We start from the raw sequence: 95,853 nt of genomic DNA, 5'->3' as shown, positions 1-95,853 counted from the left end.
GTCGGCTCTACGGGTGATCGGGCGCTGCGTCAGCCGACCAACGGTCGGCTCTACGGGTGATCGGGCGCTGCGTCAGCCGACCAACGGTCGGCTCTACGGGTGATCGGGCGCTGCGTCAGCCGACCAACGGTCGGCTCTACGGGTGATCGGGCGCCGCGCCAGCCGACCGACGGTCGGCTCTACCGGTCTGCGCGCAGTGCTTCGATCACGACCTTCATCGCGCTCGAGGATTGCCGGCGGCTGGGGTAGTAGGCGTAGTACCCGTCGAACGGATCGCACCAGTCTTCCATGACACGCCGCAGTGCGCCGGCGGCGATGTCATCGCGCACCATGTCCTCGGGCAGATAGGCCAGGCCCGCACCGGCCAGCGCCGCGCGATGGATCGCACTGCTGCCGTTGAAGGTCCATTGACCATCCACGCGCACGTTTACTTCTTCGCCGTTCTTTTCCAGGTCCCACACCATCAGCCCGCCATGGGTTGGCAGGCGCAGGCCGATGCAGTTGTGCGCGGCCAGGTCGGCCGGCAGCTGCGGCGCGGCATGCGTGGCGAAGTAGGCGGGGCTGGCCACGATGGCCATGCGCAGCGGCGGGCTGATCGGCACCGCGATCATGTCCCTGGCCACGCGGCCGCCGAGACGGATGCCGATGTCGTAGCGCTGGGCGACGATGTCGGCCAGGCCATAGTCGATGGTCAGTTCCACATGCAGATCGGGGTAGGCGGGCAGCACGGCGGACAGCCGGGGCCAGACGATCGTGTTGGCGGCATGCTCGGCCGTGGTGATGCGGATCGTGCCAGCGGGCCGGTCACGGTACTCGCTGATCGCGGCGACCTCGGCCTCGATCTCCTGCATGCGCGGGGCGACGGTCTCGTACAGCCGCTCGCCGGCCTCGGTCATCGAGACGCTGCGCGTGGTGCGGGTCAGCAGGCGCACGCCGAGGCGCTCTTCCAGCCCGCGCACCGTGTGGCTGAGTGCGGATTGTGAGACACCCAACTGCGCGGCCGCACGGGTAAAGCTGCGCTCGCGCGCGACGGTGACGAACACGTGCAGGTCGTTGAAATTCTCGCGGGCCATGGGCAGGGCCAAGGGCGCATGGCAGTCATGCGCGTCCATGATGCGCGCTGCCGACTGATGAGCTCAAGGAGCTTCGCTTTGCGATTGATGAGCTGCGGTCATGGCTGCATGCCGATCGCGATGGCTAGTACCCACGTGGGTGCGCGCCTACAGTGACCCTCCCGGCGGTGCGAACCGCTGCTCCCCACAGGAGATCGCTTCATGGACCTGTTCACCGCAGCACTGTCGCTTTCCATGGTGGCCACCGTACCCGCCGAGACCGCGCCCATCCGCATCACCACTGCCGGTACTGCCCCTTCGGCCGCCGGCCCGGCCGAGTACTTCACCGGGCGGGTGCGCATCGATGCACCGTTCCAGACCGATGCGCCGGCGCGCGTCAGTGGGGCCACGGTCACCTTCGAGCCCGGCGCACGCACCGCCTGGCACACCCATCCGCTGGGCCAGACGCTGATCGTCACCGCAGGCATCGGCAGCGTGCAGGAATGGGGCAAACCCGCGCGTGAGATCCGTCCGGGCGACATCGTCTGGATTCCGCCGGGCGTCAAACATTGGCATGGTGCGAAAGCTGCCACCGCAATGACCCATATCGCGATCGCCGAAGCGGTCGATGGCTCACCGGTGACGTGGCTGGAGCAGGTCAGCGACGCGCAGTACAGCGGCAACTGAACCACGCCCCGCGATGGGGACGGCCGTGTCACATCCACCTGCGTACCCTCACAGACCGATTGAAACAGGAGAACCGTCTTGAGTACCGTTTTCATCGTCGGCGCGGCCGGCAAGGTCGGCCGTCACCTGGTCAAGCAGTTGGCCGACAAGCAACATCGCGTGCTGGCGCTGCATCGCCGCGCCGAGCAGGGCACTGAACTGAGCGACCTGGGCGCAACGCCGGTCACCGGCGATCTCACCGCCACCGACGTGAACACGCTGGCCGGCCAGATGCGCGGCAGTGACGCGGTTGTTTTCACCGCCGGTGCGGGTGGTGCCGGTATCGAGGTCACCAACGCCATCGATGGCCGCGGCTTGGAGCTTGCGGTGGATGCGGCGCGGCAGGCGGGCGTGCGCCGCTTCCTGCTGGTCTCGGCATTCCCGGAAGCCGGCCGCAACAAAGGCATGGGCGAGGGCTTCGAGAATTACATGACGGTCAAGAAGCGCGCCGATGTGTATCTGGCCGCGACTGATCTGGATTGGGTGATCCTGCGCCCCGGCACCTTGAGCGATGCGCCGGGCACCGGCCGCGTCACGGCGGGCCCGGCGATTGCCTATGGTGATATCCCGCGCGCCGATGTGGCCGCCACGCTGGTGGCGCTGGTGGAGCATCCGCAGGTGCGGCGCACGATCATCGAGTTGACTGAAGGTGACCGGCCTGCCGATGAGGCGATCGCGCAGCTTGCCCGGGCGTAACTCGGGCCGCCGTGTGCGGCGATGGTAAAATCACGTTTCCACCCGCAGCACAGACGAGCACGCCATGACCAACGCCCCCTTCTATCCCATCGGCACCCCCGGCCAGCCCTGGGGCGCAGCGGAGAAGGCGCAGTGGCGCGCTCGTCAGGTGCCGCAGCGCCGCTATGCCGATGACGTGTTGCCGGCCGTCGAGGCGCTGCGCGGCAGCTTCGACGTGACCCGGTACGGCACGCTCGAGTACGCCCCGGACCAATACCCGCTGTTTGCCGTGCGCAGCCGCGACTGGAACCCCGCACTGCCGACGATGCTGGTCACCGGCGGCATCCACGGTTACGAAACCAGCGGCGTGCAGGGCGCGTTGCAGTTCCTGCAGACCCGCGCGGCCGAATACGCCGGGCGCGCCAATCTGCTGGTCGTGCCCTGCGTCAGCCCGTGGGGCTACGAGCGCATCCAGCGCTGGAACGCCGAGGCGATCGATCCGAACCGTTCGTTCATGGCCAACAGCCCGGCGGCCGAATCGGCTGCGCTGATCGCACTGGTCGCGCCCCTGCGCGGCAGCATCGTGATGCATATCGACCTGCACGAAACCACGGACACCGATGAAACCGAGTTCCGCCCGGCGTTGGCCGCGCGCGACGGCAAGCCATTCGAGCCCGGCCTGATCCCGGATGGTTTCTACCTGGTCGATGACACCGAAAACCCGCAGCCGGCCTTCCAGACCGCGGTCAATGCCGCCGTCGAGCGGGTGACCCATATCGCCCCGGCCGACGACAAGGGCGAGATCATCGGTTCCCCGGTGGTCGCCCCGGGGGTGATCGAGTACCCGCTGGAAAAACTGGGCCTGTGCGCCAGCGTCAGCGGCGCCAGATACACGACCACCACCGAGGTGTACCCGGACAGCCCGCGTGCCACACCGCAGCAGTGCAATGACGCCCAGGTGGCGGCAATCTGCGCGGCGATCGATTACGCGTTGGCCGCCCCCAGGAACTGATCCAGCAACCACAGCGCCGCTGGCCCCAGCGGCGCGCCTTTGTGCCATACCGCATCGGTGGAGACCAGCCGCGGCCAGCCGGGCAGGGGCAGCTCCACCAGCATGCCCCGGCCATAGCGCGCCACCAGTGCGCGCGGCAACGCTGCCCAGCCGAAGCCATCCTCGGCCATCTCCAGCACCATCAGATAGTCCGAGGCCGACCACGTGCGCCCGCGTGCGTGGCCCTCGCGCGCCGCATCGCCACTCAGGCAGATCTGCCGGTGGCTGGCCAGGTGGGATTCGTCCGGCGCGTGCAGCGCGGCCAGCGGATGACCGGCGGCAACAAACACCGCCATCTCTGCGCGCAGGGGCAGGGCGCGCACCGCCAGTTCGGACGGGTAGGCCGGCTGATGCGGCATAAGCCCGAGATGGGCACGCCCACGCTGCACCACGTCCAGCACGTCACTGCCTTCGGCATCCAGCCACTCCAGTTCGATATCCGGAAAACGCTGCTCGAACCGGCGCAGCAGGTGCTGGTCCGGGTTGAGCTGGTAAATGTCCGAGAACACCAGGCTCAGGCGCGGCTCGACCTCATCCGCCAAGCGGATGCTGAGCTGCTCCAGACGGTCGGCGGCCGCGAGGATTTCCTGTGCATGGCCGAGCACCTTGCGGCCGTCCTCGGTCAGGACCGGGTAGCGGCCGCTGCGGTCGAACAGCGTGAGGCCCAGGTCGGCCTCGAGCGTGGCGATCGCGGTGCTGATGGTCGACTGGGTCTTTTTCAGGCGGCGCGCGGCGGCGGAGAACGAGCCTAGCGCAGCCGCTTCCACGAAGGCGTGCAGGGATTCGGGGCCGTAGCGCATTGATGTATCGCCTTTATCGATGGATTCCATCTTTGGTCTGATGGAAATGGCGATGATAATGGGCGCGTCGCACGGGTGTCATCCCGCGGCCGCAATCAAGGAGCTTTCCATGCACACACAGGTGCATTCGCAACCCCGTGCCCGTGGCGGTCTGATCGCCTGGGCCTGCCTGACCGTGGCGATCGTCGCCGAAGTGGTCGGCACCTCGTTCATGGCCGATGCCGCCCGTCATGGGGGCTATCTGGGCTATGTGGTAATGGCCGTGGCGCTGGCCATTTCGTACTACTTCCTGGCGCTGTCCGTGCGCGGCATCGCGGTGGGCGTGGCCTACGCCGTGTGGGAAGGCCTGGGCCTGACCTTGCTGACGCTGGTCGGCATGTTCGTGTTCAAGGACAGCCTGTCCGTGCAGCAGATGATCGGGCTGGTGATGGCGGCGGTCGGCATCGTCTGCGTCACCCTCGGCGAGGCGCACACGCCATGAACCTCACTGCCTTCCTTTTCGTGCTGTGCTCGGCACTGATCGATATCGCCGCCAACATGATGGTGGCCAAATCCGACGGCTTCCGTAAGCCGGCCTGGGGTTTCGCCGCGATCGTGCTGGTCTGGATCGCCTTCGCGCTGCTCGGTCAGGCGGTCAAAACCATGGATCTGGCCACGGCCTATGCGATGTGGGGTGCCATCGGCGTGATCGGCACGGCCCTCTGCGGGCGCGTGCTGTTCGGCAACCGGCTGCGCCCGATCGGCTGGGTCGGGATCGCGCTGGTCACCGGTGCGGTGGTGGTGCTGTCGAGCCATTGATCCCCGATCAGCGGAACAACTGATTCAACACCGCCCCGGAGGCCGCATCGGCGAAGCCGTCGAAGTGGCCTTCGTCCATCAGTAGCTGCGAGGCCCGCATCATCCCGCCCCAGGCGGTGCGCGCCATCGCACCACCCACGCTGACCCGGCGCACGCCCATGCCGGCGATGTCCTGCAGGGTGAACGGCAGCGCGCTGCCAACCAGCAGGTTGACCGGTCGCGGCGCCACCGCGGCCACCACCGCTTCGATCTGCTCGCGGTTGGTGATGCCCGGCGCATACACGCAATCCGCACCGGCTTCTGCATAGGCACGCAGGCGGGTGATCGCATCGTCCAGGTCGGGCCGGCCGACGAAGAAATTCTCCGCGCGGCCGATCAGCAGCACGTCCTCGCCGGACGCGTCGATCGCGCGGCGGGCGGCACGTACCCGTGCCACCGCATCGTCCAGCGTGCGCAGCGGATGCGCGGGATCCGGGCTGGCATCCTCGATGGAGATGCCGGCCACGCCGGTGGCGATGGCAAGGGTGACGTTGCGGCCGACTGCTTCCAGCGAGCCGAAGCCATCGCCGAAATCGGCATTCAACGGCAACGGGGTCGCCGCGGCCAGGCTGCGCAGATGTGCGAGGGTCTCCTCCAGCGTCAGCGTGCCGTCGGCCTGGGCCTGGCTCCACGCATAACCCGAACTGGTCGAGGCCAACGCCTGGAAGCCGAGACTGTGCAGGTAGCGTGCGCTGCCTGCATCCCACGGGTTGGGCAGCACGAAGCAGCCTTCCTCGTGCAGCGCACGGAAGGCCGCGCGGCGCGGCCGGGGATCGAAGGAAAGGTCTGTCATGGTGCGCATCCGGTCAGCAGTCACCCGATGGTAACGCCAGCGGCCGCCACGCCCTTGTTGAGGGAGCGGCGTGCGGGAAGGGGGTGCATGCGTACGGCGGTCCTGAGCGGGCAGGGGCAGGTTGCGCGTGTGCTGCGAGGCTGAGCGGGGTTGCCCGGGGCCTTGCCGCGTGCAACGCTGGCGCAGCGCCGGTGGCCCGGGCGCCCAAGGAGACAGGGATGCTCGAGGTGATCGATCTGCTGTTGGCGCCGCTGTTCAGGATCAGCCCCATCCGTTTTCTGCGTGACCCGGCCTACCGCCAGCGCCTGCGCCGCGAACAGGGCAAGGCCGCGCGCTATCGCATGGTCTTCCTGCTGGTGCTGGTACTGAGCGCCATCGCGCTGCTGGCGCTGGTGATCCTCGCGCGCTACGGGCGCTAGCGTCTGAGCGGCCTGGGCGGCCTCAGGCGCGCACCCACCGCGCGCACAGCCCGACCAGTACCAGCGTCACTGCCACCGCGCTGAACGCGAACACCAGGCTGCTGGCCTGCGCGACGAAGCCGATCAGCGCCGGGCCGGCCAACACACCGGCATAGCCGAGCGTGGTGATTGCCGGGATGGCCAGGCTCTCCGGCATGACCTTCTGGTTGCCGGCCATCGAGAACAGCGCCGGAACGATGTTCGCGCAGCCCAGGCCGACCAGCGCATACCCGCACAGTGCCAGTGGCATCCAGGTGGCGAACGTTGCCAGGGCGAAGCCGGATGCCGCCACCAGGCTGCCGATCAGGATCGAACGATGGCGGCCGAGCTTGGCCACCACGCCATCGCCGACGAGCCGGGTGATGGTCATCGCGATGGCAAAGGCCAGATAGCCGAGGCCGGCGCGGGAGGGATCAACGTGCTGCACTTCATGCAGGAACACCGCGCTCCAGTCCAGCACCGAGCCTTCGGCCAGGAACGCCACGAAACACAGCACGCCGATCGCCAGCACCACCCCATGCGGCACCGCGAACATCGGCGCATCGCTGGGTGCCTTGTCGGTCCGCCAGTACGGCAGCGAGAGTGCCAGCAGGGCGGCCATCACCGCCGAGGCCAGCAGGCACACCAGCCACGGCGGCAGGTGGAACGCCAGCAGAGCGGTCATCGCACCGGCACCGACCGCGCCGCCGATGCTGTAGAAGGCATGGAAGCCGGACATCATCGGCCGGCCGCTGTCGCGCTCGACCATGATCGCCTGCATGTTCATCACGCAGTCGCAGGCACCCACGCCGGCGCCGAACACGAACAACACCAGGCCCAGGGTCAGCGGCGAAGGGGCAACGGCGAGCAGGGGCAGGGTGGCGATCACCATCAACAGCGTGGCGATCATGACCGCGCGGCAGCCGTGGCGCGCAGCGAGCATGCCTGCGATCGGCATCGCCAGCAGCGAACCGGCACCCAGGCACAGCAGCACCAGGCCGAGCGACCCTTCATCCAGGGCGGTGCGGTTCTTGGCGAACGGGACCAGCGGCGCCCAGGCTGCGGTGGCGAAGCCGGGCAGGAAGAAGGCTGCGCGGGTGGCGTGCTGCTGGCTGCGGGCAAGCAGGGACGAAGGAGCGGAAAGCGTCGACATGGAATTCGGGCCTCAGTGCTGCGCAGCGCGCTGGAGGGTGACACCGCGACGCTCGAACGCCACCACCTGGGCGGGCGGGGCATCGGCTTCGACAACCAGCAGATCGATCTGGTCCACATCGCCGATGCGGTGTGAGGCTTGTGCACCGAGCTTGTCATTGGTGGCGACCACCACGCAGCGGCTGCTGGCGGCAAGCAGGGCGCGCTTGAGCGTTGCTTCCTCGCCATCCACTGCCCAGATGCCAGCCTCGGCATCCACCGCGCAGGTGCCGACGAAGCACACGTCCACGCGCAGCGCACGGATCGCTTCCAGTGTCTGCGCCCCCACCGTCGCGCCGATGCGCGGGTCCATGCGGCCGCCGACCAGGCTGACCTCGATGCCCGGACGCGCCATCAAGGCCAACGCGATATCCGGCGCGTTGGTGACCACCCGCAGGCCCTGGTGCTCGGGCAGGCAGCTGGCGATCACGGTATTGGTCGAGCCGGCGTCCAGGAAGACCAGCTCCCCGGGCAGGACCTGGGCCGCCGCGATCCGTGCCAACGCGCGCTTGCGGTCATGGTCCTTTTCGTGGCGCTCGGCCAACGCCGGGAACGCCGGGGCCGTCGGCAGTGCGCCGCCATGCACCTTGCGGCACAGACCCTGCGCAGCCAGCTCGCGCAGGTCGCGGCGGATCGAGTCTTCTGAGACCTGCAGCTCGATGGCCAGCTGCGCGGACATGACGCGGCCGTGGTCGCGCAGCAGGCGCAGGATGGTCTGTTGGCGTTCGCCCGGCAGGGCGTCCTGGGTGGTCATGGGTAACCTCGGTCAGGCCGGGTAGCACCATGCCGACATGCCTGATCATGCGCATTCGTGCGTGGTACTGCTTGTAGTGGCCCGATACTTTACCAGAATCGTCGCGATTGTGCGCGGTAATCTGCATGAGTGTGCGTCAATGTGCGCCTTTTCGCCGCGCCCGCGCTGTTGCGTCACAGGGCAGGGAGCAGTTCCGGCCGGATCACCGCTGCCGCCCAGTCCATGAAGGCGGCGACGCGACGCGGCAGGTGGCGGCGCTGGGCATAGAGCAGCGTCACCGGCATCGGCTCAGCCTGCAGCCCGGAAAGGATCTCCACCAGCGTTCCTGCGGTCAGCGCCGGGCGCGCGCCGAGCAGCGGCACCTGGATGATGCCCAGCCCGGCCAGCGCCGCAGCGGTATACCCATCCCCGCTGTTGACGGTCACCGCCCCGCCCATCGGCAGGCTGCGATAGGCCTCGCCGTCGTGATACTCAAACCCCGGTGAGCGCTGGCCCAGCGTGCCGACATAGTGGACCAGGGCGTGGCTGGCGAGATCGTCCAGCGTGGCGGGCGTACCGCGGGCCGCCAGATACGCGGGACTGGCGCAGTTGATGATCCGTAGCTGCCCGAGCGGGCGGGCGACCAGGGTGTTGTCATCCAGCGGCCCGACCCGCAGCACGCAGTCGAAGCCCTCGCGGATCAGATCCACCCGGCGGTCGGTACCGCTCAGTTCGATTTCCACCCCGGGGTGCTGGGCCAGGAAGTCCGGCAACTGCGGGATCACCAGCTGGCGGGCCAGTCCGCTGGACATATCCACCCGCAGGCGGCCCTTCAACTGACTGGTGTCCACCCGGAACATGCCCTGCAGGTCGTCCATGTCGTGCAGCAGATCGTGCGCGCGGGTCTGGAACTGGGCGCCATCGGCGGTCAGCTGCACACGGCGCGTGGTGCGGTGGAGCAACTGCACACCCACCTCTGCTTCCAGGCGCTGAACGGCGAGGGAGACACTGGCCTTGGGCAAACCGAGGCTGTCGGCCGCCCCGGTGAACGAACCCAGTTCGGCGACGCGCAGGAAGCAGCGCAGGTGATCGAGGCGATCCATGGATTGTTCGCAATGTCTGGACAGTCAAATCAGCATCCACTGATTTATGCCGCACGGCAATATCAATACGCTGGCCCCACTCCCCAAGCAGGTGCACTGACATGAGCCACGCAACCCGAGTCGTCCTGATCACCGGCGGCAGCCGTGGCCTCGGCCGCAACGCCGCCCTCGCGTTGGCCGCCGATGGCGCCGACATCGTCCTCACCTACCGCAGCCAGGCCGATGCCGCGCAGGACGTGGTCGCCAAGATCGAAGCACTGGGCCGCCACGCCGCCGCGATTCCGTTGGACATGGCCGATAGCGCCGGCTTCCCCGCATTCGCCAGCCAGGTCCGCCGCGTGCTGGAGGGATGGGGGGAAACCCAGCTGCAGGGCCTGCTCAACAACGCCGGCGAAGGCCTGCACGCAATGATCGCCGACACCACGGTCGAGCAGTTCGACGCGCTGGTCGCCGTGCACCTCAAGGGCCCGTACTTCCTGACCCAGGCGTTGTTGCCGCTGATCGCCGATGGCGGCCGCATTCTCAACGTGTCCAGCGGGCTGGCGCGTTTCTCGCTGCCGGGCAGCTCGGCCTACGCGATGATGAAGGGCGGCATCGAGGTATTCACCCGCTACCTGGCCAAGGAACTGGGCGCACGTGGCATCAGTGCCAACACACTCGCCCCGGGCGCGATCGAAACCGACTTCGGTGGTGGGCGCGTGCGCGACGATGCGCAGGTCAATGCGATGGTGTCCTCGGTCACCGCGATGGGCCGCCCCGGCAAACCCGATGACATCGGCCCGGTGGCGGTGGCGCTGCTGTCGCCGCAGACCGCGTGGATCACTGCGCAGCGCGTGGAAGCCTCGGGCGGCATGTTCGTCTGAGGGGGTCGTCACGGCCATGACCCCCATGGCCGGGCGGCAGCTGTTTATGAACGGATTCATTAAAAAAGTGTGATGAATAGCCGGTGGGTTGATGGGAGTGGCCTGTTTTCCACGGTTATTTGGCAAGGGACACTTTTTGATCACTCCAGGGGGAACCACCATGAAGCAGCTGCTCATCTACGAACGTCCGATCCAGCTCAACCGCGTTGCCCATCGCAACCATCGGGTGGTGGCGACCCCGGGCGATTTTGCCTTCGCCGCCGCGCTCAATTCCGTCCCGCTGGCCTGCGTGGAATTCGCGCCGGTCGCCCGCGAGTACCCGATCCTGTTCGCCGGCAGCAGCGCCGACGCGGTGGTGCCGGCCGCACTGCTGGGCCTGCGCGCCGGCCAGAACCTGATGGTCGATGAGCAGGGCAGCTGGGCCGAAGGGGCCTATGTCCCGGCGTTTCTGCGCCGCTATCCCTTCGTGCTTGCCGAACGCGATGAGAAGGGCAGCGACTTCACCGTGTGCTTGGATGAGGCATATGCGGGCATCCGCGAAGGTGGCGAGGAAGGTGCGCCGCTGTTCGATGACGAGGGCAAGGACAGCCCGCTGCTGAGCAACGCACTGCAGTTCCTGCAGGAATACCAGGTGCATCTGGCGCGTACGCGTGCCTTCAGTGCGGCGCTGGCCAGCCATGGGCTGCTGGTGCCGCGGCAGGTGAACGTGCAGACCGCGCTGGGCGAGGGCTTCTCGCTGGATGGCTTCTTTGTGGTCGATGAGCAGAAGCTGCGCGAATTGAAGGGCAAGGCGCTCCAGGATCTGGCGCGTTCGGGCGACCTCGGGTTGATCTACGCCCATCTGCTTTCGCTGGGCAATGTCGAGCTGCTCAGCCGCGCGCTGGACAGCCGTCCAGCCGCTGCCGCAACGCACTGATCCCTTTCCAGTAACGCCACCGAGCGGCAAGGCACGCCTGCCTTGCCGCGACCCTTGCTGGCCCGCGGTTGCCCCGCCTGCCACTGCCCGGAGCCTGCCATGAACCATCGCGACCCTTCGTCCTGCCCGTCCTCCAGCGTGCGTCATGTGCCCCCGGCGCAACGCCGCCTGCGTCCTGCGGGCCTGGCCGTGGCCATCGGCTCCGTGCTGGGGCTGGCGTTGCCAGGCAGCGTGATTGCCGGCGATGACGGCAGTGCGATGGTCACCGACGGTCGCACCGATACCCGCGTGACCCGCCAGGGCAACGATCTGCACTGGAAGGTGACCACCGGTACAGTGAAGGGGGCCGCCGGCAACCAGGTCGCCTTCAACGCCTTCCGCGAATTCGGGGTGGACGTCGGCCAGACCGTTGATCTTGTGCTGCCCGCCCAGGGTCAGCAACAGGTGCACAACCTGGTCAACCTGGTCACCGACGCGCGTGCCTACATCAACGGCAACCTCAACAGCGTGCTGGAGTCGACCAATGCGGTGGGCGGCAAGGTGTTCTTCGTCGCCCCGGATGGCCTGTTGGTCGGCAACGGTGGCGTGCTCAATGTCGGCTCGCTGTCGGTGGCCACGGCCAACCGCGCCACGGCCGACGACATCCTCAACGCCGGAAAGGGCCTGGATGCCCTGATGTACGGCACGCTGACGCCGGGTCAACTCACCGACAAGACGGTGGCGCTGCACGGGACGGTGAATGCAAGCAACGGCATCCGCGTACAGGCCAGGGCCATTGATGTCACCGGCACGCTGTTCGTACAGGCCGGCCCGCGCGATGCCAATGGCGATCTGCAGGGCATCGAGGCGGCCGTCAATACCGGCGCCTCGCAGCCGCTGGTACTGGTCAACGAGGGCGGCCGGATCCAACTTCGCGCGGCGGCGATCTCCGATACCGGGTTGGGTGTGCGCAGTGCCGAGGCAACGGTAACGGTGGGCGGCAACGCACGTCTGGCGGCGGACGATATCGAGTTGACCGCGCTTGCGGTCATCGATTCCGGCTACGACAAGGACGGTGCGGTATTCGACGAGCTCAAGGCCGATCTCGTCAACAGCGTCACCGACTCCAGCACCCTCACGGACCTCGGCGATGCGTTGGTGAACCTGGGGGCGGGCAAGCTGCTGGGTGAGCAGATTTCGTTCCTGCATGGCGCCACCACGGCGCGGGTAGAGGTGAAGGACAACGCAGTACTGGACGCGCGCGACGACATTACGCTGCATGCCAGCACCCGCCAGGCCATCGACAACTCGGCGGCCGGCAAGGCGTACGAGAAAGGTGATGTCGTCACCGATGCCAACGGCGATCCCGTGAAGGATGCCAATGGCAACAGCATTCCGAAGAAGCACATGCTCAGCCTCGGTGCGGCGTACGCGCAGATCAACGCCACCACGGAAGCCATCGTGCGTTCGGGCGCAACCCTTGCGGCTGGCGGCGACGTGGCGGTGAAGGCCGATGCCGATACGACGCTGAAGCTTGCGGCCGAATCGTTCGCGGTGAACAACACGGCCGCTGCGTTCACGGCGGCGATCAGCAATGTCAACGTTGACACCCGCGCGGTGATTGAAGCGGGTGGGCCACTGCAGGCCGGCAGTGTCAACGTTTCGGCGGTCAACGCGGTCTCTCTGGACACCTCCGCCACGGCGCGCGCCGACAAGAATGGCGCGGTCGGCCTGGCTGGCGCGATCAGTCTGCAGGATATCGCGGCCGAAGCGCGCCTGGACCGCGACACCCGCACCACGGCAGGCGACGTCACCGTGCAGGCGGCCAGCATCAACCGCCTCAACAAGACCAGCACGCTGATCACCGGCCCGAAGAGCGAGCCGCTGCCCGGCCAGGAGCAGGTGGAAGCGATCAGCAGCGGCAGCGATGGCCTGATGAGCGTGGCGCAGTCGCTGGCCGGCGCCGGCGTGGGTGGCGCCATCGCCAAACTGACCGGCAGCCAGGACGGCGGCAGCACGCCGCCGGCCACTACACCGACCACGGCGTCGCCCTTCCGCCTCGGCGGGGCGATCAGCGTTGTCGACGGCGACCATGCGGCCACCGCCAGTATCGGCGCCGGTACGACCATCGACAGCGCCGGCGCGATCGTGGTCGACAGCCAGGTAACCGATGCACAGATCGGCAACCATGCGATGAGCAATGTGCTGGCCAAGGGCAAGAGCGCGGATGGTTCGGCGTTCGCGTTGTCCGGGGCGGTCAACATCGCCAACCTCACCCATGAGGCACGGACCCTGGTGGGCAGTTCGGCTGAGCTCTCGGCGCAACGCATCGGGTTGTCGTCGGATGTGCGCCTGCCTCGGGATTTCAGTGCGCTCACCGGGGCCGTCCCGGACTTCAGCAGCTTCGACGCGTTCAAGACGTCGATCTCCGCCGCCAAGGACCTGATCACCGACCCATCGGAGTTGTTCGCCTCGTACGCGGCGGCGCGCGGCTCGGCCGAGGAAGTGGCCATCGGGGGCGCGGTGAGTTGGTTCAAGGCGACCAACAGCGCACGTACCGATGTCGCCGCCGGTGCTTCGCTGACCACCCGCGACACCAGCACCGCAGCGTGGAGCGCCGCACTGGAAGGTGAGGACCATGCCGGCGCTGCGCGCGGCCGGACGTTTGACGCCACCGCCACCGTGCGTGCCAACACCGATGTCACCGGTCTGCACGCGGCGGGTGATCTTGCCCTGAAGAACCTCAAGGACAGCAACGTCGGCAACGGCGGAACTGCCTTGGGCGGCAGCGTCGGCTATATCGACTACCAGAACACGGCGGCAGCGATCCTCCATGATGGCGTCCGCGTCGACGCCGGTGCAGGCAGCCTGGCAGTGCAGGCCGACAACAAGGAAACCGTGGTGGCGCTGGCGCTGCAGTCAGGCCAGGGCGGCAGCATCGGTGTCAGCGGAACCGCCACCGCGCTGGACCTGGACAGCACCACGCTGGCGGGGATCAGCAACCGTGCCGACATCCGCGCCGCAACGGTCGGCGTACGTGCCGACGAAGATCTGTTCGTGTGGTCCGTGGCCGGCGCGGTTGCGATGAGCGACAGTGTGTCGGTGGGGGCCAGCGTCGCCTACCAGCAGCTGGATACCGATACCCGCGCCTTCATCGGTGCGGTGCCTGCAGCCTTCGCGACCGGCAGCAGCACGGCGCCGGTCGGCGCGATCACCACGGGTGAGCTGGCGGTCAACGCCACCAGCGGTGGCCTGGCCGGTGCGGTGGCCGCCGCCGGCGCAGTTGCCAAGAGCTCGTCCGAACAGCTGCAGAAGGCTCAGGACGAGCTGGCGGCAAAGCAGAACGCGGAGAATCCCGGCTTCCTGGATTCACTCAAGACCCGTGCGCTCGGCAAGGTGACCGCGCTGGAAGGCATGGCCAACAAGGCCGACAGCAACGGCAGCGCCGGGCTGACCGCGTACTTCGACAAGGCCAAGGGCCTGCTGGGTAGTGGGAATGCAGCACCGGGGCAGGGCCAGGGCGCGCAGACGCCGCAACCCAAGTTCGGCATCGCCCTGTCCGGTAGTGCGACGGTGAATCGTGCCCGGCAGAACACCAAGGCAGACATCAGCTCGGCCGTGATCAAGGACAACAGCGGCAACGGCCTGAAGCTGGATCTTGACGCGACCAACCAGACGCTGCTGGTCAGCGTCAGCGGCGCGTTGTCGGTGGCCGCGGCCGGCTCGGACAACACCCAGGGCAGCGCTTCGCTGGCCGGTGGCGTGGCCTACGGTGACATCCAGAACACGACGACCGCGCAGTTGCGTGACAGTACCGTGGAGGATGCCGGCAATGTCACGGTGACCGCACGCAACGAAAGCGAACAGGTCAACGTCGGGCTGAGCGTGGGCGTGAATGCCTCCTCCAACCAGAGCTCGGCCGGTGCCGGCGCGATCTCGGCGACCGTGGCGATGTCCCACAACGACACGGCCGCCAGCATCGTCGGGGGCAGCCTCCGCGGCATGGGCGGCGCGGCCGCAGATGTCGATGTCAAGGCCGTGAACGCCTCGAAGATCGCCAACGGGGGGGGCGCACTGTATGCGGGTGGCAAGGCCGGCCTGGGGGCGGCAGTGACGTATGCCGAAGTGGGCGACAGCACCCGCGCGTCAGTCAGTGGCGCCGACATCGAAGGCGTACAGGACGTGCGCGTGCGTGCGGCCGATGCATCCCGGATCGTGGCGGCGGCCGCCAGTGGAGGGGCGTCCACGCGCAGCGACGGCGTGGCGATCGCCGGTTCGGTGCTGGTCAACCAGATCGCCAGCCAGACCGCCGCCAGCATTGACGGCGGCAGCCGCATCACTGCCAGTGGTGACATTGAAGCCTTCGCCGGGACGGCGACGATCGACGACGTGCGTGGCACCGGTGACGGCTGCGGCTCGGGCTTTGCGGTCGATTACTGTGGCACCGGGATCGGCAGCATCGAGGTGGATGCCAATGCCGATACCGCGAGCACTGACGATACGCGGGTGGATGCGGCGGGTCGCAACAATGGCCGCAGCTCGATCATCGCTGTTGCCGGCATGGTCCAGGTGGGTGGCAACAATGCCGGCGTGGCCTTCGCCTACAACACCATCAACAACACACATACCGTCTCGGTCAACGATGCCACGCTCACCGCCGGGCGCATTGCGCTCACGGCCAGTGACCAGTCCGACATCCTGGCAGTGAGTGCCGGCATCGGCGGCAGCACCGGCAACTTCACCGGGGTGGGCAGTGCGTCCTACAACGCCATCGGCAACACCACCTCGGTGCTGGTCGGTCGTGGCCTGGCGGACGCGCAGGGCCAGGTGCCCCGGGATGGCGCACAGCTCAACGCGGGCAGCATCCACCTGCAGGCACGCGATGAATCCTTCATCGGCGCGCTGGCGGGGGCGGCAACGCTGGGCTCCAAGGTCGCCGTGGGTGCGGCGTTGACCATCAATGACATCGGCAATACCACGCTGGCGCTGGTCGATGATGCGCAGCTGACCGCTGGCGCCGGCCGGGTCGACCTCGAGGCCGCCAACGCCGCCAGGATCCTGTCCGGTGCGGTTGCCGCAGGCGCAGCCAACAATGTCGCCATTCAAGGCTCGGTGGGCTGGAGCATGATCGACAATCATGCCGAGGCCGCATTGCGGGAAGGCAGCGTGCAGGCAGGCATCGTGCAGGTGGCCGGCAGCAACGAATCGCGTATCCACACACTGGCCGGTGCGGTTGCCGGCAGCGGCACCGCCGCCATCGGCGCGGCGATCAACGTGGCCACCATCGGCGATACCACGCTGGGCGAGGTGGACGGCACCGCGCTGGAGGTGAGTACTGCGCTGGATGTCAGTGCGACGTCGGCCGCCACCACCAAGACACTGGCCATTGCCGGTGCGCTGGGGGGCACCGCGTCCATTGCCGGCAGCAACACCACCAACCTGATCGACACCCTCACCGAGGCCCGCCTGCGGGGTGTCACGGGGCAGGGGAGTGGCATCACCGGTGCGGTGTCCGTCAGCGCCGACACCTCGGGTGCGGCCTATTCGTTGGGGGGCGCGCTGTCGGCCGGTGGGACGGCAGGCATCGGCGCAGCCAGCAGCGTCAACGACATCGGCGGCCGTACCCGTGCCGTGGTGGAGAATGCCACGCTGGGCGGCGCCAGCGCGCTGAGCATCGATGCGGCCAACCGCAGCCTGGTGCGCACGGCAGCCGTTTCCGTGGCGGGGGCGGGCACGGCAGCGGTGGCCGGCAGTGTCACCACCAACCTGATCCATTCCGATACGCAGGCCAGCCTCAGTGACACCAGCCTGCACAACACGCTGGCCGATGTGAAGGTGAGCGCCCGTGACGAGCGCAGCATCGATTCGCTGGCGGGTGGCGCAGCGGTCGGCGGCAGCGTGGGCGTGGGCGCGGCAGTGGCCTACAACGATATCGGCGGCACTACCTCAGCGGTGGTTGCCGGCAGTGCGCTGGACCTGGATGTCCGCAATCTGCTGGTGCAGGCCGATGCCTCTGGACAGGCCGGCGGTCAGGGCAACCGCATCCGCACCGTGGCTGCTGGCCTGGGCGGCGGCGGCGCGGTCGGTGGCGCAGCGTCGGTGGCGGTGAACCGGATGAAGGGCGCCGTCTCGGCACGGATTGAAGCAGGCGCCAATGTCCTGGCACAGGACAACGTCGGCGTGCTCGCCGCCCAGGCGCAGCAGATTGACGTGTACGCCGGCAGCATCGGCGGGGGCGTCAACGCGGGCATCGGCCTGGGTACCGTCGTCAACCTGGTGGATGGCAGCACCGAGGCGGCGATCACCGGTGCCGGAACTGCCGTGACCGCGCTGGGCCTGGGCGATGCGCTGGCAGGCGTGGACAGTGGCCGGCGCACGGCGGGCAATACCCACAGCACCCGTACCGACGCCGCCGGCATGGCCTTCGATACCGTGGACCTGGGCACCGGCCATATCGACGTGCATGGCATCGCGGTCAATGCGGCCACGCGCCAGCAGGTCAGGACCATCGGCGTCAGTGGCGCGCTGGGTACCACCCCGATCGCCAGTGGTGCGGTAGCGGTAATGGCGGCCGTCAACGACATCGCCGGCAGTACCACCGCGATCATCAAGGACGCACGGATCAACCAGCATGGGCTGGGCACCAGCAGCGACCCCGACCAGGACAGCGCAGGGCTCGCCGCAGCGGAGCAGAGCGTGGATGTGCGCGCCAGCCATCACGTGGCCTCGGCCAATTATGTGGCCGGCATCGCCGCCAGCGCGGGCGTCTTCTCGGGCGCAGGGGCGCTGTCGACCAACCTGTTCGACAGCCATGCCAGCGCCAGCATCGAGGGCGCCACCGTGTCGGCCGCCGACGCGGTGACCGTGGAGGCCAATGCCAGCCAGAACGCGCTGGCGATCGTGGTCGGCGCGGCCGCGGGCCTGACCGGCGGCGCTGCCACCGGCGTGGTCAACAATTTCACCACCGATACCCGTGCAAGCGTGCTGGGCGGCACCCTGCGGGCGGGCTCCCTGGCGGTCAACGCCAACAGCGATAACGCCGCCTCGCTGGTCGGCGGCGCAGGCGCGGTCGGGGGGGGCGCGGCGGTGGCCGGCACCGCGCTGGTCAACATGGGCACTGCAACCACGCTGGCGCAGGTGGGCGAACGTGCGCGCGTGACCCACATTTCCGTGTCACGCGACCTCGACGTGAACGCGCACAGCCGTTCGGATTTCAACGGCGTGGCGGTGAGTGGCGCGGGTGCCGGCGCCGCCGGCATCGCCGGCATGGCACAGGTGCACCTGCTGCAGAACGACACCCGTGCGCTGGTCACCCAGGCCTCGGTGGATGCCACCGATATGGCGGTGGTGGCCGAGGATATCCTGCGGCTGTCCGCGTACTCCGGTGCGGTGGGCGTGGGCATCGCCGGCAGCGGTGTAGGTGCCGGCGCTTCGGTGGCCATTCTTGGCAGCACCGTCAAGGCCACCGTGGAAGACAGCACGCTGTCGACCACGGGCAGCGTTGATGTGAATGCCGTCTCCGATCGTGCGGTGGACATGGTCACCGTGACGGCTGGCGTGGGCGCCACCACCGGCATCGGCGGCGCTGCCGGGCTGCTGCTGGCCGGCATTGGCGACCGCGGTGACAGTGATACGGAACTGGGTGGCACCTTTGCCAGCCTGAAGCAGCTGGGCACTGGCCAGAAGATCGACGCCGCCGCGCTGGACGGCACCCTGGGGGCGCAGGGCGCCGGCGCGCTGAACAGCCGCGCCCAGGTGGACATCGGCAGTCTGCAGGGACGTGGCGATCTGGTGAGCGCCAGCATCCGCGGTGGCACCGTGCAGGCACGCGCGCTTGAGGTGAGCGCGCAGACCCTGATGAGCAGCAGCAACACCGTCGGTGGGATCGGCGCTGGTGGCGTGGGCGTGGGCGGCGCATTCGGCATGACCGGCCTGTATGGCAGCACCGAGGCGGTACTGGCGGCGAACAGCACGCGGGCCGGCTCCATCGCGGTGCTCGCCAACGCCGGCGACGGCAGCGCAGGCAAGGCCGCTGGTCTGGACGTCTATGCCGGCGGTGCCGGCCTGGTGGGCGTCGGCGCGGCCATCGGCTTGGCGCGCCTGGAACAGACGGTCACGGCCACGGTGGCCGGTGACCTGCAGGCAGGCAGCCAGGGCGAGGGTCTTGCGGTCCGTGCCAGCGATGCCAGCACGCTGGATGTGACAGCCACCGGCATGGCGGCCGGTGCACTCGCGGCCGGTGCGGTCGTCGCAACCGCTGCTCGCAACGCCAACGTCCAGGCGTGGTTGCAGAACGACAGTACCTTGGCCGGCTTTGGCAACGTGACCTTCGCCGCCAGCTCGCTGGGCGGCGCGCATGCGGGCGCGTGGGGTGCGGCCGGTGGCGTGTTGGCCGGCGTCAGCGCCGCCGTCGCACTGGCCGACGATGGCTCCGACGTGCGCGCCTGGCTGGGCGAGCGGACACGCGTATCGGGGGTGGGTGGCGGCATTGAGGTGCATGCCGAGGCCACCCCGCAGGTGTCCGCCGAAGCCTTCGGTGCTGCACTGGCCGGCGGCCTGGCGGTCGGTGCGGCGGTCGCTGATGCCACCTCCCGTGCCAAAGTGGACGCCCATGTAGGCAATGGTGCGGTGCTGTCCAACCGCGGTGGGCTGGACATCCTGGCCAGCGTCCACGGCGGGAGCGTGGATGCACGCGCGGTCGCCGGTTCCGGTGGTCTGTATCTGGCCGGCGCCGGCGCCTTCGCCACCGCTGCCAGCACCAACGCGGTGCAGGCAGCGCTTGGATCCGACGTGGTGGTGCAGGGTGAGGCCTATTCCATCAACAACATCATCGACTACGCGCGCGGCGGCACTATCGCGATGCGCGCAGTCAACAACAGCAACCAGCGTGCCGATGCCACCGGCCTGAGCGTGGCGGGCCTGCTGGCCGCCGGCATCGTCGACGCCAACGCCCGGTCCTCGGCGACCACCGGCGTCACCGTGGGGGCAGGGAGCCTGCTGTACGCAGGCAACACCACGCTCGCCGCCAGCGGCAAGGACGAGAATCGCGCCAACGCCACGGCGGGCACCGGCGGGCTCATTGCGGGCAACGCGGCGCTGGCAGCGACGCACACCGACAGCACCACGCAATTGTCCATTGGCCGCAACGCGGTGCTGGATGTCAGTCGCCTTGATGCCCGTGCGCTGCACGACAGCAACTACGCGGGCAGCGCGAACAGCACCAGCGCCGGCGTACTCAACGCCAGTGGCGCCGACGTGAAGAACCGTGCGGACGCGACCGTCGGCCTGCTGGTGGACGAGGATGCCCAGATTGTCTCGGCCGGATCGCTGGTGCTGCGCACCGACAACAACTACACCGGCACACTGGGCAGCGAGCTTGCCGCCAGCGCGGCCGGCGGCGGTGTCCTCAGTGGCAGTGCCGCACAGGTGGTCACCCGGCTGGATGGCAGCAGCACCATCGATATCGGCAAGGGCGCCCTGCTGCGCGCCGGCGTCGCACCGACGCCGGGCGATGGCGGCGCGCTGGACATCGTGGCAAACACCCGTGCGAACACCGATGACCGGGCGGGGCTGACCACCGGCGGGGCGATCAATGCCGCCGCGGTCAAGGCGCGCACCGATGCGGTGCTCGGCAACCGCGTGAACATCGGCGATGATGCGCGCCTGCAGAGCAGCTACATGCTCAACGTCGGCACCTACGCCGCGACCGACATCGGTGCCACCGCCCTGGTGAACACCTGGGGTGTGCTGGCCGCGGTCGGCATCTCCGACGCGGACGTGGCGCTGGCGATGGACCAGCAGGTCAATGTCGGCCGCGGCGCGAAGCTGGAATCGCTGCACAACGCCTTCGTCTCCGCCGGCCAGGATGGCATGAATGGCTGGACCTCACGGCTGGCCGCCAATGCGGTCTCGCAGGGGTACAGCCGCGGGCTGATCGCGGTGCCGGATTCCTCGGCGTCCTCCACGGTGGACAGCAACGCGAGCACCGCTCTGGCGGCGGGTAGTGAGCTGCTCAGCGGCGCATTCGTGTCGCTCGGTGCCTACGGTGAGAATGTCTTCCGCAACGCCGATGGCGCCGCCACCGGCTACCAGTTGGGGTTCATTCCGGTCACCGTGCGCGACAGCCGCAGTGGTGGCAGCACCCGCGGTGATGTGCTGATCGATGGCCGCGTCGTTGCCGGGCGCTACAACGTGCTGGACATCCTGATCGATGCCAATGGCAAGCTGACCAGCAGCGGCGCGGGCGGCGATGTGCTGCCGTTCGATACCCAGCGCGAGCTCAGCAGCGCGCTGAAGGCGCGACTGAACGCGTCGGGCATCCACGATTTCGATGCGATCGCCGGCAATGCGCTCTATACCCACACCATCGGCGACCTGTATGCGGCCGGCGGCGATGTGATCCTGTATGGCCGCAACATCCGCGGTGGCGGGTCCGTCACCGCCAAGGGCGCGCCGAAGATCACCATCACCAACCGTAGTACCGACAACCTCCTGCTGGCGGGCGACATCCTGGTGCCGGAGTACAGCGGCGGCAATGTGCTGTTCACCGGCAACAGCAACCAGGCCGTGGGCATCGGCGTCAGCCAGAACCCGGGGCAGAGCAATGCGCTGGTGAGCATCCGCAACGAGGCGGCCACGGGCACCGGCGCGATCGGTGCGGGCGGGCTGATTTCGGTCACGGGTGGCGACCTGGACATGTACAACGCGCTCGGCAACATCCAGAGCTGGGGCGAGCAGCTCGCCGAAAGCGTGACGATCAATGCGCCCAACGGTGAGGTCGGCTACAACCTGGGCTCGGCAAACTGGTACGGCAATGTCGTGAGCGCGCTGTGGGCACGCCACAGCGTGGCATCGGGCATCACCAATGCCGATGACGCCGCGGCATACATCGCCAACGCCAAGTACGGCGCAGCGGCCGCCGCCGCCGGCATGAGCTTGACCGACTATCTGTTGTATGGGACCGGTAACGACGTCAACAACCCCAGCATCCTGGTGTTTGGGGCATGCCGCTATCGCATCGGCGACAAGGACTGCACCGCTTCAGCGCTGGGTGGGCAGTATTACGACGGTGGCGTGGTATCGCGGTACAGCCACAAGGACACCAATTACCTGCCAAAGGTGAATGCCCGGAATCTGCGCACCGTGCTCAACACGCAGCCCGACGACGTCAGCAACGCCAGCCTTGGCCAGGTGCCCAGCACGGGCAGCGGTGTGAACGCCGGCAGTGGCATCAAGATCACGGCCAACTACATCGACGTCAACGTCGCGCTGAAGGCGGGCCGGCCGGTGGATTACTCGGCAATCCTGGTCGAAAGCAGCGCGTTGCGCGCCTGGATCGACGGCAAGGACAACCAGGCCAGCAAGGGCATCTTCGATGTGCCTGCCATGTTCGTGGCGAAGTCCGGCGCAGATTCTTCCCGCATCGCCCTGAAGTACGATTCGCTCAACCGCCAGTTCATCGTGCCGGACATTTCGGCCAACGGGGGCGGTTCGATCTACCTCGATGGCCGCATCGTCAGCACGTCCACCGCCGGCTCGCTCAATGTGGTCAGTGGCAAGGGCTCGGTGGTCATCAACAATGGCCTGGCCGATGTGGGCCTGCAGCTTGGCAACATCCTGGTCGGCAACGGGGCGCCCGGGCAGATCACCATCCGCGACCGTGAGCTCAATACCGCGTCGTGGTATCTGCGCGACGGCAACGGCAACGTGAAGGGCTATCAGGGCGGAGTCAATGCCCTGAGCTGGGATGCCCCGGGGGTATCGGCCATCAGCAACACGACCGGCTATGACCCGCGCGCCGGCATGTTTGCGCGTTGGACACAGACGGCCCGCATCGCGCGCAACATCCAGTCCGATAACGGCGTGCTTACTGCTGAGAACTGGCGCTGGGTGGACAGGAACAACAACACCGTCTTCAACGGCCAGCAGTGGGAAACCTCAGGCGTCACGTACGGCAACAAGGCCGGCGGCGTGGCGGTGTTCGAGTCGCAGCTGACCGGCGACTTCGGCAGCAACCTCAATTCACGCGTCAACTACCGCTGCGAAAAGAAGAACGAAAGTGGCTGCCGCTACAACTACGGCTTCCCCGGCAGCAATCAATTCGATGACGGCGGCACGTGGCGCACGAGCTGGTACCAGCGCGCCCCGCGCACTGGCACGCTGGTCGTCACCAACACGGCCAAGGCCGACAACCGGATCGGCATCAACTTCAGCGCCAACGATGCAGGCCTGCTCGACGTCGACTCCGGCCAGACCATCCGCATCAATGGGGTGCTGAAGAACACCGATGGCCGGACCTTCCTGACCAGCGAGAACGGCAGCATCGTCAGCGCATCGCGTGACGCCAGGATCATCACGAACCAGCTCACCCTCGACGCGGCCGGCAGCATCGGCAGCATTGTCGGCGCCCAGGCCGGCGAGGCCGCCAACCCGCTGGATGTCCAGATGGTGTCCTACACCAACGCCAACGGCGCCACCGTGGCCGCCGGCAACCTGGTGGCCCGTGCGGGCGGTGACATCGCGCTGGATATCGATTCGGCAGCCAAGGTGCTGATCAGCGCCGGCAGTGGCACCGGCCGTGGCGATGTGTGGCTGCGCGCCAAGTACGACATTGAAGGTGCCGCCACCGGCAATGCTGCTTCGATCATCGGTGCCGACATCACCCTGGACAGCGTCTACGGTGCCATCGGCTCGCTCGCCCGGCCCCTGGTGGTCGATGCCGGCGAGCGTACCCGCAGCGACGGCGTGCTGGAGGGTGGGCTCATCTCGGCTCGGGCGACCGGCGACATCGCGCTGCGTGACCTCGGCGGCGACTTCTGGGTACAGCGCATCGAGTCGCTGGCCGGTGACGTGCTGATCGAGGCACCCTCGGGCTCGATATACAGCGGTGCCCAGCGCGCCTCGTCCAGCTTCCTCAGCGAAGCGCAGCTGGCCAGCCTGCGCGACAACCTCAAGCTGTTCCAGGGCGGCGGCCAGCAGTCGATCGTCAGCTACCAGAGCCAGGTCGACGCCAGCTACGCCGAGTACTTCCAGCTCCGCGCGCTGGGCAGTGTCGTCGATGGGCGCTACCTGGCCGGTGGCACTGCCATCAACCTGTTCCGCTCCATGGCGGAAGCCGCGCGGGGCGGCAGCCTGGATGATGCAGGGGTAAGTGACTACCTCGCAGAGCGCTTCAACCGTCTGGGGACGGTGTTCACCGATGCCTTCGGCACCGGCTGGCAGCAGGAGGCGATCTTCGCGTCCTTCAACGCGGGATACCGCTATGAGCTGGCCGCCAGCAGTGGCGACAGCGCGAGTGTCGCGGCACGCAAGGCCACACTTCTTGATGGCATGACGGCTGACTCACAGTGGAGCCAGGGCCAGCTGCGCTACGTGTTCAACGCCAATGCGCTGGAACCCTCCACCGGTTCCGCCCTGAATGCCGAACCGGTGATCATCGGGCGCAATGTCAGCCTGCGTGCCCGCGATGACCTGGGCCGCCTGGACAAGGAATACACGGTCAGCCTGGCCGACGTGAACAGCGGCAACCTCAGTGCCGAGGCGATGCTGGCCATGCGGCTTGCGACCACGCCGGGCGATGTGCAGATGCTTGACGCGGCCGGCGATGTGCTCACGCCCGAGCAGGTGCGCGGCGGTGCGGTGGTGGTCTCGCTGCGCATTCGCAGCACGGCTCCGGTGGTACTGGCAGCCACGGGCGGGATCGATGCCGATGTGGGCGGCGATGCCTACCTGCACGGCAACACGTCGCTGGCGCTGAACAGCTTCGCTGCCGGTGGCGATGCACGCATCGGCAGTGACGGCGATATCACCGATGCCGGGGGCAGTGCGGGCGGTGCGATCCTGAGGGTCGGCAGGGACCTCAGCCTGAGCGCCCTGCGCAGCATCATGGGCCACGATGGTCAGCCGCTGCGCGTGCAGATCAACGGTCGCCTGCTGCTGGCCAACGCCGGTGAACACGTGCGCGTGGCGCAGCAGAACGGGAACCTGCGTATCGGCCTGGTGAGGGCGAACCAGGACGTCGTACTGGACGTCGGCGGCGGCAGCCTGCTGTCGTACCTGAAGGGCGTGAGCACGCTGACCGGGCGCGACATCCAGCTCGCCGTGCGCGACGACATCCGCGACGAGGACGGCGGTTCGCTGGCCTTGCGGATCGTTGCCGGCGGTCGGCTGGATGGCGCGGCAGGGGGCGAGGTGCGTGTTTCCAGCGACGTGGACATGCCGATCGGCACGCTTACCGCGGGGGGCGACCTGCAGCTGATGAGCACAGCGGGCAAGCTGAGCGCAGTGCGTTTGCAGGCCGGTGGCGATCTGGGCGCCACCGGGTACAACGGTGCCGACCTGGCTTCGGTGCAGGCCGCGGGCGAAGCGATTGTCAGCGCCCCGATGGGGGACATCCGCATCGGCAACCTGCGCGCAGCATCTGCCAATGTCGCCGCCGGTGGCGGCCTGCAGTTGGGGGATGCGGCCATTGACCAGGTCCTTCAGCTGCTATCGCTGCAGGCCACATCGCTGGCGGCAGGCGCGCAGGTCAACGCCGGCGACAGCGTGCAGATCGACGCCGGCGGCGTCGCGATGGGCGCCGGAAGCCAGTTGAGTGCTGGCCGGGTGGTCGCGGTGCGTTCCAGTGCGGATATCAGCGTGGGCCAGCTGGCCGTGACCGGCAACTCGGCCACCGGCAACGTGATGCTCGAGGCGGACGGTCGTATCCACTCCAATGGGGATGCCGCGGTCAATGTCGGTGGCGGCAGCCACGTGCTGGCCAGCCTGCAGGCGGGCGAGGCAATCGGGAGTGACGCGCAGGCCCTCACGATCGATGTCGGCCGGCTTGTCCTGGCACGCAGCGATCGCGGCGACATCCACCTGCGGCTCCCCAACGGGGGTGTTGTGGGCGACGTGGTTGCCGCATCGGGAGCGCTGTCGCTGCACAGTGACGCGCACCTGCAGGTAGATCTGCTGGATGCGGCAACCGATGTCCGGCTGGGGACGGCCTCTGCCGAAATCGGCCACGGGGTCGCCGGTCACTCGGTGGCGATGCAGGCGCAAGGAGCGCTGGACATCGGCCGTCTGGAGGCGGGCGCGGAGGCCGTGGTGACCAGCGCCGGCACCCTTGCCCTGGGCCAAGGAAGGATCGGTGGCGATGCGCAGCTTCGCAGTACCGGGGCCATGCGCATTGGCGAACTGCAGGCGCAGGGCGCAATGAACGCGGCCAGCGGTGCCGCGCTGGTGGCGCAGACACTGTCTTCCGGTGCGGCGATGCAGCTGGAGGCGTCCGATGCGTTGGATGTGCAGCAGCTGGGCAGCGGGGGCGATCTGGCCGCCACGGCAGGTGGGCTGCTCGCCATCGTCGATACGGTGGCCGGGGGTAATGCGCGCCTCGAAGGTGACGCCGATGTGCGCCTGGGCCAGGCGGTGATCGGTCAGTCGCTGGACGTTGCCGCGGCCGGCACGCTGGAGATGCGTACCGCCACGGTCGGCGGCGATGCGCAGCTTCGCAGCGGCGGGGCGATGGGCATTGGCGAACTGCAGGCGCAGGGCGCAATGAACGCGGCCAGCGGTGCCGCGCTGGTGGCGCAGACACTGTCTTCCGGGGCGGCGATGCAGCTGGAGGCGTCTGGTGCGCTGCAGATTCAGCAGCTGACCAGCAAGGGCGACCTCATCGCGGACGCTGGCGGTCTGCTGGCCATCGACGATGCCGCAGTGGGCGCGCAGGCACGCCTGGATGGCGGCACGGATGTGCAGCTTGGCAGTGCAACGGTCGCGCAGTCACTGGGGCTGAACGCTGGCGGTAACGTGGATGTTGGCAGGGCAGGCATCGGCGGCAACGCCCAGGTCGGCAGCGGTGGCGATACCCGCCTCCAGCATTTCGATGGCCGCGGTGACCTGGTGGCGGATGCCGGCGGCGCTATCACCCTCGTCAGCGCGGCGGTCGACGGTTCGATGATGCTGCGCGCCGGCCAGTCCATTGATGTAGGCACGGCGGTGATCGGTGTGGATGGTGACTGGATCGCAGGCACCGACCTCTCCGCCGATGAGGTGACCGTGGGCTGCAACTTCCGCGGCGATGCCGGTGTCGCGTTGGTCATCGGTACGCTCAACGTGGGCTGCAATCTTGGGCTGTCCTCCAGCGAAGCGCTGCGGTTCGACGGCCTGCAGGCGGCCGGCGGTATCGCCCTGGCATCGCGCGGCTCGGATGTCCAGGGCCGGCAGGTGGATGCAGGGAAGGCGCTGCGGGTGCAGGCCGCGGGCGATATCCGGATCGAAGCTGCCCGCGCCGGCAGCGACCTGGTGGCCACCAGCGGCGGCAGCCAGCAATGGGATCTCTACCAGGCCGGTGGCGATGCAGCGCTGCAGGCGGGTGGCGATATCCATTTCGATGACGGTCGCAGCGGTGCCGCACAGTCCATCCTTGCGGGCGGCAGCATCGGCTTCGGGCGGGCCAGCGCCGGTACCACGGCCTACATGGACGCCCGGGCCGGTTCGCTGGCCGGCGGGCAGTTGCAGGCGGCGTCTGCACAGCTGGCCGCGCGCGACACCTTGTCGTTGGCACAGGCGATGGTCGATACCCGCCTGAACCTGGCCGCCGATGAGGTGCAGGCGCAGGTAAGCCAGTCCGATGCTGGCCCAGGCCTGCTGACGACGACCCTGACCGGCTACCGCAACGGTGTCGCCAGCCGGATCGTGGTGGATGTTCAGCCGCGTGATGCCTGGCTGATCGATGCGCTGCAGGCCATGGAGGCAGAGCTGACGTCCTCCTCGGCGCGCGTTGCCATCGCCGATGGCCAGGTGGAACGCACGATGAGGCTGACCACCCCGGCACTGCAGGTGCTGATGGACAACACCAGCCCGTTGCTGCGCCCGGCGGACGCGCAGCTGTTGCAGTTGAACCGTCGCTTCCACCTGGCAGCCGATGGCCGCCTGCTGGATACCGACGCCTATGTGGTGCGGTTCAACGATGGGGTCCGGGTGAACAGCCCGAACTACAACCGCGACCACCTCGAGGCCGGGCCGGCCTACCTGGGCGAAAGCGCGGTGCGCTACATGGGCCGCATGCTCAATCTCCGGTCGCCGGAGATGGCGGTACCCGCCCGTGCGCCCGCGGAAGGTGATGAAGCAAACGCCCGCGACGTGGTGGCTCCGGCCCTGGGCGGCGCGGTCAACCTCGGGGCGCCCAACTGATGAACGACGGAAAACACACCATGTACCGAGGGATGTTCCTGATCGGCAGCGCGCTGCTGCCCTGGCTTGCACATGCACAGAACAGTAGTGGCACCGCGGGGAAGGACACCGCACAGCGCATTGACGGCTACTACGAGCAGCGCCAGCCGTTGCAGCCGGAGCGCCCGGTGGTGGACCCGGTGCAGCCGGCGACTCCGCCGGCGGGGCAAAGCGGGCTGGCCGACGTCCGCGGCAGCTTCGTGCTCCGCGAGGTGCGTTTCAGTCCATCGGCGCTGCTGCCGAAGGCCACGCTCGATGCGATCGCCGCCCGCTACCAGGGGCGCGAGGTCCACCTGGCCGAGCTGGAAACACTGGTGGCCGACGTCAATGCGGCTTACGAGGCCGCCGGGATCAGTACGGCACGCGCGCTTCTGCGCGAGCAGTCGATCAACGAAGGGCGCGTTGACGTCACCCTGCTGGAAGGCACGCTGGGTACGCTGGAGGTGACCGGGGAGGGCAAGGTGCCGGTGCGCTTTGTGGAACGGCGGGTGCGGCAGCCGGTAGGCGAAGTGGTGCGCAGCGATCGCCTGCGCGATGAACTGATCTACCTCAACCGCACCACCGATCTGCAGGTGCGCGCACTGATGCGGCCCGGCCAGGCCGCCGGCCAGACCGATATCGTGCTGCTGGCGGAGGTGCCGGACCGAAGCAACTGGGGCGTGTTCGTCGATAATTCCGGCGTAGAGACCACGGGCCGCGAGCGCTACGGTGCGCATGGCCAGTTCTGGGGCCTGGCGGGTATCAGTGACCTGCTGGCCGGCTCGGTGGCGTGGTCGCGCGGTGGCCTGGAAGGGCGCATCGGCTACTCCGGCATCGTCAACACGCGCAACGGCCGTGTCGGCGCCAGCGTGTCGCGCAGCCAGATCAACATCATCGACGGCGCATACCGGGCCCTGGACATCACTGGCGAGTCGACCAGCTATGGTCTGGACTTCACCCAGCCATGGGTGGCCACGCCGAACTGGCTGCTGTCCACCATCGCCAACGTCTCGCGCAGCAACGCCGTGTCCGATATCGGTGATGTGCGGGTGTCGGAGGTCGATTCGACCACGGTGACGCTGGGTGTCAGCACCGGCTACCGCAATGACGGCTACGACTGGACGTTCTATCAGGGCGTGTCGCGCATCCGTACCGATGAGACGCTGGCCGAGGGGCGTGCCTTCACGACCGCCAACGGATCCACCAGCTGGACACAGCGCATCGGCAGCAGCGGCCTGCTGTACCGGGCACAGTTGGGATGGCAGTTCACCAACGGCGATTTCCTGCCCTCAAGCAACCTGTTCCAGGTGGGCGGCATCGGCAGCGTGCGTGGCTATGTTCGCGGCACCCTCTCCGGGGTGAAAGGCTATTTCGGTAGCGTCGAACTGCACCGGCCGTACCGGCAGGCGCATGATGTCTATGTGTTCTTCGATCATGGCGAGGTGCGCGGCGACTATCCCACCTCGGCCAGCATCAGCAGCGTCGGCGTCGGCCTGAATGGACAGCTCGCCAAGCGCTACAGCTACAGCCTTGACCTTGGCCACCCATTGGACAAAGTGCTGCAGGACGATGACAGCCTGCGCGCCGACTTCCGGATCAGTGCACGCTGGTGAACGGCAGGGCCGGCGCTGCATGCTGAGAATGATTCGCATCAAAACCGTTCGCTGGCTATGATGCGGGTCCTTTCCGTTACGACCCCGAGCCCATCTTGAAGCGTGCCTTGCCAATCAGCCCCATGGGCCGCGTGTTCGCCACGGTCGCCTTCGTCGAAGCCCTGACGTGGGCCGGCCTGTTGATCGGCATGTACTTCAAGTACCAGGCGGCCGATCCGACCCCGGTCGGGGTCAAGATCTTCGGCCCGGTGCACGGTGTGGCCTTCATGGTCTACGTGGTTGTGTCGGTGCTCGCCGCGATCCGGCTGCGTTGGCCGTGGTGGGCCGCGCTGCTGGCGCTGGCCGCGGCGGTGCCACCGCTGGTGACGCTGCCGTTGGAGTGGTGGTTCAAGCGTCGTGGGTTGTTGTCCAGGCCGGTGCGGTGACGCACGTCCGCTAGCCAATTGCGTCGCGGTTGTGGCTCGGCGAGTGCGCCAGACATCCGCGATGGGCGTGCGGCGACGCAGCACCTGCAATCGACACGTCTGACCCACGTCCCACTCGCAATGGGTGATGCGTCACGTGTGTCGATCAACAGCCTGACGAATTCCAGACCGCCATCACAGCATCGCACCTATCAATCGAACCAAAGCACGCAGAGGAGTCAGACAGGACTACGTTCATGCCCCCTTAACCAGCTTCTGCTGGATATCTATGGAGGCGACTCAATGCAACGTACGTCCACTGCCCCTGATCGTGTTGTTCGCAGGAAAGGCCTGCGCATGCTGGTGCTCGCATCTTCGCTACTCAGTGGGCAGGCATTCGCACAGAGCACGGTAGGCGATATCAACGGTCTGGCCCCTGAGTTCACCGGTGGCGAGGTGCGTGTCCGAAATCTGGACTCAGGCATTACGCGTGAGAGTACGATCAGCGCGGACGGTCGGTTTCGTGTCGGTGCACTGGGCGCAGGCCGCTATGAAGTGGAGGCGTCCGGCGCCAACGGCGACACGCGCACCATCGTAGTCACGGTCATTGCCGGCCAGACCACGAGTGCCGACATGAGCCGCGCAGCAACATTGGATACGGTCAATGTCCGCGCCCAACTGGGTGCCACCATCGACCTGGGCAGCGTCGAGTCGCGCACCACCTTCACCGCGGAACAGTTGAACGCCTTGCCGGTGGGGCGGGACATCACCAGTGTCTCCCTTCTGACCCCCGGTACTGTCGCCAGCAGCGGGTATTTCGGACCGGCATCCTTCGGTGGCGCGTCGGCCGCCGAGAACAGCTACTACGTCAACGGTTTCAACGTCACCAATCTATTCGACAGCCTCAGCTTTTCCGAGGTCCCGTTCCAGGCGATCGATCAGCTGGACGTCCAGACCGGTGGCTACGGAGCACGTTACGGCTTCTCCACGGGTGGCGTAACAAGCGTCAACGTGAAACGCGGCACCAACGAATGGAAAGGCGGTTTCAGCTGGACCACGGCCCCGAACGCGTGGCGGAGTACCGAACCAGACACGCTTCGTACTGATGGCACCTTGCTCCGCTCGTACGACAACAACAGCAGCAGTAGTGATGTTGCCTCGGCCTGGATCGGTGGCCCGCTGATCAAGGACAAACTGTTCATGTTCGCGCTGGGCAGCATGAGTCGCGCTGAGCGAGAAACCTATTACGGTCGAACTGCGGACGCCTCCCGCTCACCTCAGGATCCCGCCAACCCAAAGCCACCGACGTCACTCTCGACAACGGCGGAGCAGTATGCCTCCAAGGATCCTTACTGGCTGGTCAAACTGGATTGGTACCTCAACGACAACAATCACCTCGAGTACACGGGTTTCGGCAATCGCCGCCGCTATCACTACGACAACTACACGGCCGCCTACGACAGCGACAGGCCTGATGCCGAGGCAAGCAAGAAAGACTATCTCGGCCGCCTGTATCGTGAGCGCGACGGCGCCACGCATGTCCTGCAATGGACGAGCTACCTCAGTGATGCGCTGACGGCCAGCGTCCGCTACGGCCAGATGCGCAACAAGAACTCGGATTACACGATCAGCCCGGATGGGAAGCGCTCGGATTACGACGGCAACATTCTGAGCCCTGACGGCGACTGTCCTTACGTTTTCGATGCCGTTCTCGGCAAGCGGGTAGGGTGCGCCGTCACCAGCCAGATCGATGTCAAGGATGGCAGCAACGAACGCACCAGTGCGATGGTCGATTTCACCTGGCAGCTGGCCGCGCATCAGCTTGGCTTTGGCTACAGCAATGACGAATGGACATCGCGTCAGGGCACCGCGTACTCGAGCGGCGCCTACTGGCGTCTCCACGAGAACTATGCGCGCAGGATCAACTTCCGCACCGGCGGCACCATCGGGATCAAGCAACGCTCCTGGTATCTCGAAGATCATTGGCAGGTCAACGATGCCTTCATGCTGTATGCCGGCCTGCGCAATGATTCCTTTGACAACCGGAACAGCGATGGGGTGTCGTTCGTCAAGCAGGACAACATCTGGCAGCCGCGCGGTGGCTTTGCCTGGGATGTGATGGGCGATGGAAGCAGCAAGCTGTTCGGCTCGCTTGGCCGCTACTCACTTCCGATTGCCGCCAATGTGTCGCTGCGCGCGGCGTCGGCGTCGTATTACACCAATGAGTACTTCACCTACGACGGCTATGATCCGGTTACCGGCAAGCCGAACATCACCGGCTCCTACCGCGGCGGAAGTGCGGACAGCGTTTACAACGGTGCGGATGGGTCAGCACCCGATCCCAAGGCCGTGGCATCCAAAGGCCTGAAGCCCTACACCCAGGACGAAGCGATCCTGGGGTATGAACACCGTCTTCAGTCCTCGAATGCCTGGGTTGACGGCTGGACGCTGGGTGCGAAAGTGACCTATCGCCGCATCAACAACGTCATCGATGACACCTGCGATGCCCGCTCGCTGTACAACGCGGCAAAGAAGGCGGGCTATGACCTGTCCAACTGGGACAGTCCCTGGGAGGTGCCGTCCGGCATCCCGGGGTGCTGGATATACAACCCGGGTGAGGACCTGAGGCTGAGCATCGATGTGGATGGCGATGGCAAGCCGGATGAGATCACGGTGCCGGGCGACGAACTCGGCCCGAAGGCCACGCGCAGCTATCGTGCCCTGTCACTCTCTGCTGATCGTCAGGGTGAGCGTTGGTATGCAAGCCTGAACTATACCTGGGCCAAGCTGCACGGGAACTACGAGGGGCTGGTGAAGAGCACCAACGGCCAGGACGATACCGGCACCACCTCGGACTTCGACTTCAAGGAACTGATGTACGGTGCGGATGGCTATCTCTTCAACGATCGCCGCCACAGCTTCAAGCTGTATGGGTCGTACGACCTGACGGACCAGTGGCAGGTGGGCGCCAATCTTCTGATCCAGTCTGGCACGCCCATCACCTGCCTGGGCGGCGGCTACGGCACGTTCGGTACCGAGTACGGCTACGCCGGCGTCTTCCATACCTGTAATGCCGATATGGAGGATGTGGTCGGCCTGGGCAGCAGCGGCCGTACCCCGTGGGTTGCCAGTCTGGATCCCACCGTGATCTACCGGCCCGCTGCCGTGAAGGGGCTGAGCGTTCAGTTCTCTGTCCTCAACCTCTTCAATTCGATCAAGCCGTTGCAGGTGTACGAGACCAAGTACAGCGTCGACTCGACCGGTACCATCACCGACTTCTTCAACCACGAGAAAGCCAAGTACTACACCAATCCCCGCTATGCGCGGCTGCAGGTGCAGTACGACTGGTAATCCCGCTCCGCTCGACCCTGCCTCCGCGCTGGGTCGAGCCGGGACTGGGTTATAACGCAGCGCCCAACACTGCCAGAATCTGCTTCGGCGACTGGAACCCCGCCAGCCGCGCCGTTTCGTGACCGTCGCGCACCACCAGCAGCGTCGGCGTCTGCCGCAAGCCCAGTTCGCGGAACAATCCCTCGCCGACTGTTTCCAGCTTGACCTTCAACAGCGTCATCCCTGCATCCGCGATGGCGCCAGCGACACTGGCCAACGACATCTCCAGCATCCGGCACCCTGGGCAGTCGTCCTTGTGGAAATCCACCAGCAGGGCGGGGTGTTCGCGCACGGCGGCGTGGTAGTCCTCGGCGGTCTGGGCGTGCAGGGTCAGCATGTCGTAGGGCTCTCGGTACGGGCCAACACGCTGTCGGCCCAGTGGTGGATGGTGTGGGTGTCTTCGGCGCCGTGCGGCATCTGCTCGATCTCCAGCACCGGGTACGGGGAGCCGAAGAACCGCGCCAGCCGGTGGGCGGCGCCGCAGTAGTACTCCTCGCCCCATTGGGTCTCGCCGGTACCGAATACCGCCACCGGGAACGGCAGTGGCAGGCCGAAGCGATCACGCAGCGCGGCCACGCAGTCCTTCATTTCCGCCGGGGTACGCCCGGCGTTGTCCGTCCAGGAACCGACCAGACACAGGGCGGGCGGCTCTCCCGCCAGCGCCACGGCCACGTCAACGGCATCCACGTCGACCCAGTCCACACGGTGCCCCAGTGCCTCGCAGCGCGCCCGGATCAGCGCAGCCACCTCACGGGTGTTGCCGCTCAGCGAGGCAAAGGCCAGCAGGATGTGCATCGCCATGCCTCCTTACAGGTCGTCGAAGCCGTTGTCCGAGTTGGTCTTCTTGTAGCTGGCGTTGCGCATTTCGAAGAAGTCGGTCTTGGTTTCGGTGAAGTTGTCGGCGTAGGCCTTGATCCACGGCATCACGTTGACGTTGGTCTCGCTGTACAGCTTCTCGATGCCGAGCATGCCGGCCATCTTGTTGGCGCGGTACTTCACGTAGCGGATCATCTCGTCCACATCGATGCCGTCGATGCCGTCCAGCACTTCGCCGGTCCAGCGCGTTTCCAGCTCGATGGCGTGCTCGAAGGCCTCGTGCACGTAGGCGGTCAGCTGCTCGCCCTGCAGCGCCGGGTTCTCGCCGATGATGGCCCGGATCAGCTCACTGATGAACTTGGTGTGGGCCAGCTCGTCGCGGTTGATGAAGCTGATGATCTTGCCGGTGCCGGTCATGCGGTTCTGGCGGACCAGGTTGTAGAAGAACGCGAAGCCGGAGTAGAAGTTGATGCCTTCCAGGATCGAGGACTGGATCAGCGCACGGATCAGCGTCTCGGCGGTCTTCTCGCGCATGAAGTCATGGTAGGACTGCATGATCGGCGCGTTGCGGGCCAGGATGGTCGGGTGCGTGCGGGCGATCTCGAACACCCGGTTCTGGTCGGCCAGCCCGGCGATGGAGGCGAGCACGTAGCTGTAGCTTTCGTTGTGGATCACTTCCTGCTGGCCGATGATCGCCGCATTGGCGTGCGCGGCCGGGTCGGTGATGTACTCGGCGACGTTGTAGATGAAGCGGGTCTGCGGCGAGTCCAGCGTGGCGAGCAGGCCAATGATCGAGTCGTACGCGTTCTTCTCGCGCGCATTGAGCTCGCCGTACTGGCGCGCGTCGCCCTTCATGTCGACTTCGTCGGGAATCCAGAAGTTGGTCGAGAGCTCCTTGTACGCCCGGTAGAAGGACGGGTAGGGGATGTCGTTCCAGTTGAGGATGCCGCTGGTGCGGCCATTGATGATGCCGGTGGAGCGGTTGGGGTGGCGCGGTTCGAGGATCTTGATGCGTTCGAGGGGGATGGCCATCGGGGTGTGTCCTTGTTTCTCTTCGGGCAGTGCGAGTTGCCGGCCAACGGCCGGCACTACAGGTCAAGGGGCTGACGTGCGTCAGCTGCTGCACCATTCGCACTCGCTTATGTCGATATCGTTGGAGCGCACGTAGTAGGTCGTCTTCAGTCCCTCGCGCCAGGCACTCATGTGCAGCGCGAGCAGGGTGCTGGCGCGGATGGTGCTGGGCACGTACAGGTTGAAGCTGATCGACTGGTCCACGTGGCGCTGGCGGCGGGCGTTCTGGCGGATGCTGGCGAACTGGTCGACCCGGTAGGCGCCTTTCTCGTAGTACGGATAGGTCTCCAGCGACAGGCCCGGCGCAGCGACGGGGCGGCGGAAGTCCTTCTTCTCCTCGTAGTAGAAGGCGCCGTACACCGGATCGATCGAGGCCGTGGAGCCGGCGATCTGGGCGGTGCTCATGTTCGGTGCCACCGCCATCAGCCAGCCGTTGCGCAGCCCGTTGACGCCCACCTGCGCCGCCAGTTCACGCCAGGCCGGGCTGTCATAACCACGGGCGCGGAAGTACTCGCCGTTCTGCCAGTCGCTGCCGACGAAGGCGCTGTAGCGCCCCTTTTCCTTGGCCAGCGTCATACTGGCCTGGATGGTCAGGTAGTTGATGCGCTCGTAGAGGGTATCGGCGTACTCCTCGGCCTGGACTCCGTTCCACTCGATCTGCTGCAGGGCCAGCAGGTGATGCCAGCCGAAGGTGCCCAGGCCGATCGCGCGGTACTTGCGGTTGGTGATGGTGGCCTGCGGCACCGGCAGCTGGTTGAGGTCGATCACGTTGTCCAGCATCCGCACCTGGATCGGCACCAGGCGCTCCAGCACGTCACTGGTGAGCAGGTCCGGTGCGGCCGTCACCGCGCGGCCCAGGTTGATCGAGGACAGGTTGCACACCACGAAATCGCCGGCTTGTTTTGTCGTCACGATCTGGTCGCCGCTGATCATCTCCTGGATCATGCGGGTGGGGCTCATGTTCTGCAGGATCTCCGTGCACAGGTTGCTGGAGTAGATGCTGCCGGCATGCTTGTTCGGGTTCTTCCGGTTCACTTCATCCCGGTAGAACATGAAGGGATTGCCGGTCTCCAGCTGGCTCACCATGATCCGCTTGAACAGGTCGATGGCCTTGATGGTGCGCCGGCTGATCCGTTCGTCGGCCACGACCTCCTCGTACTTCTCGCGGAAGCTGCCCTGGCCGCGCTGCTCATCATGGAAGTCCTGCAGGTACCAGCCCTTGATCCGCTTCACCTCGTACGGGTCGAACAGATACCAGTCGCCACGGCGCTCCACCGCTTCCATGAACAGGTCGGGCAGGCACACCGAGGTGAACACATCGTGCGCGCGCAGGCGCTGGTCGCCGTTGTTCAGGCGTAGATCGAGGAAGGCCTCGATATCGCGATGCCAGACATCCAGGTACACCGCGATCGCGCCCTTGCGCTGGCCGAGCTGGTCCACGCTCACCGCGGTGTTGTTGAGCTGCTTGATCCACGGCACCACGCCGCCTGAGGAATTGGCCACCCCGCGGATCGAGGAACCGGCCGAGCGCACATAGCCCAGATAGGCGCCCACGCCGCCGCCGTGCTTGGAGACGCGCGCGACATCGGTGTTGGAGTCGTAGATGCCCTGCAGGCTGTCGTCCACCGTGTCGATGAAGCACGACGACAGCTGGCCGCCCACCTTGCCGGCATTGGCAAGCGTAGGCGTCGCCACGGTCATGTACAGGTTGGACAGCGCCCAGTAGGCCTCACGCACCAGCAGCATGCGCCGCCGCCGCGAGCGGTCGCCGTGCTCGTGTTCGTGCTGCATCAGGTACAGCGCAATGGTCAGCCAGCGCTCCTGCGGCAACTCGTAGACGGCGCGCGAGTGATCGGTGGCGAGGTAGCGGGTGGCCAGAAGGTACAGGCCGTTGTAGGCGAACAAGGTGTCGCGCTCGGGCTCGATCATCTGCCCGGCCTCGTCCAGTTCGTCCTTGGAATACGCCTTGAGGATGTCGATCGAGTAGACGTTGCGGTCGGCCAGGCTCTCCTGCAGCCCCACATACGAGCCGTACTTCAGCGTGGCATCGTAGAACCGGTTCTTGCTGGCGCGCTTGTACAGCCGCCGCAGGTAAAGGCGGGCGGCGAAGTGCTCCCAGTCCGGCGCGGTCAGGTCGATGCGCGATTCGGCCTCGCGGATCAGCAGGTCCACCATCTCATCGGCGCTGAGCTGCTGCCGCCGCGCGATCTGCCCCAGCACGCTGCGCAGGTAATCGGCCACGTCCAGCTGGGGGAACTCGGCATGCACGCTGTGCACCGTGCGCTGCAGCCGCGCCTGGTCGAACGGCATGCGTCGATTGCCGCCCTCCTTGGTGATCCACAGCGTGTCACTGCCGGGGGCCGCATCAACGGGGGTGTCCGTGGGCGGGGTGAGGGTCGAAGCGACGGTGTCGTCGGTGTTCATGCGTTCTCCATGCATGGCGCAGAGCCCGGCAGGCAGCGCGGCAGCGCCGTGCGGCAGCCGGACAGAAGGCGTGATTGGTGGGCAGGCCCTGCGTGTGCAGGAATACGTCGCCGCAGGCTCACATCGGTGGCGACGGGCCATGCTTCCAGGCGCCGGTCAGGTGGGCGCAACGGGGCGTCAAACAGCAACGCGGCGTTGCGACGATGCACCGGGCCTGGCGGAAGCGGGGAGCCGATGAGCACAACATAGTGGGGTTAAGGTGGATCGTCAACCGGATATGTAGTGCTTTTTTGTCGCAGGGGGGCTCTCCTGTACACATGAACATCCCATACAGATTGCACTATCAAACGCAAATGCGAGCCGTTATCATTTGATAGATCACAGGGCGGTGATGCGTTCGCAACCGGATGGCGGAACCGCGCGCGCGTCAGCGCACCGCGTGGTTCAACTTCTTATTGGCTGTGGTGTTCAATGTCTTCACGTCCTGTCGTTTCCGGTTTGCCCGCCCTCGTTTCCGCCGCGCTGCTCGGCACCATGGCGATGATGGCGTTCGTGTCCGTGATCGGCCCGGTGGTGCGGGTGTTGGGCCTGGCCGAGTGGCACGCTGGCCTCTCGGTCACCGCGGCGGGTGTGTTGTGGATGCTGTCGGCACGTCGCTGGGGTGCACTCAGCGATCGCGTCGGGCGCAAGCGCGTGCTGCTGATCGCACTGGCGGCCTATGCCGTAATCTATGTAGCGCTGGCGGTGTTCGTGGATGTGGCGCTGACCTCGCCGCCGGCGGTCTGGATATCCGTGCTGGCACTGGTCGGCACGCGTGCCCTGGTCGGGCTGTTCTACGCCGCCGTCCCGCCAACCGCTGCGGCCATCATCGCCGACCAGGCCGCCCCGGGGCAGCGCGGCAGCGTGATGGCCAAGCTTGGCACGGCCAATGCGCTGGGCATGGTGCTGGGTCCGGCCGCTGCCGGTTGGATCGCCTACCAGAATCTCTCGCTCACGCTGTATGTCGCCGCGTTGCTGCCGCTGCTGTCGCTGTTGATGATCTGGTGGCGACTACCGAACACGCCGCCCGTCGCGCCGACGCACACCGGCCCCAAACCGACGCTGGGCCTGGGCGATGCGCGCCTGCGCCTGCCGTTGCTGGCGGTCTTCGCCGCGATGATCTCGGTGACCATCGCGCAGGTGACGGTCGGCTTCTTCGCGATTGACCGCCTGCAGCTCTCCCCGGCAGACGGCGCACGCATGGCCGGGCTGGCCCTGACCGCCGTCGGCGTCGGCCTGATCTTCGCGCAGGGCCTGGTGATGAAGCTCAAGGACATCCGCCCGACGCGCTGGATCCTGGTCGGCGCGCTGATCTCCGGGCTGGGCTTTGCGTCGGTCGCGCTGGTCAGCGTGCCGTGGCAGCTGCTGGCCGGTTATGCGATCGCCGCGTTCGGCATGGGTTTCGTGTTCCCCAATTTCCAGGCGCTGGCGGCCGATTCGGTGGAGGCGCACGAGCAGGGCGCTGCCGCAGGTACGGTCGCCTCGGTGCAGGGCATGGGCATGGTGGTCGGGCCGATGATCGGTACGCTGCTGTATCGGTGGTCGCCGAGCGCACCGTACCTGCTGGTGGGCGCGGTGCTGCTGATCCTGGCGCTCTCTGCCGCGCTGCATCGCGCGCGGGGTGCGGCATGAACGAGATGCTCGCCAGCGGCGTGGTCGATGCGCTGGCCGAGACCGCCACCGTTGATGCGGCCGACGCCCCGTACTTCCTGCTGCGCAGCCCGCAGCAGGCGATGGAAGCGCACGGTGTGCGTGCGCGGCTGCCGTCCGGTGCCACCGCCACCTTGGCCGAGCGCGTCGCCGCGTTCTTCGCCGCGCCGCGCTCCGGCCCGCGCCTGTTGGTGGGGGCGGTGCCGTTTGATCCCGAGCAGGGCGATGCGCTCTATCAGCCGGATCAAGTGACTGGCCACCCCACGGTGATCCACGTGGAAACACCGACGCTGGTCGGCGATGTGCTCGCCGAGCCATCCGCGGAGGCCTATGCAGAGGCGGTGGCGACCGCAGTCACGGAACTGCAGCGCACCGACAGCCCGTTGGAAAAAGTCGTGCTTGCACGCAGCCTGCGGGTCACCACCGCGCAGCCGCTGCATCCGCGCGTGCTGGCCGCGCGCCTGGGGAAAGACCCCAGCGTGGCGACTTACGTGGTGCCGGTACCCGCAGCGGGCGCCGCCGATCCGGCCTGGCTGGTCGGCGCCACCCCGGAGCTGCTGGTCTCCAAGCGCGGTGATCGTGTGCTCTCGCATCCACTGGCCGGCTCAGCGCGTCGTTCGGCCGATCCCGCCGAGGATGCACGCGCCGCGCAGACGCTGCTGGCGTCGGCCAAGGACCATGACGAGCACCGCCATGTGGTCGAGGCCATCGTGGCCGCGTTGGCCCCGCTGTGCCATCACGTCGAGGCACAGCCGCGCCCGACACTGCACGCCACCGCCACCATGTGGCATCTCGGGACCCGCATCCACGGCACGCTGAAGGATGCCTCGGTGTCCTCGGCCGCCCTGGTCGCGCTGCTGCATCCCACCCCGGCGGTCTGCGGCACGCCGCGTCCGCAGGCACTGGCGCTGATCCGTCAGGCCGAACCGGTCGCACGGGGCTTCTACGCCGGCGCCGTCGGCTGGACCGAGGCGCAGGGCGATGGTGACTGGTACGTGGCGATCCGCTGCGCACGCGTGCAGGGCACGCAGGTGCGCCTGTATGCCGGTGCCGGCATCGTCGCCGAGTCCCAACCCGATCTCGAGGTGGCCGAAACGGCTGCCAAGTTCATGGCCCTGCTGACCGCGCTCGGCGTCCATGACGTTCGTCCTTTCTGATGTGCGGGAGCTGTCCATGAACACATCCTTCTCTTCTTCCCGGGTGCCGCTGCGCCAGGTATGGCCGCCGGCCCTGGTCTCGCGCTATCGCGCGGCCGGCCATTGGCGCGGCGAGACCTTTCCGGGCTTCCTGCGCGAACGCGCCGAGCGCTTCGCCGGTGATATCGCGGTGGTCGGCGGCGATACGCGCCTCACCTATGCCCAGCTGTGGCAGGAGGCCGGTCGCATCGGCGCCGGCCTGCTCGCGCAGGGCTTGATCCCGGGTGACCGGGTGGTGGTGCAGCTCGGCAACGTGCCGGAATTCGTGACCGTGGTCTGCGGGTTGTTCCGCGCTGGTTTGATTCCCGTGTATGCATTGCCCGCGCATCGCCTCACCGAGGTTGCGCACTTCGCGCGCAAGGCCGAGGCCAATGCCTATATCGCTGCCTCCAGCTACGAGGGGTTCGATTACAGCACCCTTGCGCGCGAACTGCAGGCGCAGGTACCCGACGTGCAGCACGTCATCATCGCCGGTGACGCGGCCGGGTTCACCGCGCTGGCGGTGCTGGCGGGCGATCTCGAACAGCTGCCGCCGGATCCTGACCCGCAATCCGTTGCGTTCCTGCAGATCTCCGGGGGCAGCACCGGTCTGTCCAAGCTGATTCCGCGCACGCACGACGACTACCTGTATTCCTTCCGCGCCAGCAACGCGATCTGCGGCATCACCCAGGACAGCGTCTATCTGGTGGCGCTGCCTGCCGCGCACAACTTCCCGATGAGCTCGCCGGGGTTCTTCGGCACGCTGTACGCCGGTGGCCGCGTGGTGCTGAGCCCGGGCGCCGGCCCGGAGACCGCGTTCGGCCTGATCGCGCGCGAGCGGGTGACCTGTGTCGGCCTGGTACCGCCGCTGGCGCTGCTGTGGGCGCAGGCCGCCGCAACGACCACGCAGGACCTCTCCAGCCTGCAGGTGGTGCAGGTCGGCGGCGCCAAGCTGGTCCCGGAAGCCGCGCGCCGGGTGATCGCAGGGCTGGGCTGCACCCTGCAGCAGGTATTCGGCATGGCCGAGGGCCTGGTCAACTACACCCGCCTGCACGACAGCGAGGAGATCATCGTCTCCACCCAGGGCCGCCCGATCAGCGAAGACGACGAAGTGCTGGTGGTCGACGACCACGGCAACCCGGTTGCAGACGGTGAGACCGGCCATCTGCTTACCCGCGGCCCGTACACCATCCGCGGCTATCACAACGATCCCGCCGCGAACGCGCGCGCCTTCACCGAGGATGGCTTCTACCGCACCGGCGACAGGGTGCAGCGCCTCCCCGGTGGCTATCTGGTGGTGCAGGGCAGGGCCACCGACCACATCAACCGTGCGGGCGAGAAGATCTCGGCGGAGGAAATCGAAGACCATCTGCTGGCGCACCCGAGCGTGTTCGATGCGGCGGTGGTCTCCATTCCCGACGCCTACCTTGGCGAGCGCAGCTGCGCCTTCATCATTGCCCAGGGCGAGCCGACCAAGGCTGCCAGCCTCAAGGCCTGGGTGCGCAGCCGCGGCCTGGCCGCGTTCAAAGTGCCGGACCAGATCGTGTTCGTCGATGCCTTCGGCACCACGGCGGTCGGCAAGATCAGCCGCCGCGAGCTGCGTGCGCAGCTGCGCGAACGTTTCATGCAACAGACAGGAGAAACGCGCTGATGGCGCTGCCCAGGATCCAACCGTACCCGCTGCCGACCCACGCCGAACTGCCCACGCCGCGCGGCGCCTGGCAGCCCCGGACCGAGCGCCTGGCGCTGCTGGTGCATGACATGCAGCGCTACTTCCTGGCCGCCTTCGCGCCGGATGCCGCGCCGCTGGCACCGGCCGTGGCCAACATCGCCCGCCTGCTCGTGCATTGCCGCACCCGTGGCATTCCGGTGTTCTACACCGCCCAGCGGGGCAACCAGGATCGCCGCGACCGTGGCCTGCAGGCCGATCTGTGGGGCCCGGGCATGTCCGCCACCGAGGACCACGAAGCCATCGTCGAGGCCGTGGCCCCGGCGCCAGGCGACCATGTGCTGGTCAAGCACCGTTACAGCGCGTTCCAGCGCAGCAATCTGGAGACGATGATGCGCGCCCGTGGCCGCGACCAGCTGCTGGTCACTGGCGTGTACGCGCACATCGGCTGCACGGCCACCGTCGCCGAGGGCTTCCAGCGCGACATCGAGAGCTTCATCGCCGCCGATGCCGTCGCCGACTTCTCGCGTGCCGATCATGACCTGGCCCTGCACTGGATCGCCCGTACCTGCGGCGTTGCGATGACCACCGATCACCTGCTGGAGACACTGGCATGACCGTACTTACCCTGGAGCGCATGCGCGCCGATGTCGCCGAGATGATCGGCGAAGCGCCCGAGGACATCAGCACCGATGAGAATCTGATGGACCTCGGGCTGGATTCGATGCGGGTGCTGGGACTGGTATTGGCGTGGGGCAACACCGGCATCGCACTGGAGTTCAGCCACCTGGCCGAGCACGCCACGCTGGGCGGCTGGTGGATGGTGGTGCAACGCCTGCAGGCACAGGCTGCGGCCAGCGCATGAATGCCCGTGCGGTGCCGGGTGCGGCCGAGCCCATCGTGCGCGGGCTGAGCGAGGCGCAGGCGGGGCTGTGGTATGCGCAGCGCCTGGCGCCGGACAATCCGGCGTTCAACACCGCCCATGCGGTGTGGATCGAGGGTGCGCTTGAGGTCGCTGCGTTCGTCCGCGCGGTCGATCAGGCCGCGCGCGAAGCCGACGCGCTGGCGCTGCGCATCGTCGAGAGCGCACAAGGTCTGCCCGAGCAGTGGGTTGACCCGCAGCACGCGCCGACCGTGCAGGTGGTGGATCTGCGCGATCAGCCGGACCCGGCCGCCGCCGCGTGCGAGGCAATGCGGCGTGACCGGCTCACCCCCGTCGATCCCGCCCGCGACCGGCTCAGTCAGCAGCGCCTGTTCCTGCTCGGCCCGGCGCGCAGCGTCTGGTATCTGCGTGTGCATCACCTGGCCACCGATGGCTACGGCATGGGTCTGCTCACCGAGCGGGTCTGCGCGCTGTATGCAGGCACCCCGCAACATGCCGCACTGGCACCACTGGCCCCCGCGCTTGATGAAGACACCGCCTACCGTGGCGGCGAGCGCCGCACGCGCGACGCAGCGTACTGGCATGAGCACATGGCCGACGCGCCGGCCGCCACCGGTCTGCAGGCCGGTCTCGCTGCCGCCGCGCCGGATGCCCTGCGCCACGTACACCCCGTTGATCCGGGCCTGCGCGAGCGTCTGCACCGTGCCGCGGCCGCGATCGGCCAGCCGTGGCCGGACCTGCTGACGGCGCTCGGCGCCGAGTACTGCCGCCGGATCAGCGGCGAAGCCGAGGCCATCATCGGCGTGCCCTTCATGGGCCGCCTCGGCAGCGTCTCGGCCCGTGTGCCGGCGATGGTGATGAACGTGTTGCCGCTTCGGGTCACGGCCGGCGAGGGCAGCGTGGACACCTTCGTGCGCGACGTCGCCCTGCGGCTGATGCGCGGCCGTCGCCACGGACGTTACCGAGGTGAACAACTGCGTCGCGATCTCGGCTTGATCGGTGGCCAGCGTCGCCTGCATGGCCCGCTGGTCAATGTGCAGCCGTTCTATCGGCCGCTGCAGCTGGACGGCGTGCACGCGACACTGGAGATTCTGTCCACCGGCCCGGTTGACGACGTGACGCTGGGCTTTCGTGGCGATGGCGCCGCCGTGCTCGATCTGGAGATCGAGGCCAACCCGGCGCTGTATACCCGCGCGCAGGTGCGGGCCCATGCCGCACGCCTGCTGCATTTCGTGTCGGCCGCACTGGACGTGCAGGCTGCCGGTGGCCCCATCGCCTCGGTGCCGTTGTGTACGCCGCAGGAGGCCCAGCGCTATCTCTACGAGGTCAACGCCACCGCACATCCGGTGCCCGAGGTCAGCCTCGCCGCGCTGATCACCGCTTGCATGGCGCGCACGCCCGACGCCGTGGCCGTGGTCTACGGCGCGCAGCAGCTGACCTTCGCCGAGCTGGAGCAACGCAGCCGGGCGCTGGCGCTGCACCTGCAGGCGCAGGGCACCGGCCGCGAGGCGAGGGTGGTCGTGGCACTGCCGCGCTCGCTTGAACTGGTCATCGCCCTGGTCGCCGTGCTGCGCGCGGGCGGCGCGTATCTGCCGGTGGATCTGGCCCACCCGGATGAGCGCCTGGCGCGGATCCTGCGCTCGGCCGGGCCGGTCTGCGTACTGGCGCTGGAGCAGGACCGCCACCGGTTCCCCGGGATGACCGTGCTCCCGCCGACGCAGTGGCCGCACGCCAGTGACGGCGCCCTCGGCACCGTGCCGCAGCCGGACGATGCCGCCTACGTCATCTACACCTCCGGCTCCACGGGCGAGCCCAAGGGTGTGCTGATCGAGCACCGCGCCATCGTCAATCGCCTGGAATGGATGCGCACGCATTACGGTATCCAGCCGGACGATTGCATCCTGCAGAAAACCCCGTCCACCTTCGATGTCTCGGTCTGGGAGTTCTTCCTGCCCTTGATCAGCGGCGCCACTCTGGTGGTCGCACCGCCCGAGGCGCACCGCGATCCGCTCGCCCTGGCCGCGTTGATCCGCGAGCACTCGATCACCACGCTGCATTTCGTGCCGTCGATGCTGGCCGCGTTCCTGGCCGCGCCAGCGGCCCGTGGGCTGCAACTGCGCCGGGTCTTCACCAGTGGCGAAGCGCTGGATGCCGCCTTGCGCGACCGCTTCCATGCCACGATCCAGGCCGAGCTGCACAATCTGTATGGGCCGACCGAAGCTGCCGTGGATGTGAGCTGGTGGCCGGCCAACCGCGACGACGCCTCCCAGCCCGTGCCGATCGGTTTCCCGGTCTGGAATACGCAGCTGTACGTACTTGATGCGCGGATGCAGCCGCTGCCACCCGGTGTCGCAGGAGATCTGTACCTGGGCGGCGTGCAGCTGGCGCGCGGCTACCTCGGCCGCGACGACCTCACCGCCGAGCGCTTCCTGGCCGATCCCTTCGTGCCCGGCAACCGCCTGTATCGCACCGGCGATGTGGCGCGCTGGCGTGAGGATGGGGCGGTGGAATACCTCGGTCGCAACGATCATCAGATCAAGCTGCGCGGCCTGCGCATCGAACTTGGCGAGATCGACGCCGCCCTGCGCACGGCACCCGGCGTCAGCCGGGCCGACGTCCTGCTGCGCGAAGATCGCCCCGGCGAGCCGCGGCTGGTGGCCTACCTCAATGCGGGCAGCCCGCAGGCGGATGAGCTGCGCACCCACCTGGCCACCCGCCTGCCGGATTACATGGTGCCCAGCGCATTCGTTGTACTGGAGCACTGGCCGGTCACCGCCAACGGCAAGCTGGATCGTGCCGCGCTGCCCGCCCCGGCGCAGCGTGTATCCGAGGGTGTGGCGCCGCGCACCGGCACCGAACAGGCGCTGGCGCAGCTGTTCGCCGAGACCCTGGGGCTGGGCAGGGCGGTCGGTGCCGACGCCGACTTTTTCGCCCTGGGCGGTGACTCGCTCGGCGCCGTGCACCTGCTGCTGGCGATCCAGCAGCGCTGGCGCTGCGATCTAGGCCTCGGCGCGGTGTTCGCTGCCCCCACGGTTGCGGCGCTGGCCGCCCGTATCGACGCACCGCCAGCGGCTACCGATCACGGGCTGGCGCCGATGATCCAGCTGGCCGCGGGTGACCCGGCGCTGGCGCCGCTGTTCGTGATCCACCCGGCCGGTGGTATCGCCTGGAATTATCGTGACCTGGCCCGGGCGCTCGCCCCGGCCCGCGAGGTGCAGGGCCTGCAGTCGCCCGTGCTTGATCCTGCCCAGCCACTGCCGGCCAGCATCGAGGCACTGGCGGCCAGCTATGCCGAGCGCATCCTCGCGCTGGGCCGGCCCGGCCCGGTGCATCTGCTTGGCTGGTCGGTCGGCGGCATCCTTGCCCAGGCGATGGCGGTGCACCTGCGCGCGCTCGGCCACGAGGTCGGGGTACTGGCGCTGCTGGATGCCTATCCCAGCGAGTGCTGGCGTGCCGAACCCGAGCCGGACCCGATCGCCGCGCTGCGCGCCCTGCTGGCCATCGCCGGCCATGACCCGGAGGCGCATCCCGAGCTGGACAGCCGTGAGCGGATCCTGGCGTTCCTGCGCCGGGGCGACAGCGCGCTGGGCAACCTCCCCGATGTGGTCCTCGATGGCGTGGTGCGTGCGGTCACCGGCACCAACCGGCTGATCCGCGCCCATCACCACACACGTTACGACGGTCCGCTGCTGCACGTCCGTGCCGGCCGCGACCATCTCGACCGCCCGCAGCTGCAATCGGCCCTGTGGCAGGCGCATGCCGCCAGCGTCGAAGCGATTGAACTTCCTTTCCTGCACGCTGAACTCACCGGCCGCGATGCCGTGGCGCAGATCGCGCCATGGCTCGATGCGCAGCTTCAGCGCTCTGAAACGATCAGGACACCCGCATGAAACTCACCGGATTCGACGGCACCATCGCCTTGGTCACTGGCGCGGGCGGCGGCATTGGCGCGGCACTGGCCGAGCACCTTCACGACAGCGGCTGCACCGTGATCGCGACGGATCTTGAGGCCCCCGTGTTCGCCGCGCGGGCAGGGCAGCCGCGCATCCACGCCTGCGCGCTCGACGTGAGTGATCCAGTTGCGGTGGAGGCACTGGTTACCTGGATCGAAGCCAGGATCGGTGCGATCGGCTTTGCCATCAATGTGGCCGGTGTCCTGCAGACCGGTACGGTCGTGGAGACGGATGACGCGCAATGGCGCCGCGTCTTCGCGGTCAATACCGATGGCGTGTTCCACGTCTCGCGTGCCGTCGCACGGGTGATGTCGCCGCGGCGGAAAGGCGCCATCGTCACGGTCAGCTCCAATGCCGCGGGCGTACCCCGGCACGGCATGGCCGCCTATGCCGCATCCAAAGCGGCCGCGACCATGTTTACCCGTTGCCTCGGCCTGGAACTGGCACCGCTCGGCATCCGCTGCAACATCGTGGCGCCCGGCTCAACCCTGACCCCGATGCAGACCGGGATGTGGGCCGGACCCGAGGGCGAGCAGCGCGTGATTGAAGGGAGTTTGGAAACATACAAGGTAGGCATTCCCCTGCAGAAAATCGCTCGCCCGAATGACATCGTGTACGGGGTCATGTTTCTTCTCTCCGACCAGGCCGGTCATATCGCGATGAGCGATCTCTACGTCGACGGTGGCGCAACGCTGCGCGGTTGAACGGCGGCCAGAACGGAACTACGCCGCAGATTCACGTTTATGCAAGTTGATTCATAGTTTGGGGTGCAGCGCTTCGCCTAAGGTTCACCCGAAACAATCACAACGGCCTGCCGCGTTCCTGCCGGCAGGCCGTTGAGCGAGAGTTTCAGAACGTATTCGTCATCGCCCAGTGTGGCGAGGCCATGCGCCGTGCGCGTGTAACTTCAATTCACGGGCTCTTGCATGAAAAACATACTGATTGCGGACGATCATCCAGTGGTACGCGTGGGCCTCCAGTGCCTGCTCGCCCGGCACCCCGGGGTACGGGTCATCGGCGAAGCAGCGGATCCCGGGCAACTCGAAGCCCTGCTGGCGGAAAAGACGTGCGACCTGGTCATCACCGACCTGTCCATGCCGTGGGGTGGTCGCCCCGATGGCGTGCGCATGCTGGAGAGCATCCGCCGTGATCACGGCCATGTGCGCTTGATCGTCGTCACCTCCTTCGCCAACCTGCAGGTGCTTCGAGCGGTGGTGCGGCTGGGCGTGGAGGGCATCCTGGAGAAAACCGGCGGCCTGTCCGACCTGCTGGCCGCAGTGGACTGCGTCCTCGGCGGCCGTAGCTATTTCTCCGGCGATCTTGCCCAACGCTTGCGCTCCGGTCGCAACCGCACCGGGCCCAGCTCGCGCGAGAGCGAAGTCATCCGGCTGCTCGCGCACGGGCTGAGTGTCAAGGAAATCGCCGATGTGCACCGGCGAACGATCAGTACCATCAGCCGCCAGAAAGGCGCGGCGATGCGTCGGCTGGGCCTGCGCTCGGACTATGAGCTGCTCGACTACGCAAAGTCCATTGGATTGTCTCCCGGCGGGCAGTGAGCCGCTGTTGTGGCAGCAGGTGTGCATCCGGAATGCCGATGATGAGACCCGGCGACACTGTCGATCTGCGGGCGATCGGCGCACGCGGTTGCACCCATTTTTCCAGTCGATCGTCCAATGCTGCACGCATTCCATTTTTGTCAAGTTGTTGCATGGTGCAACGCAGCTTGCATCTTTACTGTTGCGTCCTGTCCGCAGGCGCCGACGTTCGGCCTCCCTTGCCTGCGGTCAGTCTCATTACTTATTACGCAAGGAAAGATCGCAATGACTCTGCTCAGGAAGCTGTCCCTGGCCGCCGCGCTGGCCACCGTCTCGCTGTCGGCCAACGCCGCCGAATCCCACATCAAGGTCTACACCAATGTGGACACCACGCTGGCGCTGATGAAGGCTGACGGCAGCGCCTTGCCGGACCTGATCACCCTTGCCCATATTCCGGGGCAGGGCTTGAACGCCCACACCGAACGTGTGCGTATTTACACCAACGATGAAGACAAGGACATCGCAGTCCGCCTGACCGCGGATCCGTCGCTGGTGCTGCGGAGCGGCGGCGGCACGCCCATCCCGCTGGCAGTCAGCCTCAACAAGAAGCGCCTGACGGTTGCCGCACAGGACTTCCTCGCCTCGGATATCTACGACGGCGCGCTGCCGGGGGCCTCGGTGGTGATGGATCTGCAGATCGGCCAGGCCACCCGTGCGCCGATCACCGTGGCAGGCGAGTACGAGGGCATTGTCAGCATCGCCATGGTGCAGAAGACCGGCACCCCGTAACACCCTGCGCCGGCCCGGCACCCGGGCCGGCCGCTTCAGGTAGTAACCCCCATGAAAGCTCACGCACCCGCCATCACCCGGCTGGCGATCGCGCTTGCCTTGTCATTGGCCACCCCGCTGGCCACGGCACGTGGCGTTCCAGTCGGTTTCGAGGAACTGGCCGAAGGCCAGATCGAACAACTCGACGTACGTCTGTTCGGCCTTTCAGCCGGACTGTCGCCCGTGCGCGTGACCCTGGAGCACGTGCAGCTGGAGGATCCGGCACAGGTGCTGCAGGCGCTGGAGCTTTCCCCCGAGGCGCAGGCGGCGTTGCTGCCCGCGCTGTCGCAGCCGTTGCCGCGCAACAGCCATCTCGCCTGCCGCTATGGCGGGGGCAGTGCGGGCTGTGGCTATCTCGATCCCCCCGAGGACTCCAACACCGTGCGTGCCCTGTATGACGAAGGCGAGGGCGCCGTGCGCCTGTTCGTCGCCCGCCAGTGGATCGCGGCCGAGCCGGCCGCCGAGCGCTTCCATCAGGTCAGCACCAACGCCGAGAACGCGTTCCTGCACCAGCAGACCCTCAATTTCAGTGGCGGCCGCGGCTACCAGGCACTGACCGCCCAAGGCGCGGGTGCGCTGGGCGTGCTGCAGCGTGGCCACATTGCCGTGGACTGGAACTTCAACAGCCAGCAGTACCGCGGTGGCCGCCGCCACGATGATTTCCAGTTCGACAGCGCCTATTACCGCCATGACCTGGGCCAGCAGCATTATCTGCAGGCCGGGCGCATGGACCGCCGGAACCTGTCCAGCCCGCAGGGCGGCACTTTCAGTTTCAGCATGCTGCCGATGGATCGCTTCGCCGGCCTGCGCGTGGGTACCACCCAGGCCTACGTGGATGCCGATGCCGCCGTGCAGGCGCTGCCACTGACCGTGCTGCTGGCGCGCGATGCACGGGTGGACGCCTTCGATGGCGAGCGCCTGCTGCAGACCTTTTACCTGCCGGCCGGCATCAACCAGCTCGACACCCGCCGGTTCCCGTTCGGCAACTACACCGTCACCCTGCGCGTCTACGAAGATGGCCAGCTGGTGCGCAGCGAGGACGCGCCGTTCGATAAGGGCGGCGACTGGACCGACAGCAGCGTGCAGTGGTTCCTGCAGGGCGGCCGCCGCAACGAGCGCCGCAGCGACCGCTTCGACGGCGAGATGGCCGCCATGGCCGGCCTGCGCGTGCCACTGGGCCGCGCCACGGCGGTCACCGCGGGCGTCGCCGACCTCGGCGGCTTCAGCTATGGCGAACTGCGTGTGGACCTGCGCCATGCCTTCGACACCCAGGATATCCGTGCCACCTTCAGCGGCCTGCTGGGCAGTGATGGCAGCAGCGGCCAGCAGCATCAGGTGTCCTATCGCCGCCACGCCTCGTGGAATCTCTATCAGCAGCGGGTACGCGGCAAGGCCTGTGTGTTCGAGGATGATGCGCGCGACCGCCTGGGCTGCGCCGATTCGCTGAGCGCATCGGTTGCGCTGCCGGTTGCCGGTGGCAGCGCCTACATGGCCTATACCCGCCGCCAGACCTGGAGCCGTGGCTCGCTGCTGCCGGGCGACATCGACGATCCGATGGCCGGGCTCGACCCGCTGCTGCCCCCGTGGCAGCAGCGCTACACGCGCGAGCCGCAGCTCAGCCGCACCTGGCAGGCCAGCTACAGCCGCGTGCAGCGCTGGCAGGAGTTCAGCGTGTCCACCCGGCTCGGCCTGTGGCAGCAGGATACGCGCAGCAGCCTGCGTGTCGGTCGCGACCGCGGCATCTACCTCAACGTCAGCCTGACCCGGCTGCAACGCGGCAACCGGGGTAGTTCGCAACGCCGCTATGGCATCGACTACCGGCAGCCGCAGCACCTGCGGCCGGACATCAACTACAGCGCCGGCCAGACCGTGCGCCAGGAAGTGGATACGCAATACCGTGAGGCCTCGCTGGATGTGCGCGGCAACAACAACGACCGCTACAGCGCCGCGCTCAGTGCCCAGCTGCAGAACAGCATCGGCCACACCGGCGCCACCTTGGCGCACTACCAGCAGCGCGGCGGCAACGAGATGGCCTACAGCGCCACGCACAGCTCCGGGCTGGCGCTGGGCCGCCGTGGCTTCTACTGGGGCGGCGGCCTGGGCGCCGAGGCCGGCCTGGCCGTACAGGTGGATGACACCGACGACCTGGAACTGACCGGCGTGGCCGCCGAGCTGCAGGTGGGCGGATTGCGCCGGCAGCGCCTGGCGCTGGGCGAGCGCCGCCTGCTGCCGCTGCCGGCCTACCAGACCCACCGTGCCGAAGTGCAGGATGCCAGCGCGCTGACCAGCGATGCCGCCATCCGCGTGACCGGGGTGGGCGGCGCACGGCCGTTGTTCCTCTCTCCCGGCCGGCTGGTGCAGGTGCCGGTACCGATCGAGGTGACCTACACCTTCATCGGCAGCGCCCGCGACATCGCCGGCGCGCCACTGCGCGGCGCCCGCATCCTCAACGCGCCGGTGCCCGGTACCGGCGCCAACGGCGGCTTCGTCGCCGATTTCCCGCGCCGCGAACGCACGCTGTACCTGCTGCAGGACGACAGCCTGCTGCAGTGCCCGCTGGAGGTTCGCGAGCGCCGCAATGTCGTGATGCTGGTGGGCCAGGTGGAGTGCGCGCCATTGAGCGTGGCCCAGCTGCCCGCCGATATCCGCCAGCAGGCACGGGTCACCCGCCTGCTGCAGGAACAGGCGCTGATCGCCGCCGTGCCGCAGACCGCCGCCGCTGGAGGTACGCCATGAACCGGCGTGGCGTATGGGCGGTGATGCTGGTGCTGGCGTTGCTGCTGGTGATGCCGAAGGCGTGGGGGCAGCGGCCGCCGGAAACCCATCCGGTGAGTGCCACGCAGAACATCGTGATGACGTGGGATCGCTCGGCGATGCCTGGGGACATGTCGATCTGGCTTCCGGAATTCGTTCTCGGTTACAGCGTGGATAGGTCACTGAAGTACGGACAACTTCATCTCACATGCGCGTCGTCCAGCGACTCCGCCACGGGTGCGTGCCCTACAAGCGGGATATCCGCCATTGGCGACGGCGCAGGGCTCATCTCCGTTCAAGCGCGGGAACGGCGCTCGGGCATGACCACGAACATAAGCGTGCGCGGGTGGATTAATCGCGCGATGGATACGCGTGTATGCGGAACGTACTGGCTTTCACCCATTCGTCCGCCTTGGATAGCAGTGGGAGATGCCTGCGGGGGCGACCCCACAGTTGGAACACGCGTTGGTTTGGTCTTGCCGGAGAACGAGCTTTCTCGGCTGGTGGCTGGTCACTGGGACGCCGTTTTAGTGATGACCTTGCATGACGAACCTGATGGGGGTTCAGTCGCGACCTATCGCTTTAACTTCGACTTCACTATCACTGATCGAAACGCCGTCTCGATCTACTTCCCCGCATTTCACAACGTTAGTCCGCTGGTACAGCTCAACGCTGCCTATGATCCCATCGGGCAGACCGTGGGTGGACGCACGGTGCTGGAGATGTGCCTGTACGACGGTCTCGGTTCACAGGCGCAGTATCTCGGCGTGACGGTTCGCGATCGTGGCGGGCATCCTCCGGGCCCTAGCGGCTACTCACTCTGGCACACCGACGGCGGTACCGAGGACACACGACGCCTGGACTACACCGTCAGCCTCGCCCATAGCGGCGCGACGGTCCGGATGCCCAACGGCGTGGAGCAGCAACTGCACGGCATCGACAGCGCCCAGCTGCGCCTGGTGTTGCTGCCGGGCATGAGCCAGCCGGTGTTCTGCGTGCCCACCCCGATCACCTTCGATATTCCCCGCGTTCCCATTTCCACCCAGCAGGCCGGCACTTACTTCGGCGAGCTGCAGGTGGAGCTGCGTGTGCCCACCACCACCCCCTGATCCCCCCAGGAAGCCGCATGAAACGACTCGCCGCCTGCCTCATTCCGTTGACGCTGCTGCTGGCGTTGCCAGCCCAGGCCAATCTCACCGTGCATCCGATGCGCGCCTCGGTGGATGGCAAGCGCAGCACACAGATGCGCATCTATTCACAATCCACCCAACCGCAGTACATCCAGGCCTCGCTGCGGCGCATCGTAGATCCGGCCAGCGACCAGGAGCACGAGGTGGAGGTCGAGCCGGGCGAGGCGGCCATCGCCATCACACCCGGGAAATTCGCCCTGGCGGGCGGCGGCAACCGCTTGATCCGGTTGATTCCGCTGCAGCCGGTGGAGGCCGAGACAGCCTACCGCGTCTACTTCGAAGGGGTGCGTGGGCCCGAGGAAACCAGCATCGAGGGCGGTGACGGTGCGCAGGCCAGTATCGGTGTGAATCTGGTCTGGGGTGCGCTGGTCAATGTGCTGCCGGCAGAGGGCACGGTGCGACCCCGGGTGCAGGGCGATGTGCTTTACAACGACGGCACGTTGCGCCTGGGCATCACCAGCATTGCCGATTGCGAGGGCAGCCGCTGCACCGCTCACGACCTGTCACGCAGCCTGTATCCGGGCAGCTCGCTCGCGTTGCCCTTCACCGTCACGCCGGGAAACACCGTGCAGCTGCGCTATCGCCTGACCCGGGATGGATACCGCGAACACATGCAGACCATTACCCCGTCCGAAATCTGATCCATTCCCCGGGTGGGAAAGCGCTGTGCCACTTCATCAACTAAAGGAATACACATGAACCGCATCTATAGACGTTTATGGAATCGAACTCGGCAGCGCTGGGTGGTTGTTAGCGAGCTGGCGCATGGTTGCGCTGGGAGCGCCGGCGCGCGCCGCCTGAATAGGCATTACGCCTTTGCCTTGCTCATGCCTCTGGTGGCTTCCGCGCAGGATCACACGGAACAAGACACTGCCTGGTGGCACGACCATTCACCTCATGCGCTTCACTCGATTTTTGCCGATGCTGCAAGCAATGCAATCGACACGAAGGCACTTCGCGTGCTCCGGCGCGATGTCGTGGCCTACACCACCGCGGCCGACTGGAACGTCACGTCGGGTGCCGAGAGCATGGCGGTCGGGCCTGAGGCCCGCGCAAGCGGCACTGAGTCCCTGGCGGTCGGCATCCGGACCCAGGCTCTTGGTCAGAACACCGTGGCTGTGGGCAACGCAGCTGAAGCTGCCGGGGCCAACAGCGTGGCGGTTGGCAAGAGCGCGGAAGCCCGAGGCACGCATAGCGTAGCGGTGGGCTACAGCGCGGCTGCCGATACTGGGGGCTATTCGGTGGCCCTTGGCACTTTCGCCAACGCACAAGGCATCGGTGCTGTCGCGCTCGGCCATGACGCCAAAGCTTCCTCGTTGAATTCCATTGCAATCGGCAGCGGCGCAGATACCGTGGCCTCCGCGGCCGGCAGCTCACGCATCGCCATCGGTGGCAACGCCTCTGCGGGGTCGGCTGGCTATACCGGTGCGGTCGCGCTGGGTGGCAACGCAAAAGCGGACTACAACGGTGTCGCGCTGGGGCACGCCGCAAAGGCGACGGCGGTGGGATCCGTGGCGATCGGAGTCAACTCCGAAGCGACCGAGTCCAACTCGGTTTCTGTCGGAAGCTCCGGTAACAGACGTCGCATCGTCAACGTCGCCGACGCTCGACTGACGAGCGCAAGCACCGATGCGGTCACGGGGAAACAGTTGTACGCGACCAACATGCGCATCGACGCGGTCGGCAACATGGTGACGCAGACTTCGGCGGCCAGCGAGTTGCGTGTTGGCAAGGAGAACACGGGCTCAGCGGTGAACTTCAAGAACCGCAACGGTGCGGTCCGTTACCTCAACGGCATCCGTAACGGTACCCTGAGTACATCCAGCACCGATGCGGTAACCGGTCAGCAGCTCTTTGCCACCAACCAACAGATCGAGGCCGCCACTGCGAGACTCAACGCTGCGGCCGTTGCCATTGGCCAATCAGCTGCCGCAGAGGGAAGTGGAACAACCGCCAGCATGGCAGTAGGATCCAGCGCGAAGGCATACAACGCCAACAGCGTCGCATTGGGCGCTGACGCACGCGCCGGCGTAGACGTCAATGGCGACAAGAGCACTGCCGGTGGTTCGATCGCCATCGGCGCGCGCAGCCGCAGTGGTAACGGCGCTCTGGCTGCTGGCTTGCGTGCCAGCGCCATTGGCGACCGTGCGGTGGCGTTGGGCAATGATGCCAGCGCAGCCTCCATTCACTCTACTGCGGTGGGCCACAACGCCAGCGCCACCGCAGGCCAGGCGACTGCGGTAGGCCGTGAAGCATCTGCTTCGGGCACTTACGCGGTAGCCTTGGGTAATCTGGCAAAGGCGAGTGCAGGAAGCGCCGTGGCGCTGGGGGACCGTGCGGTTGCTGCGCATACCGGCAGCGTGGCGCTGGGAAGTGGCTCCCAGAGCACGGCGGCGAACCAGGTCTCGGTGGGCAGCACTACGGTCAAGCGAAAGATCGTCAACGTGGCCGATGGTGCGCTTAACACCAGCAGCACGGAGGCGGTGACCGGCAAACAGCTCAACGCCACCAACGTGGAAGTGGCGTCGGTGCGCACCACCGCCACCAGCGCGCAGACGGCGGCTACGGCTGCCAGGACGGCCGCGGATAGCGCACTGACCAAGGCGAATGTGCTCGGCGGCCTGGTGAGCCAGGTGTCGGCCACGGGAAATGTACGCCTGGGCGGCGAAAATACGGGGGCGGTGCTGGACGTGCGTAACAAGTCCAACGCCAGTCGCAAGGTGACAGGCGTGGCTGACGCAGCGCTCAGCGCCAGCAGCACCGAAGCGGTGAGCGGCAAGCAGCTCAATGCGACGAACGTGGAAGTGGCTTCGGTTCGCACCACGGCCACCAGCGCGCAGACGACGGCCAACGCTGCCAAGACAACCGCCGATAGCGCGCTGAGCAAAGCGGACGTGCTCGGTGGATTGGTCAGCCAGGTGTCGGTCACGGGAAATGTACGCCTGGGCGGCGAAAATACGGGGGCGGTGCTGGACGTGCGTAACAAGTCCAACGCCAGTCGCAAGGTGACAGGCGTGGCTGACGCAACGCTCAGCGCCAGCAGCGCCGAGGCCGTGACCGGCAAGCAGCTCAATGCGACGAATGTGGAAGTGGCTTCGGTCCGGACCACGGCCACCAGCGCGCAGATTACGGCCAATGCTGCCAAGACGACCGCCGACAATGCGCTGGCCAAAGCGGATGTGCTCGGTGGATTGGTCAGCCAGGTATCGGCCACGGGCAACGTGCGCCTCGGTGGTGAAAACACCGGTACGGTGCTGGACGTGCGCAACAAATCAAACGCCAATCGCAAGCTGACGGGCGTGGCTGACGCAGCGCTCAACACCAGCAGCACCGAGGCGGTGACGGGCAGGCAGCTGTTTGGCGTCGACCAGAAGGTCACCGCCAATCAGTCTCTGCTGGCCAGCCATGCCACCGAGCTGGCTGGCCACGAGGCGCGTATCGCCGACAACCGGCGGGATCTGGATGACCTGCGTACCGAGTTTGACAACTTCGATCCCGACCTGGAAGGCGTGGTCCGCTACGCAGCCGACGGTTCGGTCGATATGGACGGCGGCAAGGTACGGGGCGTTGCGGCGGGCGATATCAGTTCGGCGGGGAGTACCGATGCTGTGAACGGTGGGCAGTTGTTCGCTACCAATCAGCGTCTGTCACAGGTTGAAGGAACAGCTAGGTACATAGCTATTGGGTACGATGACGAAAGTATTGACGCCAAGGCAGGAGAGTTCTCAGTAGCCATTGGGGATGGCGCTGAGGCTGGTGAAGGCACTGATGGAGCAACTGCCATAGGAGCTTTCTCCAGAGCTCGAGGAAAGGGATCGGTCGCCTTAGGGCGCGCGTCGTTCGTCGATAGCTCCGCGGAAAATGGGTTTGCTCTGGGTACCGGGTCATCGGTTCATAGCAATGAAGGCGTGGCGCTCGGCGGATTTGCAAGAATTGAGTCGGGTGCAGAGTATTCAGTTGCATTGGGGGCTTCATCGACGGCGACCGAAGAGAATGTGGTTTCTGTTGGAAACCTGACTAGGAAACGACGAATCGTCAATCTGGCTCGGGGGCGCGGGGCTGAAGACGCCGTCACTGTTGGGCAGCTCGGAGACTCATTGGCTGCACTGGGAGGGGGTGCGGGCATTGACCCGGGCGGAAACATTATCCTTCCTACGTACAAAATACAGGGCGGAAGCCAGAACAACGTTGAAGACGCCCTCAATGTTCTCGATGGTGCTGTCGTAGCTGGAAAGAATCGGGCCGATCTGATCGAAAACCAACTGCGCTCGGTGTTCCAGGACAGCCCCGCCACCCGCAGCGATGGTCTGGGCCAGCTCAACCTCGCCGGCGCCAACGGAATGGTCCTGGGCAATGTGGCCAACGGCCTGATTGCCCCGGGCAGCCGCGATGCGGTCAACGGCGGTCAACTGCATGCCATGGAGCAGCGCCTGGACGGTCGCATCGATGGGCTGGAACAGCGCGTTGATGCCACGCCGGAGGGCAGGGCGCTGGCGTCGGCCAGTGCACCCACCGCGCCGGTCGCGCCGGAGGCCGAGGGCCCTGCCGGCGCATCGGGTGAACCGGCGGCGGCTTCCGCAGGCCGTGCCGGTGGCGGCATCGCCAGTGCTGATGGCGGTGGCTCGCCTGCGCCGGCCGACGCGCCGGCGCCGACTCCGCAGGTGAACACCGCCGATCTGGAGAAGATGCTGGCCCGCGCCAACGAGTACACCGATGGGGCGATCAGCAATTTCGAACGCCGCCTGGACAAGATGGACAAGCGCTTCAACCGCATGGCGGCGATGAGCAGTGCGCAGAGCGCGATGGCGATGAACACGGCGGGCCTGGCGACGTACAACCGCCTGGGCGCTGGCGTGGGCTACAGCGAGGGCGAGTCGGCACTGGCCGTCGGCTATCAGCGGGTGCTCAACGAGCGTGGCTCGGCCACCTTCAGCCTCAACGGGGCGTTCACCAACAGCGGTGAGCAGAGCGTGGGCCTGGGTGTAGGCATCGGCTGGTAATCCTCCCGGCCCTTTGCAGCGAAACACCGGCACTCCCCGGTCCGTCATTGCGGACCGGGGAGTTTCTTTTTGTGTCGTGTCGTGCGGCCCCGGGGCCGGCAGGTGCCACGCCGCCGTGGGCTCAGGCGCCTGGGTCCATCTGCGCCAGCAGGCGGTCCATCTCGTCCAGGTCCGCTGCGCCCGGGTCGCCGTTGATGGCATGGTGCTTCAGGCAGCCGTCGATCTGGTCCAGCGTGACCAGCGTGGCCGCATCCCCGACCATCGAGGCCGCCCCGCGGATGCGGTGGCTCATCGCCAGCGCCCGCCGCCATTCGTGGGCCACGATGGCCTCGCGCAGTGCGGCAATATCCCGGGGGATCTGCGTGCGATACACCGCCAGCACATCCAACGGCGTCGCCGCCGCCGGCCGCAGGGCCCTGGCCGGATTCATGGCCGTGCAGTGCGTGGCCACATCGAACGCAGGCCAGTCGATGGGCTTGCACAACGTCGCTGCGATGCCCGCGGCCCGGTAGCGGGGTGGACGGGTGACGTCGGGTGATGCCGAGATCGAGACCACTCGGGCGCCCAGCCACGCGCGCGTCCGCTCCAGGGCGCGGATCGCCTCGATTGTTTCCAGGCCGCTGGCATCCGGCAGTGCATCGTCCAGGGTGATCAGGTCGAAGGGGCCGGCCTGCGCCAGTTGCTGCAGTGCCTCATGGCGACTGGTGGCGCAGCGCACCTCGAACCCGCGCTCGCGCAGCCGGTGGCTGATGACGTCGGCGATCAGTGGCTGGTCTTCGATGACCAGGGCGCGCGCGGGCCGGTCGTTGTGGGCGGACAGGTGGCCGGGCAGGGCCGGCGCCTGCTCCGTGCGCCGCTGCGCGGGCAGGGTGGCGGTGAAGGTGGACCCCACGCCCGGTTGGCTGCGCACGGTGATCTGCCCGCCCTGCGCCGTGGCGATGCGGCGGCACAGGGACAGCCCCAGCCCGGTCCCGCCGCGCTGCCGGCCGTCACGGGTGGTGCTGAAGGCGCCGAAGATGTCGTTCAGATCTTCGGCGCTGATGCCTTCGCCGGTATCGCTCACACGCAGCACCATCCGGCCGCGCTCGCCTACGCCTGCCTCGAATCTCAGGCGCACCGACACGGTTCCGGCATCGCAGAACTTCACGGCGTTGGAAATCAGATTGCTGGCGATGTGGCGCAGGGCGCGGGTGTCGCAGCTCGCGTGCTCCAGCACCGGCTGGTCGAGATCGAACAGCAGGGCGGTGCCCTTGGCCGCGGCCACCGGCCGGGATGCGCTCAGGCAGCCGGCCAGTACGGTGGCCGCGCCGGGCTGCCACTCCACGGGTGCATGGCTGTGGCGATCCAGGAACATGAATTCCAGCGCATTGGCCAGGGTGTGGTGCAGGGAAGAGGTGGCCGCGCGGGCGGACGCGATCACGGGCGCGGCGGCCGGGGTGGGGACGGTGGATTCAATCAGGTCGATGGCGGAAATGACCGAGGCCACGCCATTGCGCACTTCGTGATTGACCAGGGTCAACATGCGCGCCGTGCTGGCCTGCAGCGCCGCGGTCGCCCGCGCATTGCGGTAGGCCTGGATGATCACGAAGGCCGCACCAAGGATGGACAGCACCAGCACGATGATCGGCGTGCGATAGAAAGAGAGGACGGCATGGAGAGTGGGAGGCGAGCGATACAGGGCATCCATCCACCGGCCGACCAGATCCTGCTGGGTGTCCAGTGGCAACGAGCGGAACGCCTGATGGGCCCGGTCCATCTCGGCGGCACGCGCAGGATGGGAGGCGACCCGGATTCGCACGGAGGGGCCATCGCTGGCCGGATGCACCGCCAGCGTGGTGCTGTTGCCCCGGCGTGCGAGCGGAATCAGGATGGCGTCCATGCCCAGCGCCGCGTCCACGGTGCCGCTGTCCACCGCGGCCACCATGTCTGCCGCGGCAGGCAGTGGAAACACCTCGATCGCGGGGTGGTGAGCGGCAAGATAGCCGTGGTACTCCCCGTTGCCGATCACCGTGACACGCTTGCCCTCCAGGGCGGACAGGGCCCGCACGGGGGAGCTGCTGCGGGTGAGCAGAACCGAATCGCCGGCATAGAAGACCGGTGAAATCACCGTGGCCGTGGGCAACAGTGCCGTGGTGCCCGGCAGCGCGAACGCCAGCCCGTCCACCTCCTGCTGCGCAAGCAGGCCGAGTGCGTCGCTGAAGGTGGTGGCCCCGGCCACCTGGATCTTGATGCCCGAGAGCGCCTCCACCGCCTCCACGTAGGCGCGTGCCCCGCCCAGCGAGGAAGGCCCGCCCAGCCCGTACGGGCCGCCCAACTGCGGGCCGGCGGCCAGCACGAAGGGCGGCTGCCGATCCGAGTGGGCGGGGAACAGCGTGAGCAGCAGCGCCCCGGCAGCGAGGAGGATGGTCGCCAGCAGGCTGGCCTGCAACGCGACCCGACGTTTACCCGCGATGTTTTTCATGTAAGTACGCTCGCACCCGATCCACGCACAAGAACGGCACCGGCAAGGCGCCGACGGTGCTGTGGAAGCTGGTGCGCGCAGCCACGAATCCAGCCTTGCACGACACCAGGAGGCGTTCAATGTGCGTTTCCGACGATGGGGTGTCGTATCCGGCACGAGGCGCTGGGTCTGCGCAGTGCGTCTCGCAGGCCTCCACGCGCCCTTCACGGCCATTGGCCCGATCGGCATGGCAGTCGAAGGTCATCAACGTGCATCGCGCGGTTGGCGACGATGCGTTCGGTGAGCTGCCTGCAACACCGGGCACACTCGCACCGTCCTCACGATCGTTCCACGCGTTGCTGCGTGCGCGCCACCTAAGCTGGCACTCCCGTCGCGAAGTTTCTTTTCCCATGACCACAGCACTACATGATCTGGACGCCCTTGAACCCATCGATATCGATGCGCTCAAGGCACAGGGTGTGCCGCCGGTCGCCCAGTACCTGGTGGACCAGGAAAAATTCGTTCTGTTGGGCGGCAAGCGCGGCATCTACCGCTTGGCCGGCGCCGATACGGCGTGCTACTTCACCAGCCTGGACCAGATCCGGCTTCACCTGCTGGGGCAATCATTGACGCGGCTGACGGTGGAGCTGGCCTGAGCGCTCAGATCCCGCCCTGGCGAGGCAGCGGCGCAGGCACGTTCAGCTGGCCACCGGCGGCCACATAGGCCGCGAGTGCTTCGCCTTGACTGAGCAGATGGCGGTTCATCATCTGCTCGGCGGCTTCGGCATCGCGGTTGCGGATGCAGGCCATCAGGGCGCGATGCTCGGCCAGTGACTGGGCCATGCGGCCCGGCGTGAGCAACTGCCGGCCGCGATGCATCTTCAGGATGCGGTGCAGGTCGTGGGTGACGCGGATCAGCCACGGGTTGCCGGCATGGGTCTGCAGGCTTTCGTGGATCAGATAGTTGTTGCGGTAGTACTCGGCCAGGTCGCCCGCGGCCGCGGCGACTTCCATGGCATCGTGCAGCGCCTGCAGCTGGACCACGCCCGCTTCATCGATGCGCTTGACCGCCTCATGCACGCAGCGGCCTTCCAGCATCGCCATCACCGGAAAAAGCTGGTTGAGGTCTTCCAGGGTCAGCCGGGTGACCCGGCTGCCGCGGCCCGCATCGAGCTGCACCAGGCCTTCAGCAGCCAGTAGCTTCAGGCTCTCGCGCAGCGGGGTGCGGCTGATGCCCAGTTCTTCGGCGAGCAGCGGCTCGTCGATCCATTCACCCGGTGGCAGCTCGTAGTCGTAGATCTTCTGGCGCAGCCGCTCGGCCACTTCTTCATAAAGCGGCACGCGTTTCTTGGACAGGCGGGGACCAGGGGCCAGGGGCATGGCAGGGCTTCATGGGAAGGTGTGCAGCATTCTACCGGGTCATGGCGGGCCTGCCGGTGCAGACCCGCCGTGCGCTTACATCCAGCCCGGCACGACGAACAGCAGCCATGCCAGCAGCGGACCGAAGGCCACCACCAGGCCGCTGTAGACCAGGAAGCGACGGAACAGGGCTTCGCGCTCTTCCTTCGCCGCCGAGGCAACCACCAGTGCGCCGTTGGTCGAGAACGGGCTGACATCCACCACGGTGGAGGAGATCGCCAGTGCGCAGATCACACCGGCAGCGCTGAGATGCCCCTGCATCAGGAACGGCACCGCCAGTGGAATCGTGGCGCCCAGCACCGCCGCCGAGGAGGCGAACGCCGAGACGATGCCACCGACGTAGCAGACCAGCAGCGCGCCCAGCAGCGGGATGCCGATCGCACCCACGCCATGGCCGATGTAGTCCACCGCGCCGGCCTGCTGCAGTACGGCCACGTAGGTAACCACGCCGCTGATCAGCAGCACGGTCGACCAGCTGATGCCATCCACCGCGCCCTTCTGCGAGTTCGGCGAGAGCAGGGCCAGCACCACCGCGACGGTGATCGAGACCAGGCCGACGTTGAGGTTGTAGACCAGGGCCGCGATGCCCAGCCCGAGCAGGCCGATCAGGGTGAACACGCGCTCGCGGTTGATGCGCACGTCATCCAGCGCATCCGGATCATTGGAGAGCGTGCCACCGCCCGCCGAGACCAGGGCGCCGTGGCCTTCGATCGCAAACTGGCGCGAGGACGCCTGGCTGCCGGCGATCAACGGCTCGGTCGCGGTTGGTGCGCGACGCATCAGGGCCAGCCCGCCAAAGGCGAAGAAGCAGATGATCCCCATCAGCAGGTTGAAGCCCAGGCTGGTCAGGAACACGGCCATTTCCGTGACTTCCAGGCCAGCTTTCTGCACCACCTGGTTGGTGATGCCGCCATACACGCTGATCGGCGAGAAGCCACCTGCCTGCGCGCCGTGGATCACCAGCAGGCCCATCATCAGCGGGTTGATCTTGTACTGCTTGGCAAAGCGCAGCGCGACCGGGCCGATAATGGCCACTGCGGCCGGGCCGAGCGCACCGAAGGCGGTCAGCACCGCGGTGACGACGAACATCACCCACGGAATGGCGACGATATGCCCGCGCACCGCCTTGACCGCCCAGTGCACGAGCAGATCGATGGTGCCGTTCTTCTGCGCGATGGCGAACAGGTAGGTGATGCCGACCAGGGTCAGGAACAGGTCGCCCGGGAAGCCGGCCAACACCTCCTTGCCCTCTATCCCGACGAACAGGCCGCCGATGATGAAGGCCAGCGCGAATGCCACGGCACCCATGTTGATGGGCAGGGCCGTGGCCACGATGAACATGATCACCAAGCCGATGATCGTTGCGATTTGCGGACTCATGCGCCCTCCCGAGACACTTGATACGCGTGCAGCATGATGGCGACCCGCCATCGAGGGTTACGGGGTGCAACGGTTACCGGCGGACCCTCATGCACGTGCGCATGCGCGGTCCACCCACTCCAGGACGCCCTCCAGCGTCTGGAAATCCTCGACGGAACGCGCCTCCTGCTGCGGGTGCAGGTCGCGAACCCGGCGGCTGAGCGCCGCGCCCGGGCCCAGCTCCAGGAAGACGCGCCCACCGCGCTCGACCGCCTGCTGCAGCACGTCCTGCCATTGCACCGGCTGGGCGATCTGCGCCGACAACGTCGCCACGACACGGCTGACGTCACTGACCAGGCGGCCATCGATGCCGGCCAGCAGGCGCAACCGGGGTGCGTGCAGTGGGAGTGCGCGCAACGGCTTCTCAAAGCCCTGCGCCGCTGCGGCCAGCAACGGGGTATGCGCGGGCACGTCCACCGGCAGCGGGACGGTCCGGGCACCGTGGGCAGCCACGTCAGCGGCGACGGCCTCCAGCGCAGGCCGCAGGCCGCCGAGGACCACGTGGTCGGGCCCATTGACGATGGCCAGGAACACCCCGTGCGTCACGCACAGACGTGCGATGCGACGTTCGTCCAGCCCGATCACCGCCAGCAGGCCGGCGTCGGCCGGCGCTGCAGCGTCCATCAACCGGGCACGCTCGCGCGACAGGGCCAGACAGGTGGCCGTGTCGACGCTGCCCGCCACCGCGTGCGCGGCCAGCTCGCCGGCGCTGTAGCCGGCGACGGCGGTGATGGGCGGCAGCTGCGTCTGCAGCGCCGCCCAATGTGCCAGCGCCGCGGCGCAGACCAGCGGCTGGGCCACTGCGTTGTGGAAGCGCGATGGGTCGGCCGCCAATGGTTCGACCGGTGCGCCGAGGAGCGCGCTGGCCAGATCGAGCACCGGCTGCGCCTGCGGATTCCCGCGCACCCGCTTGAACATATCCGGATGCTGGCCGCCTTGACCGGGACAGAGCAGGACCAGGCTCATGCGCGCTCCTGCAGGTGCAGGAACCACGCGCAGGCCAGGAGATCGGCACTGCCGCCCGGGCTGAGCCGACGTGCTTGGAATGCGTCGCACACCGGCCCCAGCCGTGCCCGCCAGCCGGATTCCAGCGCGCCGCCCTCGGCGAGGAAGCGACGTGCCTGCTGCTGTGCAAAAGCCAGCCCGCGTTCACCGCCGCGATGCAGGAGGTTGAGATCGGTAGTGACCGCGACGAGCGACATCAGTGTCTGCACCATCGCGGCCTGTCGGTCAGCGGTGGCGCGCAGGGTGGCCTGCAGGGTGGGCAGGGCGACCTCGCGCAGCAGCGGGAATCCCTGCGCCGCCTGTTCGCGCACACCGGGCACGCCATGCCGCTGGCGGGCGCGCTGGCCAGGGCTGGCGCTGTTCAACGGTGCGGCGAGCAGCGCGGGCGCCCAGTACCCGCGTACCGCATGACAGACCGCAGTGCCTTGAGGCGCAGCATGCACGACATGACGCAGACGCGCGGACGCGGCGACCAGCAGGCCGAGACTGAAAATCGCGCCGCGATGGGTGTTGATGCCACCCGTCGCCCGCAGCATTGCCGTTTCCGCCTCGATGCCGAGCATGCGCAGATCATCGAACGCCGCGCTGTGCGCACCGGCGGCGGCGACCGCCACGAAGTAGCCACGCAGCGCGAACAGGCTGCGCAGGAAGGTGGCCGCGTCCATGTCATCGTGGCTGCCGCGGCTCCATGGCGTGACCAGCCCGGGTTTGGGGGCGCAGGCCAGTTCGGCATGCAGGCTGGTGATCGCCATCCGGGCCAGCCGATGCGCAGCCGCCGTGGGGGAGGGAGGTGGCAACGGGGCGGGGCGGGGCACGGCGTTCATGCGGCCACCGGCTGCGTGAGCAGGGCATCGCGTGTGGACAACCAGCAGGCGTCATCCGATTTGACGAGGAGGCGGGCGGCATCGCCGGTGTACTCGCGCCAGCTCACGGAACGCCCGGCGGGCAAGCGCAGCTCGCCATCGATGCGCAGGCCGTGCTCGCGTTCCCAGCGCCGCATGCGTTCGGTGGACGCCGCGGCATGCGCGTGATCGGTGATCTCCCAGAGCAGGTCCAGATCGGAGCCGGCGTGCAGATACGGCAGGCCGGTCAGGCTCTGCCAGGCGAAGCTGCCGAACACGCGGGGCGGTCGGGTGGGTTCGAGCAGGTCGGCCAGCAAAGGGCGCAGTGCATCGCGCCAGGGGGCGGACAGTGCTTCGGCGACCTCGGCCAGCAACGGCGGCGGTGCGGTGCGCTGCACGTGGATGCGTTCGACCCGCAGAGACAGCCGCTGGCGCCGCTCGGCCAAGGGCAACGGCACGCCCAGCCGCAGCTGATCGCCATCAGTGACCGGATCGCGTCGCGCCACGACAAAGGGCAGGCGCGCTTGGGCCCACGCCCGCAGGCGCGCATCCGCGCCCGGGGTCAGCACCTGCCACGGTGCCTGCGGAGCGAGCCAGACCAGGTCGTGACGGCGCATGGTTCAGGCCTCGCCTGCGGCCACGGCAGCGGCGACATCGCGCGCCAACAGGCGGCCACCACGCTCGGCGCCACGGGCGCGACGCTGATCGCCGGAGACAGGCGCGTGGAGCGCATCGACCAGGGCCTGCGCCAGATCGCCCTCCCAGACGGCCTCCACCGCGCCCATGCGTACGTAGTTCTCCACGCCCGGCGCGAACACCGGCGAGCTCTGGCTCAGCGCCTGCAGTTTCTCAAGCGGCTGTTTGGTGACGCGTGCCATCGCGCGCAGATCCATCACGCGCACCTGCGCTTCGGGCAGGGCATAGATGCGGTCGGCCATCAGCCCGAACGACAGGAAACCGCCACTGACGGATTCACCGTAGACCAGGCTGACCAGCGGCGCACCGCGGCGGCGGGCCAGATCCAGCGTACGCGCCAGGTGCGCGAAGTAGCTGTTGATGCCGAGCATTTCATCGCGGCGCGCCAAACGCTGACCGGCGGTATCGACGAGCATCACGATCGGTCGCTGCGGATGCGCGCGCGTGCTGGCCAGCACGGTGGCGGCCAGCGCCAGTGCGTGATCGACACCCACCTCCAGCTTGTTGGCGGTGCCGATGACGGTGACGTCGCCGGCGGCGGTGGTCGCGGTACCGCCCAGTACATCGTCCTCGCGGGTGACCGCGTGGCCGAGCGGGAACAGGGCATCGAGCAGCGGCGTCAGTTCCATGGCAGGCTCCTATCCTTGACGGCATCAAGGAAGTCAGCGGTGTCCAGCAGGGGCAGCCGCCCGGCATCGGCGATGCCCTGCAGCGTCCAGACCTCCAGGCCATCGCGGCAGCCGCCATAGGCCTGCAGCCGCGCGCCCAGCTGGGCGTGTGCCTGATCGAGGGCCTGCAACGGGTCTTCGGTCTCTGTGTGGGCGTCGATGAGTGACAGTGCCGCCTCGGTAAACGCCTCGATGCGATCCGGCACCAACTGCACCGCGTCGCCGATCAGATAGCGGTGTTTGCCGCCGGTCACGCGCCACACCAGGGCACGGTCGCGCGAGTCGAACTCTTCCACGCCGCGTACGGTCTCGATCACTTCCGGGCCGGACAGCGAGAGACGGCCTTCTTCGGACATCACCACCGCCGTGCAGCAGCGGGCAACGATGCCCATCCCACCGAAGGCGCCGTTGCCGCTGCCGATCAGGGCGAACACGGGAATCCCGGCGGCACGGGTGGCCAACACCGCCCGCATGATCTCGGAGATGGCGACCAGGCCGGCGTTGGCTTCATGCAGCCGCACGCCGCCACTGTCGAGCAGCAGCAGCACCGCCTCCGGGCGCACCGCAACGGCACGCTCCAGCAGCCCGGTGAGCTTGGCGCCGTGCACTTCGCCGACGCCACCCCCCATGAACTGGCCCTGCTGCGCAGCGATCAGGACATGACGACCGCTCAAGCTGCCCGTGCCCACCACAATGCCGTCATCGAAGGCACCGGGCTGATCCAGCTGGGCCAGGTGTGGGCTGATGATGCGGCGGGCCGGGCCCACGAACTCGCTGAAGCTGCCGGCATCGAGCAGTCCGTTGATACGCTCGCGGGCATCGGCCTCGTAAAAGCTGTGACTGCTCACGCGGCGTCTCCTTCCTGCAGGGTTTCCAGCGCCTGCTGCAGACGCAGGCTGACCACCGCCGGTGTCGCGCCGGCATCGTTGATCGACAACCGCACGTTGCGCAGCGGGTGGCGCGCGGCAAAGTCGGCCAGCACGGCCTGCCAGATGGTGTCGAAGCCGGTGGCCGAGGTGATCACCTCGATCTCCATCGCACCGTCCAGCGGGGTGGGTTCGATCAGCACTTCCAGATTGCCCGAGGCGACCACGCCGACCAGCGCGTGATGGTCGCGCTCGGTGAGATCCTGCTGTCCGGGGAAGCGATAATGCAGGGTTTCCATGGCGTGCCCCTTACCAGTTGCGGAAGCGTTTGGGCGGGTTGTACAACCCACCGGACCAACGCACGAGATCCTTGACCGAGCGCGCGGCAAGCAGGTCTCGGCTGGCGTCGCGGGTGCGGATGCCGAGGTCTTCCGGGCGGCGGATGATGCCGCGGTCGCGCAGGTTCTCGACCATCGCGCGGTCACGGCCCAGGCCGACCGCGGTGTAGCCCGCCACGCCGCGGATCGCCTGTTCGCGTTCCTCCGGGCTGCGGCACAGCAGCAGATTGGCGATGCCTTCTTCGGTCAGTACGTGGGTGACGTCATCGCCGTAGATCATCACCGGCGGCAGCGGCATCTGCGCGCGCTCGGCCAGCTCCCAGGCATCGAGGCGGTCGACGAAGGCCGGCGCCATGTGCTCGCGGAAGGTTTCCACCATCTGCACGACCAGCTTGCGCCCGCGTGGCATCTGCCCGGGCAGCGCCGCCTCTTGGCCGGCCTTGAGCCAGGCCGGGCTGGCATGGCGGCGGCCGCGGGCATCCGAGCCCATGTTGGGCGCGCCGCCGAAGCCGGCGATGCGATCACGGGTGGCGGTGGAACTGTTGCCCTGCAGATCGATCTGCAGCGTGGAGCCGATGAACATGTCGCAGGCGTACAGACCGGCGGTCTGCGAGAACGCGCGGTTGGAGCGCATGCTGCCGTCGCTGCCGGTGAAGAACACATCCGAGCGCGCTTCGATGTAGGGCTCCATGCCCAGCTCCGAGCCGAACGAATGCACGGACTGCACGAAGCCTGATTCGATCGCCGGGATCAGTGCCGGATGCGGATTGAGTGCCCAGTGCGTGCCTATCTTGCCCTTCAGCCCCAGTGATTCGGCATACGTGGGCAGCAGCAGCTCAATCGCCGCGGTATCGAAACCGATGCCGTGGTTGAGGCGCTGCACGCCGTACTCGGCGTAGATGCCCTTGATGGCCATCATCGCCATCAACACCTGGATCTCGGAGATCTGGGCCGGGTCGCGGGTGAACAACGGCTCGATGTAGTTCGGGCGCGGCGCCTCGGTGACGAAGTTGACCCAATCGGCCGGAATATCGACGCGGGGGAGGGTGTCGACGATCTCGTTGACCTGGGCGATCACGATGCCGCCCCGGAACGCGGTGGCCTCGACGATCACGGGGGTGTCTTCGGTATTCGGGCCGGTATAGAGGTTGCCGTGACGGTCGGCGGCCTGGGCGGCGATCAGTGCGACCTGCGGGGTGAGATCGATGAAGTAGCGGCCGAACAGTTCGAGATAGGTATGGATCGCCCCGATCTCGATCCGGCCCTCGGCGACGAGATTGGCCAGCCGGCCGCTCTGCGGACCCGAGAAGGAGAAGTCCAGGCGCTGGGCGATGCCGCGCTCGAAGACGTCCAGGTGCGAGGGCAGGGAGAGCACGGATTGGACCATGTGCAGGCCGTGGACCTGCGCGGGATCGAGCTGGGCCAGGCACTCGGCGAGGAAATCGGCCTGCTTCTGGTTGTTGCCTTCCAGGCAGACCCGGTCGCCGGGTTCGAGCACGGTATGCAGCAGGCGGGGAACCTCGGCATGGGGCAGCAAGCGCCCGAGCCCGGCATCGGCGGCCCGCTGCAGCCTTGCCTGGCGGCGATCCGCTAGCGTGTTCCAGTCTCGAGCCATCTGCCGCCTCTTCATAATTACGCTGTAATTACAAAGCTATCACCCGAGTTTGGCCGGGGCAAGAGGCCTGATGAGGCCAGTTCTGGGCCTGTCGTATTCAGTTAGAGCCGACTCCCCTGGCCATCCTCAGCGTCAATGCGCCGAGCGTCGCGGCATCGTTGCTGAGCGGGATGGCTGGCGAACGCGCAGGCATGTTTGTTCAAAGCGGGCAATACCTTGCTGGCGCGACCTCGGCTCAGCGTTGCTCGGGGCAATGTCGTGCGGCCATCAAGGCACGCAGATGGAACGCCTGGATCAGCCCGCTCCCTTTCCCGCACGCGGCCGCCGCGGCTTCGCCCCCCGCGGCACCACTTTCGGCGTCGCCACCAGCACGCCCCACTGATGCAGGTGCTCCATGCCCGACAGCGCATCCAGGTACGCCATGAAATGCGTCAGGTAGCCGGGCGAGGTCTCTTTCATCAGCGTCAGGGCGCGATGGACCAGTACACCGGAGTTCAACGGCCCACCATTGGTGGGCATCTGGGCCAGCGATTGCTTGAGCTGGCTGGCATTGCGAAGCCTGGCCCACGTCGCCCGGACCTCACCCAGCACCGGAAAATCCGGATACGCAGCATCGTGCTGCCCCGTTAATTCCGTGACCAGCGCCTGCAGACCGATGCGTCCCGATGACAGGCCCGGCGCGGTCACTACCGATGCCGACGCCTCGGCAACCCGCTCGGCGTAACCCGCGACCAACGCATCCAGCTTCCGTTGCAACAGCGCCCGCACCTCACCGTCATGCGCTTGCATGCGGGCATGCAACGCCTCGATCATCGCAAAACGCGTGCGGTCCAGCCCGTCGAGCTTGTCCGCTCGCCAGTTCTCGAGAATCTCAGCGGTTGCGACAGGGTTACGGGGCATCCGCGGCCTTGCTCGCCTTGGGTTTCGGGATCGGGGCGATTTCGACGCGGCGGTTCTTGGCGCGTCCATCCTCGTCGGCGTTGGAACTCACCGGCTGCTCCGAGCCAAACGCTGCGGCAAACACCGCATCCGACGGCACGCCTTCGGCGATCAGGGTGCGGGTCACGGTCAATGCACGCTCGGCGGAGAGTTCCCAGTTGTCCGCGAAGCGCCAGTTGCCATCGCGCACCTGCTGGTCGTCGGTGAAGCCGCTGACCATGAGGATTTCCTCGCGCGCGGCCAGGTAGCCTTTCAACGGCCCGGCCAGACTCTTGAGGACGTCGGCACCTTCCGGCTGCAGCTGATCCGAGTTCAACGCGAACAGCACATTGCCGCGGATGCCGATGCGGCCATCCACCAGCGTCACACGCCCGGCCGCGAGCGGGCCGGCCAAGGCCTGCTCCAGCGTCTGGCGGCGCTGCACTTCGGCCTGGCGCTGCTTGACCTCTTCATCCAGGCGATTGGTCAGCTCCAGCTGCAGCGCGACCACGCCGACCAGGATCAGCACGAACGCACCGAGCAGCACCGACATCAGGTCGCCGAAGGCGGCCCAGATCGGCGCGCCTCCGTCGGCCTCGACTTCGATCTCGTCGCTCATGCCGAGGCGGCCCCGGCCTTGCTGCTGCGGCGGCCCGCCAGCTGCTGCAGTTCATCGATGATCTGCTTCTGCGACAGCACGCTGAGGTCGATCACCTCACGCGCCTGGGCCACGTAATAGGCCAGCTGCTCGTCACTGCGGGCCAGCGAACCATCCAGCGAGGCGGCGATCTGGGCCAGACGCTCGTTGAGGCCGTCGCTGGCAGTGCCGAAGGACTGCACGGCGCTGCCGAGCGCATCGGCCAGGCTCGCTACTTCCACCGCACTGCCGGTGACCTGCGCGGCCACGCTGCCGAGTTTGCCGGTCTCGGCTTCGATGTGGTCGGTGAAGCGCGTGCCAACGCGGTCCATCAGCTCGGCCGAGGTCGAGACCAGGGCATCCACGGCGACGCGCTGCTCGTTGGCGGCGTGGTTGACCGCATCCAGCAGGGTCTCCACGGTCGCCAGCAGGCGGCTGCGTTCTTCCAGCGTGGCGGTGTCGCGGACCAGGCTGTCGGACAGTTTGCTGCGGAGTTCGGCGACCACATCGGCCGCGGCCTTGGGCGCTTCCGAAGCCGCCTGGACCAGGCGCGAGATCTCGCTGATCGTCTCGCTGGCGTGGGCCTGTGCCTGCTGGGTGATGTCGTTGGCGGTGCGGGCGAGGGTGTCGCAGATGTCCTGCTGGCGGCGGGCCACGCTGTCGCCGGTCTGCTCCCAGCGCTCGCCGAGACTGGCGCTCATGCCGGTGAAGGCCTCGGTCCACGCGTTCAGACGCTGCTGATCGCGCGCTTCCAAGGCGTCCTGGAGCTGGGCATGGGACTGCTGCATAGCGTCGCCGAGCGACACCGCCTGGGCCTGCAGCGTCGCGGCGGCAGCATCCAGCGCGTGCTGGTGACGCGCGCTCACTGCGGTCGCAGCGGCTTCCTGGCGGGCCAGCGCCTGCTGCCAAGCATCGGCAATCTGCGCGGTGGTGGCGTCCATGCGGCTGCCGACCGCGTCGATCAGGCCCGTGGCCTGGGCGTCATGTGTTTCGGTGAAGCTGGACAGCGCGCTGCGCAGGTCGGCAGTCAGCGCAGCATGGGTCTGCTGCTGCGCGGCCTGGGCATCCTGCCAGCGCGTCGCGGTCGTGTTGAGCTCGGCCGAGACCGCCTCAAGCAAGGCGGCGGACCGCTCGCCATGCTGCTCGGCGAACGTGGCCAGCGCATTGCGCAGCTCGGTCGCCATGGCTTCATTGGTCTGCTGCTGTGCGGACTGGGCCGCCTGCCAACCGTCAGCGGTGCTGACCAGCTTCGCGGAGACCGCATCGAGCAGGCCAAGCGCGCGTTGATCGTGCTGCGCGGCGAATCCGTCCAGCGCGACGCGCAGGTCGGCGGTCAATGCGGTGTTGGTCTGCTGCTGGCTGTCCAGTGCGGCCTGCCAGGTCGCGGCGGTCGCGACGCGGCTGGCGTCGAAGCCCTCGGTCAGGCCGGCCAGCTGGCGCTGTACTGCCTCGGTCACCGTCTCGTGCATGGCGGCGTTGGCGCGGGCGATGCCGGCCAGGGTGGTGTCCATCACCGGCTGCAAGGCCGCGCCAACCGCGCGTGCGCTTTCGGCGACGCTGTCCTTGAGTGACTGCTCGATCGCGGCGGTCAGGCGCGCGTATTCTTCGTCGGCCTTGGCATGGAAGTTCTGCTGGTTGGTCAGCAGCCGCTCGCCCGAGGCGCTGCTCTGCTGCTCGATCGCCGTGGTCATGGCCTGCAGCCGATCCACCAGCGCGGGCATGAGCTCGGCCTGCTGCTGCAGCAGCCGGAAGGCTTCATTGCGCTGCCAGGACTGAGAGTGCGTGTGCAGGGTGGTCGCGATCTCCACGTCCAGCCGCTGCACCGCCTCCAGGCGCTCACGCCGGCACAGGGCCGAGAGCAGGCCGAGCATGGCGGAGGTGGCGACACCGGCAATCGAGGTGCCGAAGGCGACCGCAAGGCCTTCCACCGGCGCACCCAGCGAGCCGCGGATCGCCTGCAGGTCGGTCGCGCTTTCCAGCGCCAGTCCGGTGCCGCGCAGCGTCGCCATCATGCCGAGCAGCGTGCCGAGCATGCCCAGCAGCACCAGCAGGCCGACCAGGTACGGCGTCAGCACCGGGCCGGGCAGGGCGACGCGCTCGCCTTCCACGCGCAGGCGCACGGCATTGCGCAGGCTGGGATGCAGCTGGCCCAACCAGGTGGCGAGCCCGGCGCTGGCGGCGCCCGCACTGGCGCTGGCCGCCGCCAGCGAGGCGGTCGCCTGCCGGTAGCGATACAGCTCGAGGCCACCGGCGAGGTAGCAGACGGCGATCAGCGCGGCGACAGCGAAACCGACCGGATTGGTGCTGGCATAGCCCGCCCCGATCCAGCACACCGCCACAAGGCCAAGCAGGAAAACAACGTAGTGAAGACTGGTTCTGAACATGACGTCCCGGTTAGTGGGTGCGAAGCGCTGCAAGCAGGCCTTCGATCGGTTGAAAACGGATATCCAGCTCGGCCAACAGCAGGCTCTGCATGTCGCGGCGGAACACCTCGAGCCAGGCATCGTCGGTGCCGGCCTCGCGCAGGCGCTCGAAATGGACCCTCAGCAGCACCGGCACCTTGGCCAGCAGGCTGTACTCCCGAGCGCTCAGGGTCTGCTCCATCAGCGCGTCCACCTCGGCCAGCCGCGCCATCTCGGGCGAGCGGCGGGTCAACATGTCGCGCAGGCGCCCGCGCAGACGGCTGGTGGCGCTGAGCATGGCGCGCTGGAGGGTGAGATAACGCTCGCCGTACACGGTGTATTCGACAGGGGCGGCGGCACCGTCGGCGTCAACCACCCGGCGAGGCGGCTTGGTGGTCTCAGGTTCCTGAACAATACTCGCCTCCAGCGCCGCGCGAAGGCGTTGGCACTCGGCGTCCTCGTCGGCATCGAAGTCCGGCCCCTCGACCGCGGCCGGCAGCCGGCCATCGAGCGCCTTGGACAACGTCACCGCCCGCGTCCAGTCCACCCACTCGCTGAGCCGGTCTGACAGGGCAGGGCCCGTCGAGGACAGGTTGCTCTCAGCGAGGCGGGCCAGCAGCCGGATGAAGGCCGGGCCCGGGACAGGCGTCCGTTGCGCGGTTTTGGCCATTGTTCCGGTTAAAACGATGAATTTTACACCGTAATGACCGCTAGCCGCCCGGCGCCGGGGTTCAGGCTCGGCCGGCCCTCACTTCGCCAGCAGGGGCCAGTAACCGTCCAGTTGCCTGCGCTGGCGGGCGGTGAGTTCACCGCCCAGCGCCGTCCTGAGCCGGTCTGCTTCAGCGCGGCGGCCGGCCCGAATCGATTCACGCGCCAGCTCCAGGTGGCCGCGTTGGCGCACGCTGAGGTTACCGAAGGGGTCGAACCAGGAATCCAGACGGCGGATATCCTTCACCCCGGTCCAGGTGAATCGTGCCTCGCCGGCGATGGCCGCAATCTGTCTGTAACGCCCGATCGCCTCGGCGCGACTGATGCGGCCCTGCAGCAGGTCCAGTCGTGTCGCCAGCAACTGCACCTCAGCGGCAGCACCACTCCCGGACAGGGCGTCCACCGTTTCGCGCAGGAATGCGTCGTCGCGGTTGCCTGTTTCTGCCTGTCTGCCGAGCAGGTTGAAGCTGGCGACCGCGAAGCGGTACGCCGGCAGTTCCCGTTGGTGGACATCCGCATCGTTCGGGGCACCCAGGCTCGACGGTTGCACCACCACGATGCCGGGCTCATCGGCCAGCACAGCATCGATGTCGCGCTTGTGGAACTCACCGACCACCACGACCACGGTGCCGCCTGGATGCGCCCGCGCGGCGGCCGCGATGCGCTTGGCCTGCAGGAAGGTGCGATACAGGAACAGGCGACGTGGCAGGTCCTGTGCGGTACGTGCCGCTGGGGTGAGGCTCCATTGCGTGGAGCGCGTCACATTGTGGGGATCGTCGGCATGGAAAAGCGTTCGGTGCAATTGCGCCGGCTCGGGGAAGGTCAGGAACTGTTGGAAGCCCCGGATCGGCCGGATTTCAGGAATCGCCTCCAGATCCATGCCGAAGCCCAGTTGGGCGTCTTCCGTCGAGGGATGCCAGTCGAAGGGGCACACGTCAATGTTGCGCTCCCGGGCGAACGGCACCACCACGTCCTGCACTTCGTAGGTGAACTCATAGAAATCGTTACGTGCAAATGCCTCCGGCGATCGCTCTATGCAGATGGCATCGGGCGCAGCGCGATCGAGGAACGCCGCCAGCACCGCGGGCCGATCCTCACGCGCCACGAGCTGCGCGGCATGGTCCACGCCCAGCACGATCACCTGTGTTGCTGTTTCAGGCGGCGCGCTCTTTGCAGGCAACGACAGCATTGCCAATACCACACCCACGACCAACATCCTGTTCATTACGGCTCCTGCGCACACGGTGTTTCGCGCAGGGTGGCAGGCTGCAGGACCGAATGCGGGTGCCAGAAGTTGTAGTCACGGCAACGGCGCGTGCGGGGAGACCAAGCCCTGCTCGCGCAGCGCGCTCCAGAATGCCGGCGGAATCGCGACCTCGGCCAACGCCAGATTCTCCGCGATACGGCTGGGCTGGCTGGCGCCCGGGATCACCGCCGCGACCGCCGGATGGGCGAGCGAGAACTGCAGCGCTGCGGCACGGATATCCACGCCGAACTGCGCGCACACCTGCTGCAGGCGCCCCACGCGATGCAGCACCTCGGCGCCGGCTTTCTGGTACTCATAGTGCGCGCCGCCGGCGAGAATGCCGGAGTTGTAGGGACCACCGACCACGACGCTGGCACCACGCGCTTCGGCCGCCGGCATCAGATTGGCCAGCGCTTCGTGGTGATCCAGCAGGGTGTAGCGCCCGGCGAGCACGAAGCCATCCGGGTCGGCCTGCTGCAGCGCCATCACGCAGGGCTCGACGCGGTTGACGCCCAGGCCCCAACCGTTGATGACACCTTCCTCGCGCAGCCGGGTCAGCGCGGTCGCGGCACCGGACATGGCCTGGTGGAACACGGCGCGCCAGTCATCGCCATGGAAATCCTTGGCCGGGTCATGGATCCAGACGATGTCGAGGCGGTCGGTCTTCAGGCGCTTCAGGCTCTCTTCGATCGCGCGCAGCGTGCCGTCGGCGCTGTAGTCGTAGACGATTCTGTTGGGCAGTCCGTGCTCGAACAGGCCTCCTTTCTCACCCAGATCACGCTGGGCGGTGTCTTCGGTTTCATCCAGCAGGCGACGCCCGACCTTGGTGCTGAGCACATAGGCATCGCGCGGATAGTGTTGCAGCGCTTCGCCTAGGCGCAGTTCGGCCAGGCCGGCGCCGTACATGGGGGCGGCGTCGAAGTAGCGGATGCCGTGGTCCCAGGCGGCGTGCACGGTGTCCAGTGCCTCCTGTTCGGGGATGGCGCGGTACATGTTGCCCAGAGGGGCGGTGCCGAAGCCGACGCGGCCGGGGAGATCAATGCGCATGCGGTGGGGTCCGAGGTTGCAGGCCAGGCAGTCTGCGCGCGGCGTTGGTCCGCAAACACCCGTCCAGCGGCGAAAGACAGTTGCCCTGGGCGCAAGGATCCCGGCCCGGCTGCGTAGCGTCTGCGGTGAGGCAACGATTACTCTGTGACCCGATCTCACAGGGGAGTGCGGAAGATGGGTTGGACCGGGAAGATCGCGCCGATGGCGCTGTGGTTGGCCGCCAGCGGGACCGTCATGGCGGCCACGCCCGCACCTTCAGCCACGGAGGGCGTGCGGAACGTCCCCGGTTTTGCCTTACCGCTCTCGCCCTATCTGAGCCCTGAAGCACAGGCGGCGATGCGCAGCGCGGTGGTCAACGGTGATCCCGTCGCAAAGATGGACAACGCCACCGTGCTCAAGGAATTGGCAGCGATCCGCAAGGGCGCGGACGCGTGGGCCTACGGAGAAATCCAGGCGTTGCGCGAGCGCTATCCGGCTGAGCTGCACCATGAACGCTGGAACGGCGTGCCGGTGGTGCGGGTCGAGCCGCACAGTGCACCCGCCGACCCGGCGCAGCGGCGGCTGCTGATCGAGCTGCATGGCGGCGCCTTCGTCTTCGGGCGTGCCGACAGTCTCGGCCTGCTCGAGGCGATCCCGGTGGCGGCAATGACCGGTGCCACGGTGGTGGCGGTGGAATGCCGATCATGGAAGATCTGTACTACGGCAAGGTCGATTTCCGGGATCCACTGGTGTCGCCGGTGTTTTCCGATGCGGTACTAGCCCGGTTTCCGCCCACGCTGTTCATCACCGCCACCCGCGCGGCCGAAATGAGCAACGTCGCCTACACCCATTCCCGACTGGTGGACCTCGGCCGCGAGTCGGACCTGCACGTCTGGGACGGCCTGGGCCACGCCTTCCACCTGGACGCGCGCTTGCCGGAAAGCCAGCAGGCCTACCGGGTGATGGCGCGCTTCTTCGCCAGGCACCTGCAGACGCCGCTGCCGGCATCCCCGGGGGAGTAGGGCGCACAGGGCCTGCATACGCTGTGCATACATCCGTATGCACGGTGCTTACATGCCGTTGCCTACGGTGGAACCCGAGTGCACCCGCGCTCGGTTTTCCCCATAAGGAGTAGATGATGAGTCAGCAGATTCCCGAAGGTACCCTGGTCGTTGTAGCCGATGGCGGCTCGGCCCGCGTGTTCACCAACGTTGGCACCGCGCACAAGCTGCAACTCAAGCAGGAGGGGGAACTGCAGCTGCAGGCCGTGAGCGATACCGGCGCATCCGGGCAGGGGCCGTCCGGCTCGGTGCCCCAGGAAATGTCGATTTCCCAGCTCAACGAGGCGACGTTTGCCAAGCAGGTGGCGGCGCAGTTGAACGAAGACGCGTTGAAGAACCGCTACGCGCACCTGATCCTGATCGCCGACCCGCAGACCCTGGGCCGTATCCGCCCGCTGCTGCACAAGGAAACCCAGGAGCGTCTGCTCAAGGATCTGGCCAAGGACTTCACCAACGCGCCGCTGGAGGATATCCAGCGCGCGCTGTCCTGAGAATCGCCCATGACCTTCGTTCGTGAGTACAGCCCATCGGACATCACCCGTGCCGACATCGATGCGGGCAGCGGATGGGTGCTGCTGGAATTCGGTACCGGTTGGTGCGGCCATTGCAGTGCCGCCCAGCCCCTGCTGCAGAAGTTTCTGGGTGGCTACGACGCGACACACCTGAAGGTCGAGGACGGGAAGGGGCGGCCACTGGGCCGCTCCTTTGCCGTGAAGCTGTGGCCGACCGTGATCCTGCTGCGCGACGGCCACGAAATCGCGCGGGCGGTGCGACCGCATGAGCGCGAGGATCTGGCGCCACTGATCGATGCGCTTGAGAGCGGGCAGTAACACACGGCCCACTCTCAACCGCCGTGCGATCACAGTCAGTACAATCCATTTCCCGCGTTGCGCAGGCGTGTATGCATCGCGTGAAAAGCGTACCCAAACAGCTTGAAACACGCTGTTCCACGCTGCCAGACAGGGCAGTACGGGGCTCGCGCTGGCCAAATGTAGTAACATGGCTCGCTTGATCACCCCCGGGCCATTGCCCGCTTCCTGGTCATCCATCCCGCAGCGTCGCTGAGTCCACGCGGCCGTCCGGGATCGTCTGTTGCAACCCCTCTTCGCGCATCGCGCTGTGTCATCAGAGGCGGTATTTCCTGTGCCGTGCGCGGGACCTCGGGCGCCGTGATGGCCTGCTTCCAGGAGAAAGCAGATGCAGGACCTGCCTGCCGCACACGCTCATTTCGGCTGGTTCAAACGCCGCCGCCAGATGCATGTCGACGAAGTCACCGTCGTTGATCGTCCCATGTTGAAGAAGGCCGTTGGCGCCGCCGCACTCGGCAACGCGATGGAGTGGTTCGATTTCGGCGTCTACGGCTACCTCGCCGTGACCCTTGGCCAGGTGTTCTTCCCCGACAGCAGCCCGACCGCACAGCTGATCGCCACCTTCGCCACCTTTACCGTCGCCTTCCTGGTGCGCCCGCTGGGCGGGCTGGTGTTCGGGCCGCTGGGCGACAAGTACGGGCGGCAGAAGGTGCTCGCGGCCACCATGATCCTGATGGCCGCCGGTACCTTCAGCATCGGCCTGATTCCCTCGTACGACCGCATCGGGATCTGGGCGCCGGCGCTGCTGCTGCTTGCCCGCATCGTGCAGGGGTTCTCCACCGGCGGTGAGTATGGCGGCGCGGCAACGTTCATCGCCGAGTATTCGACCGACCGCAATCGTGGCCTCATGGGTAGCTGGCTGGAGTTCGGTACGCTGGGCGGCTACATCGCCGGTGCCGGCACGGTCACCGCGCTGCACATGGCCCTGAGCAGCACGCAGATGCTGGACTGGGGCTGGCGCATCCCGTTCCTCGTCGCCGGTCCGCTGGGTCTGCTTGGCCTGTACATGCGCATGAAGCTCGAAGAGACGCCGGCGTTCCGCGCGTATGCCGAAGAGGCCGAGAAGCGCGATCACGAACGCCCCGGCCTGGGCGCGCTGTTCCGTGTGCATTGGGCCCAGCTGCTGATCTGTGTTGGCCTGGTGCTGGTGTTCAACGTCACCGATTACATGCTGCTCACCTACATGCCCAGCTATCTCAGCGTCACGATGGGCTATGCCGAGAGCAAAGGCCTGCTGCTGATCATCATCGTGATGCTGGTAATGATGCCGCTCAATGTGCTGGGCGGGCTGTTCAGCGATCGCCTGGGCCGCCGCCCGATGATCATCGGTGCCTGCATCGCGCTGTTCCTGCTGGCGATCCCGTGCCTGAAGCTGGTCGGCAGTGGCAATGACTGGCTGATCTTCCTCGGGCTGATGCTGCTCGGCGTGGCGCTGGTGTGCTTCACCAGCTCGATGCCGTCCACGCTGCCGGCGCTGTTCTATACGCCGGTGCGCTACAGCGCGCTGTCGATCGCGTTCAATGTATCGGTGTCGCTGTTCGGTGGCACCACGCCGTTGGTGACCGCCTGGCTGGTGGAGCGCACCGGCGATCCGCTGGTGCCGGCGTACTACCTGATGGGCGCGGCGGTGATCGGCGTGATCACCATGCTGTTCGTGCGTGAGACGGCCGGGATGCCGCTGCGTGGTTCGCCGCCGGCGGTGGCCAGCGAAGCCGAAGCCCGTGCGCTGATGCGCAGCGACGAGCCGGTCACGGTGGATGCGACCCAGCCGACGCTGCCGGTGGCCGCCGTGCCGGAAGATGCACGGCCCGCGTAAGCCCGGCCTGCGTCCGTCCTCAGCAGCCATCAGTGGCGCCGGGCGATTGGCCCGGCGCCGCCAACACCCGCACCGCAACATGTCAGCCCGATCGGCCAGTGCTAGGATCAACCTCACCTGAATCGATCTAAATTCAACGCCATGACAAAAACGGGGACGGTGCGGTGGTTGGGGCTCGCGGTAGGGGCGATGTTGGTGGCCGGCACGGCCTCGGCGGCACCGGCGAAGCTCGGCGAACGCGCCTATGCGGCGGTCGATCCGTTCATCGGCACGGCCGGGGAGGGGCATACCTATCCCGGCGCGACCGTTCCGTTCGGCATGGTGCAGCTCAGTCCGGACACCCGTATCCAGCCGCGCGAGAAGGCGTATGGCTGGGCGGCGGGCTACCGGCATGACGACAGCAGCATCGTCGGCTTCTCGCACACGCACTTCTCCGGCAGCGGCCATTCCGATCTGGGCGATGTGCTGCTGATGCCGGTGCGCACCGATGCCAGCCTGGAGCGGGGCGACCCCGACAAACCCGGCAGCGGCTATACCTCGCGCTTCCGCCACGACGACGAGCGCGCCGAACCAGGCTACTACGCCGTCACCCTGGATGATCCGAAGGTGCGCGCCGAGCTGACCACCAGCACCCGCGTCGGCGTGCATCGCTATACCTATCCGGCCAACCAGCCCGCACGCGTGCTGCTGGACCTGCGCACCAGTCTGTACGACTACCCGGGCAAGATCATGTGGTCACGCCTGCGCGCCCGCGAGGACGGCACCATCACCGGCTTCCGTGAGACCCGCGGCTGGGCACCGGGCCGGCAGCTGTATTTCGCGATGCGCTTCTCGCGGCCGCTGACCGGTCACGCATTCCGCAACACCGAGACCGACATCGCCTACAAGGGCTTCCCGCCGCCGGGTCACCAGAGCCCGGCCCAGCGTGCGCAGATTGAAGGGCGCCAGCTGGTCGGCACCTTCGATTTTGGCAAGCTGGATACACCGCTGGTGGTGACGGTGGCGATTTCCTCGGTCAGCGAGGCCGGTGCGATCGCCAACCTGGAAAGCGAAGTGCCCGGCTTCGATTTCGACCGTGTCCGCGCCGAGGCGAAAGCGCAGTGGACGCAGGCACTGTCGGTACTGGATATCGACGGCCCCGAGCACGACCGCCGCAGCGCCTACACCGCGCTGTACCACAGCCTGCTCGGGCCGACCGTGTTCATGGACAGCGATGGCCAGTACCGCGGCTCGGACAATGCCGTGCACCGCGCCGAGGGCTATACCAACTACTCGACGTTCTCGCTGTGGGACACCTACCGCGCCCTGCATCCACTGCTGACCCTGGTGCAGCCGGAAAAACGCAACAGCGATTTCATCAATTCGCTGCTCGCGCACCAGCACAACAGCGCCTACGGGATGCTGCCGGTATGGGCGTTCCACGGCCAGGAGACCTGGTGCATGATCGGCTACCACGCCGTGCCGGTGATCGCCGATGCCTACCTCAAGGGCATCCGCGGGTTCGATGAGAACAAGGCGTTGGCGGCGATGGTGGCTACCGCCAATTACGGCCCGTACGATGGCATCGCGCAGTACCGCGAGCTGGGCTGGGTGCCGATCGATGAAGAAGGCGAGGCCGCCAGCAAGACACTGGAATATGCGTTCGACGACTGGACCATCGCGCGCATGGCCAAGGCCATGGGCAACACGAAGGTTGCCGGGGAGTTCGAGAAGCGCGCCACGAACTGGCGCAATGCCTATGACAAGGACACCGGCTTCATGCGGGCGCGCAAGCGCGATGGCAGCTTCCGCACGCCGTTCGACCCGAGCGCCAGCGGCTACGGCACGGATTACACCGAAGGCAACGCCTGGCAGTACTCCTGGTATGTGCCGCACGACGTGGCCGGCCTGGCCGCCGCGCACGGGGGCAGCGACGCGCTGCTGGCCCGTCTGGACCAGGTGTTCGAGGCCAAGGTCGACCCCTCGATCTTCGAGCATATGGAAGACATCACCGGCCTGATCGGCTGGTACGCGCACGGCAACGAGCCCAGCCACCACGTGGCCTATCTGTATGCCCATGCCGGGCAGCCGTGGCGCACCCAGGCGCGCCTGAAGCAGATCATGGACACCCAGTACGCCGACCGTCCCGATGGCCTGGCCGGCAATGACGACCTGGGCCAGATGTCGGCCTGGTACGTGTTCACCGCACTGGGCTTCTACCCGGTGGCCCCGGGCAGCGGCGAATACATCATCGGTCGTCCGTTCCTGCCCAAGGCGGCACTGCACCTGCCTAACGGCAAGACCTTCACCATCGTCACCGACGGGCTGGGCAAGGGCCATGACTACGTCGGCTCGGTGACCCTCAATGGCCAGCCGCTGCAGCGCACCTTCCTTCGCCACGACGAGATCCTGGCCGGCGGCGAGCTGCGCTTCACGCTCCAGGCCGAGCCGAACAAGGCCTGGCCGGGGCAGGGCGCCGAGCAGCCCTACTCGATGTCCCGCTGACGGGCCTCTGGACCCTCCTTCTGGCCAAAATGGGATTTATGTCCAATTTGGCCAGAAGGGGTATAGTGGGCCCATCCCGTCCTGGAGCGTGCCATGACCCTGCCACTGGATCTGCCCGGCCTTGAGAAGGCCACGGCCTCGTCGGTGAAAACCCGCGGTTGGCCCAGCCTGATGCGCACCGTTCGCGAAAAGCAGGCCCTGGTGATCACCAACCACAATCATCCCGAAGCGGTGATCGTGGACATCAAGACCTACCAGGAACTGCTGGCCAAGGCCGCCGGCGGCGACCTCGATGAGCGCATGGGCGAGCTGGAACGCCTGCGCGCCGCGTTCGATACCACCCTCGCCAGCCTGGGCCGCGATGGTGGGCTGGGCAAGGTACTGGGGCAGCCGATCCGACGCGGCCGCAAGGTCGCCCTCGGCAGTCCGCTCTGACCAATGGGACGGATTCTGGTGCTGGCCGGTGTCAATGGCGCCGGCAAGAGTTCGCTGCTGGGCATGTGGCTGGAAGAAGAAGGCCTGACCTGGTTCAACCCGGATACGTTCACCCGCCGCCTGGTGGAGACGGGGTGGTCGTTGGGCGAGGCCAACGCTGCGGCCTGGAATGAAGGCGCGCGCCGGCTGCGGCAGGCGATCGACGAGGGTACCGACTTCGCGTTCGAAACCACGCTGGGCGGCAACACCATCCCGCGTCTGCTGCGTGAGGCGTGCGAGCAGCACGACGTGGCGATCTGGTTCTGCGGCCTGCAGAGCGTGGAGCTGCACATGGAACGTGTCGCGGCCCGGGTCAGCCGCGGCGGGCATGACATCCCCGCCGACAAGATCCGTGCCCGCTACGATTCCTCGCGCGAAAACCTGCTGGCCCTGCTGCCGCACTTGGCCGAGCTGCATGTCTACGACAACAGCGCCCCGGCCGATGCCGATGGCGCCGAACCGCTGCCGGTGCTGCAGCTGGATCGCAACGGGCTGCACTATCCTGCCTCGGCGATCGAGCTGCTGCAGACCCCGGACTGGGCCAAGCCGATCGTGATGCGGGCCATGGAGCTGCATACCCCTGCGTAAGCGTTACTGCAGGGGCCGGAGCAGCAACAGCACGCTCAGCGTCAGCATGAAGACCGCGATGCCCGCGTCCAGCCAGCGCCACGCCCTGGCATGCGCGAACCACGGTTGCAGCCAGCGCGCCCCGACGCCCAGCAGGGTGAACCACGACACGCTGGCCAGGCACGCGCCTGCCGCGAACAGCCAGCGGGCGTCGCCCGGGTAGCGGGTCGAGAGGCTGCCGAGGAGCACCATCGTGTCCAGGTAGACGTGCGGATTGAGGAAGGTGAATGCCAGGCAGACCAGCAGCGTGCGCCGCCATCCCGCCTGCATGTCAGAAGCTGCATCGAGCCCGCCACCGCCGGACCAGGCCCGGCGCGCTGCCATAAGGCCGTATACCGCGAGAAAGGCCGCCCCACCGAAGCGCAGGACCTCGAGCAGCAATGGGAAACGCGCCACGGCTGCGCCGATGCCGGCCACCCCCAGCAGTATCAGGGCGATGTCGCCGGCTGCGCAGACCGCGACCACCAGCGCGACGCGCTGCTGTTTCAGGCCCTGGCGGAGCACGAAGGCGTTCTGGGCGCCGATGGCGATGATGAGACCGGCGCCTGTGAGAAATCCGGCGAGGGCGGCAGCTGGCTGCCTCCCAGCGGATCAAGGCGCTGGAGGACCGTCTCGGCCAGGTCCTGATCGTGCGCCAAGCACCGTGCCGCCCCACACCTGCCGGTGAGCAGCTGCTGCGCCGGGTACGTCCGATGCAGACCCTGGAAGAAGAGGTGCTCGCCGATTTCCTGCCGGATGCGGAGGTGCAGCATCGCAACGTCTGCCTGGCGGTCAACGACGACTCGCTCGAAACCTGGTTTCTTCCCGCGCTGGCCGCGTTGCATGCTGCGCATGGCTATACCTTCGACCTGCGCGTGGACGACCAGGACCACACGCTGGATCTGCTGCGAGACGGCTCGGCACTGGGCGCGGTGACGGCGGATGCCAAGGCCCTGCAGGGCTGCAATGTCCATTCGCTGGGCACGATGCGCTATCTGGCGATCGCGGCGCCGGCATTCAAAGCGGCGTATTTCGGTGTGGGCGTGAGCGCGGCATCCCTGGCCACTGCCCCGATGATCGTCTTCAACCGCAAGGACCGGCTGCAGGCGCGGTATCTACGCACCGTTACGCGCGCCACGCTGTCCCCGCCGGTGCACTACCTGCCTACGTCGACGGGTTTTGTCGAGGCCGCTGCACTTGGGCTGGGCTGGTGCCTGGTGCCCGAGTCGCTCGCCTCCACTGCGCTGCAGAGAAACGCCGTGGTCGAGCTTGATCCAGCGCGCTGGATCGACGTGCCGCTGTACTGGCAGCACGCCGCGATCCGCTCGACCACGCTTCAGGGCATCACGGCTGCCATGCGGGACGCGGCAGGCAAGGTGCTCCGCGATCCGTAACGGGGCCGGCGCGTTTCAGCCGACGGGCTCGTGGATCGGGCATCCATTGAATCGGGAGCGGAACTGACGCGAGGCGGCCATTACCACGCGGCGTGCACGATTCAGTCCGCCGAGAGGACGATGCTCGGCCAGCGCGTGCCACGGCGCGAACGCGAGCGCATCCTCGACGCCCGGCGAGGTGTCAGGCCGCCACGCCTCCTGCTGCGCCACGATCACGCGTGCAACCGGCAGGAACGGGCTGTCCGCCTCGGCCCAGGCAACCGACGCATCTTCGATCGGCATGCGCTCCACATCGCGGCACAGCTGCACGCGCAGCTCCCATTCGACCGGATTGGGCAGGTCGGTGAAGAAGGCCACCACCGCGTCGCGCTGCGCATCCTCGTCCGAGCCGATTTTGTCGCCGGTCAGTGCGAGCAGGGCAGGTGAGACCGGTGCCAACGAAAACTTGGCCATGTACGGACCGTAGAGAAACGGCACCTGGCTGAAGAAGGTCTCCCCCAGCGGATGGTGCTGCGGCTCCCCGCCCATGCCTTTGAGCAGGGCGCTCTGGCCACCGACCGCCTCCAGCGCCGCCTCCGCACCCCGCAGCGTAGCGGAGATCATCCGTTTGGTACGCGGCATCCGTTCGGTGGTCGCGGCAAGCAGCTTGGCCGAGCGCAGGAAGCCGGCCACACCGGGCGTGTTGAACGCGGGGCCGTTGACCATCAGGAAGTCCTGCGTGTGCTGCTCCTCGGCGCCTTCCGCACGCGCGCCGTCCACGCCGATCACCTTGAGCGCCATCGCGCGCGGGGTGGAGACCGAATCGGGAAGCTGCTCGGCCGGCGGCGAGGACAATCGCACCCGCGCGTCGTAGCTGCCGGGCCGCGCAAACAGGCCGTGGCGCAGCTCGGCCGGCAACCCGTCCAGTACGCGCAGCCGGCCCTTCAACAACCCTTGGCCCTTGGCGTGCACCGCGCGGTGGGCGTGGCCTTCCTGCTCAGCCACCGTCAGCGCCATGCGCGCGAACACCTCGGTCAACTCACGGATATGCGTCGCCTCATCTTCGTCGGCATGCTCGAGCGAGGCGTGGTAAAGAACGGGTGGGGGCAGTGACATGCAGGCTCCTGTTGTGATCAACGGCGGCGATCAAGCGCGGAAAGGGCAACGCGCTGCGCGGGGAGGACGGCTCCCCGCACAATGCAATGCCGGAGGGGAAACGGGAAGGTCAGGCCGCGGCGGCCTTGGCATTGCCGCCGCCGGCCAGGGCCAGCAGCGTCAGCTTCTCGTCGGTGTCCTTCTCCTCCTTGAGCGTTTCCAGCAGCAGTGGCACGGCTGCCTTGTAGCCCAGCTGTTTGGCCAGTGCGGCAATCGTGCCGTAGGAGGCGATTTCGTAATGCTCGACCTTCTGCGCGCCACCAATCAGTGCAGCATCGCGGACCGGGCCCTCCTCGATACCGTCGATCGCCTCTTTGCCTTCCTCGACCAGGCCTTCCATCGCGGCGCATTTGATGCGCTTGAGCCGGATCCCCAGCAGTTCCACCACCTGGTCGATGCGCTCGATCTGGCCCTGGGTCTCTTCCAGGTGCGTCGTGAACGCGGCGGCCAGGTCAGGACTGGAGGCGGCGCGCGCCAGTCGGGGCAGCGCCTTGGTCAGCTGCTTCTCTGCACTGTAGATATCCGAGAGCTCGTGGATGAACAGGTCTTCTGCGGTCTTGATCGCCATGGAGGTGCTGCCGGTGGGTTTGAGTGTCCGACGCTAGGCGCGTGGGTGTTAGTCCGGTGCGCTTTGTTGTGAAGGGCCCCTGCACGCGCGCTCAGGGCGCGTCGGGCCACGCCTTCAGCAGGGGCAGCGGATCGTAAGCGCCGTCGGCACCGTAGATGCCCCAGTGCAGATGCGGCGGCGTGCCCTTCGCGTTGCCGGTATCGCCGACGTAGCCCAGCACGTCGCCCTGCTCGATGATGTCGCCACGCGCCAGGCCTTCGCGCCAGTCATCCAGATGGGCGTAGTAATAGCGCTCGCGTGCCGGCCCCATCACCCAGACCTGACGCCCGCCCAGACCGCTCTCGCGGATATCGGCAACGATTCCCGGGGTGGCGCTGCGCACCTCGGTGCCCCGCTTGGCGAAGATGTCCACGCCGGCGTGCGTGCGGTCGCGTCCACGCGGTGCGCCGAACGTATTGGCCACCTGGCGTGCGGCCACGCCCGCCACGGGGACGGGCAGCGCGGTGGGTGCAGGCATCTGTGACAGGCGCCAGAGTGCCCGCGGTGATTCCGCGATGGGGCTGTTCCACACCACCCCTGCCACTACGATGCAGACGACAAGGATGAACAGCCGCACCAGCCAGCGTCGTACGCGGCGGGCCGGGGAGGGGGCGGGCGGCGAAAAGCTCACGGTGTTGTCCCGCCCGTCTTCTTAGCCGCCGTGCGTCCCGACACATGCACATGCGCCGGCACGTGCCACCGCCACGGAAATTCGATTGCCTTGCTGATGCCGATCCGGGGCCCGACCACCGGGTCCTGCGGTGGCGCCATCCCATCGGACACGATGCGGATGCCGCGGTCATTGCGCACCAGATCCGCGCCGTCCAAGGCCTTGGTGATGCCCATCGCCTGCGACAGCCGACCGGGGCCACTGGCCAGATCGCGCGCGCGCTTGATCGCCGGCCGCGCTTCCTGGATCAACGTCAGTCCCGCCACCGGCTCCAACGCCCGCAGCAGCACGCCCCAGCCTTGACCGATCTCGCCACACACCGCGTTCGAGCCCCAGTGCATGCCGTAGCTGAAATACACGTAGAGATGACCGGCTTCACCGAACATCGTGGCGGTGCGCGCGGTCATACCGCGATACGAATGCGCCGCCGGGTCCTGGTCACCTGCGTATGCTTCCACCTCCACGATGCGCCCAGCGCGACCGTCATCGCGCACCAGCAGCTTGTTCAGCAGCTCGGGCGCCACCTCGGTCGGGTGGCGCTGGTAAAAACGCCGCGGCAGAACCGTCCACGTTTTCATGACCCTCCACGCAATGGATACCCTTTGCCAGTCCGAAACGAGCGCCTACTGTGACGCGACCAGGGTCAATGCACGATCAACGCCGCCATCGTCACGCCACGCTCGCCCGGCATTCGCGGCAGATTGATTGACGCAGGGCAATCCTCGAGGCCTGTCTCCGCCGCCATGCAGCACGCACCATGCCTGCCAGAAATCGCCTGAAAATCGCGACCTTCAATGTCAACGGCGTGCTGACCCGGCTGCCGCATCTGCTCGCGTGGCTGGCGCGCGAACAACCGGACATCGTGGCACTGCAGGAACTCAAGGCGACCCAAGAGGCCTTCCCGGAGACAGCGATCCGCGAGGCGGGATACGGCTGCATCTGGCACGGCCAGCGCGCGTGGAATGGCGTCGCGCTGCTGGCGCGCGGCCAGGACCCGATCGAGAGCCGACGCGGCTTGCCCGGCGACACGAACGATGACCAGAGCCGTTATCTGGAGGCGGCCGCGCACGGGGTGATCGTGGGCGGGCTGTATCTGCCCAACGGCAATCCGCAGCCCGGCCCGAAGTTCGATTACAAGCTGACCTGGATGCAGCGCCTGCACAAACACGCCCAGAGCCTGGTCGCGCTGCCGCATCCCGTCGCACTGATCGGCGATTTCAACGTCGTCCCGACCGATGCGGATATCTACGATCCCAAGTCCTGGCGGAAGGACGCGCTGCTGCAGCCGGAGGTGCGCGAGGCCTACCAGGCACTGCTCGCCCAAGGCTGGACCGACAGCCTGCGTGCGGTGCACGGCGACGCACAGATCTTCACCTTCTGGGACTACTTCCGTGAGCACTTCGCCCGTGACCGTGGATTGAGGATCGACCATCTGCTGCTCAATCCGGTCCTTGCTCCCGGCCTGAAAGATGCCGGCGTGGACAGGTGGGTGCGCGCATTGGAGAAGCCCAGCGACCACGCGCCCACGTGGATCGAGGTGGTGGCGCCTTCCAAGCCCCGATAACCGGGCCGGCCCGATATCGAAAACACGCCGGACGCGCTAGAGTCCCCCGGCAGGTTGTTTGCGAGGGTATTGCCATGCCATATCGGAAAAGGGACATCGCCCCGGGTCTCGGCGAAGGTAAACGCCTGCCGGTAGGCCCGGAGACGCCCGTATTCTGCCGGGCGCGCGAATATCGCGCCGGCACGATCATCGCGCTGCATCACCATCCGGACCGTCATCAGCTGGTGTATGCCGAAACCGGCGTGCTGGTGGTCCAGGCCGGGACAGGGCGCTGGGTCGTCCCGAGCACGCGCGCGATCTGGATCCCGGCCGGTACGGGCCACAAGGTCAGCTGCATCGGCGCGGTCGGCATGCGCAGCCTGTACATCCTGCCGGAGGCGATCGCCCAGCCGCCGGCCAGCGCATCGACGGTCTCGGTGACACCACTGCTGGCCGCCTTGATCCACGCAGCGATGGACGTACCGACGCCATACCGCGCGCAGTCGCGCGACGGGCGGCTGATGCAGTTGATCCTGGATGAGCTGCAGATGCTGCCGGTACTGCCGTTGCACCTGCCGCAGCCTGCCGATCCACGCCTGCAGGCGATTGGCCGGCAGCTGGAATCCACGCCGGACGATCCGTCCACCCTGCAGGACTGGGCCGGCCGCCTCGGCGTGGATGTCAAGACCATCCAGCGGCTGTGCGCACGCGAGCTGGGCATGACCTTCGGGCAATGGCGGCAACAGGCGCGCCTGCTGCGTGCACTGGAACAGTTGGCGCACGGCGAAAAGGTGATCGACGTGGCGCTCGCGCTGGGCTATGCCAGTCCGAGCGCCTTCACCGCGATGTTCAAGAAGCGCTTCGGCCAGTTGCCGAGCCAGTTCTTCCACTGAGGCAAACGCCTCAGTGCATCGTCGTCTTCGGCAGGAGCGCCGTCGCCAGCCCGAGCAGCGGCAGGTACGAGGTGAAGTGGTAGACCCATACGATGCCATGCACGTCGGCCAGGTTGCCCAGCCCGGCCGCACCGATACCGCCGATGCCGAACATCAGGCCGAACATCAGGCCCGACACCATGCCCACGCGGCCCGGCACGGCCTCCTGCGCATACACCACCAGCGCAGCGAACGCCGAGGACATCACCAGTCCGATCACCACCGCCAGCACCGCCGTGCCCATCAGGTTGGCGTAGGGCAGGGCGAGCGCGAACGGCGCCACGCCCAGGAAGGAAATCCAGATCACCGCCTTGCGACCGATCCGGTCCCCGACGGGGCCACCGATGAAGGTGCCCAGCGCGACCGAGGCCAGGAAGATGAAGAGGTACATCTGGCTCTGCTGCACGCTCAGGCCGAAGCGCTCGATCAGGTAGAAGGTGAAGTAATTGGTGAACGAGGCGATATACACGAACTTGGCGAACATCAGCACCGCGATCACCGCGATGGCCTGGATCACCTTGCCACGGCTCAGCCCGACGCCATGGCTCTTGGCCAGGCTCTTCATCTTGGCCTGGCCATGCTGCACGGTCCAACCGGTGAGGCGGAACAGCACGGTGATGGCCAACGCGGCCGCCAGCATGAACCATGCGATGGCACGCTGCCCATGCGGAATCACGATGACGGCGGCGAGCAGCGGCCCGATCGCCGAGCCGGTATTGCCACCGACCTGGAACGTGGATTGTGCGGTACCGAAGCGACCGCCCGAGGCCATCCGCGCCACGCGCGAGGCTTCCGGATGGAAGGTGGCCGAACCGATCCCGACGATGGCCGCGGCGATGAGCAGCATTTCGTAACTCGTGGCCATCGCCATCAGGGCGATGCCGACGAAGGTGGCGATCATGCCCGACGGCAGCAGATACGGCAGCGGCCGTTTGTCGGTGTACATGCCCACCCATGGCTGCAAGAGCGAGGCGGTGACCTGGTACACCAGGCCGATGATGCCGATCTGGCCGAAGGTGAGCGAAAACTCGCTCTTGAACATCGGATACACCGCCGGCAGCACCGCCTGGATCATGTCGTTGAGCAGGTGCGCGAACGCCGCGGCACCGACGATGCGGATTGCAAAGCCCTGGTGGGGGGCGGGGGTGAGCGGTTCGGTGGGGATGACGGGCGGGGCAGCGGTTTCAGGGGTCATGGGCCGGGATCGGGAACGGGAGGGTGCCGATGCGTGTGGTATCAGCCGCATGGGCATCACGGGAGCGGACGGGAGGCAAGCGTAGACCGCGGCTGGCCCCCCGTCTCTCGCGATAGGGGCGGTTGTCGTCGCAATCAGGGCAGGGAGCCACGCCATATTTGCAACTAAGTGGATGTCGCAGGGCGAACGCACCGCATAAAGTAAATGCCTGTGAAGTGACCGGCTACCACGCACGAAATCGCATCAACGGCTCTACGACGAGGACATCGGATCATGAGCAGCATCTGGATAGGGCTTGCCATCTTCTTGAGCAGCTGGACACTCATCGCAGTCACGCTGGGAGTATTGACTGCCCGCCGGATGGGCATGCAAAAAACGATTGAAAGGCAGGCGGCACGATCCAAGTGATCCCGCGCCGCTGCATAATCCGTCCGACTGCCGGGTGGCAGCCCAGCGGAAAGGAGCACAGGATGTTGCTGATCAGAACACTGATGGTGGTGCTGCTTCTCTTCAGTACCTCGACCTGGGCCAGGGTGCCCACCGACCCTGCGCAGGCCGAGCAGATATTCCGCCGCTGGCTGGCGGCCTACAACGCCGGTGACAGCCAGGCGCTGCAGGCGGTGTTGTCGAGCCACGGGATCGACCACACCGCGCAGCGGTATCTGGACATCCGCGAGACCTTCGGCCCGTTTGACGTACTGACCAGGACCGTCGATAGGCCCGATACGATCGCCGCGATCGTGCGCGGCACCTCAAGCGATCGCGGGATCCTGATCACCGTGGCCATCGATCCTGCGAACCGGCCGTACCTGAAGACGCTGCAGCTGGAAGGGGTGGAGATACCCGACGCATTCAAACCCGCGCGGCTTGAGATGCCCGCGCTCATCGCGCAGAGCCGTGCCCGTCTGGACGCGCTGGCAGCACAGGACAAGCTCTCCGGCACCTTTCTACTGGCGCAGGACGGCAAGGTGCAGATGGCGTGGCAGGGCGGGCGGGCCGACCGGGAGCAGGGCATTCCGGTCGATAGCTCCACGACATTCAGGCTCGCCTCGTTGAACAAGATGTTCACCGCGGTGGCGATCCTGCAGTTGGCCGAGGCTGGCAAGCTGACACTGGACGATACGATTGCCCGCCACCTGAGGGACTATCCCCATCAGGCGGTCGCGACATCCATCACGATCCGGCAGCTGCTCAACCACACCAGTGGCCTGGGAGAGATCTTCGACGAGGCGTTCGAACGCCGGAAAGCATCACTCAAGACGTTGGCCGACTACTGGGAGGTCTATGGTGCTGCGGCACCGGCCTTCCAGCCGGGCACCCAGGACCAGTATTCCAACTACGGCTACATCCTGCTGGGCTCGATCATCGAGGCGGCATCGGGACAGTCGTATGACGCCTACGTCGAACAGCACATCTTCGGGCCGGCGGGCATGACCGCCACCGGATCGGCGCCCGAGGCGACCCTGGTGCCAGGCCGCGCGGTGCCCTACACGCTGAGCGACGGCCGGTGGGTGCGCGAGACCAAGACCCTGCCATTGCGCGGTACGTCGGCGGGCGGCGGTTACAGCACCGCCCACGATCTGCTCCGGTTCGCCGAGGCGTTGCGCAGTGGCAGGCTGATCCCGGCCTCGGCATTGGACGCGGCCACCTCACCGCAGAACACCAAGGGGTGGTACGGCTACGGCTTCATGGTGAGCGGCGAGGGCGAGCAGCATCAGTATGGCCACGAGGGTGGGGCGCCCGGTGCGAACGCCGCGCTCATCGTGCTGCCGAGCCACGGCTACGTGGTGATCGGGCTGAGCAATGTCGATCCCGATGCGATGGAGAACGTGGTCAACTTCGTCGGCAACCGTCTGCCGTTGTCGCAGCGCGGCCTCAGCGCCCGCCCAGCAGCGCCGGCAACGACGAGGCGAGCAACGCGATCCCCGACACGGTGAGCAGACTGAGCACGATCTGCCGGAACCGCAGGTCGCTGATGCCGATGTAGAGGCGGGTGCCGAGCAGGGTCGGGATCAACATGGCGGGTGCCACGATGGCGAACATCGGCAGCATCTCGCGGGTGACGATGCCGGTGCCGGCATAGGTGCCCATCGTCACCAGCAGCATGGACAGGTTGAAGTTCTGGACCACGGAGCGCTGCACATCACGCTCGTAACCGCGCAGCGTGCACCACAGCGTCGGCAGGGTGCCGGTGAAGCCGCCCAGGCCGCCCATGATGCCGCCGGCAAACCCCACCACGCCATCCGCCGCGCGCCCGCCTGCCGTGACCCGTGGCAGCTGGCGTGACAGCAGCATGGCCGGGCACCACAGCACCAGCAGAGTGCCCAGGATCGCTTTGAGCCAGTTCATGTCGAGCATGGGCAGCAGGTAGACGCCCAGCGGAATGCCGGCCAGCCCACCCAGAACAAAGGGCAGCAGGGTCTTCAGATTGAAGCCGCGGCGCACGGTGAAGGCCGCCAGCAGTTGGCCGGTCAGGGCGCCGAACACGGAGAGGGTGGCCGCGAGCTTGGGATCCAGCACCCAGGCCCAGAAGGACAGGGCCACCAGCCCGAAGGCGAAGCCCGACAGCCCCTGCACGAAGCCCGCCACGATGGCGCCCAGCGCCACCATCAGGTAGATCGAATCCACGACGCCTCCTTACTGGCGCTCTGCGAACGCATCCGTCGCGCGCACCAGCGCATCTGCCGTGGCGGGTTCCGTCGCACTGTGGCCTGACAGCACCATCTGCAGCGAGGCCTCGGGCCAGGCACAGGCCAGGTCCCAGGCACTGCGCGCCGGGCAGATGATGTCGTAGCGGCCCTGCACGATCACGCCGTGCAGATGCCGGATGCGGTCGATATCGCGCAGCAGCTGCGCATGCTCGAGGAAGGCATGGTTGCGGAAGTAGTGCGCTTCGATGCGCGCCTTGGCCAGGGTGTGCAGCGGATCGTCACCGGACACCGCGCCGACGTCGTGTTCCAGCGTGGCAGCGTGATCTTCCCATCCCAGCCAGGCCTGCGCGGCGGCGATGCGGGTCGCTTCGTCCGGGCTGTCCAGACGACGCCAGTATGCGGCGATCATGTCGCCGCGTTCGTCTTCAGGGATATGCGCCTCGTAGGCCGCCCAGCGCTCCGGGAACACCCAGCGCGCACCGCCGTCAGCCTCGGCGAACCAGCGGTTCTCTTCGGCGCGGCCGAGATAGACCCCGCGAAGGATGAGGCCGGTGGCACGTTCCGGATGGGCCTGGGCGTAGGCGAGTGCCAGCGTGGAGCCCCAGGAGCCGCCAAACACCAGCCAGCGCTCGATGCCGAGCAGGCTGCGGATGGTCTCCACGTCGGCGACCAGGTGCTGGGTGGTGTTGTCCCGCAGCTCACCGAACGGGGTGGAGCGGCCGCTGCCGCGCTGGTCGATCAGGACGATGCGATAACGTGACGGGTCAAAGAAGCGCCGGTGGGTGGCCGATACGCCGGCACCCGGCCCGCCATGCAGGAACACCACCGGGATGCCGTCAGGCGTGCCGCACTCCTCCACGAACAGGGTGTGCAACTCGTCCACGGGCACGTGATGGTTGCGGAACGGGGTGATCGCGGGATAGAGGCTGCGCATGGAGTGGGTCACTCGAAGAGTCCAACAACAATGATACCGCTGCAGCGTATGCGGATCAGCGTGGCTGGCCTGAGCGACCCATGAATCGCATTTTCCTGGGCGTGCTCAATGCGACGTCTCGCATGGCATTTCGCGTGCGCTTGCCGTTCCATGCACCGTTGCCTTAGGGCGATGCATCGTCGGCGGAGATGATCCGTTCGACTTTCAGGAGAGCAATTGAATGACAGGAACCGATGTATGACGAAACGTCACTGCCATGCGCTTTGCGCACTGATGCTGCTCATCCTTTCCGGATGCGGCTCGCCGGGCGTAGTGGATCCACATGAACCGCCAGCGGTCCACTACAGCAGACTGGATCGCACCAGCGTTTCGCTGACCCGCGAACTGCCGGGCCGCACCAATGCCTTCCTGGTGGCCGAAGTGCGCCCGCAGGTCAACGGCATCGTGGCCAAGCGGTTGTTCACCGAAGGCGGCCTGGTCACTGCCGGGCAGCCG

General features: G+C 67.2%; 68 protein-coding genes and 5 pseudogenes. 39 read left to right on the top strand and 34 right to left on the bottom strand.

All coding sequences use genetic code 11. The features are described from left to right. Positions 1 to 179: 179 nt before the first annotated feature. On the bottom strand, positions 180 to 1,073 hold the full coding sequence (locus ABE472_RS13495) for a LysR family transcriptional regulator (RefSeq protein ID WP_313211986.1): 894 nt from the start codon (positions 1,071 to 1,073) through the stop codon (positions 180 to 182). Positions 1,074 to 1,274: 201 nt separating this feature from the next. Here ABE472_RS13495 and ABE472_RS13490 point away from each other — a divergent pair, with 201 nt between their 5' ends. From ABE472_RS13490 to ABE472_RS13480, 3 genes are all read left to right on the top strand, one after another. Then, positions 1,275 to 1,739 (top strand): cupin domain-containing protein, encoded by a 465-nt coding sequence (locus ABE472_RS13490; RefSeq protein ID WP_313211968.1) that lies wholly within the window; start codon positions 1,275 to 1,277, stop codon positions 1,737 to 1,739. Between the two features lie 78 nt (positions 1,740 to 1,817). Then, positions 1,818 to 2,474, top strand: coding sequence for an SDR family oxidoreductase (locus ABE472_RS13485; RefSeq protein WP_313211966.1), 657 nt, complete (start codon positions 1,818 to 1,820; stop codon positions 2,472 to 2,474). A gap of 64 nt (positions 2,475 to 2,538) precedes the next feature. Further along, entirely contained in the window at positions 2,539 to 3,465 is a 927-nt protein-coding gene (locus ABE472_RS13480) for a M14 family metallocarboxypeptidase (protein ID WP_313211965.1), read from the top strand. Here ABE472_RS13480 and ABE472_RS13475 read toward each other — a convergent pair. Further along, positions 3,438 to 4,304 carry a LysR family transcriptional regulator gene (locus ABE472_RS13475; RefSeq protein WP_313211964.1) on the bottom strand — a complete coding sequence of 289 codons (867 nt, stop codon included), beginning with the start codon at positions 4,302 to 4,304 and terminating at the stop codon, positions 3,438 to 3,440. The genes ABE472_RS13480 and ABE472_RS13475 overlap by 28 nt on opposite strands. Before the next feature lie 109 nt (positions 4,305 to 4,413). On the opposite strand from ABE472_RS13475, the gene ABE472_RS13470 reads away from it, so the two are divergent. Together ABE472_RS13470 and ABE472_RS13465 are read left to right on the top strand one after the other, a co-directional pair. After that, positions 4,414 to 4,785 (top strand): multidrug efflux SMR transporter, encoded by a 372-nt coding sequence (locus ABE472_RS13470; protein WP_313211963.1) that lies wholly within the window; start codon positions 4,414 to 4,416, stop codon positions 4,783 to 4,785. Next, the gene (locus ABE472_RS13465) at positions 4,782 to 5,102 is read left to right on the top strand and encodes a multidrug efflux SMR transporter (protein WP_346462475.1); all 321 of its coding nucleotides are present in this window, start codon (positions 4,782 to 4,784) and stop codon (positions 5,100 to 5,102) included. Before ABE472_RS13470 ends, ABE472_RS13465 begins: the two co-directional genes overlap by 4 nt. Before the next feature lie 7 nt (positions 5,103 to 5,109). Here the strand turns inward: ABE472_RS13465 and ABE472_RS13460 are convergent, their stop codons facing one another. Further along, entirely contained in the window at positions 5,110 to 5,943 is an 834-nt protein-coding gene (locus ABE472_RS13460; protein WP_346466432.1) for an isocitrate lyase/phosphoenolpyruvate mutase family protein, read from the bottom strand. 209 nt (positions 5,944 to 6,152) lie between these two features. Between ABE472_RS13460 and ABE472_RS13455 the strand changes: the two genes are divergently transcribed. Continuing rightward, on the top strand, positions 6,153 to 6,353 hold the full coding sequence (locus ABE472_RS13455) for a hypothetical protein (protein ID WP_346466431.1): 201 nt from the start codon (positions 6,153 to 6,155) through the stop codon (positions 6,351 to 6,353). Positions 6,354 to 6,375: 22 nt separating this feature from the next. Here ABE472_RS13455 and ABE472_RS13450 read toward each other — a convergent pair whose 3' ends face one another. The 3 genes from ABE472_RS13450 to ABE472_RS13440 all read right to left on the bottom strand — a co-directional run bounded on the left by ABE472_RS13450 (position 6,376) and on the right by ABE472_RS13440 (position 9,398). Further along, positions 6,376 to 7,524, bottom strand: coding sequence for an MFS transporter (locus ABE472_RS13450; protein WP_346466430.1), 1,149 nt, complete (start codon positions 7,522 to 7,524; stop codon positions 6,376 to 6,378). A gap of 12 nt (positions 7,525 to 7,536) precedes the next feature. Then, complete coding sequence (locus ABE472_RS13445) at positions 7,537 to 8,316, bottom strand: DeoR/GlpR family DNA-binding transcription regulator (RefSeq protein ID WP_346466429.1); 780 nt, start codon at positions 8,314 to 8,316, stop codon at positions 7,537 to 7,539. 173 nt (positions 8,317 to 8,489) lie between these two features. Beyond that, entirely contained in the window at positions 8,490 to 9,398 is a 909-nt protein-coding gene (locus ABE472_RS13440) for a LysR family transcriptional regulator (RefSeq protein WP_346466428.1), read from the bottom strand. Positions 9,399 to 9,499: 101 nt separating this feature from the next. On the opposite strand from ABE472_RS13440, the gene ABE472_RS13435 reads away from it, so the two are divergent. From ABE472_RS13435 to ABE472_RS13410, 6 genes are all read left to right on the top strand, one after another. Next, the gene (locus tag ABE472_RS13435) at positions 9,500 to 10,261 is read left to right on the top strand and encodes an SDR family oxidoreductase (RefSeq protein WP_346466427.1); all 762 of its coding nucleotides are present in this window, start codon (positions 9,500 to 9,502) and stop codon (positions 10,259 to 10,261) included. 160 nt (positions 10,262 to 10,421) lie between these two features. Beyond that, a complete protein-coding gene (locus ABE472_RS13430) occupies positions 10,422 to 11,177 on the top strand; it encodes a SapC family protein (RefSeq protein ID WP_313211953.1) in 756 nt (251 codons plus the stop codon). 99 nt (positions 11,178 to 11,276) lie between these two features. Further along, a complete protein-coding gene (locus ABE472_RS13425; RefSeq protein WP_346466426.1) occupies positions 11,277 to 28,331 on the top strand; it encodes a leukotoxin LktA family filamentous adhesin in 17,055 nt (5,684 codons plus the stop codon). Positions 28,332 to 28,351: 20 nt separating this feature from the next. Continuing rightward, positions 28,352 to 29,962, top strand: a complete 1,611-nt coding sequence (locus ABE472_RS13420) for a ShlB/FhaC/HecB family hemolysin secretion/activation protein (protein WP_313211950.1) — start codon at positions 28,352 to 28,354, stop codon at positions 29,960 to 29,962. A gap of 113 nt (positions 29,963 to 30,075) precedes the next feature. Then, positions 30,076 to 30,387, top strand: a complete 312-nt coding sequence (locus tag ABE472_RS13415) for a DUF3817 domain-containing protein (RefSeq protein WP_346466433.1) — start codon at positions 30,076 to 30,078, stop codon at positions 30,385 to 30,387. Between the two features lie 336 nt (positions 30,388 to 30,723). Then, positions 30,724 to 33,717 (top strand): TonB-dependent receptor, encoded by a 2,994-nt coding sequence (locus ABE472_RS13410; protein ID WP_346466425.1) that lies wholly within the window; start codon positions 30,724 to 30,726, stop codon positions 33,715 to 33,717. Between the two features lie 49 nt (positions 33,718 to 33,766). Here the strand turns inward: ABE472_RS13410 and ABE472_RS13405 are convergent, their stop codons facing one another. From ABE472_RS13405 to ABE472_RS13390, 4 genes and pseudogenes are all read right to left on the bottom strand, one after another. Further along, positions 33,767 to 34,093: a thioredoxin family protein gene (locus ABE472_RS13405; protein WP_346466424.1), complete on the bottom strand. Its 327-nt coding sequence runs from the start codon at positions 34,091 to 34,093 to the stop codon at positions 33,767 to 33,769. Then, positions 34,087 to 34,551: a flavodoxin gene (locus tag ABE472_RS13400; RefSeq protein WP_346466423.1), complete on the bottom strand. Its 465-nt coding sequence runs from the start codon at positions 34,549 to 34,551 to the stop codon at positions 34,087 to 34,089. Before ABE472_RS13400 ends, ABE472_RS13405 begins: the two co-directional genes overlap by 7 nt. A gap of 12 nt (positions 34,552 to 34,563) precedes the next feature. Then, a complete protein-coding gene (locus tag ABE472_RS13395; RefSeq protein ID WP_346466422.1) occupies positions 34,564 to 35,604 on the bottom strand; it encodes a ribonucleotide-diphosphate reductase subunit beta in 1,041 nt (346 codons plus the stop codon). An 81-nt stretch (positions 35,605 to 35,685) separates the two neighbouring features. Continuing rightward, a pseudogene (locus tag ABE472_RS13390) lies at positions 35,686 to 37,989 on the bottom strand (ribonucleoside-diphosphate reductase subunit alpha); the annotation flags it as partial. Between the two features lie 549 nt (positions 37,990 to 38,538). On the opposite strand from ABE472_RS13390, the gene ABE472_RS13385 reads away from it, so the two are divergent. The 13 genes from ABE472_RS13385 to ABE472_RS13325 all read left to right on the top strand — a co-directional run bounded on the left by ABE472_RS13385 (position 38,539) and on the right by ABE472_RS13325 (position 58,743). Continuing rightward, complete coding sequence (locus ABE472_RS13385; RefSeq protein ID WP_313211944.1) at positions 38,539 to 39,738, top strand: MFS transporter; 1,200 nt, start codon at positions 38,539 to 38,541, stop codon at positions 39,736 to 39,738. After that, complete coding sequence (locus ABE472_RS13380; protein ID WP_313211943.1) at positions 39,735 to 40,913, top strand: isochorismate synthase; 1,179 nt, start codon at positions 39,735 to 39,737, stop codon at positions 40,911 to 40,913. The genes ABE472_RS13385 and ABE472_RS13380 overlap by 4 nt, the downstream gene beginning before the upstream one ends. Positions 40,914 to 40,929: 16 nt before the next feature. Continuing rightward, entirely contained in the window at positions 40,930 to 42,582 is a 1,653-nt protein-coding gene (locus ABE472_RS13375; RefSeq protein WP_313218492.1) for an AMP-binding protein, read from the top strand. After that, positions 42,582 to 43,217, top strand: a complete 636-nt coding sequence (locus ABE472_RS13370; protein WP_346466421.1) for an isochorismatase family protein — start codon at positions 42,582 to 42,584, stop codon at positions 43,215 to 43,217. The genes ABE472_RS13375 and ABE472_RS13370 overlap by 1 nt, the downstream gene beginning before the upstream one ends. Next, positions 43,214 to 43,465, top strand: a complete 252-nt coding sequence (locus tag ABE472_RS13365) for a phosphopantetheine-binding protein (RefSeq protein ID WP_313212178.1) — start codon at positions 43,214 to 43,216, stop codon at positions 43,463 to 43,465. Before ABE472_RS13370 ends, ABE472_RS13365 begins: the two co-directional genes overlap by 4 nt. Then, entirely contained in the window at positions 43,462 to 47,373 is a 3,912-nt protein-coding gene (locus ABE472_RS13360) for an amino acid adenylation domain-containing protein (RefSeq protein ID WP_346462461.1), read from the top strand. The genes ABE472_RS13365 and ABE472_RS13360 overlap by 4 nt, the downstream gene beginning before the upstream one ends. After that, positions 47,370 to 48,140, top strand: a complete 771-nt coding sequence (locus ABE472_RS13355) for a 2,3-dihydro-2,3-dihydroxybenzoate dehydrogenase (protein ID WP_313212176.1) — start codon at positions 47,370 to 47,372, stop codon at positions 48,138 to 48,140. The genes ABE472_RS13360 and ABE472_RS13355 overlap by 4 nt, the downstream gene beginning before the upstream one ends. A gap of 222 nt (positions 48,141 to 48,362) precedes the next feature. Beyond that, a complete protein-coding gene (locus ABE472_RS13350; RefSeq protein WP_313212175.1) occupies positions 48,363 to 48,992 on the top strand; it encodes a response regulator transcription factor in 630 nt (209 codons plus the stop codon). 264 nt (positions 48,993 to 49,256) lie between these two features. After that, positions 49,257 to 49,760 carry a CS1 type fimbrial major subunit gene (locus tag ABE472_RS13345; protein WP_070425221.1) on the top strand — a complete coding sequence of 168 codons (504 nt, stop codon included), beginning with the start codon at positions 49,257 to 49,259 and terminating at the stop codon, positions 49,758 to 49,760. 51 nt (positions 49,761 to 49,811) lie between these two features. Continuing rightward, complete coding sequence (locus ABE472_RS13340; RefSeq protein ID WP_346466420.1) at positions 49,812 to 52,535, top strand: TcfC E-set like domain-containing protein; 2,724 nt, start codon at positions 49,812 to 49,814, stop codon at positions 52,533 to 52,535. Then, entirely contained in the window at positions 52,532 to 53,662 is a 1,131-nt protein-coding gene (locus ABE472_RS13335) for a CfaE/CblD family pilus tip adhesin (RefSeq protein WP_346466419.1), read from the top strand. The genes ABE472_RS13340 and ABE472_RS13335 overlap by 4 nt, the downstream gene beginning before the upstream one ends. A gap of 17 nt (positions 53,663 to 53,679) precedes the next feature. Then, positions 53,680 to 54,384, top strand: coding sequence for a pilus assembly protein (locus tag ABE472_RS13330; RefSeq protein ID WP_346466418.1), 705 nt, complete (start codon positions 53,680 to 53,682; stop codon positions 54,382 to 54,384). Between the two features lie 54 nt (positions 54,385 to 54,438). Further along, complete coding sequence (locus tag ABE472_RS13325) at positions 54,439 to 58,743, top strand: ESPR-type extended signal peptide-containing protein (RefSeq protein WP_346466417.1); 4,305 nt, start codon at positions 54,439 to 54,441, stop codon at positions 58,741 to 58,743. 121 nt (positions 58,744 to 58,864) lie between these two features. Here the strand turns inward: ABE472_RS13325 and ABE472_RS13320 are convergent, their stop codons facing one another. Then, complete coding sequence (locus ABE472_RS13320) at positions 58,865 to 61,204, bottom strand: ATP-binding protein (protein ID WP_346466416.1); 2,340 nt, start codon at positions 61,202 to 61,204, stop codon at positions 58,865 to 58,867. 389 nt (positions 61,205 to 61,593) lie between these two features. Between ABE472_RS13320 and ABE472_RS13315 the strand changes: the two genes are divergently transcribed. Beyond that, entirely contained in the window at positions 61,594 to 61,839 is a 246-nt protein-coding gene (locus tag ABE472_RS13315; RefSeq protein WP_019184591.1) for a hypothetical protein, read from the top strand. Positions 61,840 to 61,843: 4 nt separating this feature from the next. Here ABE472_RS13315 and ABE472_RS13310 read toward each other — a convergent pair whose 3' ends face one another. The 15 genes from ABE472_RS13310 to ABE472_RS13240 all read right to left on the bottom strand — a co-directional run bounded on the left by ABE472_RS13310 (position 61,844) and on the right by ABE472_RS13240 (position 77,009). Beyond that, positions 61,844 to 62,563 (bottom strand): GntR family transcriptional regulator, encoded by a 720-nt coding sequence (locus ABE472_RS13310; RefSeq protein WP_019184590.1) that lies wholly within the window; start codon positions 62,561 to 62,563, stop codon positions 61,844 to 61,846. 75 nt (positions 62,564 to 62,638) lie between these two features. Continuing rightward, the gene (locus tag ABE472_RS13305) at positions 62,639 to 63,982 is read right to left on the bottom strand and encodes an SLC13 family permease (RefSeq protein ID WP_346466415.1); all 1,344 of its coding nucleotides are present in this window, start codon (positions 63,980 to 63,982) and stop codon (positions 62,639 to 62,641) included. Positions 63,983 to 64,069: 87 nt separating this feature from the next. Beyond that, positions 64,070 to 64,987 carry a malonate decarboxylase subunit epsilon gene (gene mdcH / locus ABE472_RS13300; protein ID WP_346466414.1) on the bottom strand — a complete coding sequence of 306 codons (918 nt, stop codon included), beginning with the start codon at positions 64,985 to 64,987 and terminating at the stop codon, positions 64,070 to 64,072. Then, positions 64,984 to 65,850, bottom strand: coding sequence for a triphosphoribosyl-dephospho-CoA synthase MdcB (mdcB, locus tag ABE472_RS13295; protein WP_346466413.1), 867 nt, complete (start codon positions 65,848 to 65,850; stop codon positions 64,984 to 64,986). Before mdcB ends, mdcH begins: the two co-directional genes overlap by 4 nt. After that, the gene (gene mdcG / locus ABE472_RS13290; RefSeq protein ID WP_346466412.1) at positions 65,847 to 66,485 is read right to left on the bottom strand and encodes a malonate decarboxylase holo-[acyl-carrier-protein] synthase; all 639 of its coding nucleotides are present in this window, start codon (positions 66,483 to 66,485) and stop codon (positions 65,847 to 65,849) included. Before mdcG ends, mdcB begins: the two co-directional genes overlap by 4 nt. A 3-nt stretch (positions 66,486 to 66,488) precedes the next feature. Beyond that, complete coding sequence (gene mdcE, locus ABE472_RS13285) at positions 66,489 to 67,193, bottom strand: biotin-independent malonate decarboxylase subunit gamma (RefSeq protein ID WP_346462447.1); 705 nt, start codon at positions 67,191 to 67,193, stop codon at positions 66,489 to 66,491. Then, positions 67,184 to 68,080 carry a biotin-independent malonate decarboxylase subunit beta gene (locus ABE472_RS13280; RefSeq protein WP_346466411.1) on the bottom strand — a complete coding sequence of 299 codons (897 nt, stop codon included), beginning with the start codon at positions 68,078 to 68,080 and terminating at the stop codon, positions 67,184 to 67,186. The genes mdcE and ABE472_RS13280 overlap by 10 nt, the downstream gene beginning before the upstream one ends. Further along, entirely contained in the window at positions 68,077 to 68,397 is a 321-nt protein-coding gene (gene mdcC, locus ABE472_RS13275; protein ID WP_346466410.1) for a malonate decarboxylase acyl carrier protein, read from the bottom strand. Before mdcC ends, ABE472_RS13280 begins: the two co-directional genes overlap by 4 nt. Before the next feature lie 10 nt (positions 68,398 to 68,407). Then, complete coding sequence (mdcA, locus tag ABE472_RS13270; protein ID WP_346466409.1) at positions 68,408 to 70,051, bottom strand: malonate decarboxylase subunit alpha; 1,644 nt, start codon at positions 70,049 to 70,051, stop codon at positions 68,408 to 68,410. Between the two features lie 294 nt (positions 70,052 to 70,345). Then, positions 70,346 to 70,951, bottom strand: coding sequence for a DUF2894 domain-containing protein (locus tag ABE472_RS13265; protein WP_346466408.1), 606 nt, complete (start codon positions 70,949 to 70,951; stop codon positions 70,346 to 70,348). Then, positions 70,941 to 71,588, bottom strand: coding sequence for an OmpA family protein (locus tag ABE472_RS13260; protein ID WP_313218474.1), 648 nt, complete (start codon positions 71,586 to 71,588; stop codon positions 70,941 to 70,943). Before ABE472_RS13260 ends, ABE472_RS13265 begins: the two co-directional genes overlap by 11 nt. Then, on the bottom strand, positions 71,585 to 73,990 hold the full coding sequence (locus ABE472_RS13255) for a DUF802 domain-containing protein (protein ID WP_346466407.1): 2,406 nt from the start codon (positions 73,988 to 73,990) through the stop codon (positions 71,585 to 71,587). The genes ABE472_RS13260 and ABE472_RS13255 overlap by 4 nt, the downstream gene beginning before the upstream one ends. 10 nt (positions 73,991 to 74,000) lie before the next feature. Continuing rightward, positions 74,001 to 74,678, bottom strand: coding sequence for a DUF3348 domain-containing protein (locus tag ABE472_RS13250; protein WP_346466406.1), 678 nt, complete (start codon positions 74,676 to 74,678; stop codon positions 74,001 to 74,003). Between the two features lie 78 nt (positions 74,679 to 74,756). Beyond that, the gene (locus ABE472_RS13245) at positions 74,757 to 75,941 is read right to left on the bottom strand and encodes a hypothetical protein (RefSeq protein ID WP_346466405.1); all 1,185 of its coding nucleotides are present in this window, start codon (positions 75,939 to 75,941) and stop codon (positions 74,757 to 74,759) included. Between the two features lie 75 nt (positions 75,942 to 76,016). Beyond that, entirely contained in the window at positions 76,017 to 77,009 is a 993-nt protein-coding gene (locus ABE472_RS13240) for an aldo/keto reductase (RefSeq protein WP_346466404.1), read from the bottom strand. Between the two features lie 201 nt (positions 77,010 to 77,210). On the opposite strand from ABE472_RS13240, the pseudogene ABE472_RS13235 reads away from it, so the two are divergent. The 7 genes and pseudogenes from ABE472_RS13235 (at position 77,211) to ABE472_RS13205 (ending at position 84,280) form a co-directional block, all read left to right on the top strand. Beyond that, a pseudogene (locus ABE472_RS13235) lies at positions 77,211 to 78,010 on the top strand (alpha/beta hydrolase fold domain-containing protein). A gap of 116 nt (positions 78,011 to 78,126) precedes the next feature. Further along, positions 78,127 to 78,540 carry a host attachment family protein gene (locus ABE472_RS13230; RefSeq protein WP_313212149.1) on the top strand — a complete coding sequence of 138 codons (414 nt, stop codon included), beginning with the start codon at positions 78,127 to 78,129 and terminating at the stop codon, positions 78,538 to 78,540. 9 nt (positions 78,541 to 78,549) lie between these two features. Continuing rightward, on the top strand, positions 78,550 to 78,879 hold the full coding sequence (locus ABE472_RS13225) for a thioredoxin family protein (RefSeq protein ID WP_313212148.1): 330 nt from the start codon (positions 78,550 to 78,552) through the stop codon (positions 78,877 to 78,879). Between the two features lie 367 nt (positions 78,880 to 79,246). Further along, positions 79,247 to 80,734, top strand: a complete 1,488-nt coding sequence (proP, locus tag ABE472_RS13220) for a glycine betaine/L-proline transporter ProP (RefSeq protein ID WP_346466403.1) — start codon at positions 79,247 to 79,249, stop codon at positions 80,732 to 80,734. Positions 80,735 to 80,923: 189 nt separating this feature from the next. Continuing rightward, the gene (locus ABE472_RS13215; protein ID WP_346466402.1) at positions 80,924 to 83,218 is read left to right on the top strand and encodes a GH92 family glycosyl hydrolase; all 2,295 of its coding nucleotides are present in this window, start codon (positions 80,924 to 80,926) and stop codon (positions 83,216 to 83,218) included. A gap of 93 nt (positions 83,219 to 83,311) precedes the next feature. Continuing rightward, positions 83,312 to 83,653 (top strand): type II toxin-antitoxin system prevent-host-death family antitoxin, encoded by a 342-nt coding sequence (locus ABE472_RS13210; protein WP_261996700.1) that lies wholly within the window; start codon positions 83,312 to 83,314, stop codon positions 83,651 to 83,653. Between the two features lie 3 nt (positions 83,654 to 83,656). Further along, on the top strand, positions 83,657 to 84,280 hold the full coding sequence (locus tag ABE472_RS13205) for an AAA family ATPase (RefSeq protein WP_179458840.1): 624 nt from the start codon (positions 83,657 to 83,659) through the stop codon (positions 84,278 to 84,280). 3 nt (positions 84,281 to 84,283) lie between these two features. Here the strand turns inward: ABE472_RS13205 and ABE472_RS13200 are convergent, their stop codons facing one another. Then, entirely contained in the window at positions 84,284 to 84,853 is a 570-nt protein-coding gene (locus ABE472_RS13200; protein ID WP_313209926.1) for a LysE/ArgO family amino acid transporter, read from the bottom strand. Between the two features lie 47 nt (positions 84,854 to 84,900). Here ABE472_RS13200 and ABE472_RS13195 point away from each other — a divergent pair. Next, positions 84,901 to 85,692: pseudogene (locus ABE472_RS13195) on the top strand (ArgP/LysG family DNA-binding transcriptional regulator); the annotation flags it as partial. A 15-nt stretch (positions 85,693 to 85,707) separates the two neighbouring features. On the opposite strand, the gene ABE472_RS13190 reads toward ABE472_RS13195, so the two are convergent. The 4 genes from ABE472_RS13190 to ABE472_RS13175 all read right to left on the bottom strand — a co-directional run bounded on the left by ABE472_RS13190 (position 85,708) and on the right by ABE472_RS13175 (position 88,681). Then, positions 85,708 to 86,787, bottom strand: coding sequence for a catalase family protein (locus ABE472_RS13190; RefSeq protein ID WP_346466401.1), 1,080 nt, complete (start codon positions 86,785 to 86,787; stop codon positions 85,708 to 85,710). Positions 86,788 to 86,896: 109 nt separating this feature from the next. Then, entirely contained in the window at positions 86,897 to 87,394 is a 498-nt protein-coding gene (locus ABE472_RS13185; RefSeq protein WP_313209899.1) for a ferritin-like domain-containing protein, read from the bottom strand. A 91-nt stretch (positions 87,395 to 87,485) separates the two neighbouring features. Further along, positions 87,486 to 88,064 carry a M23 family metallopeptidase gene (locus ABE472_RS13180; protein ID WP_346462434.1) on the bottom strand — a complete coding sequence of 193 codons (579 nt, stop codon included), beginning with the start codon at positions 88,062 to 88,064 and terminating at the stop codon, positions 87,486 to 87,488. Further along, positions 88,061 to 88,681, bottom strand: coding sequence for a DNA-3-methyladenine glycosylase (locus ABE472_RS13175; RefSeq protein ID WP_346462432.1), 621 nt, complete (start codon positions 88,679 to 88,681; stop codon positions 88,061 to 88,063). The genes ABE472_RS13180 and ABE472_RS13175 overlap by 4 nt, the downstream gene beginning before the upstream one ends. A 179-nt stretch (positions 88,682 to 88,860) precedes the next feature. Between ABE472_RS13175 and xth the strand changes: the two are divergent. After that, a pseudogene (gene xth, locus ABE472_RS13170) lies at positions 88,861 to 89,637 on the top strand (exodeoxyribonuclease III); the annotation flags it as partial. Between the two features lie 104 nt (positions 89,638 to 89,741). Next, complete coding sequence (locus ABE472_RS13165) at positions 89,742 to 90,539, top strand: helix-turn-helix transcriptional regulator (protein ID WP_346466400.1); 798 nt, start codon at positions 89,742 to 89,744, stop codon at positions 90,537 to 90,539. Between the two features lie 10 nt (positions 90,540 to 90,549). Here ABE472_RS13165 and ABE472_RS13160 read toward each other — a convergent pair whose 3' ends face one another. Beyond that, complete coding sequence (locus ABE472_RS13160; RefSeq protein ID WP_346466399.1) at positions 90,550 to 91,773, bottom strand: MFS transporter; 1,224 nt, start codon at positions 91,771 to 91,773, stop codon at positions 90,550 to 90,552. A gap of 273 nt (positions 91,774 to 92,046) precedes the next feature. Between ABE472_RS13160 and ABE472_RS13155 the strand changes: the two genes are divergently transcribed. After that, entirely contained in the window at positions 92,047 to 92,181 is a 135-nt protein-coding gene (locus ABE472_RS13155) for a hypothetical protein (protein ID WP_346466398.1), read from the top strand. 62 nt (positions 92,182 to 92,243) lie between these two features. Next, entirely contained in the window at positions 92,244 to 93,710 is a 1,467-nt protein-coding gene (locus ABE472_RS13150; RefSeq protein ID WP_346466397.1) for a serine hydrolase domain-containing protein, read from the top strand. On the opposite strand, the gene ABE472_RS13145 is transcribed toward ABE472_RS13150, so the two are convergent. Next, positions 93,649 to 94,401: a sulfite exporter TauE/SafE family protein gene (locus ABE472_RS13145; protein WP_346466396.1), complete on the bottom strand. Its 753-nt coding sequence runs from the start codon at positions 94,399 to 94,401 to the stop codon at positions 93,649 to 93,651. The genes ABE472_RS13150 and ABE472_RS13145 overlap by 62 nt on opposite strands. Positions 94,402 to 94,410: 9 nt before the next feature. Next, positions 94,411 to 95,358 carry a prolyl aminopeptidase gene (pip, locus tag ABE472_RS13140; protein ID WP_346466395.1) on the bottom strand — a complete coding sequence of 316 codons (948 nt, stop codon included), beginning with the start codon at positions 95,356 to 95,358 and terminating at the stop codon, positions 94,411 to 94,413. Positions 95,359 to 95,721: 363 nt separating this feature from the next. Here pip and ABE472_RS13135 point away from each other — a divergent pair. After that, positions 95,722 to 95,853: pseudogene (locus ABE472_RS13135) on the top strand (efflux transporter periplasmic adaptor subunit); the annotation flags it as partial.

It is taken from the genome of Stenotrophomonas sp. TWI809 (assembly GCF_039673205.1).
Lineage (GTDB): Bacteria > Pseudomonadota > Gammaproteobacteria > Xanthomonadales > Xanthomonadaceae > Stenotrophomonas.
Note: the sequence above shows the minus strand (reverse complement) of the source record. Positions and strands in the feature narration are given on the sequence as shown.

Coding starts and splice junctions, on each gene's coding strand:
- ABE472_RS13440 (WP_346466428.1), bottom strand. CDS start 9,398: ATGGATCGCCTCGATCACCTGCGCTGCTTCCTGCGCGTCGCCGAACTG.
- ABE472_RS13385 (WP_313211944.1), top strand. CDS start 38,539: ATGTCTTCACGTCCTGTCGTTTCCGGTTTGCCCGCCCTCGTTTCCGCC.
- ABE472_RS13405 (WP_346466424.1), bottom strand. CDS start 34,093: ATGCTGACCCTGCACGCCCAGACCGCCGAGGACTACCACGCCGCCGTG.
- ABE472_RS13310 (WP_019184590.1), bottom strand. CDS start 62,563: ATGCCCCTGGCCCCTGGTCCCCGCCTGTCCAAGAAACGCGTGCCGCTT.
- ABE472_RS13380 (WP_313211943.1), top strand. CDS start 39,735: ATGAACGAGATGCTCGCCAGCGGCGTGGTCGATGCGCTGGCCGAGACC.
- ABE472_RS13215 (WP_346466402.1), top strand. CDS start 80,924: ATGTTGGTGGCCGGCACGGCCTCGGCGGCACCGGCGAAGCTCGGCGAA.
- ABE472_RS13370 (WP_346466421.1), top strand. CDS start 42,582: ATGGCGCTGCCCAGGATCCAACCGTACCCGCTGCCGACCCACGCCGAA.
- ABE472_RS13465 (WP_346462475.1), top strand. CDS start 4,782: ATGAACCTCACTGCCTTCCTTTTCGTGCTGTGCTCGGCACTGATCGAT.
- ABE472_RS13430 (WP_313211953.1), top strand. CDS start 10,422: ATGAAGCAGCTGCTCATCTACGAACGTCCGATCCAGCTCAACCGCGTT.
- ABE472_RS13355 (WP_313212176.1), top strand. CDS start 47,370: ATGAAACTCACCGGATTCGACGGCACCATCGCCTTGGTCACTGGCGCG.
- ABE472_RS13175 (WP_346462432.1), bottom strand. CDS start 88,681: ATGAAAACGTGGACGGTTCTGCCGCGGCGTTTTTACCAGCGCCACCCG.
- ABE472_RS13325 (WP_346466417.1), top strand. CDS start 54,439: ATGAACCGCATCTATAGACGTTTATGGAATCGAACTCGGCAGCGCTGG.
- ABE472_RS13360 (WP_346462461.1), top strand. CDS start 43,462: ATGAATGCCCGTGCGGTGCCGGGTGCGGCCGAGCCCATCGTGCGCGGG.
- ABE472_RS13165 (WP_346466400.1), top strand. CDS start 89,742: ATGCCATATCGGAAAAGGGACATCGCCCCGGGTCTCGGCGAAGGTAAA.
- ABE472_RS13305 (WP_346466415.1), bottom strand. CDS start 63,982: ATGAGTCCGCAAATCGCAACGATCATCGGCTTGGTGATCATGTTCATC.
- ABE472_RS13150 (WP_346466397.1), top strand. CDS start 92,244: ATGTTGCTGATCAGAACACTGATGGTGGTGCTGCTTCTCTTCAGTACC.
- proP (WP_346466403.1), top strand. CDS start 79,247: ATGCAGGACCTGCCTGCCGCACACGCTCATTTCGGCTGGTTCAAACGC.
- ABE472_RS13395 (WP_346466422.1), bottom strand. CDS start 35,604: ATGGCCATCCCCCTCGAACGCATCAAGATCCTCGAACCGCGCCACCCC.
- ABE472_RS13460 (WP_346466432.1), bottom strand. CDS start 5,943: ATGCGCACCATGACAGACCTTTCCTTCGATCCCCGGCCGCGCCGCGCG.
- ABE472_RS13320 (WP_346466416.1), bottom strand. CDS start 61,204: ATGAAAAACATCGCGGGTAAACGTCGGGTCGCGTTGCAGGCCAGCCTG.
- mdcC (WP_346466410.1), bottom strand. CDS start 68,397: ATGGAAACCCTGCATTATCGCTTCCCCGGACAGCAGGATCTCACCGAG.
- ABE472_RS13345 (WP_070425221.1), top strand. CDS start 49,257: ATGACTCTGCTCAGGAAGCTGTCCCTGGCCGCCGCGCTGGCCACCGTC.
- ABE472_RS13340 (WP_346466420.1), top strand. CDS start 49,812: ATGAAAGCTCACGCACCCGCCATCACCCGGCTGGCGATCGCGCTTGCC.
- ABE472_RS13255 (WP_346466407.1), bottom strand. CDS start 73,990: ATGTTCAGAACCAGTCTTCACTACGTTGTTTTCCTGCTTGGCCTTGTG.
- ABE472_RS13155 (WP_346466398.1), top strand. CDS start 92,047: ATGAGCAGCATCTGGATAGGGCTTGCCATCTTCTTGAGCAGCTGGACA.
- ABE472_RS13185 (WP_313209899.1), bottom strand. CDS start 87,394: ATGGCGATCAAGACCGCAGAAGACCTGTTCATCCACGAGCTCTCGGAT.
- ABE472_RS13250 (WP_346466406.1), bottom strand. CDS start 74,678: ATGGCCAAAACCGCGCAACGGACGCCTGTCCCGGGCCCGGCCTTCATC.
- ABE472_RS13475 (WP_313211964.1), bottom strand. CDS start 4,304: ATGCGCTACGGCCCCGAATCCCTGCACGCCTTCGTGGAAGCGGCTGCG.
- mdcE (WP_346462447.1), bottom strand. CDS start 67,193: ATGGAACTGACGCCGCTGCTCGATGCCCTGTTCCCGCTCGGCCACGCG.
- ABE472_RS13445 (WP_346466429.1), bottom strand. CDS start 8,316: ATGACCACCCAGGACGCCCTGCCGGGCGAACGCCAACAGACCATCCTG.
- ABE472_RS13260 (WP_313218474.1), bottom strand. CDS start 71,588: ATGAGCGACGAGATCGAAGTCGAGGCCGACGGAGGCGCGCCGATCTGG.
- ABE472_RS13450 (WP_346466430.1), bottom strand. CDS start 7,524: ATGTCGACGCTTTCCGCTCCTTCGTCCCTGCTTGCCCGCAGCCAGCAG.
- ABE472_RS13455 (WP_346466431.1), top strand. CDS start 6,153: ATGCTCGAGGTGATCGATCTGCTGTTGGCGCCGCTGTTCAGGATCAGC.
- ABE472_RS13425 (WP_346466426.1), top strand. CDS start 11,277: ATGAACCATCGCGACCCTTCGTCCTGCCCGTCCTCCAGCGTGCGTCAT.
- ABE472_RS13265 (WP_346466408.1), bottom strand. CDS start 70,951: ATGCCCCGTAACCCTGTCGCAACCGCTGAGATTCTCGAGAACTGGCGA.
- ABE472_RS13435 (WP_346466427.1), top strand. CDS start 9,500: ATGAGCCACGCAACCCGAGTCGTCCTGATCACCGGCGGCAGCCGTGGC.
- ABE472_RS13420 (WP_313211950.1), top strand. CDS start 28,352: ATGTACCGAGGGATGTTCCTGATCGGCAGCGCGCTGCTGCCCTGGCTT.
- ABE472_RS13350 (WP_313212175.1), top strand. CDS start 48,363: ATGAAAAACATACTGATTGCGGACGATCATCCAGTGGTACGCGTGGGC.
- ABE472_RS13190 (WP_346466401.1), bottom strand. CDS start 86,787: ATGTCACTGCCCCCACCCGTTCTTTACCACGCCTCGCTCGAGCATGCC.
- ABE472_RS13470 (WP_313211963.1), top strand. CDS start 4,414: ATGCACACACAGGTGCATTCGCAACCCCGTGCCCGTGGCGGTCTGATC.
- ABE472_RS13330 (WP_346466418.1), top strand. CDS start 53,680: ATGAAACGACTCGCCGCCTGCCTCATTCCGTTGACGCTGCTGCTGGCG.
- ABE472_RS13240 (WP_346466404.1), bottom strand. CDS start 77,009: ATGCGCATTGATCTCCCCGGCCGCGTCGGCTTCGGCACCGCCCCTCTG.
- ABE472_RS13495 (WP_313211986.1), bottom strand. CDS start 1,073: ATGGCCCGCGAGAATTTCAACGACCTGCACGTGTTCGTCACCGTCGCG.
- ABE472_RS13490 (WP_313211968.1), top strand. CDS start 1,275: ATGGACCTGTTCACCGCAGCACTGTCGCTTTCCATGGTGGCCACCGTA.
- mdcA (WP_346466409.1), bottom strand. CDS start 70,051: ATGGCTCGAGACTGGAACACGCTAGCGGATCGCCGCCAGGCAAGGCTG.
- mdcH (WP_346466414.1), bottom strand. CDS start 64,987: ATGAGCCTGGTCCTGCTCTGTCCCGGTCAAGGCGGCCAGCATCCGGAT.
- ABE472_RS13210 (WP_261996700.1), top strand. CDS start 83,312: ATGACCCTGCCACTGGATCTGCCCGGCCTTGAGAAGGCCACGGCCTCG.
- ABE472_RS13230 (WP_313212149.1), top strand. CDS start 78,127: ATGAGTCAGCAGATTCCCGAAGGTACCCTGGTCGTTGTAGCCGATGGC.
- ABE472_RS13315 (WP_019184591.1), top strand. CDS start 61,594: ATGACCACAGCACTACATGATCTGGACGCCCTTGAACCCATCGATATC.
- ABE472_RS13245 (WP_346466405.1), bottom strand. CDS start 75,941: ATGAACAGGATGTTGGTCGTGGGTGTGGTATTGGCAATGCTGTCGTTG.
- mdcB (WP_346466413.1), bottom strand. CDS start 65,850: ATGAACGCCGTGCCCCGCCCCGCCCCGTTGCCACCTCCCTCCCCCACG.
- ABE472_RS13335 (WP_346466419.1), top strand. CDS start 52,532: ATGAACCGGCGTGGCGTATGGGCGGTGATGCTGGTGCTGGCGTTGCTG.
- ABE472_RS13225 (WP_313212148.1), top strand. CDS start 78,550: ATGACCTTCGTTCGTGAGTACAGCCCATCGGACATCACCCGTGCCGAC.
- ABE472_RS13410 (WP_346466425.1), top strand. CDS start 30,724: ATGCTGGTGCTCGCATCTTCGCTACTCAGTGGGCAGGCATTCGCACAG.
- mdcG (WP_346466412.1), bottom strand. CDS start 66,485: ATGCGCCGTCACGACCTGGTCTGGCTCGCTCCGCAGGCACCGTGGCAG.
- ABE472_RS13365 (WP_313212178.1), top strand. CDS start 43,214: ATGACCGTACTTACCCTGGAGCGCATGCGCGCCGATGTCGCCGAGATG.
- pip (WP_346466395.1), bottom strand. CDS start 95,358: ATGCGCAGCCTCTATCCCGCGATCACCCCGTTCCGCAACCATCACGTG.
- ABE472_RS13160 (WP_346466399.1), bottom strand. CDS start 91,773: ATGACCCCTGAAACCGCTGCCCCGCCCGTCATCCCCACCGAACCGCTC.
- ABE472_RS13205 (WP_179458840.1), top strand. CDS start 83,657: ATGGGACGGATTCTGGTGCTGGCCGGTGTCAATGGCGCCGGCAAGAGT.
- ABE472_RS13375 (WP_313218492.1), top strand. CDS start 40,930: ATGAACACATCCTTCTCTTCTTCCCGGGTGCCGCTGCGCCAGGTATGG.
- ABE472_RS13400 (WP_346466423.1), bottom strand. CDS start 34,551: ATGCACATCCTGCTGGCCTTTGCCTCGCTGAGCGGCAACACCCGTGAG.
- ABE472_RS13480 (WP_313211965.1), top strand. CDS start 2,539: ATGACCAACGCCCCCTTCTATCCCATCGGCACCCCCGGCCAGCCCTGG.